Raw genomic sequence first — 111,601 nt, forward strand, 5'->3', positions numbered from 1 at the left:
ATGCTAATTTTTTTCACAAGAAGCCTTGTTTTTTAACATAGTTCATTGCGAGGGGCGAAGCCCTGAAGCAATCTCCGTTAGAGAATCTAGAGGTTAGAATCTAGGGGCTAGGGAGAAATATCACGGCTTCGCCGTCTGTTACTAACGCACGAAGTGCGTGATTCTTTTCACTAGCCGCTAGTCTCTATTCTCTAGTCTCTCGAATACTCACCGCTCACTGCTCACAGCCCACTGCTATTTCCTCCACCCTTCCATGATTTTCATGCAGCCGGAGAGGAGTTCGGCGGAGCGGTCCTTCGACTCAGTTTCCACGTAGCAGCGGAATTCGGGAGCGTTGCCGCTCGGGCGCAGGTGCACGATATCGCCGGAATCGAATTCCATGCGATAGCCGTCCGTCTCGTCGATGGAGACAACTTCACCGTGGAACGGCTGCGGCGCGGGGGCATCCTTGGGCTTGAACTTGGAAGGCACTGCGGTAAGCGCTCCGAACAACTTTGCGCCGAGTTTCTGCTCGCGGATTTCGGCAAGTTTCGCTTTCGAGGTTTCGGTCGGGAATTCCTTGAGGCGGTCGCTGAGCGTAAAGCGCTTCGGGAGTTTCTTGAGCAGGTCAACGACGCACATCTTCTGTTCGCGGACCATCACCATCACAGCGAGCATCGGGAGAAGCGCATCGCGGGTCGGGAGTGCCGGCAGCGTGCGGGTGCCGTCTTCGAATTTGCGCGTGAGGTCGGTCTGCAGCAGGAATCCGCCGTTCGCTTCGTAACCGGCGACAGAAACACTCGGGTCGTTCGCGTCGACCAGGCTTTCCATGCCAGCAATCACGTAGGGGCTGCCGATGCGGGTGCGACAAATCTTCTCGAAGCTGCCGGACTTTTCGAGCGACGTGTTGCAACTCACCGGAGTTGCAATGCGCTTGACGCCAAGCGCCTGGGCAGCCAAGATGCCCAGCACGTCGCCACGCAGCCACATGCCAACATCGTCTGCCAAAAGCGGGCGGTCGCTGTCGCCGTCCGTGCTGAAAATCGCATCCACGAAATCCTTGTGCGCGAAGTCGCGGGCAAGGTCTTCGTCTTCCTTGCGAATCGCCTCGGTATCCACCGGGATAAACGTCTCGCTGCGCGCGAAGGGCTTCACCGTAGCACCCAGGCTTTCGAGCACCTTCACCACGATGTCGCGGCCCACGGCAGAATGCTGGTACACGCCGATGGTGAGGCCCGAGAGCGCCTTCGTGCCGAAAAATTCCGGATAACGCTTGCAATAATTTTCTTCGGCTTCCGCTTCGACTGCCGGGAGCGCGGGCGCATTCTTCAACATGCCCTGCGCATCAAAAATGCCTTCGTCAAAATCCACCGCCTGCGAAACGATTCCCTGTTCGTCCTTCTTGGAAATCTCGCCCTTCGGGTGGTTGAACTTGATGCCGTTACGGTCTGCCGGGATATGGCTCCCCGTGACCATGATGGTCGGGAGCGCCTTGTCAATGCCATACAGCGCAATCGCTGGGCTCGGGATGCGACCGCAGTACACGACCTTCCATGCACTGTCCTCGCCAGCCTTCACAAGCGCCTTCAAGATGCGTTCGGTACTGGGGCGCAGGTCGCCCGCAATCGCGATCGTGTGCTCGCACTTGTAGCTTGCTTCGCAGTACTTGATAAAGCAACGCGCATACACATAGCAAACGCGGTCCGTCATCGCAGTCACCAAGCCACGGGCACCGCTCGTGCCAAACGCCACGCCGGATTGTTTCATCACCTCTTGCATCGAAACGCTCATATAAACCTCGAGATATAGTAGCTAGTTAGTGGCGTAAGTTCGGAAAACTGTGAGACTTTAAAACGCCGCTAGAGACAGCCTATTGTTTACGGGCTAAAAGATAAAAAACGGCTTGTGGGGCCGGAAAGGATGGCAATGGGTTATGCGTTTTAATGGCTTATTATGGCCGAGGCGACGACGCCTGCATCGGCATAGAGCACGAGCACCTGGCCCGGGGCCGAGGCGAATTGCGGTTCGTCGAAGCGGACGCGGATAAGGCCCTTCTGCGTGTCGAGAGCCTCGATATGGGCGGGAGCGCCCTTGTGGCCGAGGCGGATATGCGCAGTCAGTTCGCCCTGGAGCAGCGGAGAATTTTCCGACACCATCAGGTTCAGGTCTACACCGGAAACTTCGGTACAGTTCAGCGCGCTGCGGGGCCCGAGAATCACCTGGTTCTTTTTCACGTCAATCGCCACCACAAAGAGAGGCTCGGGCTGGCCGCCAATGTTCAAGCCCTTGCGCTGGCCGATAGTGTAGTGGATGATACCCTTGTGCTGGCCGAGCACCTTGCCCTGCATATCCACGAAGTCGCCGGGAACATTATCGGATTCGTCGAAGAGTACGGAATAGTCCCCGCATTCGAGGAAGTCCATGCTCTCCTTCTTGGTGGCGAAATCAATCCAGCCGATCTGCTTGGCGAGTTCCTTGACTTGCACCTTCGTCATGCCGCCCAACGGGAAGATGACTGTCGAAAGCTGTTCTGCGGTAAGGCGCGAGAGGAAGTACGTCTGGTCCTTGCCGTGGTCGAGCGCTGCGTACAAAAAGGGAACGTCGGGGTTCTTGAATTCGAGGCGGGCGTAGTGGCCGGTGGCGAAGTAGTCGAAATCAATTCCCATGCGACGGGCCGCCGTCTGGAGTGCACCGAACTTGATATACTGATTGCAGCGCACGCACGGATTGGGGGTGCGCCCGGCACGGTATTCCGCACGGAAGTAATCGAGCACCTGGCGCTTGTATTCCTCGGAAATGCGTACCACGTGATGCGGAATTCCGAGCCGGTCGGCAACCGTCTTCGCTTCGGCAATGCTCGCATCTTCGCCGGGGCCAAAACAGCCCTCGCGGCCTTCCACGTGCGGCATGTCGATGGAACCGTCCCACGTGGCCATCGTCATGCCGATGACCTCGTAACCCTGCTGTTTCAGTAGGAAAGCGGCGAGGGCGGAGTCCACTCCGCCGGAAAGTCCGACTGCTACCTTCTTTGTCATGCTCGTGCCTGCTTTCTTTCGCGGGTTGGAAATTTTCGCCTAGAGGTTTGCGTAATGGAACATCGCGTCGATGCACTTCTTGGCCTTCACGCGGATGTCCTCGTCGAGTTCCACGCGGTTCGCCTGTTCAGGGTGACGCAGCGTCTCGAGGATGTTTTCGAGAGAATTGGACTTCATGTACTTGCACATGCTGCAGCTACCGATGAATTCCATGTCGGGATGCTCGTAGTGCATGCGGGCGTTGAGGCCGCATTCCGTAAGGAGAAGCACCTTGCTCTTGGGCGGGAGACCATCGATGTACTTGACCATCTGACCGGTACTGCCCACAAAATCGCTGTAGAATGCCGCAGACGGGTTGCATTCGGGGTGGCTCACCACCTTGAGGCCCGGATTTTGGCTGCGGAAGAACTGGATAAGTTCGGCATCGTAGGTTTCGTGTACGTAGCAGCTGCCCGTGTAAAGCACGATGTCCTTCTTCACGCCACGGCTTTCCATTTCACTGATGATGTTCTGGCCCATGAGCTTGTCGGGGACAAAGCAAATCTTGTCGTTCGGGTAGGCTTCCACGATTTTCATCACGTTGCCGCTAGTGACGCACACGTCGCAAGCCGCCTTCACGTCGGCGGTGGTGTTGATGTAGCAGATGAAGGCATGGTCCGGATACTTTTCGCGGAGCGCCATCACGTCTTTGCCGGTAATGGAATCGGCAAGGCTACAACCGGTAAGCTTGCCCGGGATGAGCACGTCCTTTTCGGGGCTCAAGATTTTGGCCGTTTCGCCCATGAAACGCACCGCAGAGAACAAAATCGTCTTTTGCGGAACCTTCGTCGCATCTTCGCTGAGCTTGTAGCTGTCGCCCGTGTAGTCGGCGACGCCGAGTACGATTTCGGGAGCGCAATAGCTGTGTGCGAGGATGACAGTATCCTGGTCCTTCTTGCGCTCGTTGATTTCGTTGATCAGCGGGAGCATCTGGTCGACCTTTTCCCTAGTATAGTGGCAAAGGACAGCGCCTGGCTGGATCTTGTTCAGTCTGTTGAAGAGTTCGTCTGCGGTCATAATCCAAATATAAAAATTAGGGCCCCGAGCGTAAAGCCCGGAGCCCTTGGAGATATATTCCACTATTCGGCGAACAAGGCCGTAGAGAGGTAGCGGTCGCCGGTATCCGGGAGGAGCGCGACGATGGTCTTGCCCTTGTTTTCCGGACGCTTGGCGAGTTCCTTGGCGGCCCAGAGAGCGGCACCGGAGGAGATACCCACGAGAACGCCTTCCTTCTTGCCAATTTCGCGACCGGCTTCGAAAGCGGCCTCGTTCTCGACAGCGATAATTTCGTCATAGACCTTGGTGTTCAAGGTGTCAGGAACAAAGCCTGCGCCAATACCCTGAATCTTGTGGGAGCCAGCAGTACCCTTGGAAAGCACCGGAGAGCTTGCCGGTTCAACAGCCACGACCTTCACGTTCGGGTTCTTTTCCTTGAGGTATTCACCCACGCCAGAAACAGTACCACCCGTACCGACACCGGCCACGAAGATGTCCACCTTGCCGTCAGTGTCTTCCCAGATTTCGGGACCCGTGGTGGCCTTGTGAGCAGCCGGGTTGGCCGGGTTCACGAACTGGCCCGGGATGAAGCTGTTCGGGATTTCCTTAGCGAGCTCGTCGGCCTTGGCGATGGCACCCTTCATGCCCTTCGCGCCTTCGGTCAGCACGAGTTCGGCACCGTAGGCCTTCATCAGCTGGCGACGTTCCACGCTCATGGTCTCGGGCATCACGATGATGATGCGGTAACCGCGGGCGGCAGCGACAGAGGCAAGGCCAATGCCGGTGTTACCGGAAGTCGGCTCGATAATCACGGCGCCCTTCTTGAGCTTGCCGCTCTTTTCGGCATCGTCGAGCATCGCCTTCGCGATACGGTCCTTCACGGAACCGGCGGGGTTGAAGTATTCGAGCTTCGCGACGATCTTGGCGCCGAGACCTTCCTCGATGTGAGTGAGCTCGAGAAGCGGGGTGTGACCGATGAGCTGGTCGGCAGAGGTATAAATTTTAGACATGGCAGAAGTCCTTTTTTGCGCCTTCGGCGCTGTGGTTATTAAACAGAGGTTAATGGTTAGAATCGTTCTAAGCGGGATTTCCGCCTGACGAAGAATAAATTAGAAATTATTCCTATCATTTCAATAGGAAACAATAGGCAGAGTGGCAATTTCTTGCTTACATTTTGCTTACTAATAGTTTTTAACTATAGCCAATTCGCAAAAAAAACTATTTCTAGGCCATTTTGGGAAATTATTCCATACCTTGACTATATTTAGTACATGGAAAATCAATTCATCTATACCGCACGTATCGAAGTCCGCTATGCCGAAACGGACGCCATGGGAATCGTCCACCACGCCACCTACCCTATCTGGTTTGAGCAGGCGCGCACCGAATTTTTCCGCGTTGCAGGCGCCCCCTACGCCGAAATGGAAAAAGAAGGGTTCGCAAGCCCCGTCCTGGAACTTGGCGTAGAGTACAAGCGTCCCTGCCACTACGGCGACTTTGTCGATGTGGAAACCACGCTGGAAATCCTCGACAAGCTCCGTTGCCGCTTCAACTACAAGGTGTTTGTCAACGGGGAACTCTGCACCTCGGGCCACACCGTCCACATTTTCACGAAAAACGGAAGGCCCACGCGCGAACGCCCGGCCACGTTCAGCGCCATCGAGGCAAAAATTTTCGGCAAGCCAGAAAATAGCTAGATTTTTTCCTGTATGGACCAGCCCCTAGCAGAACGACTCCGCCCCCAGACTCTCGACGAGCTCCTCGGCCAGAACAAGATTCTGGGCGAACAGAGCATGTTACGCAAGAGCCTGGAAAAAGACTCCGTCCCCAGCATGATTTTCTGGGGCCCGCCCGGCTGTGGCAAGACGAGCCTTGCCCACATTATCCAGCAAAAGACGCGCAAACGTTTTGTCGCGCTTTCTGCGGTATCGAGCGGAGTCAAAGACGTGAAGGAAGTTCTCAGTGAAGCGCGCAAAATGAAAAACGCCTTCATGGACACTATCCTGTTCATCGACGAAATCCACCGGTTCAACAAGGGCCAGCAAGATGCGCTCCTCGGTGCCGTAGAAGACGGCACAGTGACGCTCATTGGCGCTACTACCGAAAATCCAGGATTCGAAGTGAACGGGGCACTCCTCAGCCGCTGCCAGCTTATTTTATTCGCACCCTTGAGCAAGGATGACTTGCGCACCCTTGTCTACAGCGCATTGCGCGACCACCCGCGGGGCCTGCAACTCAAGGATGTCGAAATCGAAGATTCTGTTGTAGACAAACTGATTGCACAATCCGAAGGCGACGCGCGATTCCTGCTGAACCAAATCGAATGGATTGGCAATAGCCTTGGCGACCGCAAAAAAATCGACGAGAAACTGCTTGAAGAGTTCCAGTACAAAAAGCCTTTGCGCTACGACAAAAGCGGCGAGGAACACTACAACCTGATTTCGGCACTGCACAAGTCCGTGCGAGGCTCGGACCCAGATGCTGCGCTCTACTGGCTGCACCGCATGATCCAGGGCGGCGAAGACCCGCGATTCATTTTGCGCCGTCTCATGCGCATGAGCATGGAAGATATTGGCCTTGCCGACCCGAACGCCTTGCTGCTTGCAACCAGCGCCCGCGAAGCCTACGACTTCATGGGAATTCCCGAAGGGCTCATCGCGCTCGACGAACTGGCCATCTACCTTTCGCTTGCGCCCAAGAGCAACAGCGTGGAGCTCGCCGGCATGGCCGCCGACAGCATCGTCAAGCAAACCGGGACACTGCCCGTGCCGCGCGCCTTCCGCAATTCCGTGACCCGTGTAGGCAAGCAACTCGGCTACGGCAACGACTACCAGTACGACCACGACAGCCCAGGTGCTTATTCCGCACAGGAACACTTGCCCAAACAACTGATTGGCACAGAAATTTACCACCCCAAGCCTTACGGCAAAGAAAAGCAACTCGGCGAGCGCCTTGCACAGCTAAAGCAAATAAAGAAAGAGCGGAACAACGCCGAAAAATAAACCACACAATAAAACAACGGGCCAAGGTGAACTGGCCCGTTGTTGGAATTGTTTTAGGTGCAGATATTAGTTCTTGTCCTTGATGCAGCGGACAGGGAAACCAAGATCAACACTATTAGCATTGTCTGAATAGCTTTCATTGTTATAAATGACGTAATGCGCATCATTTCGGCTTATCTGTTGTTCTGTTCTTGGGGAGGAAGTCCAGAACAAAGCAGCCTTCATGCCGTCGGATTTAACCTCTGTTTGAGAAACATCCATCATATACGACGACTGCATCAACGAAAAACCATATTCATCCGTCCCAGCAGGACTCCAACCATAATTCACTTTTAATTTCAGAATCCTCTGGCCATCATCAACAGCATTATTTAACGCCGCAAATTCAGCCATTGTCGGCAAACGCCAACCATCAGGGCAGTAACTCATAGCAGCTGGCCATGTGTAGAAACGACCAATACTGTCACAGTCGATACAAGCAGACTCGTCCGCGCCCGTTCCCGCATAGTTCAAATTCTGAGCCATCCAGGTCTCGGAGTAGATAACATTTCCGGAATCACCCTTTACAGTAATCTCAGTGAACTTGTAGGGCTGACCGTCACGCGTGTCGCAGAACTGATTGCGGATATCATACAATGAATTTGGATGACCTTCGCACCATTTATCGTTCTGTCCTTCCTTAACGCAGCAGGCGATACTAGATTCAATCTGGCCATCGACGCACCTCTGGGTCTTAGTCTCGTACGTCTGGCCACCGCACTTCGCAACGACCTGATGTTTCTCTTCACTCTTATCGCAGAACTGGAGATCCGGATCGTACGGGCTTCCAGCACACTTTTCATAAAGGACACCCTTCTCGCTGCAGAAGTAAATCATACCGTCATACGAGCCATCTTCTTTGAGGACGTTTTCAGCCAGGCCCTCGGCAATACTGCTGCAACGGCTGTAGATTGAACGATTGGAGCAGAACTGCGTCGTGTAATCGTATGGTGAGGTAACGCACAACGAAACAAGGAGGTCCGACGAATCGCAGAAATACCCCTGCACGTTGTAAGTGCCATCAGGATTGAGATACGGTTCAAGCCCTCCAAGCGCTTTGTGACAGAGCGGGTAGACCTTCTTGTCGTTCGAGCAGAACTGGGTCGCCGGGTCATAAGTGGCGACACCGCACGAGGCCTTGAACAGCGTCACGGATTCTTCGCCACACTTCACGACGATTTGACCATTTTCGCCTTCCGTAAGCGTGCAGTCATCGCCGTCTTCACCATCTTCACCGTTCTTGATGGTGCCAACGGTTTTTCCACCGCAAAGAATATCGAATCCGGTCTTGTCCTTGTTGGCCTTGGCGGAGCAACTCGTGCCGTTTTCACCATCGGCACCCTTTTCGCCCTTTTCGCCCTCTTTACCATCCTCGCCATTCTTGACAGTACCGACGGTCTTGCCATCGCAAACGATATCAAAGCCGGTCTTGTCCTTGGTCTGTTTGGCAGTGCAGCTTGCGCCATCATCGCCGGCAGCGCCATTGGCGCCCTTGTCGCCCTTGTCGCCCCTTTCACCGTCTTTACCGTTCATACGGGTCCAACCGTCACCGGTACAGACATACACTTTCGCAGAATCCTTCACGTACATGACCGAGCCTTCGGTCTCTTCTTCGCACTTCGGGAGTTCCTTGAATTTCTTGACGGTATCAAGAGATACCATTTCGCTCACATTGGTCACTTCGGTGACTTCATCACCGCACGCAACCAATAATGCGAAGCTGGCAGCAATACCTGATGCTACAATTACATTCTTTTTCATGTTTTATAATTCAACCTATGAAATTATTCGGCATTTCTCTTGATGCAGCGGACAAACATATATTGAGTCTTCGCCGTAATGCCTGTGTAATGCACACGGCCACGGACGCTGGCGCCATCAACATAGAAACGGTTCGCAGAAACAGATTCTAGTTCACCCTCCTGAGGAGCGCGTTCTGTTTTAGACCAATAATAAGCACTACTGGTGCTTGTAAAACTAGTCCCGTCATAAATGCCGCCCGAAGTTGGAGAAGAGAAGCCGCTTGTATTCGAACCACCTACACGATAATCTGTGGCGTATGAGCCAAAAGCATTCATCAAAGCACGATAGTCAGCATTTTCTGGCAAATCCCAGCCTTCCGGGCAGTAACTGTTCGCTGCGAGCCATGTATAGTAACATCCATACGTTAAGCACTTATCATCGTTAGAGATAGTCACATGTTCGCCTTCCTGCGTTTTTGTGTATTTCAAATTTTCCGTCATCCAGGTCTCGGAATAAACAACTTCACCATTTCCATTTGCCTTAGTAATCGTCTTGAACTCGTAGGGGTGACCATCGCGCGTATCGCAGAACTGCTTGCGGACATCGTATAAAGAATTTGGATGGCCGTCGCACCATTTGTTGTTCTGTCCTTTGGGAATGCAGCAGGCGATAGCTTCTTCAACTTGGCCATCGACGCACATATGGGTTTCAAGGACATACGTCTGTTCACCACACTTTGTAACGACCTGGGGTTTTTCTGGATCAGTTGTTCTGTCGCAGAACTGAAGATCCGGGTCATACGGACTTCCACTACATTTTTCATAAAGGACTCCCTTCTCGCTGCAGAAGTAATCCGAACTGTTATACTGACCTTCATCGTCGATGAGGTCTTCAGACAAGCCTTCGGCAACACTGCTGCAACGACTGTAGATTGAAGCACGGGAGCAGAACTGCGTCGTGTAATCGTATGGTACGGTAACGCACAACGAAACAAGAAGGTCCGACGCATCGCAGAAATACCCCTGCACGTTGTAAGTGCCATCAGGATTGAGATACGGTTCAAGCCCGGCAAGCGTATTATGACAGAGCGGGTAGACCTTCATGTCGTTCGCACAGAACTGGGTCGCCGGATCATAAGAACCGACACCGCACGAAGCCTTGAACAACGTCGCAGATTCTTCACCGCACTTCACGACGACTTGGCCATTTTCAATTTCCGTAAGCGAGCAATCGTCACCATCCTTGCCATTTTCACCGTTCTTGATGGTACCTACGGTCTTGCCGTCGCATACGAGGTCGAAACCGGTCTTGTCCTTGGTCTGCTTGGCGGTGCAGCTCGTACCGTTTTCGCCATCTTCGCCCTTGTCGCCCTGGGCACCCTTTTTACCATCCTCGCCATTTTCACCATTCTTAATGGTGCCCACGGTCTTGTCACCGCAAACGATGTCAAAGCCGGTCTTGTCCTTGGTCTGTTTGGCAGTGCAGCTCGTACCCTTATCACCGGCAGCACCCTTGTCGCCTTTTTCGCCCTTTTCACCAACGGCGCCATCAAAACTTTCCCAGCCATCGCCAGTGCAGACAAACACCTTGGCGGAATCCTTTACGTACATGAGGGAGCCTTCGATATCTTCCTCGCACTTCGGGAGTTCCTTGAATTTCTTGACCTGGTCAAGCGAAGCCTTTTCGGTCACGTTAGTCACTTCGGTGACTTCGTCGCCACAAGCAACCAAAAGGGCCAAGCTAGCGGCAATGCCTGATGCTACAATTACATTCTTTTTCATAGGAATTATTCCTTTTTTCATATTATAAATTTTTGGGTGTACATGCTATTTGTGTTTGATACAAATAACAGATTCAAGATTTACCTTATTATTAGTACCTATATTATTGAACCTACTATCCCTTATGGATACACGCCATGCTTCATCAGTATAAGTCGTATCTCCATCAGCCGTCCATAACAACGAACTTCTCCCGCGACTAGCCCAACCATCTCTTACTCCCTTGTAGCCTGCTTTTTGGTCAAGGAAGCTATAGCTAATCCCATATTTATTAACAGCATCAAACAAAACAGTATATTGCTGCTTTGTAGGCAAGTCCCAACCATCCGGGCAATAGCTTAAAGCAGCATTCCAAGTATAAAGACGGCCATCGGCATCACAGTTAGAAGAAATGCCGCCATAACAATCAGACTCACCTTCTTCCGTATTTGCATAGTTCAAGTTCTCAGCCATCCAGGTTTCGGAGTAAACAACGTTCCCGGAATCATTTTTTGCGATGACATCAACATACTTGTAAGGACGGCCATCGCGCGTGTCGCAGAACTGCTTGCGGATATCGTAGCGTGAACTTGCATGACCGTTACACCAGTTGCTGTTCTGTCCTTCGGGGATGCAGCAGGCGATAGCTTCTTTAATCTGGCCATCGACGCACATATGAGTCTCAAGTTCGTACGATTGACCGGAGCACAATGCAACGACCCTCGGTTTAGTTCCACTCGAATCGCAGTACTGAAGTTCCGTATCGTACGTGTCATCCCCGCAAAGGGCAACGAGCGAGTCATTCGCATCACAGAAATAACTAGTTCTGGTATAGACCCCATCCTCACTAAGTTGACCAAGGCCTTCGGGTTCCTTGTGACAACGTGGTTCGGCCCCAAAGTCGTCACCAGCACAGAACTGAGTCGTGAAGTCATAGGTTTTTGCATTGCACAAAGGCACAAGGAGGTCCGTCACATCGCAGAAATAGGATTCCACGTCATAGGTACCATCGGCATTAAGGCTTTGTTCAAAGCCTTCCAATGCTTTGTGGCAGAGCGGGTAGACATTCATGTCGTTCGCGCAGAACTGGGTCGCCGGATCATAAGAACCGGTACCGCAAGAGGCCTTGAACAGCGTCACGGATTCTTCGCCACACTTCACGACGACTTGGCCATTTTCGTCTTCCGTAAGCGTGCAGGCATCACCATCTTCACCATCTTCACCGTTCTTGATGGTGCCAACGGTTTTGCCACCGCAAAGAATATCGAATCCGGTCTTGTCCTTGTTGGCCTTGGCGGAGCAACTCGTGCCGTTTTCACCATCGGCACCCTTTTCGCCCTTTTCGCCCTCTTTACCATCCTCGCCATTCTTGACAGTACCGACGGTCTTGCCATCGCAAACGATATCAAAGCCGGTCTTGTCCTTGGTCTGTTTGGCAGTGCAGCTTGCGCCATCATCGCCGGCAGCGCCATTGGCGCCCTTGTCGCCCTTGTCGCCCCTTTCACCGTCTTTACCGTTCATACGGGTCCAACCGTCACCGGTACAGACATACACTTTCGCAGAATCCTTCACGTACATGACCGAGCCTTCGGTCTCTTCTTCGCACTTCGGGAGTTCCTTGAATTTCTTGACGGTATCAAGAGATACCATTTCGCTTACATTGGTCACTTCGGTGACTTCATCACCGCACGCAACCAATAATGCGAAGCTAGCGGCAATACCTGATGCTACAATTACATTCTTCTTCATGGGAATTATCTTCTTCTCATATTATAAAGTTTTGGGGTATAGATGCTATTTGTGTTTGATACAAATAACAGATTTAAAATGGTCCTTTAGATTAGTACTCGTATTACGGTATTCATCACCCGAGAAGTATATACGATATGCTTTATCTGCTTCTTCCTTACTTTCTTCAGACGTCCACATCATTGAAGCTCTTCCTCTACCAGTCCAACCAGCTGATGCTATGTATCCTGCTTTTTGGGCAAGGAAGCTATAGCTAATTCCATATTTCTCACCAGCCTTAAACAAAGCAGCATATTGCTGAGTTGTAGGCAAGTCCCAACCATCCGGGCAATAGCTTAAAGCAGCATTCCAAGTATAAAGACGGCCATCGGCATCACAGTTAGAAGAAATGCCGCCATAACAATCAGACTCACCTTCTTCCGTATTTGCATAGTTCAAGTTCTCAGCCATCCAGGTTTCGGAGTAAACAACGTTCCCGGAATCATTTTTTGCGATGACATCAACATACTTGTAAGGACGGCCATCGCGCGTGTCGCAGAACTGCTTGCGGATATCGTAGCGTGAACTTGCATGACCGTTACACCAGTTGCTGTTCTGTCCTTCGGGGATGCAGCAGGCGATAGCTTCTTTAATCTGGCCATCGACGCACATATGAGTCTCAAGTTCGTACGATTGACCGGAGCACAATGCAACGACCCTCGGTTTAGTTCCACTCGAATCGCAGTACTGAAGTTCCGTATCGTACGTGTCATCCCCGCAAAGGGCAACGAGCGAGTCATTCGCATCACAGAAATAACTAGTTCTGGTATAGACCCCATCCTCACTAAGTTGACCAAGGCCTTCGGGTTCCTTGTGACAACGTGGTTCGGCCCCAAAGTCGTCACCAGCACAGAACTGAGTCGTGAAGTCATAGGTTTTTGCATTGCACAAAGGCACAAGGAGGTCCGTCACATCGCAGAAATAGGATTCCACGTCATAGGTACCATCGGCATTAAGGCTTTGTTCGAAACCTTCCAATGCTTTGTGGCAGAGCGGGTAGACATTCAGGTCGAACGCACAGAACTGGGTCGCCGGGTCGTAAGAACCAGTACCGCAAGAGGCCTTGAACTGCGTTACAAACTTTTCACCACAGGTTACAACGACCTGGCCATTTTCGCCTTCCGTAAGCGTGCAGCCTTCACCGGCTTCACCTTTTTCTCCGTTCTTGATGGTTCCTACGGACTTGCCATCGCAAGTAATCTCAAATCCGGTCTTGTCCTTGTTGGCCTTGGCAGTGCAACCTGTACCGTTTTCGCCATCTTCGCCCTTGTCGCCCTGGGCACCCTTTTTGCCATCCTCGCCATCTTCACCATTCTTGACAGTTCCTACAGTCTTGCCAGCGCAAACGATATCAAAACCGGTCTTGTCCTTGGTCTGCTTGGCAGTGCAGCTCGTGCCGCTATCGCCATCGGCACCCTTGGCACCCTTGTCGCCCTTGGCACCTTTGTCGCCATCCTTACCATTGACCTGAATCCAGCCGTCGCTGGAGCAACCGTACACCTTTGCGGAATCTTTCACGTATATGAGAGTGCCTTCAATATCTTCTTCGCACTTCGGGAGTTCCTTGAATTTCTTGACAGTGTCGACAGAAGCGTTCTCACTCACATTGGTCACCTTGGTGACTTCGTCGCTGCAAGCAACCATAAGTGCTAGGCCCGCAACAAAACCAGATGTAACAAGTATGCTTTTTCTCATAGAGAGTTCCTTTTTTTATTCATAAAAAAAATGTATCAATTTTGTATCCAAATGTATGTTTTTTTTAAACATCTGTAAAACGATTACCTTTATGTTACAATTAATTTACATTGCATGTAGGGTTAATCAGGCTTTCGTTCGCCAAAATTTAAAAAAAAACCAATTTCTTGTTGATTTCGGCAGTAACAGTTAAAACTGCTCCAGCAGTCTGATGCGTTCGGGAGTGTCCGGGTGTGTACAGAACACCAGGTTCACCTTCGCGACAAGGCCCGTAAGCCCGCCATCGTCTTCTTCGTCGGGATGGACTATATAGAGTTGCGCCACGTCTTCGCGCCTTACCTGGCCAAGGCCCGGCGCAGAAGATATCTTCCGCAAGGCAGAGGCAAGTGCCACGGGATTGCCACAGAGTTCCGCCCCACCGGCGTCGGCCACATATTCACGGCGGCGAGAAATGGCAAGCCTCGTGAGCGTGCCAAAGAAGAACGCGACAGATGAACATATGAGCAAAAGCAGCGCGGCAGCGACAACAATCAAGATGCCGCCACCCCCCTTGTTGCGACGACCGCGACCCACAGCCACCACACGCCCTATATTCGCAAGTATCTTCACAGAAATGGTCATGAGCGTCGAGAATATCCCGACAAACACAATGCACACCACCAGCAAGCGCGTATCGCGGTTCTTTATGTGGGTGAGCTCGTGAGCGACTACGGCAGCGAGTTCATCGTCGTCCAGAGCATCGATAATCCCCGTCGTGAGCGTAACCGTATAAGACTTGTCATCGATTCCGCTCGCAAAGGCGTTCATGCCCGGATCGTCGATGATGTTGATTTTGGGCATGTAGATATTGCCCGCTATGCAAAGGTTCTCGACAATATTATAGACACGCAAGTTCTCCTTGCGTTCCAAGGGGCGGGCACCCGTGGCTTTGCGGATAATCGCCGTATTCGCAAAATACGCGATAATAAACCACACGGCAGTCACGCCAAGCGCATAAGGCAGCGCATCCACAAAAAACGCCCAAATCAGCGGCCAATGCAACACATCGGTCGAGAGATTGTCGACACACAGGTGGGAATACGGATTCTCCGAATAACAAAATACACCACAGAGATCAAGCCCCGCAATGACCATCAACACCATCGCAAGTAAAATGACCGGGAACAGGAACAACAAAATGACCGTGTTCCGGTTGTTTCGCCAAATCTGGGTCTGGATACCGACGTATTTCATTACAGGTCGCTCGCGCCGCTCGCTTCGAGGCACGGGCTCGATTGCTTACGCAATCTTCGAGGTATGAGGTAGATAGTGGTTAGTAAACAGTGGTTAGTGGTTAGGAGCAATCTCCGAGCTTGTCCTTTAACTGCTTACTAATCGCCTTAATCCTCACCGCTCGTGCCTCGTGCCCCGAGCCTCGCGCCTCGTAGCTCTAAAACTTCACCTCGGGGGCTTTGTTCAGGGTCTCGCGGCCTTCGCTGGCCTCGTACATGGGAGCGCGGCTGAAATGGAACATCCCGGCGATAATGTTGGAGGGGAACACTTCGCAGGCGTTGTTGAATTCGCGCGTCGCGGAATTGAAGAAGCGGCGGGCAGCGGAAAGCTTGTTCTCAATGTCGGCAAGTTCTGTCTGCAACTGCAAGAAGCCTTGGTTCGCCTTGAGTTCCGGGTAAGCCTCCAGCGAGACCTTGAGCCCGGCAAGCGCACCGGTCAGCGCCTTGTCGGCAGCGACCTTTTCGTCGACCGTTCTTGCCCCCATCGCGGCGGCACGGGCAGCAGTCACCCTTTCAAGAGTTTCCTTTTCGTGGGTCGCGTAACCCTGGACCGTATTCACCAGCTGCGGCACCAGGTCGTAACGCTGTTTGAGCTGCACTTCGATGTTCGAAAACGCGTTCTCGCGGTTGTTGCGGAGCTTCACGAGACCATTGTACATAGAAATGGCCAATACAATCAGAATGACTACAACGACAGCGACAACAATTCCTACTGTCATAAGGACTCCTCTGCTAAAGTTTACTTGACGTACATTATAGAAAATAGAAGTTACAAAACAAAGAACGAGACAGAAATATTAGTCTGCCAAAGCGGCTCGTCCGAATGAATCGTGTAATAGACCATCTCTCCGGCCCGCAACTGAACACGGTTAAGCAGGGTCAGAGTCGCTCCGGCATACTGTGAGAAGATAAAGGGGCCGGCCTCTAACATTGCGTCGTAATCTCCCGGTTCTTCAACATTTCCTAAGTAGACCTCATCCCACACAAACGGCAGATAGAGTCCCGTTGAAAAATTTAGGGACCATTTACTTGTAATAAATATACTCGAATATGTAAACAGGCTAAGGTTTATGTTTTTCTGGTAATGCCCCTCCTCAAAATCGCCTTCCGATTTTCTATCTAACCAGTTATCATCCATGGATACGTAATGACCGGAATAAATGGCTTTTGACCTTAAAAAATGTAGGTCCCCGCACCTAAAAAAGGTTCAGGGAGGTTGGTTTCGAACGAACCCTTTGTCACGTTGGCCAAGCGACCACTGCATCCACACAAAAAAATGGATACAACCAAAAAGAATACAACTCGCCAACCGAGAACTATTTCAATCTTCGGATATTTCACTATACTAATATATAATTAATATAGTGATATACAAATAAATTTCTTATTTCTTCTTTTTCTTGCGGGCGGCCTTGACACTTTGAACGGCAGCCTTCAGGGCCTCCTTCTTGGCCTGTTCCTCTTCGGGCGTGGGCTTGGTGTCTTCGAGCAGGCGGTCGGCCCATTCGTCCCAGAACTTGCAGCGCTCGCCCTCGAGCTTCATCTTGGCGAACTTCACCGGTTCGGTTTCGACAGCGAGGTTCACCATAGATTCCTTGTAAGCCTGCGGAAGGCCTGCCACATGCGACATACGCTGTTTGAGCTCGGCGACGGTCGCATCCAGAATGTCCACCTCGAAACGGCGTTCCACGTAACGGCGGGTAATGAACCCGAGCCCCATGAAGTAGTCGCCCTGGTTGCCTTCGGCCAAGTAGTTCTTGCCGCGCAGTTCCTTGAGCGCGAGCACGGCCTCTTCGTAAGGCGGGAGCCTGGGGGCGGCCCCCTTCTTTGCAAATTTCTTGTGCAAGAACCAGCCGAGGAACACAAGCAATACCACGCCCACGACAATCAGCACGATATAGAACCATTGCGGCAGCCGCGGGTCGTCCATGGGGTCTTCCGCTTCCAAAATGTCCGTCTCTTCGCCGGTAGTACGCGGCGAGACCTTCACGGCCACGGGGTCGGTACGGGTCTTTACGGTATCGGAACCGACAATGGCAGAAACCTCCTGCGGGGCAATCATGAAGTCACCACTCACGAAGGTGTTGAGCGTCGCGAGCCAGACGAACTTTGCCATACCCTTGGGCATGCCATCAGTCAACTTCTCGTTCTTCATCTCCTTGACTTCGAAACTACCCAAGTTGCCGACAAAGCTCGGCAGGTCCACGGTGGCGCTCTCAGGAGCCACCACCTGAATTTCGTAGTTGAACATGTCGCCCACGAACACCTGGGCATTATCGACATTCGCCTTCACGGAAACATCGAAGGCAAAGGCGGAAGTTGCAAAAAAGACTGTTAATGCAGCAATAAAGGCAAGGCGATTCGATACTCGAGACATATAAACCTCAGTACACAAGAATATACAAAAATTGGGATTTGGCGACCAAGCGACACTAGAGTCCTTTACTATATTCGAAAAACTATGGTTTCACGAAGAGTCTGCAGGTCGGCGTTGATATCGGTGCTATTTTGCGCTGCGTTTTCGTTTGCGGACGGTTCCACCGCCAAACAGGATTCTCTTTCCGCCGACAGTTCCACGGTCAGTCCCGACACCGCCTCGCTAAAGATTACAAGCGAGAACGTCTTATCCATCATGTCGATTATATTGCCACACAACTCGCTCCGGAATTCCGAAACGCTCCACAACTGGCCCTTCTTTGCGTTCGACTCTCCTTCGTGGGCGTACAATTTCAATATACGGCGGGATTTCGGTAAACTCCTCGGCCTAAAAGGGAATGCATCGGGCGATGCGAGCTTTGCAGGAATCGGAATCAAGACAGGAATTGCCATGGAACTTATCCACCTGCTTGAACTCGGCGTGGAGGCTAACACAAAAACATCGCTGAACTACGGCAAGACGGCGACATTCATGGGCGTTTATGATCCCGAAAAAAGGAACTACCGGCAGGATGCCATGTTTACGGAATATGGTTACGGGCTGCGCTACCATTCCGCATTGACCTTCCCCCTACTTGCACTGCTGCCCAAATCCGACTGGACAAAAATTATTTTGAAGGGGACCGCCGAACTCACCTATTCGGGCTATACCGGTGCCGAGGATAAAGAAGTGTGGAAAGCCGGAAACGAGAACTGCGTGAACGGTTTCAAATACAGATACGGCGGGACGTTGATTTACATGATGCCCTTCAGGCGCGTGCCCATGGCCATGGTATCGGTCAACGCAAGCGGGTTCAAGCACGAATACGACTTCGACAAAACATACGAAGACTACAATCCGGGATTCGTGACTGTGAGCGTTACGCCCATGGCAACCGTTAAAATAAGCGAAAAGTGGAACGGGATGCTGATGACCGTCATTTCGCGCGACCGCGTGTTCGAAAACCGGCGCTACCCGACTACCGAAGAACTGCTGCAGAAACAAGTCGGGAGCGAATGGGACTTGCGCGTGGTGATGTTCGTTCTCAGCCGCAAATTCTAAATCCCGAGGGATTTCTATATTTTAACCGAACCGATCCGGCAATAGCCGGTGCTTGGGGGTGCTGCTGGCGAGTGCCGCGGCTGAGAAAAGACCCCTTGAACCTGTGCCAGTAATGTGGCCGTAGGAAAAGCGAGGATTTGATGGATTCTCTCCTTAAACCTTTTATGAACTCCCGCAAGGTGTATGTTCCGGGAAAAATGTACCCGGACATCCGCGTGGGAATGCGCGAAATTTTGACTGAAGACCCCGAAACGCCTGTCGTGACGGTGTACGATACAAGTGGCCCTTACAGCGATGTCGATGCCAAGCTCGACGTGACGAAAGGGATTGAACGCTTCCGCGAACCCTGGATTATGGAACGCGGTGACGCCGAACAGCTCGACGACATGACGTCTGCTTATGGCCGCGCACGCCGTGCAAACCACGAACTCGACCACCTGCGCTTTAATGCGGAACACCACCCACTTCGCGCGAAGGCGGGCCACCACCTGACGCAGCTTGACTATGCCCGCAAGGGAATCGTCACCAAGGAAATGGAATACGTAGCAATACGTGAAAACCAGCGGCTCGACGAGTTACAGGCCCAGGGCAAGATCAAGATTGAAGGCTCCCCCATTACGCCGGAATTCGTGCGCGACGAAATCGCCGCGGGCCGTGCGATTCTGCCGGGAAACATCAACCACCCGGAATGCGAACCGATGATTATCGGAAACCGCTTCCTCACGAAAATCAACAGCAACATCGGCAATTCGGCCATTACCTCTTCGATTGAAGAAGAAGTCGAAAAGATGGCTTGGTCCGTGCGCTGGGGTGCCGACACCGTGATGGACCTTTCCACCGGAAAGCATATCCACGAGACGCGTGAATGGATTATCCGCAACAGTCCCGTACCTATAGGAACAGTGCCTATTTACCAGGCGCTCGAGAAGGTGAACGGCAAGGCCGAAGAACTCACGTGGGAACTGTACCGCGACACGCTCATTGAGCAGGCGGAACAGGGCGTGGACTACTTCACGATTCACGCAGGCCTGTTGCTGGAACACATCCCGCTCACTGCCAAGCGTACCACGGGCATCGTAAGCCGCGGCGGTTCCATCCTTGCCCTCTGGCAGATGCGACACCACCAGCAGAACTTCCTGTACACGCACTTCCGCGAAATCTGCGAGATTCTCGCCGCCTACGATGTGGCAGTCTCGCTCGGCGACGGGCTTCGCCCGGGGTCGTTGGCCGACGCCAACGATGCGGCCCAGTTCGGAGAACTGGACACGCTCGGCGAGCTCACGAAGATTGCCTGGGAATACGGCGTGCAGGTGATTATCGAAGGCCCGGGCCACGTGCCCATGCACAAGATTCAGGACAACATGGCGCGCCAGCTCGAAAAATGCCACGGCGCCCCGTTCTACACGCTTGGCCCTCTCACCACCGACATCGCTCCCGGCTACGACCACATTACGTCGGCCATCGGCGCGGCACAAATCGGCTGGTACGGCACGGCCATGCTCTGCTACGTGACACCCAAAGAACACCTGGGGCTCCCCAACCGCGACGACGTGCGCGAAGGCGTGGTCACCTACAAGCTCGCCGCCCACGCGGCCGACCTTGCAAAGGGCCATTTCGCGGCGCAGTTCCGCGACGACGCCCTTTCGCGCGCCCGCTTCGACTTCCGCTGGAACGACCAGTTCGCGCTATCCCTCGACCCCGAAAAGGCCATGGAATTCCACGACAAGACGCTCCCCGGCAGCCAGGCCAAGTCGAGCCATTTCTGCAGCATGTGCGGTCCCAATTTCTGTAGTATGCGTATTTCACGCGCCATCAGGAATTTCATCGCCACTGGCGAGGTGGGTGACGTCTAATTAAGACCATTCAAAAAAATTCGGCAACAGGTACTCACCTGTTGCCGTTTTTAATGTCAATCTACGAAAGTATTAGTAGTTGATGGCTATGTAACCGCTTCCTGCACCGAAGCGGCGATCAAAGCTATCAAAGCCGTCCCAAAGGGCATCCCAGGCAAAGCCGATTTCAAGCTGGACCGCAGAATTGCGGAAGAAGATGATGCCCAGTTCAGCACCACAGGCAAGGCCTATCGCAAATCCTTCGTTGTCGTTGTAGTAATGTTCGTCCGACTGGATGCCGAGACCGACTCCCGCACCGATGAACGGGGTGACAACGCCCGTGCTCGGGAAGAAACGGCCACCCAACAGGAAGGCTTCGTGCCACTGCCATTTGTCGCCGAACGAGATGTTCATATTATTCACGATAGTAATGGCGGCCTGCGGGATAACCTCGAAAATACGCGCATAATGGAAGACAAACGCCTGCTCCCAGGAACGATCGGTATCGCGGACCTTATGGCAGTCTTCACTCACGCAATTATCGTCAACAAAATCATAGTTGTGCCACATGGCCATACCCAAACCGTAGCTCACGTAGTTGCGGGTGGGGCGCTTGCGGGCGAAGTTTTCACTCGGATCTTCACCGGAATCGCGGGAACGTTCGACCGGCACCACATACACCACCTGCGGTTCGCTCATGGAACTCGGCTCAGGAGCATACGCCTGCGAAGAAGCGGATTCATCTTCGACATTGGCGAGTGCCTGCTTTGTCGCATTTTCAATAGCCACATCCAAGTCATCGACAGAAGAAGCCTTTTCCTTGCCCGTACCGACAACTGTACCATTTTTCACCTGCTCGCTGACCACCACAATGGAAGAACCCATCGTCATCAAGGACGTGCGGAGCTGGATTTCGGCACCGGATTCCACAGGGGTGTTACCCGTCTGGCCGACAGCGGCACGAACAATCGATTGTACCATGTCGGGGGCGTCGGGCGCAAAATCCGCACCCGAAGGAGAAAGAACTTGGACATTCGCGGCAAGCGAAAGACTCGCCAAGGAAAAAATAGCGGCAATAAAATTTTTCTTCTTCATGCCATAAAGATATAAAAAAGGGGATAGAGGTTAGGATCTAGGGGCTAGGGGAAATGCCTCTTTTACATATTACTACTTTTTAGAGGCTCGAGGAGGCAGCAACGAGCTGTGAGCGATGAGCAATGTACCCCTAACCACTGTCTACTTCCTACTGTCTACTTCCTACTAACCTATGAACAAAGCCGCCATTATCGTTGCCGTATCCATGCTCCTGAGCCGCGTACTCGGGATTTTCCGCGAAATGTTGCTCGCCCATGCAGCGGGCGTGTCGCTCGAAAAGAACGCTCTCGACCTTGCGTTCATGATTCCCGACATCTTGAACCATGTTGTCAGTACCGGATTCCTCTCGATTATCTTCATCCCGATTTTCACGGGCTACAAGGTGGCTGGCGACGAGAAGGGCGGATGGAAGTTCTTCAGCAACGTACTGAACACCTTCGGCATCGCGCTTTTGATTCTGGTGGTGCCCGCGTTCATCTGGATGAAGGAACTTTTGCAGCTGTTGACGGTTGATGGAGCCACGCCGGAACTTATCGAGCGCGCCGCATATTACGGCCGCATCATCTTGCCCGGCCAGGTATTCATCTTTGTGGGGAGCATCCTTGTGGCCGTGCAGCACACCCGCAAACAGTTCCTGATTCCCTCGCTCACTGGCCTTATCTACAACGTGGCAATTGTCGGCGGTGGCGCGGCCGGGCTCGCGCTCGGTAAGTACACCGGCACGGACTTCGGCCTCGAAGGCTTCGCCTGGGGCGTGCCGGTGGGCGCCTTCATCGGGTTCTTCGCCCTCCAGATTTTCGGCGCCCGGCGTGGCGGCGTGCACTACGAATTCATTGTCCAGCCCAAGCATCCCGATATCGCGCGCTACTTCAAGATGATGCTCCCGATGTCGTTGGGTGTGGGTTCCATGTTCGGGCTGGAATTCATCATCCGTAGTTTTGGCGCGAACTTCGGCACTGGCGGTATTTCGAGCCTCAACTACGCCTACCGCGTGATGTACACGCTTGTCGCAGTCTTCGGGTTCTCAGTCAGCGTCACGAGCTACCCCGATATGGCCCGCCTTGTCAAAGAAGGCGACTTCCCGCAGCTCAACCGCAAAATCTGGAAGAGCCTCTCGCGCATGTTCTGCATCTTGATTCCGGCTGTCGTCGCCGTATGGGCGCTCAGTTTCCCTGCCGTGCGCATCCTCTTTGAACGCGGTGCCTTCCAGCGCGAAACCACCGAAGCCATTTCCGAAATCCTCCGCTGGTACTTGCCTGTAAGCCTCGGGCTCTGCCTGCAAGCCGTACTCGTGCGCAGTTTCTACGCTTGCGAGCGCATGTGGGTGCCCACGCTCCTCAACACCGGCATTTTCGCCGCGACCATCCCCGCATACATTTTGCTCGGCGCTCCCGAAGTGGGGCTCGGTATCAAGAGCGTACCCATTATCGGTGCAACAGGCGCCATCCTCCAAGTGCTCTCGATGATATTCATGTGGGCAAGGAAGAACGGCACCGATGGCATGAAGGAAGCTCTCCTGAACATGTTCCGCGCACTTGTCGCCTTCGGCATCATGATTGCAGCCGCCATCGGGCTCGACCATGTATCGGGAGAATTCGTGCGCAATACAAGCCTTGTCGTTCTCATCATCTACGCCTGTGCCGCGGGCATTGCGCTGTTCACGCTCACGCTGATTATCCAGCGTTATTTAGGCAGCAAGGACGCAAAAGATATATTGAACGAACTGCTCGGAAAAGTGCTGCGCAAACTGCACCTCGCAAAATAAGCACTAAAGCACTACTTCACTATAAAATGCACGACCCACATGTCGGCATCTGTGCCGACGCGTACGGGTGGGCCCCAGCAATCGACACCGGCGCTCACGAGCCAGGGCACTCCGTCGAGTACACCTTCTCCGTAAACAAGGCGCCACATAAGATGGATAACGAAGTTCCCTGGGAAGAACTGGCCGTTATGCGTATGGCCAGAGAATGCAAAGTCGGGCAAGCGCCCCGAATAACCGTCCTCGATTCCCTTGGGCTGATGGTCGAGCAGAATCCACGGGCGGCTAGAATCTGTAGGCGAAAGTTCTGCAAGCGGGCGGCGTTCCATGTCGCGGCGGCGGGCCACCTGGAAGTCGGTGCGGCCGGTAAAACATACGGGGCCGATACATTCCGTCGCGTCATCAAGGAAAACGAATCCGACCTTGCGCATCCAGGCGCCAGGATCCGAACCGGGGTGTTCCTGCATTCCTTCGTGGTTCCCGTTTATGGCAACGGCGGCCACCTTCGCCCCCGCCGTGAGCTTCTTGAATAAGCTGTCGTAACCCCACTCGTCGAGCGTTCCTGTAGGCACGTCGGCCAGGTCGCCGCCAAACAGCAAATAATCGGGCTTTATGGAATCCACGTCGGCAATCATGCGTTCGAGTTTCGCGCGGTCGAATAACGGGTCCACATGGACATCGCTGAAGAACACCGCCGTAAAATTCGCGGGAGCAGCCGAATCCCCGGCGACCGTCGCGGGCAACTCCACCGTTGTCTCGTGCAACACGTAACGTGCATTATGCGGCACACCGTACGCAATCAACGAGAGCGTCACCGCGACCGTCGCCGCGAGCAGCACACGACTTGCCACCAACACCGTATTTGCGCGCATCGGGCGACGGATGACGCTCCGCCGGACTAGGCGGAAAATACCCCAAGGAATATAGAACAGGAGCGCTTGGCACAGCCACACCGAAAAGAACGAAACTACGATGCTCCCCGCCAGCGTCCCGCGAAGCGACATCCCCGCAAAAATCGCGACAAGCACACCAAGCGCCACAAGCTTGCCCTTGCGTCCAGGCGCAACGGCACTCACATTGATATAAATCAGGACAAGGCCCGACAACAACAGAAAAAGGAAAATCGGCATAACCGAAATTTAGAACAATTGTCAACACGCCATAAACAACAACCCCCGCTTACGCGGAGGTTGAAACTCGCTAACGGCTTTTCGAGGTTAGTTCTCGCAACCGGCACTCGGATTCGTCCAGCCGTTTTCCGGGGGAGCCTCGCCCGCCTTCCAGCAATGGAGCGTATCGAGCACGTCGCCTTCCTTGAATGTGGACCAGTCCGTCACCTTCTTGTAGTTGTTTTCCAGAGTAGTGTTGAATCGGGTCATGTAATGGTCAATCAAGTACTGCGGGCATTCCACTTCCTCGATGTAGTAGGTCGGATTGTCCGCAGCCATGTACCAGTCGGCAAACCAGTGGCAACCGCGCAAAAGATTCGGGAGGCCACCGTCAGCGAAAGCCGCGTCGCACATGTCCTTCACGCACGTCTGGTAACATTCCAAGGAGCCCTCGGTGCCGCAGTTCGTGTTTTTCTGGCATTCCGTAAGGAACCCGCCAAAGCCCGCGCCCCAGTTAAAGCCGGCACCCTTGTTCACCTGGGTAGAGAGAGCGTCAAAGGCGCCCACGCCACCGCCCGGGACCATCAAGTCAAACTGGCCCGCAGGCAACTTGGCGTCACCACCCGCCACATCGTTACCGATATTGGAGGCCATCACCACCAGGTGTTTTCCCTTGAGCGCCTTATGGGTCGCCTTGGGCGGGTTATTCTCGAACTCATCCTTAAAGTGACCGTCGTACTGCAAGTGATAGCACTTGCCGCACTTGCTATCGGCAGTTCCCGCAACGTATGCATAAGAAAGGGTGTCGTTCACGGCAATAGGCGCCATGTCGGTGCAGGTGAACACGCCCTTTTCCTTTTCGTCGCCGCAAGCGCTTCTGGTCCCGTTGTAACCGAACCAGGACTTCGTCACATCCCCCAGGGTAAAGGTGGGGACTTCAACATCGTGAATGTTGCAGTTACGCGCAGTGGCAAAGTCGGCAAGGTACGCCTCGTTGGAAGACGTGTCCGCACGGGTTATATCGTTAGCGCTTTCCCTAAGCCAGGAGCAGTGCGGCTTGCAGGCGTCCCAGTAGCGGGTATTCCAGCCGCGTTTTGCCGTAGCGCTGATGTCCTTGGTGTATTCGGCCGGAGGCGGGCCATAAGATTCAAGAGTCGGGAATCCGCTCGCGTCGAGTTCCGGTTCCGTATTCACGGAACTGCTGGAGCTTCCAGGAACCACATTGGTACTGGAACCCGGAACGACAGAGCCGCTGGAGCCAAGAGCTGCGCTGCTGGATGTCGGGTTGTTCGGATTTTGATTGATGCCACCGGCACTAGAGGCCGGATTATCCGGATTCTGGTTGTTGCTGCCAAAGCTAGAACTCGAATTGTTCGGGTTATTCAGATTGCCCGCATCGCTGGAGCCAATCATTCCGGACGAAGAATTCGGGTTATCAATGACGCCTGCACCCGGGTCATTGCCCATCGGATCAGTGGCTTTGTTCGAAGTTGCATCGTCGCCGCAAGCGCAAATCATGGCGACCGCACCGGCCGCAACTATCGACTTGAACAATTTACGTTTCATAAAACCTCGTTACGGAGCGCAGCCAGCACCCTTGCCGTTGGGGTCTTTCGGATTTTCGCCGTCCTTCCAGCAATAGACCGTATCGAGCACGTCGCCCTTCTTGTAATCAGACCAGTCGTCATGCCAACGCCAACGGTTTTCCAAAGTCGTATTGAAGGTCGTCAAGTAGTGGTCGACCAAGTACTGCGGGCATTCCACCTCTTCCCAGTTGTATGTCGGGTTGTCGGCGGTCATGTACCACTCGGCATACCAGCGGCAGCCGCGCAACAGGTTCGGCCAGTCCTTGAACACTTCGTCGCACTTCTTGAGCACACATTCCTGGTAGGCTTCCACAGTATTGTCCCAACCGAGGCTCTGCTGGCATTCGGTCATGAATCCGCCACCGTTTGCACCGAGACCACTTGCGGGCACGCCAATCTGCGTAGAGAGCGCGTTGAATGCGCCCACACCACCGCCCGGCACGAGCATGTCGTACTGGCCCGCTTCCACATCGTAACCGATGTTGGAGGCCATCACGACCATGTGCTTGCCCTTGAGCGCCAAATGCGTTTCCTTCACGTCGTTCGCATGGTTGCCACCATTGAACTGCAAGTGGAAGCACTTGCCGCAACCACCGCCAAACTGCGCACCCGGAGCAGCGACATAACCATAAGAAAGATTATCTGTCACCTGAATCGGAGCCATGTCGGTACAAGTGTAAGTGCCACCAGCGTTATTGTTAACACAAGCACTATTCGTGCCCTCGTACCCCATCCAGTATTCCTGAACAGAATGGCCAAGCGTAAATGCAGGAACTTCCACATCGTGAATATTGCAGTTACGGGCGACCGTCCCACCCGCCTCGTACGCGGCCTCGCTCGTAGTATCGACGCTGCTGAGCCAAGAACAGTGCGGCTTGCAAGCATCCCAATAGCGGCTGCTCCATCCAGTCTTTCCGTTGCTCAAAATGTCCTTTGTATAAGCCTCGGGAGGCGGGCCATAAGATTCAAGAGTCGGGAACCCGTTCGCATCACGGGGAACATCGCTAGAGGAGGATTCCGCAGGAATGCCGCTCGAACTCGAAGCAGTCGGATTCGAAGGGCCCTGCGGATTGCCCGAAGAGCTGGAATTTGTAGGATTGCCGCTAGAATTGGCCGGATTGTTGCTGGAACTAGATGCACCGACAACGCCCGAACTTCCATTCACGGGATTGGAACCGGAAGTCGGCTGCGAAGTATTGGCCGGATCAGCAGAAGAGGAGCTTTCCACGACCAGTTCACCCGAAAGCGGGTCGTACACGGCATTCGCCTCACAAACCGGGAGCAAGGTCGTCTGCACGCCAGTTTCGTAAACGGAGCCATCACCCAACGTGATTGTACCGTCGACTTCAGTATATATGCCGAAATTTTGTCCGTCCGCAGTCCTGACAATATTGTCCGTACTGCCGATGAAAAGCTTCACCTCATCCTTGATGAACACACGGGACGAGACAGGAATCACGGCACCTTGGCAAATAAAATCGCTCGTGTTGCCCTGCTGACCACCGTTCGGCGAAGATTCGGATTCATCGGTACATGCCGAGACCAGCGCTAACGTGGCCACGGCAGCCGTCATCCTGAAACAAAACATCCTCATAAAAACTCCTAAAATCCGTCCAATTCAGCTTATTCTATCTTTTGTAAAATAAACTAAATATCCCATATAAGACACAGAAAGCTCCATTTTGTGTTCACAAACTGTTCCAATGTCGCTTTCGTGTGACTTAAATCGCAAAATAACAAAATATTTTTTCGCTCTTTTGTTACGAAAAACTTACGTAATAGTCATATCAGGAGTGACGCCCGTCACATTCAAAACTTGGCCAGGCGCAGTTCGGCGAACCGCCCTACGCGGTCCACGCTCTGCAAGAAAAACCCGCTCTGAAAAAAAAGAAGGCGGACCCTTCGGCCCGCCAAACTTCTCCCTAGATCCTAGTCTCTAGATCCTAGTCTCTAGATCCTAATCTCTAGTCCCTAAACTTCACCTGCTTGGAACCAGCGACGACTTCGCCGACCTGCACCCACTTTTCGCCCTTGGCTTCGAGGTGAGCGACCACTTCGGCCTTGTCGGCCGGGTCGATGAAGACGAGCATGCCCATGCCCATGTTGAAGGTGTTGTACATCTCGTCCTTCTCCACGGAGCCGGCCTGCTGGATGAGCTTGAAGATCATCGGCGGGTCCCACGTGGTGCGGTCGATAATCACGTCAACGTTGTCCGGAAGGATACGCGGGATGTTGCCCTGGTAGCCCGAACCCGTGATGTGGGCAAGGCCCTGGATAATCTTCTTGTTGCAGAGATCGATGAGGCTCGGATAGTAGCTACGGTGCGGCATCGCGAGCGCTTCGCCAATCGTCTTGTCCATGCCGTCCACCAGCGTGTCCACCTTGTAACCGGCCACGTCGAACAGCACCTTGCGGGCAAGCGAGTAACCGTTTGTATGGAGACCTGTAGAAGGCAGACCGAGGATGATGGTACCCGGCTTGATCGACTTCCCGTCAATGATGTTTTCGCGTTCCACGACACCGACGATAGTGCCGGAAATGTCGTAGTCACCCGGACCGTAGAAGCCCGGCATTTCGGCCGTTTCGCCACCGATCAGGACAAGGTCGTTTTCGCGGCAGGCCTTGGCCATACCGGCAACAAGTTTGTCCATAACACCCGGTTCCAGGCGGCCCGTGGCCACGTAGTCGAGGAAGAACAGCGGGCGAGCACCCTGCACGAGGATGTCGTCGCAGCAGTGGTTCACGATATCCTGGCCCGGCAGTTCGTGCGTGCCCATCTCGATATCGACTTTGAGCTTCGTGCCCACGCCGTCGACAGAGCTGACCAGCACCGGGTCCTTCATGCCCAGGTGGTTCAGCGTGAAGAGGCCGCCGAAGTTGCCGACGTCACCGAGGACGCCTTGGTTGAATGTAGTACGTACGGATTTCTTGACACCGACCATCGCCTCGTCGGCCCTGGCCAGAGAAACTCCTGCGTCTGCGTAGTTCATCTTTTTTCCTTTGCCCTAGTATTGGGCACCTTGTTTTTCATCAATATTTCTCAATGCATCCAGAATGAGGCTCGTCGTATCGGACATCTGGTTGATGTTTACCGTCGTCGGCATCAGGTGCGTATCTAATTTGAAATAGGTCTCGTCGCCCCACGACAAAAGCTTCTCAAGGGCATCCGGCCCTGTCTGCTTGCCGCACTTGGCACAGCAGATGCGCCCGTCCCGGAATGCGATAAATCCGCTCTCGCCGTTGCACTCGAACATCACGGTGCCGGTCACGCGGCTCTTCTCGAGCGTCTGCGCGAAGTCGATAAACGGCAGCACCTTCGCAGAAGCAAGCAGCGACAGGCGTTCGAACTCATCAAAAGCGAGGTTCTTCGCACGGAGGCGGTCCGCGACCACCTTGTACAAGTAGACCATGATGTTCGGGTTCTTGTCGAGGAACTTCACGAACTCTTCGCGGGATACATGGAGCACAGTGCAACCGTCTTCGGCCGCTATCACCGTATTGCTCGTGGGCTCGTTGCAAATAATGGACATTTCACCAAAGCAGGCGCCTGTCTCGATGTAGGCAATCACGCTGTAGTGGCCGTCCGGCAAAATCTGCCCACACACCTGAGCACGACCGCTCTGCAACACGCAGAACGATTCGCCAACGGAATTCCCGTTGATAATCACCTCTCCGGCATCATACTCGCGAATTTGCGCATTCAAGAGCAAATAGTCTGCACACTCGCGGGGAACCTGCTGTAAAAAGGGGAGGCCCTGTTCATAAGTTGCGGCTATCCAATCGCCAATACCTGTATGTGGTTTCATATACTCAAAATTTAAAAATATTCCTGTACCATCCGTAGGGGGGATTGCCCAAATCCGCCGTTTTCGACGACACGGAATCGGGATACATGTTCCCAATCACATTCGCAAGCAACTCGACCGGATGCGCCACGGCACTTTCGTAAAAGTCGTTGCCGCCGCCGGGGCCCTTGATGCCGTCGTTCTGGTAAACGCGACCGTCGCGGAACGCCCTGATATTCTTTACCCGCGGCTCGGCGGCGAGGATTTCGTCGGGGCTCGAGAATGCTCCGGGATTGATCCAGATGTCGGCGCTGTCCGCTATGGCAAAGACTTCCTCGAGCGAAAGCCTCATCTCGCGGGTCGTATCGGATTCCCACAGGTAGCAGCCGCCCGCATCCCGTATCAGCTGCGCCGTGTAGCTATGCCCGCCCGGGGCGTACCATACGCCGCCATAGGACATGCCTACAAGTACGCGGGGACATTTTGAGCCATGAGCGGTGAGGTCGCTCCCTGCGGTCGCTTTGAGGTTTGAGGTAGATGATTCAAGACTGGAATCAGTAACCTGATGGTTCACAACAGATAAGTGATAGTCTTTATTATTTTGTTCAAAAATTGTATCGGGATTGACAGTGCATGCCAAGTCTGCCGAATGCCCACAGAACAATGCCCCGAACAACTTAATCCATTCAAATTTTGCAAGGGGGCTGTCCTCCTGCCATTCCGAGGTGAGCATCATGGGGATGCCCAGCGCCTGCAAGCGCTCGTAGTCGTCGTAACCGCCGCCCGTAGCAAACGTCATCACGAGCTCGGGCTTCTGGTCCAGCACCTTCTCGAGTACAAGTTCGTGCCCGTTGCCGACAGTCGCCACCTCGCCCGCAGCCGTCTTTGCATACAAAGCGCTGTCCACGATATATTTCCCGTCGCCGACTCCCACGATCCGCCCGGCCACGCCGAGACGCAGCATATAACCTATCTGCGCCGACGAGAGGATTACCGCACGGCGGAGCGGCACGTGCAACACCGCGGCACCCTTCCATGCTGCGCCACGGCTCACCTGCCCAAGATCGAGCCCTTGCCGGGCCAAGGCCGAATCGTCCACCAGCGCGAAGCTCTGTACCAGGGTGTCCCGCCCAATAACAGAACGGATTTCGGCTATTCCCTGGCCGCACGACCTGCCCATCCGGAGCATCGCGCTATACTGCATCTCGTCAAAAACGACCTGATTAGCGCATTCGGGCACAGTTCCACCCGCCGTTTTTCCGCGAGAATCGCCACCGTCGCCACAGGCGCACAATGCGGCAATAATGGAACAGAAGAGGGCTCCACGGCCCAACCGCACCCCTAGGACCGAGCTATTAGACCTTCGTAAATGGTTGATTTTTAACATCTTATGAAAAAATTCCCTGCACAAGTCGCAAACATAATGTATTTTATATTGCGAAATCCTTTTTTGGAGTTCTTTTTATGAAGACAAAAATAACCTCTTTTATCACATTTGCCGTCGCGAGCTTGCTGGCCTTTTCGGCAAGCGCCTTCGCCGAAGCCGAGGCCGGCTTCTACGAAAGTGACCATGTACGCGGGTTCATCTCCATAGGTGCAGACTACCGCGGCATGCGTTCCGAATTCCGTGACTACGTAAACAATACCGCATTCCGCAACGGCGTCCACATGGAAGAGGGCTACGTCCCTGCCGACGACTCCACCTCAGCCACCAAGCTCGACACGCTGGCATTCTTGGGGACCTTCAAGTATTCCAAGTTCAACGACTACTATCTGGGATTGCATGTGAACTTCGGTGCCCAGTACAAGCAGTTCCTCACCTGGTTCGACGTCAACTTCATGCCGCCCCAGGTTTCCGAGCGCCCGTCCAAGACATATTCCGCAACGGCCGGCGTCGAAGGGGAAGACGGAAGTATTGTCGAAGTCCGCTCCAAGAAATACCCTCTGTACGACATCAAATGGTATTCCTACGGTGTTGACTGGATGTTCGGCTGGAAGCTCTTCGGTGAAAATACGATTATCAACTTGATTCCGGCCGTGGGTTTCGGTCTAAACCTCATCAACTTCCACTTCGCCTCGAACTTCGACCTCGTGTACATGGAAAACCCGAACAAGTGGGACACCATGAGAGACCGTTACTACAGCACGCTTGCCACCACGTTCAACTCCGAAATGGAACTCAGGATTGAATTCAGCCGCTTCGCCATCGGTGGTTATGGCGGATACCGCTTTATCCGTTATAACGAACTCAAGGTCGAATCGCGCACGATGAACAACACCGTCCCCTACCAGAACACCGACGCCAATGGCGACACCTGGTTCGCAGGCTTGCGCATCACCTGGCTGTTCCTCAGCGACTGGCAAAAGAAGCAGCGCGACAGGCTATAATACGGCCATTTTGCACAAATTTCCGGAAGGTTCCACGGGAACCTTCTTTTTTATCCTCAAAAATCGGCAAGTTATAGACAACTTCGTTACGAAACATCCCACATGGTTACTTTATCCGCAACTTTCCCGCGGAGGTAGCTCTTGACAAGGTACCTTTCTTTCTGGAATATGCCGAACCGGAGAGGGTCGCGTTCCGTCATCTCGTCAACAATTTCTTCCATCGGCACGTAATACGACGCCCTGTCCTTGAGAGTCGAGTCCGTTTTCCAGGTAACTATCGAATTGTTCTTCACATAAGAGAAGTTCCAACCGAGCAGGAGCACAGGAACCTTGAACGGAGCCACGCGCTGCGGCAACGTGGAATACTGCCCCTGCGTAGTGAGCAGGACTATCGCATCGACCTTGTGGTAGCTCGCAAACACGACCGCGTCGTCCATCAGCGACATGTTCGGGTTGAACTGGCTTTCAAGATAGTTCTCGCTGTAGTGGATCTCCATCCCGGCTTCTGCAATCTGTTGCTCGAACCGCAATATCCCGGGCGTATGCCAGCCCCGAGTTTTCGGGTCTTTGTAAGGGTGGTAATAATGCGCCTCCATCGACACGCTCCCCCGAGCACGGAACACTTGGGCCGCCTCGGCCCTGACCCAGCTCTTCAATCCCTTGAAATCAATCCGCGACCTGTAGGGATGGTGGTATCGGTAATATTCGTTGACCCTCTTGAGTGTAAACCCGTCTATAAAGAATCCAATGCGATATTCTTCCATTGAATGTTGCCGCTCCTTTTGTAGCATCCAGAGTATGACAACTTTATAGACGAAATTGCGGCGATTTTTGTCCACCCCAACGCGAAAAAAATCGTAAAATCGAAGAAACAATCCACCAAGCAGGGGATTGGATTAGTAAAGGTTACGATTCTTGAGATCGTCCACCAGCGAACCCGGCATCCATTCCTTCTGGGATTCGTAGGCAGGGTCCTTCAACTTGGCACGCCATTCGGCCGCATGGGCCTTGTCGCCTGCGTCGTGGTAAATGCGGATAAGGTTCAGCACCGAGCACCAGTAGCGGATAGACTTGCCCGTGCGCTTCAGGTAGTCGGCAGCGCTCGCCTCGTAAAGCTGGGCAGCCTCGCCGTAGCGTTTAAGGCTATAGAGCATGTCGGCCTTGATCTGCAACATCACCGGGTGTGCAGGCGCCTTCGCCAGGCCACGTTCGGCAAGCTTGAGGCCCGTCGCGAAGTCCCCCTTGTCGTAATGCATCCAAATGAGCGGAGTGAGGAACAAGGGCCAGAACCGTGCCGAATTTTTTGAAGTGCTGTCGAGCACGGCAAGGTATTCCTTGCGGTGGTCCGACTTGAAGGGCACCCAGCTGAAACTCTTGTCGACATAGTAAGCGTATATGGCGTAGAAGGCGCGAGCTTCCTGGTCTTCGGAATTTTCGAAGATCTTCGCGGCGGAGCGCGTCTGCATGGCACCCTTGATAGAATGCCCGGATTCGCTCTGCACGTAACCCAGCTCGAACTTGCGGAGAGCGTCCCACATGCCGACGCTCCGGCAACTCTCGAGTTCCCGGCCGGCGCGCTGCAGCGCCGCCGTGTCGCCGCAGTCGTCGTACATGCTGATACGCACAACGTTTTCGAGCACGCAGCCCACACCCTCGTCGGCCCCGCGGACACGCTTGGCCGCGGCGAGAGCGTCGTCATAGCGCAACGCCATCGTCTGGCGCGTCACGTCCTCTGAAAGTGCCATGAGGGAATCCGGAAGTGCAAGGGAAACAGGCCCGGCAAATGCCGAAAGCGAAAACAAAATTACAATGAGCAGGGCCCTAAAAAACATATTGCGCAAATATAGCATTTGCACCAATCCACAATGTATGCGCAACCCTTATTCACAATCCTTCCACGGCATGGTTGCCCCTGTGAAAAATTACAAAAAACTTGCAAATCAGCGCAAAAAGGGCAATTGTGTAGTCCAACATGGAATAAAAAATGCGTGACAGGCGTACACCCGCAAAACAGGCACCTTGGCACGTTCTATTCCCTTATACGACAACGACTTAAGGCCCGCCAAGCACCCCCTTTTTGGCGATGTTTGGTACAAACTAACGAAACAAAAAAAAGAGACCCCCGTCACATGTCATTTTCTTACGCACTTGTCTTGCATTTTTCAAATTTCTATAACTCTCCCTAGAGGCCGAGATTCTTTCCACAATCTATCCACCAAGCCTTTCGGGACTTGTCGACAATTGTGGAAAAAAATTAGGCCGGACGGAGGTTCCATGAAGCTGCTGCATAAAACATCTTCCATCCCGTTCTACATGATACACTCCGGATTCGTCGCGTTCAAGAGGCGCATCCGCGAGGAACTGGGAACTACGACCAGCGAAATCAACCTGGACGACGTCCTCAACGACGACGATCTTTACTCCTACTACAGAAACGGCGACTCGCCTGATTACGTCGTCGCCGCTATCGCTGGGTGCATGGCCGACTAACCGGCCTACTTCTTCGACTTCTTTTCGGGGGCCGCCGGCTCCGGACAGCCGTTCAGCGTCTCGAACTTGCCCTTCTGGACAGTCACAATCTTGCTATTGACATTCACGCCGCGGCGGAACTTGATTTCGCCGTACACGCCCTGGAACGACCCCGTGTTGTTGATGGCGTTCGTCATGCTGTTCGGGGATTTCGCAAGCGTGCTGAATACGATGTTCGCGGCATCGTAGCTGAGGCCGCTCACCTTGTCTTCGCCCGGTTCGGAGCCCCACCTATCCTGGAACGCCTTCGCGAACTTCGCATAAGTTTCGCTCTTGCCCATATCGAGGCCGGGCACGCTGAAGTACGAGCTGTCTACCAGGCGCTTGCCCTGCACCAGAAGTTCGCGGCCATACCAGCCGGAGGTGCCGAGGAGCGTACCGGAAAGCTTGTTGAATGCAATCTGGCCAGCCATGAGGCCTGCATCGGAGGGGTTCGTGGCCGCAACAAAAATACCGGGGATGCGGAACGTGGAATCCTGCATGTAGAAACGGCGGTCCTTCGCATTCACGGCATCGAGGTTCTCGGCGCCGCGGGCGATGTTCCTGCGGCGGTTTTCCTGCTTGAAACGCACGTCGCGGATAAGGTCGAATTCCGTCTTGTAGTCGGGGCGGCCTTCTTCGTAGTTGCGGAAGGCGACAACCGTACCACCACGGCGTTCGACAGCCATGGTGAAGCTCTGCGACATGGAGCTGCCGTAGTCGCCCAGCGGGCTAAGCACGGCAAATTCGCGGATATTCAGGCACTTGATGGCAAAGTCGGCAATCTTGTTCGCGAGATTTTCCATCGTGATGTTCACCTGGAAGATGTTCGGGCCCATGCGCGCGATACCGTCGTCGGTCGCGGTCGGGGTAATCATCGGGATATGCTGGAAGTTGCTGCCCATCCAGGCGCCGACCGTTGCTGCCGGACCGCTCATGATGGGGCCCACGACGGCGATGATGCTGTCCTGGTTGATAGCCTGCTGCGTACGCAAAAGCGCGATGGAGGCATCGGCACGGGTATCGGCGGTGCGGATATTCACCTTGCCCTTGAGGCCGGCCTGTTCGAAAGCGAGAATCACGCCCTGCACGGCGGCAGCGCCGAACTCGGCGAAATCACCGGAAAGCGGGGCAAGCACGAGAACCGTCGGCATGCCGGCACCGTAATCTTCAAGCGATTGGAGCCCCTTTTCGGCGGTATTGAGCAATTTTTCCGAGGCCCCGGAGTTCTGGACCTTCTTGTACCAATAGCGAGCGGCCTTGTAACGGCCAGCATTCTGGCACTCGCGGCCAATCTGCAACTGCATCCAGCCGACCAGGTCCTTGTCCACCGGGTACTTTTCCAGGAGCGCCTGGAGCTGGTCCGCCGTCATGAGGGAGGCGGCAATCGTCTGCACGGCGACTTCCTTGGTACGGGCGCGGGCGGCAGGGTTCTTGGAATAGGCGAGGATGCGCAACATGTCCTCGACACCTTCGTACACAGCACCGCGTTCAATCAAGACGATGGCATGTGCCAGTTCCATACGTTCGCGGTACGGCGTCGATATGTAGTATTCGAGGAAGCGGCTGGAGACCTTGTCGGCCTCGTCGCGCTTGTGTTCGCGCAGGTAACATTCCGTGAGCATCACGGCGGCCTTCTCGCCGTTGCTGTTGCGGAAGCTGGACTTGTACACCTTGACCAGCGGGCCGATGGCGTCTGCGCAACGGCCGTCCTGAATCAGGGACATAGCCTGCGACAGGTCGCCCTGGGCGAAAATCATCGAAGAGAAGAAAGAAACAAAAAGGAAGGGAAGAAGACGTTTCATAGTAACCCTTTCTCGACGCTAGGCTTCCGCATTGGCCGCCTGGACGACGTCGTGATCTTTTTTGATTTGCTTTTGCAGAGATTCAGGCAACTTGGCCCAGTCGATGATGTCGACGCGGAACGGGAGCTCGCTTTCGACAAATGCCTTCTCGACGGCCGTCATGTCCTCGAAGGAAATCGGCTTTTCCGAAATGACGACAAGTTCAAGGTCCATATCGGGCGGGCAATCCGTGCCGTTGACCCTCGGACCGTACGCCCAGACTTCGACACCTTCAAAATGGAGATTCAAAATCCGCTGTACAGTTTCCAGCTGTTCTGTATCTAAGCAAAGAGCCATAGTCCGTCAAATATAGATAATTAAACGAGCCGCTCCTTCACGAGCCTGTACAAATCGGCGAAAACAGCCTCCGGGCTGCGGTCGGCATCGATAGCCGCAACGCAATCCGGGTAGTCGCGGGCCGCGGCCAGGTAACCCTGGCGCACCCTCTCGAAAAAGTCGGCCTTTTCCTGCTCCAGTCGGTCGGGTGCCTCGCCCCGCTTCGCGGTGCGCGCGCGTCCCCGCATCACGTCGATATCGAGCACCACCGTGAGTTCCGGGAAGCAACCGTCGCAGGTGAGTTCTGTCAGGCGTTGAACCATATCGGCACCGAGCCCGCGGGCATAGCCCTGGTAAGCAAAAGTGCTCCACGCGAAACGGTCGGCAATCACCACCTTGCCCGCATCAAGCGCCGGCTGGATAATTTCGGCAATCACCTGGGCACGTGCCGCATTGTACAGCAAAAGTTCTGTCTTGTCGGCCATGACGCCCTTGAACGAGGGGTCCAGCAGAATCTCGCGGATGCGCTCCGAAATCTTCGCACCGCCCGGCTCGCGGAGCTTCACCACAGAATAACCCTCGCTTTCGAGAGCCGAAATAAGCATGTCAATCTGGGTCGACTTTCCCGAGCCGTCGATCCCTTCGAGGCTAAAAAAACGCTTTGCCGTATTCATGGGTACAAATATGCAAAATTTCCAGGAAACCGCCTAATAGAACAGTTTCACAAGCACCGTCCCGACGATAGTCGAAACGATGACGCTCACCAAACCCGGCCGCATGAAACTGTGGTTCAGGAGGTATTTGCCAATGACGGTGGTGCCCGAGCGGTCGAAGTTCACGGTCGCGATATCGGAGGGGTAGTTCGGGATGAAGAAGTACCCGTACACACTCGGCAGCACACCCAAAAGCACCGGGCCCTCGATACCGAGGCTGTAAGCGAGCGGCAACATCGCCACCACCACAGCGCCCTGCGAGTTGATGAGCACGCTCACCGCAAAGAACGCAAACGCGATGGCCCACGGGTAATGCTGCACAATATCCTTGAGGCCGCCCTGCATCACGTCCATGTAGTTCGCGAAGTACGTGTCGGCAAGCCAGGCGATTCCGTAAATCGCGACGACAGCCACCATGCCGCTCTGCCACACCGCACCCGCCACAGCCTTCTTGGGGCTCGCCTTGCAGAAGATAATCATGAACGCGGCAGCCGAAATCATCACAATCTGGATGATAATGTTCATGGCGAGCGGCTTCACCTGCGCCACGCCGTCAATGACTTTACCTGTAGGGAACTTGGGACGGATGTCGTGCCCGATAATCTGGAAGACGGAGAACAGCACAATCACCGCGATGGCCGCAAGGAAGATGTACACCGCGCGCTTCGCCTCCTTGGGCACTTCCTTGTCGAGCACGGAAGCGGAACTGCCGTACATGTATTCCTTCATCTGCGGGTCCTTGAGTCGCGCCTGGAAGGCGGGATCCTTGTCGAGGTCGAGCCCGCGCCTGTAAGAGACAAGCGCCGCCGCCATGAGCCCACAAAGGCAAGCAGGAATCGTAATCGCGATGACCTGCAAATTGTTCACCTCGAAACCATTCGCATTCGAAATGATCACGAACGACGCGACCGCGGCGGCGATGGGCGAGCAAGTGATGCCTACCTGCGATGCGACAGAAGCCACGCCACACGGGCGTTCCGGACGGATGCCCTTCTTAAGGGAAATATCGCAAATAATCGGCATCAAGGTGTAGACCACGTGGCCCGTACCCACAAGCACCGTAAGGAAGAACGTGCAGAGCGGAGCAAGAATCGTGATGTGGTTCGGGTGCTTGCGCAACAGCCGCTCCGCAATCTGGATAAGCCAATCCATGCCGCCGGAGGCCTGCATAATGCCCGCACAAGTCACCGCAGCAATGATGATGTAGATGACATCGGTAGGGGGCTTGCCCGGCTGCATGCCGAACCCGAGCACGAGAATCGCAAGCCCGATACCCGAAATCGCGCCCAGCGCAAGACTCCCGTAACGTGAACCCACGTATAACGCGAGCAGAACAATCAGCAGCTGGATAATCATCAAAGTCATAAGGACCTCCCTATGAATTCTAAACTATCAAAGATTTTCCTCATTCTTCCCAGTTGAAAACGGGAAACCCGTCATTAAGATTGGAATCATAAACGAATTCTTCACCCAGGAGTTCGGCAAAATCTTCTGATTTCATTTCTTTTGAGGTTTTAGGTGTCGCTACACCGCCGCCGTTGTTGAGGCCGAAGGGTTCCTGTTCGCCTCGCTTTAAATAATAATAGTCAGCCATGGTGGTGTTGAAGTTGTAACCAATCATCAAACCCACCAAGGAATCCCCGTCAACCTTGCCCGTGGAATAAGCAGAACTAGTAACGCCTTCTTCGTTATCACCCGCAATGCCACCGACATAAACAGAGCCAAAAATGTCACCCGTATTGTATGCAGATTCGGTAGTTGATTTTTTTGCATAAGCAATCAAACCAGCAGTATAATCCGTTCCAACAACATTTCCATCATTAGCAAGATTATTGTTTACGGTTCCTCCATCTATTCCAATAATACCCGCTGTATATTTTTCACCCTCCACTGCGCCCCAATTTTTTACGTTTTTCATTTTTCCATAATCAGAATTCGTTGCATATAAATATCCAAAAAATCCCACAATTCCTGCCGTTCGATCTTTTCCGATAATTTTTCCAAAATTTTCCGCATTCGTTATTATTGAATTTATTTCTAAATTACCTGCTATTCCGCCAATCCTAGAGTTTCCCGAAATTTCTGCACTATTTTTTACATCAGAAATCTCGATATAGCAAGCACTACCTATAATTCCACCCACATAGTTTACCGCTGTTACAACTCCTTGATTTTCTACATTTTCAATTTTGCCTGAATTTCTATAGCATCCTTGGTAGTTACCGATAGCACCACCCACGGCATCTTCCACACCTACAATGCTAGCTTTATTCACGGCATTCCTTAAAACAGCGGCATCAGAAATATTTCCAATAAACCCTCCCGTAAATTTTCCTCCCTTTACCCACGAATTCTCAATCGTCACATTCTGTACTGTTCCGCTAGAGTTGCCAAACAACCCATTATGCGAGCTTGTCGTATTGATAAACATTCCGCTTATAGTGTATCCGTCACCATCAAAATTTCCCGTAAATGGGACGCTTGAATTTCCAATCGGAGTCCACTTGTGGAGCTTGGCGGAATCCCCGACCAAAGCGCCTTTCTTATCAATGACATTGCCCTTGTTCAACTTGATATCGGCACCGAGCTTATAATACTTGCCCTGATATTCCTTTTCATTTGCATTCACGATAAATGAAAGATGCGCCAACTGCTCTGCCGTCTTTATAATGTAAGGGCTCAACTTGGTTCCCGCGCCACAAGCGAAATCCTTTGCCGTGGTTCCATCCCAAGGCTCACCCGACTCGCCCTCGCACTCCTCTTCAGATTCCTCATCCGAATGGCTTGACTGCTTTTTCTTGTCATTCTTACTTTTGGAGTTGTCCTCTTCGGAATCGCTTGTAGCCGAAGATTCGTCGTCCTGAGATGGGGGTGAAACCGTACACGAGCAGACGGCGAATACCACTGCAAACCCTAATATCCCAAATAACGGATAGCGCATAAAAACCTCAAGAAGTCTCTGTCAAATATATATCATACTAAATTAAACAACAAAATAGGAACAATAAAAAATATGCAATTTTTTATTCCATCCCTTTCGCTACGCCGAAAATATCTCTTCCAATGTAATGTTTCTCTGGACCCATCGGGCAGAATAGGCATTTTGCTTTATAGGAGATGTCGTTACCAAAACGTTTGCGATGTTCTGCTTCTTCTTGAGTTTCGACTGCAAGAGAAGCATCTTATTTTCCATGCTTTCGGCATCCTTTTTGTCTAGCGAATAGGGAAGGGCTGTATACTTCATTTCGAACAAGTTGACAACCCTGTCTCCGCGCTCAATGACCATGTCAATTTGCGCCTCAGAAGAATACACGCTGTAAGTCTTTGTCGCAATCCCGCTAATTCCCAAAATATTCTTGATTTTTTCGGCATTGGCAATGCAGAACCTTTCGAAACCGAGCCCACACCAGGTCTTGTGCGTACTCGTATTTTGCAAGTGCATCCATGTTTCACTATCGTAGTTGTCGCCTTTTTCAAGGAAGGTGAAATAGAACAGGCTAAAGAAATCAGCAAGTTGGTAAAGGTACGGAACACGCCCCAGTGCCTTGTATTTCCGGATAAACCCGCACTGTTCCAATTCCGTCAATTTACGTGTAACGCCACCACCATCCGATACAGAAAGGGCTGCGATGATTTCGTCGCGAGTGAACCCGATTTTCTTTTCGGCAAGGACCTTGATAATCGAAACATATTCTTCGCTATGCAAGAACAGAGAAGAATACAGACTCCGAAATTCCCCTTCGAGGAGGGCCGATTCGCTAAAGAATAATTTGTCTATGTTTTGCGCTAAGCTAAGGCCCGGCATAAGAAGGTTCAAGTAATAGGGAATGCCTCCGAGAACCATATAACATTCTGTCACCATCTGGTAATCCCAGTAGATGTTTTTTGATTCCAGGAATTCCTTGACCTCGCCCACGTTGAACGGATTGAGTTTTAACTTATATGTAAGTCTATTGTGCAAGCCACCATGGTTTTCAACAATCTTCTTCACCATCCACGAAGCCGCAGAACCGCAAACGACTAGCTTTATCGCTGGATCCGTAGAGGCGTAACTGTTCCAAAAATGCTCCAGCGCCGGTATGAATTTCGAACCTTTCGTGTCCATCCAAGGGACTTCATCCAAAAAGACAACTTTTTTTGCAGCGTTGTTCTGTTGCAGGAATGTTCGCAATTGTTCAAACGCGTCAAACCATGTCTGTGGAGCGGGAATGTCGACATTACCGGATGCAGTCGCCAACGCCGTCCTGAAATTGACCAGTTGGTCAGACAATTCCACATTGTTCAAACCCGTCATGTAAAAGACAAGATTGTCTTTGAAAGTTTCGCGCACCAAATACGTCTTGCCAACACGGCGGCGGCCATAGACCATGATAAATTCGGGTTGCTCGGAAGCCATCAAGCGTAAAAGTTCCCTTTGTTCCTCTTTTCTACCGATTATGGGCATATTGACCTCGTTTTTGGCGCTTTTTACTAAAAATAATCAAATTCCGCCAAAATTCCAACAGAAAAGTGGCGCTTTTTGAAGATTTTAGTCAAATTCCGCCAAAATTACGCCGCAAAAGTGGCGCTTTTTGCATTTTTTTGTTGAATTCCGCCAAAAAATCCCCGACCACCAGGTCGGGGATTCTGTGTTAAGATTTGTTACAAAGTAGCGCTTATTCCACGTCCTTGCCGTGGCACTTCTTGTACTTGAGGCCGGAACCGCACCAGCACGGGTCGTTGCGGCCGAGCTTGGGGCCGGCCTGCTGAGCACGGCGGGCTGCTGCGACAACGTTGGGGTTCGTGTACGTGCGGCGAACAGCTGCCGGGCGAGTCCCCGGGAGTGCGGACTGCGGCATCGGCTGCGGTGCGCGCTGCTCCTCAGAAAGGGCGTTCGTCTTGGACGTTGCGGCCTGGCCCGCGAGGCCTGCGGCCTTGGCGCCTTCGGCGCTCAGCTGTTCAGATGCTTCTTGGGACGGCAATGCTTCAGCGGATGTCCCTTCGGCAGGCTCAGGGACCTTATCGGTTGGTGAGCCGGTTGATGAGCCTGTCGAATTAGTCGAACCATCGGCAGCCTTGCGTTCGGCGTCGATCTGTTCCTGGCTCTTGAGCTGGAGCTGGTCCGGCGAGACGGTCATGCCGTTCGGGAGCGTGATGCGGATGTTCAAGATGCGCAGCGCGGTGAGCGTCGCAATCTTCTCGAGGCAACCTTCGAACAGCTTGTAGCCTTCGCTCTTGTAGACCATCAGCGGATCCTTCTGAGCGTAGCCGTGGAAGCGGATGGCGTCCTTCAGCTGGTCCATTGCATACAAGTGTTCTTTCCACACCTGGTCGATGGTCATGAGCAAGAAGCGGCGTTCGATGTTGCGGAAGTCCGTATCCGGGATAATCTTCGTGAGCTTGTCGTAACGCACCTTGCAGAGGTTGATCACGTCTTCGAGCACCTGTTCCGGAGTCTTCTTCGTCGCGTCTTCGAAGCTCAGGTTGTATTCCATGCCGAGCGTACGCTGCAAGTCGGTATGCAGGCCTTCGAGGTTCCAGCTCTCGGGGTAGGTCTTGGCCGGAACATAGGCGGACACCTTGATATCGCAGGCGTCTTCGATGCGGTTCATGATTTCTTCGCGGATGTCTTCGCCGTTCAGGATGCGGCGACGGAGGCCGTAAATCACCTTGCGCTGCTCGTTCATCACGTTATCGTAGTCGAGCAAGTGCTTACGGATATCGAAGCTCTGGCCTTCCACGCGGCGCTGTGCACCACGGATACTGCGTGAAACGATCGGGTGCGTAATCACTTCGTCTTCGCCCACGCCAAAGCGGCTCATCAAGTTCTTCACGTTGCTGCCGCCGAAGATGCGCATCAGGTTATCGTCGAGGCTGAGGAAGTACTGGCTAGAACCCGGGTCGCCCTGACGGCCGGAACGGCCGCGCAGCTGGTTGTCGATACGGCGGGATTCGTGGCGTTCCGTGCCGAGCACGTGCAAGCCGCCCAGCGCCGTGACTCCGGGGCCAAGAGCGATGTCAGTACCACGACCGGCCATGTTGGTCGCAATCGTCACCTTGCCTTCGTGACCCGCGTACTGGATGATTTCAGCTTCGCGGCTGTGGTTCTTCGCGTTCAAGACTTCGTGCGGGATGCCTTCCTTTTCCAAGAGGCCGTGCAGGTGCTCGGACTTTTCGATAGAAGCCGTACCCACGAGGAGCGGCTGGCCCTTGGCGTGGCGGTCCTTGATGTCGGCCACGATGGCGCGCCACTTCGCGTCTTCGCTCTTGTACACCATGTCCTGCATGTCCTTGCGGATGCAGGGCTTGTTGGTCGGGATGACCCAGGTGTTCATGTTGTAAATCTTGATGAATTCCGTCGCTTCGGTTTCAGCCGTACCGGTCATGCCCGAAAGCTTCTTGTACATGCGGAAGTAGTTCTGGAACGTGATGGTCGCAAGCGTCTGGTTCTCGCGGCGGATAGGCACGTTCTCCTTGGCTTCGATGGCCTGGTGCATGCCGTTAGAATAACGACGGCCTTCCATGAGACGGCCCGTGTTCTCGTCGACGATGACGATTTCGCTGTCGCGCACGATGTAGTCCACGTCCTTCTCGTACAGGTACCAAGCACGCAGGGCGTTGTCAAAGAAGTGGACCCAGTCGGCATGTTCGCCGTACAGGTTCGTAATGCCCATCATCTCCTGGATGTGGTTCACGCCCTTCTCGGTCAACTGGATGTTCTTGTCCTTCTCGTCCACGGAGAAGTCCTTGTTCTTCACGAGCTTCTTCGATATCTCGTTCGCCTTCGCATACTTCTCGGTCGCGTCTTCGGCCGGGCCGCTGATGATAAGCGGAGTACGCGCTTCGTCGATAAGGATGGAGTCCACTTCGTCGACAATGCAGAAGTTGAGTTCGCGCTGCACCAGCTGGCTCGGTTCCACGGCCATGTTGTCGCGCAAGTAGTCGAAGCCGAACTCGTTGTTGGTACCGTAGGTCACGTCGCTGTTGTAGCTTTCGCGGCGCTGTTCGGAATCAAGACCGTTCACGATGAGGCCCACCGTGAGTCCGAGGAACTTATACACGAGGCCCATCTGCTTCGCGTCACGGCCGGCGAGGTAGTCGTTCACCGTCACCACATGTACACCGTGGCCTCCGAGGCCGTTCAAGTAAACCGGGAGAGCAGCGGCAAGCGTCTTACCTTCACCGGTGGCCATTTCGGCGATGGCGCCTTCGTGGAGCACGAGGCCACCGATCATCTGCACGTCGAACGGCATCATGCGGAACGGCTTCACCGAATCCGGATAGAGCTCGCGGACCTTCGCATAGACGGCGGCCGGCATGTAGACTTCCCATTCATTCTTGCCAGCGGCAAGTTCAGCCTTGGCGGCATCGGTGTACTGCTGCAAGTCACCAAGCTTGCTGAAGTCAAAATTGTTTTCGGGCTTGAAAATGTTGAAAATACCCAGACGGCGGTCGCAAGCTTCTTGGCAAACTGCGAAGGCTTCGACCTTGATGTCTTCGAGCGTGGCCCCGTTCTTGAGCTTTTCGCGGAACTCGGCGCTCTTCGCGGCGAGGGCGGCGTCATCCAAAGATTCCAGGGCCTTGCGGGCTTCATGGATCTTGGCGATGACCGGGCGAAGTTTCTTCACCTTGCGTTCATGTGGGGTACCAAATGCCTTGTGGAGGATGGTATCGATAAGACTCATAGTAATCCTTTATAATAGCCGAGGGAAAACCCGCGGACTTGGCGTAGCAAAATTACGGGCTAAATTTAGCAAAAACTATGCCACGTCAAGGTCTGTCTTACATTGAAACATACCAAAAAATCCCGCGGATTTCCGCGGGACTAAGAGGGAGATAATGTCAAATTCTGCGACTACATTGTCGATTTCACGAACTTGACAACTTTCTGCTTGACGGAGTCGTAGTACTTGTCCCAAATATTGGAAACTTCCTTCGTCTTCTTCAAGTTGTCCATTTCGTAGGCACTTTCGACTTCCGGTGCGCAGCGGAAGATATTATCCTTGCCGATATTGGCGCAGGCTTCAAAATAGTTGGAATTTCCGGTACGGGCAACCCACTCGTCCATGATGTAGGTGAGCCAGCCGAGAGCATTCTTCTTTTTCGGTGCGTTATTCGGGTGAATCATGCCCGTGTTGAAGGAGAGAATCTTGAACCCTTCATCCACAATAGCCTTGCAATCCTTCTTATCCGGCTTGCACGGATTCTTGATACCCGATTCCAAAGTCATAATGGGATCGTTTGCCCACATGCCACCATCGCAGAAAATCTTGCCATCGAGATTCAGCGTATCGAAATAGGTCGGAGCGGAGCAGCTGGAGAGGATGGCGTAGGCGCGGTCCATCCAGTTGTCTTCACGGTTCCACACCTTCTCGACGCTTGCACCGTTCATGTAGGTGGTGGGGATGAAAATGGGCTTGCCGAATTCATCCATCTTGCCCGGGAAATACTTATACAGCAGTTTTTTCAGGTTGGCACTGTCGTAACGGTAGTAGTTCGATGCGAGTTCAGGAACCAACGTCCCCTTTCTTTTCGTGAAAATGGCCGCCAAGTTGTCATTATACATATTGTACAATTCATCGGCCGACAATTCAGCACATAGACCAGAAGCGATGATGGAACCTGTAGACGTACCGGCAAAAGCTGCACAAACATCGCCAAGCTTTTCTACGCCAAGATCCTTTTCGAGTCTACGCATGAATTGGAGAGGGCCGATGCCGAGCGCACCGCCACCCGAGACAGAGATAACTAGTTTCATTTTTTATCCTTCCTTTGTATGGATTTCTCACTACAAGATAAACTAATTTCTTCTGAAAGATATATTTTTTTTGTAAAAAAATCTTACAATTTCAAGTCAATTTAAACCCGTTTTTCTTCGTTTTCTGTGGAGCTCCTTCCATGTTATTTGTTGATAAATTGTTTATATACATCTTCTATGCATAAAAATTCAATTTTCAAATTTCACATCATATCCACAAGTGCACTTTGATGTAATGGAGTATTCCCCTTCAAAGGTAGCAACCTGATTTCGCTTTTTCCTATTGAAATTAAAGGCTTTTTTTGGCGTTTTTTCCAAAAAGTTTCACGTGAAACACTGGAATCACGTCTTGAACCCGTATGTCAGATGTTGATACGTTATCCTGTTTTATCCCAAATCTATCCACTAACGAACATGGTCCAGAGGACCTGGACCATGATACAGTTAATATAGTGTTTACAAATATATCCACATAGGCGGGATACTCTACGACCAATCGGAGCGGGTCAAGTCCGGCCGAACAAGCTCTTAAAACTTGATGACGCGGGGTGCTTCCGTGAAACAATAGAACGTCGCGGTCGCATCCTTGAAGTACAGGACCTCGGTATTGTCATCATCGGGGGAGTACATCGACTTGAGCTCGGGGTAATTTTCGAGCATGTGGACCTTCGGCTCGCGGCGGTCGTCGCGGACGAGAGTGCCGGCCAGGCGCAACCACTTGGAGCCGGTCTTGTCCATGGCGCAGATTTCGACCTTGCCGTTTTTCTGGATCTGCTTGGAGCAGTCCTTGGACTTGCCGGTCTGGATGTAGAGCTTGCCCTCGAAAATTTCGATGGTGCCGAACGGGCGCACGCGCGGCTGGTCACCGTCGACCGTCGCGAGAAAATAAGCGCCGCAATCCTTGATGAAGTTCTTGATTTCTTCCATGTGATTTCTCCTATTAGTAATGATTAATGTATAGGCTCGGGGCTCGAGAATAGAGACTAGAGATAAGAGGCTAGAGACTAGTGAAAAGGATCACGCACTTCGTGCGTCAATATAAGACGGCGAAGCCGTGATATTTTTCCCTAACCCCTAGATCCTAGCCTCTAAACCCTTATACCTCCTAACTGACGGAGATTGCTTCGCCTTCGGCTCGCAATGACAAGCAAGGCGAATGCCACGCCAAAACGCTTGCGTTTCGGCATGGCTGAGCCGACGAGTCATGCGCCTGCGAATGACACACCCACTTCCTACCGTCTACTTCCTACTGTCTACTTCCTACTACTCCTCTATAAATCCTCTCCATCTCTGTGCCGAAGCAGCAGAAGATGACTTTCTTGATTTTCTGTGCGGGAAAGTTCCGGACTGTCCTCACGGCAATCTCGGTAGCCTCCTCCCAGGGGTAGCCGTACACGCCGGTCGAGATGGCAGGGAAGGCGACCGTCTCGCAATCGTTCTCTTCGGCAAGGGCGAGGCAACTTTTGTAGCAAGATTCCAAAAGCGCAGGTTCGCCATGCTGCCCGTCCCGATAGACTGGTCCCGGAGTATGAATCACGAACTTCGCCGGAAGCTTGAACCCCGGAGTAATTTTGGCCTTACCTGTCTCGCAACCGTTCAGGGGGATGCACGCCCTCAACAAATCAGGACCCGCCGCCCGGTGAATCGCACCGTCGACACCGCCGCCACCCAGCAGAGAACAATTCGCCGCATTCACGATGGCATCCACCGCAAGCTTCGTGATGTCTCCCTGGACAACTTCAATTTCTATCATGACACCTCCATTAGACCCAAATTCCCAACCCGGTAGTAAATATATCAATAAAGTTTCACGTGAAACATGATAGTGTTCGACAATCCACCTACGGTTTGAATTGTTCAAGACGCAATGCCAGAGGCATCCCCTCGATAGGTTCACGCGAGGCCCTCTTCTCGAATTCCAAGATTACCTGGCAGACTGGGGAACCATCCCTTTCCAGACTGTAGCCGAAACAGTTATCTTCCAGTCCGTATTCATGACACTTCAAAACATCCCCGACAAAACATTCCTGCATGAACTTCACCCGGATTCTCCGTACGGCATCTTCGAAACCGGAACTCTCCATATGGCAGGCCACTGCCAAATCCAGGTACGTCCTGTTGTTCATGTGGTGGTTAAAGTCGATATCGTTCATGCCCACACGATGCTCGAGTGTGTTCATCAATTTTTCAGATGCCTGCCATTCGAACTTCCGATGTTCTCCGACGGCAAGTTCCTCGATGATGTCAACCTTACCGTCAAGGATCCGGGTATCGGCAGGGCGCTTTCTGTTCTTGTCCAAGACAATCCAGCAACAATTCCCCCTGGCAAAAACCCGGCCACCGTAACTCATGGTGAAGTCGCAATAAATCTTTATCCTGGACTTTTCCGAAATCCAAAGTTCAACATCAAAGCGTTCGGACCATGGGGGGAGTTCTCCATCTATCCGCATATCAATTTCGGAAATGACCCAGTACAAACCCTGAGCCCGAATATCGAAAGCAGCAAGAAATCGACTACCCAGGTAACGGGCGAAACTGTCCTCGTAATATGCCAAAGCGGCCATCGGCAACATCCGGTAATCTAGGTCCATATCGCGACCGGCCACCATATAGCTATGTGAAAACTTCTGCATAAAAATATCCTGCCCATAATTTAACATTTTTTTTGAGGACATAACAAACAAATTATCTATATTGAGGGTATGAAATATCGTATTTTCATACCTATTATATTACTTGCTTTTGAATTGCCATTTGCGCAACTCGTGCCCCAGAAATCAGAAAACTCTTCCGTAAAAATTGACCGTGCCCTGATATTCAAGGTGGATTACACAGACGAGGCCATAGCAGCGGATTCCATTTCAAAAAAATCCAACCCGCCCTTGAACGAAACGAAGAAAAAGGAAGACCCCCTGGTTCATTCAATGATCGAAACCGGAGCCTGCATCACGGTAGCTACGCTCTTAGGAATATTCAACAACAACATCCCCGTTGGGTGCATACCGCTACCCAGTCCTTAGCTCTAGTCGGCACCTTGCTCACTGAAAAAAGTGAATTAATGTTGAAAGTTTATGAGAATCGAACACGTAGCCATCTGGGTCAATGACATTGACAAGGTCTGCGAGTTCTACCGGAAGTATTTCGGCGGGACCATTCATCAAGTTTATCACAATCCGGCAAAACAATTCACGAGCCGGTTCGTCACCTTCGAAGGTGGAGCACGCTTGGAAATCATGCACCGCCCCGACATAACTCCAACGTTTCACGTGGAACATTCGGAACATCTCGGTTTTGCCCATCTTTGCTTTTCCGTCGGATCCAAAGAAGATGTGGACCGACTCACCCGGCAAATGTCCAAAGAAGGAATCCAGGTCGTGGGGCAACCCCGGACTACCGGCGATGGATATTACGAAAGTGTCGTCCTGGACCCCGAAGGCAATCGGGTAGAGATTACAATTTAATTTTAAAGTAGGGAGTGTTTCACGTGAAACCTTTTTTCATTATCGCGCTTGTTGCGATGAACGTTCACGCGGTCGATTGTATCCGGATGACATTTGACTACCTTGCCTCGGAATATATGACGGAGAATCTGAACATGTATATACTTCCCGGCAAACTGAAACCGGACAGTCTCCACCAGCAGCAGAAATCCCTAGTCAGCACCATCAAGTACCACTGGACCCAAAACCGATTGGACAGCATGACCATCTCCCACACCTGCCAGGATGATGTACATAAGGGGACCATGAAGGTCAACTGGAAAATTGATTCCACCAAGGTCGGCAAGCTCATGAAATACGACTGGATTTTCCCGGACAAGAGTGACAACTTCACGGTTTTCCGCGGGAAGGATTCCGTCGCCATCGTCATTGACAAAGAACAGACCCACTCCTTCTACATCAAGAACGACACCATCCACGAAGTCAACGATTGGCTCCCCAGACATTGGATTATCACTCGGGACCCTGCCAACGAGAGCAAGTGTTACAGGAAGAACAGAGTGAAAAATCTGTTGGATGATAAAAGCTATCCCGAGAGGGGCAATAATCTCCACTTCACTTACGAATACAAAAAAAGGGGTAATTTCATTGTCCAAGAAATAATGAATCACGACGAGATGGTATTCGTTAAAATACCTGGTCCTTGCGAAGGAGGCAAGGAGCACACCACCATATTTTTCAAACAATAAATATTGTTGGGCCCCTTCGGAGCCAACATGAAACTTTATTATATTTCCGACCATGAAAAAACTCATCCTTACTTTTGCACTAGCATTATTCTCCCAGTCCTTTGCCGACTGCATCCATACAGTTTTTGAATATGAACAGGCGACAATCGCTGGTTACGACAAGAGCTTTGACGGCCTACTATTTGACAGTATGTATGTAGACAAAGGCACTGCCAACACCAGGGGGAACTCCATCTATATCCTGAAATACTATTGGACCGGCGATAAAGTCGACAGCGCCTACGAAGCAAATCTCCGCAACGGGGAATGGCAATACAAGACTACCGTAAATCCTGACTCGGTAGTTTTCAATGTTGACCATGTAGAAAATAATTGGTCAATTATAGGATCGGCAAACGGAGTGAGCGACACAATAAGTATCTACTTTGACGGGGACTCCTTGGCCATTACCAGCACTGACGAAGACGGTAAATACACTAATATATATGTCATGAGAAACGACACTCTCTTCAGGCGTTCTGAAAACGAAATTATCGTCAACGACGAGAAAGATACCAACACCTGCTATGTGAAGGATGGTCGCGACGACTACGTGACCACCTGGTACCGCTACGATACCGAAGTTAAAAATGACAGGGTCATTGTGAGCAAGACTTATATCGAAGATGGACTAGACAACAAGGTGATGACTTACTTCATGTTCCGTCGCAAAGGTGGAACCACTGCAATCCACCGCAATATCCGCCCGGCAATCATTCTCGAAAAATCGAAACAATTCGACCTCCTCGGCCGCCCGGCCAAAAGCGAACATATTATAAAAGTGAATCACTAAAGCTTAACAAGAGTCTCCTCTGAAGGAGACTTTTTTTCATATACATTATTATATTTCCTGATATGAGAAGAATACTAATTATACTAGGATTAATGGCATTGAATTCATTTGCTTTCGATTGCCTGCGGACTACATTTGACCTTTACGTCGCAAGTCAATACGACATGTACGAGAAGGATTACGAAGGATACATCCTCGATAGCCTTTATACTGACCAAGGCGAAGGGCAATCCTTATCCATTAAATATTACAGGACCGGCAACTATCTGGATAGTGCCGTAGAATATAAAACCACTCCAGATACTACTACGCAGCGCGTGATTGTCTACAACGAAACCGTAAAAGTCGATAAAGAAGAAAACTCCAAGACTGTCCATTTATATAAAGACGGGGAAGAATATCAAAAGATGGAATTCTATTTCAAAGACGATTCTCTATATTACAGAACATTAAATATTCAAGGCAAAATAGAAAACCTGTATGAAGAATATTCGTTCTACATCGTCAACGACACCATCTTCGAAAACGACGGAAGTCCTATAACTGTCCATGATCCCGAAAATGAAAACAGATGTTCCGTCAACCACCAAATGCAAGCGGCAACCCCCTGGACAACCTTGATGACCTACGAATACGAAACAAGGGGAGATACTCTTATCCAAACAAAGCGTAATCCTGCGAATAATCAAAGCGTCGACGGTACTAAAGAATTCTATGTTCCGGTTGTCCTGCAGCAAACCACACCCATTGTCCCTAGAAAAATTTACCCCGTTGCGGACTGGAAAAAATCCAAGCCATTCGACATCCTCGGCCGCCCCACCAAGAGCAAACATATTATAAAAGTGAACCGATAAAGTTTCACGTGAAACACAGTTGGGCCTATTTTTCAATGTCGGCGGTGTTGATAGATGAATCACAAGATTCAACATTTTCTCAACATTTACTAAAATATTATCCACAAATATTTTTAAAATTTTCGGTCTGCCGGATTTCCGGCGGCCTTTTTGTTAGTAAGATATTCTAAATTAGGAAACGTTACGTCAGATATCCACAAGACGTTTCACGTGGAACATACTTAATGAGACCATCGGAAGATACCAGGCAACAGGAAATATTCTGTCAATTTTTGTCAGAGAAAGGTGTGCAGCTGTCCAAGGAGACGACTGAGCGACTCTACCTGTATGCCGATTTGGTAGTAGAGACCAAGCAGTTCGGCAACCTGATTTCGCCAAAGGATTCCGAAAAAATCCTCAGCCGCCACATCGCCGACTCGCTGCTTCCCTATATATATATAGACGAAAGACGAAAGACGAAAGACGAAAGAGGCGAGTGCAATGAAACCGTCCACGAGTTCATTGCCAAGCCGAACAGTCTTGGCGCAAGGCGCAAAGACGAAGGAACTAAGGAATCTCTTTCGTCTATCGTCTACCAGCGAAGCGATCTTTCGTCTAAAACCTGGGCTGATATGGGTGCGGGTGCGGGTTGTCCGGTTTTCCCGCTCGCCATCGTGATGCCTGAAATCCAGTTTTATGCGGTCGAGCCCCGCAACATGCGCGTGCAGTTCATGAACTACGCCAAGGAAAAGCTCCAACTCCAGAACCTGACTGTCGTGGGCAAGCGCTTCGAGACTTCCGGCCTTTCGGACTTGGACTTTATCAGCTGCCGCGCCCTCTCGACTTTCGAAAACGACTGGGAACGTGCCCAACCCGGACTCAAGAAGGGCGGGATGTTCCTCACTCTAAAAAGTTTCAACAATATCGTTCACTTGGAAAACGACCCGGCGGTACACATATATAAATATGCTCTGCCCCAGGAAGAACAAGTTTACGCCTTAGTCACTCGAGGTAACGAATGAGTAAAGTAATAGCAATCTGTAACCAGAAGGGCGGCGTGGGCAAGACCACGACGGCCGTGAACCTGGCCGCAAGTTTTGCCGCTCTCGAAAAGAAGACACTCCTTATCGACATGGACCCGCAGGGCAACGCTTCCCAGGGTCTCGGTTTCAACGAGGCGCAGGACGAAGATATCCACGAAGTCCTCAACTTGGCCGGTAACCCCGACAACCTCAGCTACGAAACCATCAAGCCGGCAATTCTCGACACGCCTCTAGATTTCCTGAAGCTCATCCCGTCTGGCCCGGACTTGGCCGTGATGGAAATCGAGCTCGTGAACGCCATGAGCCGCGAACGCCGTCTCGAAAGAGTTATCAACATCCTCAAGCAGGCATTCGAGTTCATCATCATCGACGCACCCCCGAGCCTGAACCTTCTCACGCTCAACGTGCTGACCGCCGCCACGAGCGTGCTCATCCCGGTGCAGTGCGAATACTACGCCCTGCAGGGTATGACCGAACTTTTCAAGACAATCCGCGAAGTGCAGAAAAACCTGAACAGCGATCTCAAAATCGAAGGTACGCTGCTCACCATGTACGACGCCCGCCTGAGTCTCTGCAAGCAGGTCGCCGAAGAAGTCCGCGAGAACCTTTCCGATACGGTGTTCCAGTCGGTCATCCCGCGCAACGTCAAGTTGAGCGAAGCTCCGTCTCACGGGAAGCCGGTCATCTTGTACGACGTGCAGAGCAGCGGCTCGCAGGCCTACATGAAACTCGCCGAAGAAATCCTGAACAAGGAAAAATAAAATATACCATCGGTATTACATACGCAGGAACCAGAAATTATATATTAATCAAGGATTTCAAAAATGGGAAAAAAGTCTCTTGCTCTCGGCCGCGGCCTCTCCGACATTCTCAAGGACCACTCCTTGAATAGTGGCATCGTGATTGGCGAATCCGAAAACCAGCCGGCCCAGGACAACGATAACAGCAGAATCGTAGAAATCGACGTCAACCTCATCGACCCGAACCCGTTCCAGCCGCGCAAGGTTTTTAGCGACGACGAACTGGTGGAACTTGCCGAAACTATCGAGCAGCACGGGTTGATCCAGCCGATTATCGTGCGCAAGGTGGGCGACCGTTACCAGATTATCAGCGGTGAACGCCGTACCCGTGCAACAAAGCTCGCCGGCCTCCCGGTCATCAAGGCGCAAGTTTACGAAAATCTCGACGACAAGACGATGGCCGAATGGGCCCTCATCGAGAACATCCAGCGCGTGGACCTGAACCCGGTCGAAGTTTCAAGGTCTTATCAACAGTTGATCGATAATCATGGCTATACCCACGAAGATTTGGCCAAGATTGTTGGCAAGTCCCGCTCCGCCATTACCAACTCGCTCCGCCTGCTCAAGCTCCCCGAACAAGTGCTCACTTGGATAGTAGAAGGCAAGTTAAACAGCGGTGCCGCCCGTGCCCTCTGCAGCGACAAGGTCGAAGATCCCGAAAGCCTCGCCAAGAGGATTATCGACGAAGGCCTGAACGTCCGCCAGATCGAAGCTGTCATCCGTGGGGAAGATATCAACCAGCCGAGAGAAGAACGGTTCGACAAGCTCACCGACCTTGGCAAGGACCCTGAGCCTGCCGAAGGGGCCGACGCTTCAACAACCTCGGCGAGCCCGGCTGTAAAGAAGCCGAAGCAGGAACTCAGCGCCGACCTCAAGAATTTCGAATCCAAGCTCGAAGGCTATTTCGGCACCAAGGTTGAACTCAACCCGAGTGCTTCTGACCAGTCCAAGGGCACCATCGTCATCAGTTACTATTCCATGGACGACTTGACACGCATCCAGGAACTTTTGGAGAACCGGTAAAAAGTGAAATTCCTTAAGCTAAAGTTCAAGTCGTACACCATCCAGGTCATCCCGGACGATTCGCGGCAAATCAAGCAATACCACGTCTCAGCGACGATGCTTATGGTTATCCGCGTCGTGCTCGCCGTGTTCATTGTACTTTCTATCGTGTTCATAGCGCATATCGGCAAGATGACTGCAAAGATTGCCCGTTACGAAACCTTGAAAAAGACAGATGCCCAGCTCGTCAAGGTGAACGCCAACTACGAAGAAGTGCTTACCCACCTGGATTCCCTCTGGTTATTCGAAGAAAGAATACAGAACATTCTCGGCACGTTCCTCGAGAACGATTCCAACAAGGTCAACAGCCTTATTGACAAGAGCAAATTCGTGCATACGCCTCCCGAAAAGATTGAAGTCGACTTTGAAGGCCTCCACGGCTGGAAAAGCTACGAAGAAAGGCAGAGAATCGAAAGGCTCCCGAACATATTGCCGGTCGTGGGCATGATCAGCAAAACGTTCAACGAAGAAACCGGACATAACGGCACAGACTTTGCGGCAAAGGTCGGAAACCCCGTTTTTGCCACTGGAACGGGTACAGTTGAGTTCGCCGCCGAAAAAGATGAGCTCGGGAATACTATAATTGTTAATCACGGGAACGGTTATGTAACGAGCTATTCCCACTTGAAGGATATGAGGACACGAAAAGGGCGCCAAGTCAAGAAGGGTGATATCATCGGTACCATCGGCACCACTGGCAACGCATCTGGACCGCATCTTCATTACACGATCACGAAGGACGGAGTTCCCCAAAATCCCGAATCCTTCTTCAACTACTAGGAGAAACTATGCCAAATAAAGAACAGGAAATCACACAGATCGGCAACAGCATCACCATCAAGGGCGACATCCTCGGCAAGAGCGACGTCCGCGTGGCTGGTAACGTCCAGGGTAGCGTGAATATCGAGGGCGACCTCGTCGTGGAACGCACGGGCCGTATTGAAGGCGAAATCAAGGTCACCTCTTCCGTCATTGCTGGCACTGTTAGAGGCAACATCGATTGCACGGGCAAGCTTGTCCTCGAGAACTCTTCCAAGTTCGTGGGCAACATCAAGACGAAGCAGCTCATCATCCAGGAAGGCGCTATCTTCCAGGGTAACTGCAACATGGGCTCTTCCGAAGTTCCGCCCGTCAAGGAAGTTCCGGCTGCTGCCAACGGAAAGGAAAAAGGTCAACAGCCTTTCTAATATCACCTATCTATTTATATAAATAGAAATGATATTGGAAATGTTGATTGTGGATAGAAAAATCGAGTTTTCTCAATATTCACTTGAATATCATAGAGATATGAAACTAAAGTGTGATGGCGGTTACATTGAAAACTCGAATTCTATTCACGAACTTCAACATGAATAGATGTTGAAAGCTGATCTTTGACAGCTATCAACAGAAAAGGCACAAAAGGACGTTGAAAACAGAAGGTAAATAGCGCAGAATATTTACAAAAGGGATACATAAGAAAAATAATATAAGGCCCACTGCGCTGTATTATCTATATTCTTTACGCGTATGATTTCGAAAGTGATCAGAATCGGTCAGGTATCCGATATCCATATCGGAGAAGACGAAGGATTTGTGCAGGGCATCGATGTCCGCGCAAATTTTGAGTCCGCCCTGAAGTCGAAGTCCATGAAGGACATCGACTTGCTGGTGCTGTCCGGCGATCTGGCTAACGAGGACGGAGAAGAAGGCGCCTACAAATATGTGGCCGACCTGCTCAAGGATTACCGCGTTCCCGTATGCGTGATTCCAGGGAACCACGATCGCCTCGATGTCATGCAGAAGTATTTCGATCTAGAGGGCAAGGTCAGGGACGGAAAGTGCTACTACCGTTACGACATTTGCGGCCGCACTCTGCTCTTTTTGGATAGCGGGTGTGGTACAGTTTCCAAGGACCAGCTGGACTGGTTGAAGGTCGAAGCGGCAAAGGTAAACGATGAAATCCTCTTGTTCATGCACCATCCGCCGTGCCTCTGCAACCACAGGTTCATGGACCTGAAGTACTCGCTCAAGAACATAGACGAAGTCCAAGAAACTTTGTCTTCAATAAAGAACATCAAGCATATTTTCACGGGTCATTACCATTTCAACTTCCACCTGCAGTTGCCTTCGCAGCAAGAAGTGCATGTCGCGCCCTCGACACAGATGCAAATTGACCCGCAGGCACCCATTTTTAACTTGATGAGTTCCGCGCCGGGCTGGCAGGTTATCGAATGGGGAGAAAATTTTGTAGAAACTGGAGTTTATTTCAATTAACCCCTTGAAATATTTATCCATTTAACTAAATTTGGGGAAAATTTGGCGGCTTAGCTCAGTTGGTAGAGCGTCGGAATCATAATCCGCAGGTCTGTGGTTCGAGCCCACAAGCCGCTATTACTTAAGAAGAAGAGGTGCGTATGTCAAAACGAATTCTCATGATATCGGTCTTGATACTCACCTCTTTTTTTGTATCCTGTTCTAAGGATAAAGCCGAAAAACAGGCACAGCAGCAGGCTGTCGTAACCGTTCCCAAGGTCGAAGCGATAGTCAAGGTTGAACCTTTCAATGTGCCGGAATCGCCTGTCATTAGCGAAGAAAAAGCTAAGTTGTACGTAAAGGCAAGTGCCGCTCTCCTTGAGTTGGGCGTAAGCTGGACAGACCGTATCGAAAAGGCTCAGGACAACGAGAAGGTCCAGATTCTCAATGCTTACAACGTTGCTCGTGATCAGCTCTGTGCTCGCGTCGGGCTCGCTGGCATTGCCGAATACAACTGGATTACCGAAGTCGCCTTGAAGGCCGACGACAACAAGCTGACGTTTGAATCGGCCGGAATGAAAATCCAGTAATCCTGGGTACGTTTTTAAGGAAGGGCTCCGCGCTTTAAGGCACGGGGCCTATGTTTTATCTTCTTTGGCGCCGTAGGTTTCTTTTGACATTTTTTGTCGGCCGGACGAAACTATATTTTAACCGTGAAAGACGAGGTTATTGAATGAAGTTCCTGCATCTGGCTGATTTGCATATAGGCAAGCGCGTGTGCGAGCATAATATGCTCGACGAGCAGGTGCATATTTTGGGCGAGGTGTTGGATATTGCCCGCAAAGAAAGCCCGGATGCCGTGCTTATTGCGGGTGATGTTTACGACAAGTCGGTGCCGAGCGCCGAGGCTGTGGCCGTGCTCGACGATTTTTTGGTGAAGCTTGCTGCGACGGGCACCAAGGTGTTCGTGCTGAGCGGGAACCACGATTCCGCGGAACGCATCGCGTTTGGCGGGCGCCTGATGCAAGGTATGGGCGTGTACATGTCACCCGTGTACAACGGCGAATTTGCGCCGGTGACACTCAAAGATGAAATGGGCGAGGTGGATTTGTGGATGCTCCCGTTCGTGCGCCCCGCCGATGTTCGCGCTCATCTCGAAAGCGACGAGGAATGCGCCGCAGTAACGGACTATACTTCTGCTATGCGCATGGCGATTGCGCAAATGAAATTTACGGAAGGCCGCAGGAATGTGCTCGTGGCGCACCAGTTTGTGACGGGTGCGGAACGCAGCGAATCTGAGGAAAATGTGGGCGGCCTCGACAACGTGGACGCTTCGGTGTTCGAAAAGTTTGACTACGTGGCGCTCGGGCATATACACAAGTCACAGAACGTGGCGAAAGATGGTGATGGCACTGTGCGCGTCCGTTACAGCGGCACGCCGCTCAAGTACTCGCTTTCAGAAGCGACACATGCAAAATCCGTGACTGTTGTGGAACTGGGCGGAAATGCGGGCAACGCTACCGGTGACTTGTTTGCGGGAATGCGCGCGGCCTTGCAGGTGCGCGAGGTTCCGCTGAAACCGTTGCATGATGTGCGCGAAATTCGCGGGACGTTTGCAGAAGTTGTCTCGCCGGAATGCCGTACAGCGCAAGTGGCGGCAGGCAATAAGCTTGACGATTTTGTGTACGTAAAGCTCACCGACGAAAATGACGTGCCCGACGCAGCCCAGAAACTGCGCGGGATTTACCCGAACTTGATGATGCTCGATTACGACAACGAGCGCACGCGCAACCAGCAGATTGCGGTGGGCGTGGAAGCCGTCGAGAAAAAATCGCCGATGCAATTGTTCGGGGAATTTTTCAGCGAGATGACGCGCCGCGAAATGAATTCCGAAGAGTGTGAGTTTGTACAAAGTATTGTTGACGGAATCTGGGAGGGTGAAAGATGAGACCGACCAGGCTGATTATTTCTGCATTCGGGCCGTACGCGGAGCGCACCATCATTGATTTGGATAAGCTCGGCAAGAGCGGACTCTACCTGATTTCGGGCGATACGGGCGCCGGCAAGACGACGATTTTCGATGCGATTACGTATGCGCTGTTCGGGCGCGCGAGTGGCGACAACCGCGACGATGCGAAGTTGTTCCGCTGCACGAATGCGACTCCCGAGACAAAGACCGAAGTGGATTTGACGTTTGAATACGTGGGCAAGGAATACCGCGTGGTGCGCAATCCTGAATACATGCGCCCCAAGGCGCGCGGCGAAGGACTCACGAAGGAAGCGGCCTCGGTCACGTTCTACTATCCCGAAGCGAGCGGCAAGCAGGGCCCCACAAGCCGCCCGGTAAGCAAGGAAAAAGACGTTGCGGCGGCAGTGCAGGCAGTTATCGGCATCGACCGCGATCAGTTTACGCAAATCGCGATGATTGCGCAGGGCGATTTCATGAAGCTCCTGCTTTCGACAACGGATGAGCGCAAAAAGATTTTCCGCAAGATTTTCAAGACGGACAAATTTGGCGCATTGCAAGAAGAACTCAAGAGGCGCGCCTCGGAAATAGAAAGGCAATGTGGCGATAGCGAAAGTGCGGCATGCACGATGGTGGCGCAGTTGCAGTGCGGTGAGGAATCGGCGCAAGCGCAGAATCTGGAACAGGCGAAGAACTTGGCCGCAGCAAGGCAGGTCGCCGACTGGCAGGGCGTTTGCAGCACTGCGGAATCTGTAATTGCAGAAGATGAAGAATCGCAAGTAAAAATGAAGGCGGAACTTTCCGGATTTGAAGGCCGCCTTGCCGCGATGGACAAGGAATTGGGACAGGCGCAGAATATCGAAAAGACTCGCGGCGCTCTCAAGAAGGCTACGGAAGATTTTGAAAAAATTTTGCCGACCTTGGCTCCATTGAAAGAGGCGAAAGTTGCGGCCGAAGCCAAGCAGCCGGAACGCGACAGTTTGCAAGAACGCATCACGACGCTCAGGAATTCTTTACCGGAATACGACCAACTGGAATTGCGCCGGGCCGATATTGCGAAGAAGGAAAAAGATGCCAAGAACATTGCTGCGGATTTGGAAAAAAATCGCAAGGCCGTAGAAGCGCTCAAGACGACGATTGCGACGCTCGAAGAGGAATTGGCGTCGCTCAGCGATGCGGGTTCCAAGAAGCAGGAACTGATTGCGCAGCTGGATAAGCTTAAGACAAGGCAAGATGATTTGCTGAAGGTAGGCAAGAGCGTCAAGGAATTGACCGCAATACGCGATGCGTTTGAAAAGGCGAAACAGGCCTACATTACAGCCGACGCGGATTACCAAAAGAAGAATGCGGAATACGAGGCGATGAATCGGGCCTTCTTGAACGAACAGGCGGGAATCATTGCCGAGACCTTGGTAGAAAACGAACCTTGCCCGGTTTGTGGTTCTACGGATCATCCGCACAAGGCTTGTAAATCGGTGGAGGCGCCGAGTCAGGCCGAATTGGAGCAGTTCAAGGAATTGGCTTCCAAGGCGGAATCGGTACGCAGCACCAAGAGTGCAGAGGCTGCGCAAGCGAAGGGTGCCTACGACGAAAAGCAGGCTAGCGTCGATACGCTGGTGCATGAACTTTTTGGCGAGTGCAGTTTGGAAAATGCCCGCGAGCGCGGCAATACGGAATATGCAGAAAACCGCGACAAGATGGCATCGCTGACTTTAGCTGTATCCAAGGAAGAAGAACGCGAAAAACGCAAGATATTCCTTGAGAAGAACATTCCGGAAAAGCGCCGCGAATTGGATGGTTTGCAGGCCACTGCGACAGAGTTCGAAAAACAGATTTCTGGCCTCAAGGCCGATGTGGAATCGGGCAAGATTGCAGTGGAAGAACTTACGAAGAAGCTCTCGTTTGCAAGCAAGGCCGATACTGAAAAGCAGATTGCTGAAACGCAACGGCAGCTCGATAGCTCCAAGCGCGAACTTGAAGACGCGACAAACGCATTTACCGAATGCGAAAAGCAGGTAAACGAGTTGAATGCAAGCAAGGGCACGCTGGCATCGCAGCTGGAGGGCGCTCCGGAATACGACTTGGCTGCATTGCAGGCAAAGCGCGACGAGGCCGCCGCTGTCCGCGATGTGCTTGTACAGCGGCTGAACAGCGTTACGGCACGGCAATCGCAGAACAGCAATGCGCTTTCGCAAATCCGCAAGACGGTGGATTCCCTGGGAGAACTCCTCCGCAAGCGCGGCTGGATGCGCAACCTTTCGGATACGGCGAACGGCATGCTTTCGGGCACGAGCAAGGTGATGCTCGAGACTTACGTGCAGGCTTCGTACTTTGACCGCATCGTGAGCCGTGCGAATACGCGCTTCCGTATTCTTTCGAACGGGCAGTACGAACTGGTGCGCCGTATGGACGCTTCCAATAACAGGAGCCAGAGCGGGCTCGACTTGAACGTACTCGACCATGCGAGCGGTAGGCAGCGTGAGGTAAAGACGCTCAGCGGTGGCGAAAGTTTCTTGGCGTCGTTGTCGCTGGCGCTCGGGCTTGCCGACGAGGTGCAGAGTTCGGCGGGCGGCATCCAGCTCGACACGATGTTCGTGGACGAGGGTTTCGGCTCGCTCGACGACGAGAGTTTACGGCTTGCTATCAACACGTTGCAGACACTTGCGGGCGACAACCGCTTGGTGGGCATCATCAGCCACGTGAACGAACTCGAGCGCAAGATTGAAAAAATCGTCCGTGTGAAAAAGGACGACAACAAAATCAGTCGCGTGACGATTGAGGTATAAAAAATGGCCCCTTCAAGGGGCCGTTCTTATAAGATACCGTTTTTACGGAATGTCGTTGGGCATGATGCCAAATTCGCGGATACTGGGCAGCATGATTATTTCTGCATCTCCAGATTCCAAAGCTTCTTGCGTCACTTCTTCATTGAATTCTTCGTGCCCTTTGTCGTTTGCATCTTCGAAGGTGGCATCCTTGTTACTGAGGAATGTCGTTTCGATCAGGTCGACGGTACTTGAACCCTTTTTGACAGTCCATCCAACGAACATGTGGTTCGGGATGGTAATTATGGCGACTTCGAAACCAATGGCTTCGAGGACCGATGCGAACAAGAAGGAAAATTCGTTACACACAGCCTGCTTTGATCTCAGGATTTCTATAGGGTAGTTGATTTTCTGCCCGTTGCTCCCGATACCGTCGTTTTCGACGTACTTGATATTGCGCTTCTGCAGAACTTCAAATACCGCTTTGGCTACACGTGCGGCACTTTCTGTGTCTGTAGAGTCGTCGCTGTATTTCTGGTAAGCTTTGAGGCTTTCACTGGGGAGCTTTTTGCTGACTTCGGCCAAGATGGTGGAGATGGAATCCATGTTCGGCGTAATCCAGACACCGACCCACCAGTTCCTGTTTACGACGCCGGCGAGCTCTGCGCCATTGACCTGTACAGGGTGGATTGTCGTGGGTTTGGATGTCGAGTAGAAGAGAATCTCTCGGTCGTTTTCAAGGGCATAGGCGCGGATTTGGTATTGTTCCTGCTTCGGTGCCGAGAGGTCGAGCAGATAGTCCATATCGAATTTCAGCGATGACCCGATGATTATGGATGTATCGGGATTTACGAATTCCGTTGTCGTGCTCGTATCCGTGACACCTTCTATCCATACTTTGAGGGCAATCTTTTTCCAGCGGCAAGGAACTTTGCTCTTGCTCTCGCAAGTGTTGCGGACGGTTATGGAAACAGGCATCGGAGCCTTTTGTTTGTTTTTGTCCTTGAAGTCCTTGTACATGAGCGGATACTGGTTTGCAAAAGCTCCGTAGATGTCGTCTTTGCTCGACCATACAGAAGCGTCCAGCGTCCGGATGACATTCTGCGTGTAGATGTCGTTGTAGATGCTGTCGTAAAGTTGCTTGTAGAGCGTGTCGTAGTCGGCCTCTTTGAGGCTATCGAGTAACGCTTCGCGAATGGAGTCCATCCACTTCTCGGAGTAAGTGTTATCGAAGAGAATCTTGTAAACGGTATCCACGTAGGGTTCCGCATAGAGGCTGTCCCAGAGAGTTCCCGTGACATCTTCGCGGATTGCTGTGGCAAGAGAATCGACATCGACCTCTTCGGCGTCTTTGCCTGCGATACCGTCTTTACCATCTTCGCCGGAACAAGCGGTAAAGGCAATCGTGAATGCCGTGAACGCTGTAATTGCAAAAAATGAAAGTCTAGAATGAGTGTTCATAGGTTTCCCTTCTTGTTTTCGCTTCTGGGTATGTTCAGCGTGTTTTGCGTTTGTTGACAAGTCTTGTGTAGGTTTCCACCTGCCGCTGGATGATGCCGTCCCATGTGAAGCAATCGGCGATGCGCTTGCGGGCGCCTGCGAGCAGGTTCTCGAGGAGCGAGCGGTCGCTGGCGATGCGCTTGAAGGCGTTTGCCAAGGCTTCGGGGTCTTTTTCGGGGACAAGGATTCCCGACTCGCCGTCTACGACGACATCCGGGATACCGCCCACGTTACTCGCGACAATCGGGAGGCCAAGTTCCATCGCTTCGATGAGCACGACGCCCAGACCTTCGGTGTCGCCCTTGTGGTCGACGATGGCGGGTAGCACGAATACGTTTGCAGTGCGGTATTCGTTGGCGAGGTCTTCGGGCGAGAGCTTGCCGGTGAAGATGACGTGCGGGTACTTTGCGGCTTGCTGTTTGAGTTTCTCGGTGAGGTCGCCCACGCCGACGATGCGGATTTCGAACTTGTCGGCAGGCAGGAATTTCGCGGAGTCGATGAGGTAGCAGATGCCCTTGCGTTCAATGTGCCGCCCAACGAACAGGATCTTGAACTTCCCATTCACCGCATGCGGAACAAGCCCCAAGCCATCTCTCTCGTCTCTCGTCTCTCGTCTCTCGTCTAAATCGGTCTCTCGTCTCTCGTCTAATGTAGTTCCGTACGGGCTCCATTCTACGTCTACGTTCCGGATGGCCTTGATCTTGCCGGCGGTGAAGCTCGAGTTCGCGAATACAGCCTGCGCTTGCCCGATGGCGAACTTGAGGAGCGGTTTGACCCATTTCTTTTTGCGGATGAGCAAAAGTTCGGCCCCGTGGAAATTCAGCACCAGCGGGATGCGGAGGAGCTTTGCTGCGCCGAGCGCGATGTAGGCATGCGGGAACGGCCAGTGTGCGTGGATGATGTCGGGCTTCCACTGGCGGCATATCTTGAGGCACTTGAAGAAGCCGTTGATAATATAGGGGATAGCGAGGAGCTGTAGCCAGGGCTTGCTCGCCATTTTGGAGGGGGCGCCTTCTTCGTGCGTGAGGATTTCCCAGTTGGCGGGCGCGTAACGGAAACGATTCACGCGCGTGCCGTCGATTTCGTGGCTCTTGAGCCCTTTGTAAGAAGGGGCGAGTACCTGGATCTCGACGCCCGCTTTTTTGAGGTGCGCGATAGACGTCCGGAGCCAGGGGACCTCGGCGTCTTCGTGGAATCGGGGATAGACGGAGCCGATGACAAGAACTTTCATGCCAGTGCCGTTGATGCCTTTTGTTGCATGTCCTGGATGCAGGCGGGATAGACGATAGGAGTCACGAGGGTAGAGAGGATGCTTGATACGTGCGGGAAGTCGTTGATGTTCGCAGTCTGCTCGATACGGCCCTTGACGCGCGTCCAGCCTTCTATCTTCGAGTCAAGAAGCAGCATGCCCAATCCGGCCTCGTTCTCGATGAACCCGATGATGTCGCAGCCTCTGTTGTTTTTGGCCAACGCTTCCAGGAAGATTTCCCAGAATTTGCTGTTGTCCTCGTCGTTGCCGAGCTTCTGGGCAATCTGTTCAAAGTTAAACTCAAGGTACACGAACGAGGTCTTGTCCTCGTCGCTGCGTATAATTTCCTCTTGGCAGCGCCGTTCAAATAATTCCTTCGTGTATATGGAAATATTGAACCGGTGTTTTCCAATCAAATTGAAGAGCTGTTCCTTCATCATCGATTGGAATTTAGTCTATTTTTTGGTCATGCAGAGATTGATCAAGTTAAAAAAAGTGCTTAAGAACAGCGTTTTGGCATCGGCAGTGGAGGGATTCAAGTCCCTGAAGGTGTCTACGGGTAAGTACCGTCCGCTTTCGCCCGCCGAAATAGAGGTTCTCGAGAAAAACGGCAACAGCTGCGACGACTGGTCGAAGATCATGGTGGAGCCGGCTTTTGTTCCGGAACGCATCTACCGCTCCGTGTTCATGGGCGATGTTTATTTGCCCGCCTTTTTCGGCACGCTCCTTTTGCCCGGCGACGTCTCGTTCCAGACCGGCATATACGACAGCCTCGTGCATAACTGCATTATCGAGAATGCGCTCGTGTATAGGGTCGCCATGCTCAGCAACGCGATTGTACGGCGCGGCGCCGTGGTCCAGAACGTTGGGTCGTTCGTGGGCACCGGCAAGATCAATTACATGATGGGTACTGGCATCACCGTGGGTAACGAGATGGGCGGCCGCATGGTGTATGTCATTCCGGAGATTACCACAGACTTGGTGGATGTGCAACTTTTCCACAAGGCCGATGCTGCGACGGAGGCTGCATTCAAGGAACAGCTCATGGCACACCGGGACGAATGCGACATGCCTTATTCTATTGTAGGCAAGGGCGCAGTCGTGAGCAATACGAACATCGTGCGCAACAGCTGGATAGGCGAACATGCCCGTGTCGAGGGTGCTGCAAAAATCAGGAACTCCATCATCATGAGTTCGCTGGAACATTCCACGCACGTTTACGATTCCGTGATCCTTGAAAATTCCAACTTGCAGATGGGCGTGAGTGTGCATACAGGAGCCGAGGTACAGAGGTCGGTGCTCATGGAACGCTGCAAGGTGGGGAGCAAGGCCATTGTGAAGTCTTCTATCGTGGCGCCGTGCTGCCATATCGAAGAGGCCGAGGTGAACTGCTCCTATGTGGGGCCCATGACGCAGATGCACCACCATTCGCTTTTGATTGCGGCGCTGTGGCCGGAAGGCTGCGGAAACCTAGGCTACGGTGCGAACGTCGGTAGTAACCACACTGGCCGCATGCCCGACCAAGAAATTATGCCTGGGCAGGGAATGTTCTTTGGGCTTGGCGTGAACATCAAGTTCCCCGCCAACTACCGCGAGTCGCCGTTTACGTTGGTCGCAAGCGGCGTGACGACATTGCCGCAGCGGCTCAAGTTCCCCTTCTCGCTCATCCGTTCCGGTGACCCGCAGTTGATGGGCGTGCCCGCGCGCTTGAACGAAATTATCCCCGGCTGGAACTACGCGAAGAACGCGTACGCCATGGATAGGAACGCCTACAAGTATGCCCAACGGGGCAAGGGCGCTGTCGCGCCGTCGTTCTACAACATGTTCAGCGCCGAGACCGCCCGCTGCGTTTTCGATGCATACAACCGTTTGCAGGGGGTCGCCGTGCGTGACCTCTACACCCGCCGGGAAATCGACGGACTCGGTGAAAACTTCATGCGCGAGAGCGTGCGCCAGGATGCACTGCGCGCCTATGCGGAATACCTGGAACGCTATGCGCTCGACATGCTGATATCCCTCGTCGAAAACGATAGCTCGCTTGCTACACAGGCACCGCGTGAACTCCGCCGCCTGGTTGCAGGCGACGTGAACAAAGACATTGTGCGCATCGTGCCGCTGCCCGAAACATTCGAAGAAGTAGTCAAGCGCTTCCGCATGCTCGAAAAGGAATGGTTCGACCGCGTCGGTCACGGGCTCGACCGCGACAGCGCACGTGGCCGCGAGATATTCGACGACTACGATTCCGCACACCCGGTCGATGCCGCCTTCGTGGAATGGGAAAAGACTCGCTTCGAAGAATCCATCCGCCGCCTGAACGCCGTGGCCAAACTCGCGAAGCCGGAAGGGTAGCTCTCCGGTGGAACAGGTATTGCTCTACATATTGCTCGGTCTCGAAGTCGTGCTGCGCGTAGTGCTTGAGGTGCGCGAACGCAGGCTGACTCAAGTGCGTGGCGGCGTGTTCGCAGTGCTCCGCCTTGTGCCGCTTTTAAACGACATCGTGCCCCTGCCCGAATCACGCAAGGCGCCTGCCGCCTCGGCCTTTGTCGAGAAGCACGAAGAAGGCCACAAGAGCCTGCACCACGGCATCCTGCGCAGCGTCACCAAGATTATCTTCTTGATTGTCGCCGTGTGGTTTTTGGCCGCGATGCTCTCGCGGTTCGGCCTCACCATTTACGAATCCGTGCTGTGGCTGCACTTGGCCGCCATACCCCTCCGGATGATATTCCATCTGTACTGCTGGAACCAGGAATACGAAGCCGACGCTTATGCGATGAAGCAGCTCGGCAAAGCCAAGGCTAAAGAAGCCATGCGCGACCTTGTCGCAAGCGAAATCCCGTACACGAAGCTCTTTGCCGTCGTGTACCGCGAGCACCCGACCGCAACGCTGCGCCAACGCCGCCTGTTTGCGAAGTAAAAATTGACATTTTATGACATCTGTTTGAATGTATTTTTATACAGTATCAAATGGAGGTCATTATGAATCAGGAACAGAAAACCATTCGCGTCATGGGCACGGGATTCGTCAAAACCGCCCCCGACACCACGAGACTCACGTTCGAGGTGGATTCCCTGCATGACTCTTACGAAAAGGCGTACGCCGATGCCGCAGTCGGGAACAAAAACCTGCGAGAAGCGCTCAAAATGTTGGATATTCCAAAAGATTCGCTCAAAACCACTAACTTTTCTATAACTAAAGAAACAGAGTGGAGACGTAAAGAAGAAAGGCGCGTTTTTGTCGGCTTCAAATTGCGCCAAGAACTCGCTATTGAATTGCCGCTGGACAGCGTGATCACTTCTAAAGTCATGTCCGCACTCGGCAAAGCGTGGCCTGAGCTAGAAGTGGACATCTCCTTCATCAAAAAAGATACCCACGATGTCAAGCTGCAAATTTTGGAATCCGCCGTCAAGGATGCCCGCGAAAAAGCCGAAGTCATCGCAGCGACATTGGGGCATAAGCTCGGCGGTATCATCAGCGCAGATTACTCTAAGCGGAGTATCGACATCAATTACCACGAAGAACGGCTGGCGTTACGTGACGGCGGGTTTTGCGACAAAGATGCCTCTATTGATTACACTCCCGACGATATCGAGGCCGGCGATACGATCGAAACCGTGTGGTATTTGGAGTAAATCTAACACGCGATTTCAACGGATCAACAAGTTATAAACCAAAATTTCGCGATTCTACGTTAAATTCGCTAATTATAACATTTTGCCGCGATTATAATATTTTGAAATGTTATGATTGAGGAGAAATGTTAAAAAGAAGGGGGTATCAATACGAAATTGTTTTCAAAACTTCAAAAAGTCATAATTTGACATTTCTTGATTATATATTTATGGATGATGAAAGACTTATATATCACAAAACAGAAAAATATGACCGCACTGGCAGAATATCAGCGAAAGTTGTGGAAAAATCCACAGCTCTCTTATCTATTCCTTGAAGTGACGGATTGTTGCAATTTAAAATGCAAGCATTGCGGAAGCGGTTGTCTGTCAACAAACCGGAACTATTTGCCTTTTGAAACCGCTCAAAAAGTCCTGGACGAAGTCGCTAAGGAATTCGACGCATCGCAGATATTTATTTGCATTACAGGCGGCGAACCACTTTTGAACAAAGAACTATTCAAAATCATCGCCTATTCCAAGCATTTAAATTTTTCTTGTGGTATAACAACAAATGGAACATTATTGTCGGAAACCGTTGGAGAACAGTTCAAAAATGCCGGACTTGACACAATTTCTATCAGCTTGGACGGTCTGGAAAAAACACACAACGACTTTCGATGTTCCCCAAATGCATTCCAACAAGCGCTGACAGGCATTCGAAATGCGAAAAAAGCAGGATTATATCCTGAAGTTGTAACAGTAGTCCACAAAAACAATTTAAAAGAACTCGACATCCTATACGAATTCCTTTGCGATGAGAAAATCGAATCATGGAAAATTGCGAACATCGACCCCATCGGCAGAGCAAAAGACAACTCTTCGATGCTTCTCAACGCTCACGAATACAAAATGCTGCTTGATTTCGTTAAACGAATACGGTTCAAACCAAGAAACAGCATGGAAATAAATTTAGGTTGTTCACACTATCTTGGAATGCAATACGAGTATATGGTTCGCGACTTTTATTTTCAATGCGGAGCGGGGACGAAAATCGCAAGCGTCATGGCAAATGGCGATATCGGAGCATGCCTAGACATTGAAAGGAATGATTTAACAATACAGGGAAACATTTATAAAGAATCTTTCGTAGATGTTTGGAAAAAAAAGTTTGAAATTTTCCGTCAAGATAAAGCGGAGTTAAATTCGCAATGCAAACAATGTAGCGAACGGGAATTTTGCATGGGAGATTCAACTCATACCTGGGACTTCCAAAACAACGAACCCAATTACTGCGTTTTCAAAATGCTGGAGGATTATTATGGTCAAGATAAATAGAAAGCCAAAAGAATATCGTGGACGTTGTGGAAACTGCCAAGCACCCCTGTTGAAGGGGGCCCGATATTGCGATCAATGTGGCACCAAAAAGGGCAATGGAGAATTTAAACCTTTTGAGAATACAATACGAATCCTTTACGGTCCACCCATTAAAATCATCCAGCATTGTGAAGCATGCAATCATAAATGGTTAAAAGCAGGGATTGGCGTAAAAAAATCTTCATATTGTCCCAAATGCAATTCACCCTCTATAGAAATGCTAGAATTTTCGCGTTGGCATTATGGAGAAACCCTAGGGCACTATCTAGAAGACAACGAGCCACTGCAATTATTCACCAAAGACGAAGTGAATAAAATTCTGAGTTTGCGCGAAGAATACAAGAATTTTCAAAACCGTAACGAAGATTACAATGCAATACACAGGTTCATGAATCAAAATGGTTTCGAGGAACACGCGAAAGAATTGAAAGATACAATTTTGTCAAATCGTGAAGCGGAAAGAATAAATTTATCAAAAAAGATTTTAATGGTTGTCGGAAACGAAAACGCCTTAATAGCAGATTGCGTTTGCCCCAAATGCGAAGGCATAATAGCTAGTCAAATAAAAATTGAGAAAAAAACGAAATTTCCCAAAGCGAATACACTGAAAGACAGCGAAATTTATTCACTTTCAGAGGATTATGTCAATCAAGATGCCAGTAAAGACGATTTAATGTGCTTACAATGCGGTCATGTTTTCAAAAATCCCACAAAGAAAAAATAAAGATCAGAGGGGATCACAAAAAGTGCCTAAATCTGCAACATCTTGCAGATTTCTATTGACAAGTCGAGCGATATTATATATTTTAATGTGAAAACAGCAATATATTGCCGATTTCAATAACAAAGATCGCAGAATTCTATTGGGGCTACAGTATGGAAAATCTCGGAAAACAGATTTCGGAAAGACGAAAAAAGCTAGGATTATCCCAAGAGGATCTGGCCGAGATTTCCGGTGTTTCGCCCAGAACAATCAACTCCGTCGAACTCGGGAAAGCGAACCCGTCCATCAACGTTTTGAGCAAGATGATTAAGCCTTTAGGTTTTGTGGTTACCTTAAGCGAAAGGGTTACGCATGAATAACGACAAAGTCCGCAGCGCATGCGTTTATTATAACGACATTCTTGCTGGGTATCTTTTGCAAAACAGCAGGGGCTACGCATTTTTTTACGACTCTGATTATGTGGCTTCCCGAAATCCGTCCATCGCATTGGATATGCCGAAAAAGAAGCGTTTGTTCCGCTTGCCTTATTTGTTTCCGTATTTTCAAGGGTTACTCCCAGAGGGCGCGAACAAGACTTTTTATTGTGAGCGTCTCGGCATTAAGCGCACAGACAAATTTGCAATGCTCTTGAATCTCGCCAATCACGAAACAATCGGCGCTGTCACCGTACGCGAAAGGAGCCACTGATGGGTCTCTGCCATTGCTGCTTAAAAGAAACGGAACAAGATTTCTGTCGAGCCTGTTCGAAGGCTTTGTTTGACGTTTCTAGATTTAGCGCGACTTTGGATTTTGACGTTCCGCAACTCGCATTCGCAAAGGATGGAACAGTCAAGAGAATTTCTATTTCCGGGGCACAGACAAAGTTTTCAGTCCGAATAGAAAACAAGAAATTGGTCAACACAGATCGCGGTGGAACACACATTCTAAAACCGACCTTGTTGCCGTACTACGAGAACTATCAAGACGCTCCTGCCAACGAACATGTGACTATGCTCATGGCACGTTTAATTTTCAAGATTCCTACGGCGTTATCTGCTCTTCTTTACTTCAAAAATGGCGACTCCGTCTACATCACCAAACGCTTTGACGTCATTGAAACTGGCGTGCATGCAGGAGAGCGTTTGAGTCAAAGTGACTTTGCGCAAATTGCAGGACTTGTTCCCGAAATAAACGGCAGCGACTACAAATACAAAGGTATTTCATACGAAGGAATTGCCGCACTGATTCGCGAGAACGTGAGTGCCGCCGACATCGCCGTCGAAGTATTTTTCAGAACAGTTCTTTTCAATTATATCGCGTGTAACGGCGATGCACATGCAAAGAATTTTTCTCTCCGCAATTCCGTCGAAAATCCCGATGTCTATGATTTGACTCCCGCATACGATTTGCTGAATACTTCGCTTCACATTCCCTATGAGCAATCGCGTACAGCACTCGACTTATTCAAGGATGAAGACGATTTCAAGACTCCTTTTTACGAGGCAAACGGTTTTTACGGCACTCCTGATTTTATGGAATTTGCCAAGAGAATTGGAGTCGTCGAGAAAAGAGCGGATCGTTTTATAAAGCAGGCTATCGATGCCGTGCCCGCAATGGAAAAAATGCTGGACAAGTCATTCTTGAGCGAACAAGGCAAAGAGAAGTACAAAGAATCTATCCGAGATAGAGCCAAAGCACTTGGGCTATAGAGGATTTTTAAGCGTATGCCCCTCCCTCTTGACTTTTTTAACTTAATAAGTTAAATTAAGTTAAAAGGGGCGTTATGAGCATCGGCGGGATAACATACAAGACCATCAACGGCAAGCGCTACGCGTATTACCAGTGGTGCGAAAACGGCAAGCAGCGGAGCCGGCGCGTCAAGGATGACGAGCTGGAATTGCTTGCGGCGCAGATTGAATCGGCCAAAAGCCAGGTGGCGCTTTCGCGATCCTTGTCGCTGTCCGATGTTCGGGCGACTTATTCGGCGCAGCCTCTTGCGGCTTTCAAGACCGACGTGAAGACGGGCGCTCTGCTTGAGAACTTCGCTGCTCCTGTGAAGGGATTCAAGAAGCGGGAATGTTTTTCGACTTTGCATGACTATGTTTATGGCGAAAATAACGACCGGGTGCTTGTGCTGTACGGCCTGCGTCGTACGGGTAAGACGACGCTCGTGCGACAGCTGATTGGCGAGATGGACGCGGCGTTCCGCGCCAGGACGGCGTTTGTCCAGGTGAATGCGCGGCATACGCTTGCTGATGTCAATCACGACCTCAAGTTGCTGGAATCGCAGGGGTTCAAGTGCGTGTTCGTGGACGAGGTGACGCAACTTGGCGATTTTATCGAGGGGGCGGCGCTTTTTTCGGACGTGTTCGCGGTAGGCGGCATGAAGGTGATTCTGTCGGGCACGGATTCTTTGGGGTTCGTTTTTTCCGAAGACGAGCAACTTTACGACCGCTGCATTCTGTTGCACACCACCTTTATCCCGTACCGCGAATTCGAACGTGTGCTGGGTATCGCGGGGATTGACGAGTTCATTCGCTACGGCGGCACCATGAGCATGGGCGGTGCTCACTACAACAAGGACAAGTTTACCTTCGCCACGAAGAAGGGGGCCGACGACTATGTGGATTCTGCCATCGCCCGCAATATCCAGCATTCCCTCAAGTGCTACCAATACGGTGGCCATTTCCGGTCGCTCCAGCAACTTTACGAGCGTGGCGAGCTGACGAACGCCATTAACCGGATTGTCGAAGACATAAACCATCGTTTTACTCTTGAGGTCTTGACGCGCGATTTTGCATCGAACGATTTGAAAATCTCGGCATCGAATTTGCGTCGTGACAGGGTGAACCCGACGGATGTTTTAGACAAGGTGAATGCGGCGGCAATTGCGCAGAAGATGAAGCGCCTGCTCGAAATCAGGGATCGTGACGAATGTTCGGTAAAGATCGAGGACGCGCACCGCGTGGAGATTCGCGAATACCTGCAGATGCTCGACATGGTTTGCGCTGTCGACGTGGTGAACATGGCTTCGCTCAACAATTCCGGCAGCCGTACAGTCTTGGCGCAGCCCGGCCTACGTTATGCGCAATCCGAAGCGCTGATTCGTAGCCTGTTGATGGACGAGGCGTTCAAGAAGATTTCCATCGGCGAGCGTAACCGTGTTGTGGCGCGCATTTTGGACGAAATCCGTGGCCGCATGATGGAAGAAATCGTGCTGCTTGAAACCAAGATGGCCCGGCCAGATAAACAGGTTTTCACGCTCCAGTTCCCCGTGGGCGAATTCGACATGGTGGTGTTCGATTCCGAAAACGCTTGTTGCGAAATCTACGAAATTAAGCACAGCGACAAGGTGATTCCTGCGCAGTGCCGTCACCTGCTCGACAAAAAGAAGTGCCGCGACACGGAATTCCGCTACGGCACGATTACGGGCAAGTATGTCATCTATCGTGGAGAGTCTTGCCGCATGGGTGAGGTGGAGTACCTGAACGTGGAAGAATTCCTGAAGGGGCTAAAATAATCGGGTTTTCGGGGAATTTTGCGAAAACTCCCTCTTATATTCCTTTGGGCAGAAATAGCAATAGTTTTTTCCTATATTCTTCAGTATGAAACGGATTATTTTTATAGTAGTCGCCTTCGCGGCCATATTGGCGTCGGCAGCCGAAGACATCAAGATTGTCAAGGTCAACGACAGCAACTTCGAGAATGAGGTTCTGAAATCCAAGAAGCCGGTCATCCTGGATATCACTTCCACGAGCTGCCCGCCGTGCCTCATCATGATTCCCACGCTCATCGGTATCGCGAAGAACTATCCCGACATCAAGATTGCGACGGTCGGCATCGACGAGCCGGGTATTGACAATATCAAGGCGTCGCTCCCCATCCAAGCTTTCCCGACATTTTTCCTCTTTAAAGACGGGAAGGTCGTAAACCAGCTTGTCGGTGTCGTGAAAGAAGAGGAACTGTTTGCCGCAATGCAATACACGCCTTCGAAAAAGACTGCGGCCAAGTCTGCCAAGAAATCGAAAAATTCTCCGAGGAATCTCGTCTGCAAGACGAATGGCCAGTTCAACGGCCTCAAGAATCTCGTGACGATTTCGTTCGTGTTCGGTGCCACCGAAATCGAGAACGTCGACATTGTGACGGACGTGTTCGTGCCGCCCGAGAAGGAAAGCCAGCGCGAGCAGATGATTGAACATGTGCGTGCAAGCGGCAAGGGGGAGGTGACCCCGACGATGACCGGGTTCCGGATGCACATCGACAACAACTGCCGATTCATGAAGGCGATGGACATGAAGCGCACTTCCACTTACGGCGAAATGCGTGCCGGGTTGGAACTGCAGGGATTTAACTGCAATTAGGCATTACCCCTTCTCATACCTTACGTAGGCAAAGTGCTTGCTGTCGGGGGCCCAGGAGTTCACATTGATGGTTCCTTGGCCGCCGAAGAGCTTTAGGATGGTGCGGGGTTCGCTCCAACCGTTTTTGTCGTTGCCGGTCATGAGGCGGATTTCCACGTTCTTGTTGGGTACGTGTTCGCCGGGGCGCACGTCGCGCTCGTGGTAGGCGAGCATCACGACTTTTTTGCGGTCGGGGGAGATGTGCGGGAACCAGGTGTTCCAATGTGCATCGAATGTCATCTGCGTCTGTTCGGAACCGTCGGCCTTCATGCGCCAGGCTTGCATGCGGCCTGTGCGTACCGAGTTGAACCAGATGTACTCTCCGTCGCTGTCGTATTCGGGGCCGTCGTTCAGCCCGAATGCAGTCGTGAGTTGCGTCTCGTTGCCGCCAGCGGCAGGAATTGTGTAAATGTCGTATTCGCCGCCCCGTTCGGCGCAGTAGGCGAGCGTCTTGCCGTCGGGAGTGATGCCGTGCAGGTAGCTCGGGGCTAGCGGTGTCACGAGTTCCGGCATGCGGCCGTCGAAGAAAATCTTGTAGATGCGTGAAAGGCCGTCTTCTTTGGTGTGGTGACTCACGTAGAGTCCGGTGCCATCGGGGGAAAGTACGTGGTCGTTATTGCAGTTGTCCACGAAGTGGCTCGGCACTTCGGTAATTGTGCCTGTGGCAATTTCGAATTTGTAGATGCGTCCTTCGCTGTTGTACGTGAGGAACTTGCCGTCGGTGCTCCAGTTGGGCGCCTCGATAACCTTATCGAATTCCTTGAGCAGTTTTGATTCGCCGGTCTCGATGTCATAAATTTCAAGGAAGGACTTGTCGCCGCTGCGGTCCCACACTTCGCCTGGGTTGAGCTCGAATGGGAAACTTACGCTCCATTGTGCGCGGAGCGAGTCCATCTGCGTCATTATCTGCATGGTCTTGGTGTGCGGCATTTCGGGGCATTCTTTGAGGCCCATCTCAAGGGCGGCTTTGCAGCCAAGCACTTCGTATTCGTAGCAGTTCTCGATGCGGGGTGGCTTCACGGATTCCAGTAGCGTTCCGGTGACATCGAACAACTGGATTTCCACCATGTCGTTGAGGTTCTGCACGCGGATAAAGCCTTCGGTTCCGTAAATTACGCCTTCGTTATGGAGCGGGGCCACCATCGAGGTTTTGAGGTGTGCGACTTGGCCGTTGGCATAGACTAAATCAATCCAGTCCGTGGCATCGACGCCCGTATGGAACTTGACGCACTTCGTCTTTGTCTGCACAATATGATTTGCGACGCAGTTCCCACCGGTGGCATCGCGGCCGACCTTGCAAATTTCCGGATCTGTCAAGAAGATGTCCGCGAACGTGAGGCTGTAAATTCCCAAATCCAAAAGTGCGCCACCTGCAAGCGCGGGATTTTTCAATCTTTCGATATGCGAAAGCGGCATCGAGAAATCCGCTTCGACGCTTTCGACCTTGCCGATTTTCCCGGCAAAAATCCAGTCCTTCACCATCTGCACTGCGGGCAAAAAGCGGGTCCACATCGCTTCGCTCATGAACACGCCTTTTTCTTCGGCGAGTGCAATGACTTCCGAGGCGAGCAAGGCATTTGCGGTAAAGGCTTTCTCTACGAGCAGGTTCTTGTTGTATTCTAGACAAAGTAAAATGTTGTTGTAATGCTCGGAGTGCGGGGTCGCAATGTAAATCAAATCCACATCTGGGTCTTGCGCGAGTTCTTCGTAGCTGCCGTAGGCGCGCTCGAATCCGTATTCGCTGGCGAACTTTTGTGCTTTGTCAAGTGAGCGGGACGCGACTGCATAACATTCCACACCCATTCCGCGCTTTTCGAGCGCCTTGACGGCCTTGGCCATTTTCGTGGCGATATGGCCACAGCCGAGAATAGCAAATTTCATAATGGAATTACCCATTGCAAACCCTCACATGGAAAATCATTTCGCAATGATATCAATATAGACATTGATTAAATGGAAATGTGGGGAATTTCCCCATATAAATGGACACATGTGTAAACAATGCAAAAAAACGGGTCGCATAGCGACCCGCCTTGGATTAGGTTTGGATGTTTTATGAAAAAAGTTGCTAGAACTGTACGGTCATGCCGATGGACATGGGCAAACAGATTTCGTCTTTACTGAGTCCGCCATCGTCCATGTCGAGGTGTGTGTAGTAGCCGCCGTCACCTGCATAGAATTCAAAGCCTGTTTCCATGAAGACGCCCAAGTTCTTTGTGAACATGTGCTGCAAACCGAAACCGAACACCAAACGCCAGTAATAGAACCGTTCCTCTTTTACGCCGTGCAGGTCTTCATGGTAAATGTGGTCATTCGTCCTGCCGGTGAGGAATTCGGATGCGTGGAATACGTACGGGCCGGTCAATCCGTTGAATCGGTAGGCAACACCAAGACCACCCATGAAGTCGTAGTCGGAATCGTAGCCGAGCCAGTGAAGGTTCGCGGACACGTGTTCGTTCATGAATGTTTGTTCTACACCGACCAACCCGTGGTATGTTCTACCGGCGGATGCAAAAATTCCGGTTTGTGCGAAACTTGCGCAAGTCAAAAAGGTGAGAATTAAAATAATCTTTTTCATTTTCGGTTTCCTTTGTTCCTATTTTATCACAGACGATTTTTCTGTGAGGGGCAAATTAGGAAATCCCTTTTTGTGAGACAATGGGATTTAGAAAAATGACGAATTTATTGCAATTCCGTCACTCTTTTTAAACAAAAAAAATTATTTTTAAACAGCATAGGGGATTGAACCTTCTTACAGGAGGTAGATGCATGACCGATTTGCCAAACGAAAAACAAGTTCTCTCCGCAGGAGAACAACCTGCCGCCAAGGCCGCAGAATGTGCCGCCGACAAAGCTGCTGCTGAACGTCGTGCTCGCATCAAGAAAATGCGCGGGTGGCTATCGCCACGTGATTCGGAATCGGATGATTTTGGGCCCGAAGATGCCTCCATTTATTACGGCGAAGGGCATTCGGGGTGGAATAGGTAAGGAATAATAATCAGTTTTTCTTGCACCGGACGGAAAGAGCGGAATATTTGTTGCCGTCATTGAGGATATACATCCCGTTCACATTCATCAGGCCGTTGTTGTTGATGTATTTGGCGTAAATGCTTTCGTTCCGATATTCAGCGTATTCTGTGGAGCTCCAATAATAGGCGTGCGCGCCTATGTAATAGTACGTTCCATCATATTCTTTCCGATAACCGCTAGGTAAACAGGAAAAACCGAATCGGTTCGTATATGCTGCAGGTCGATGAAAATATTTTTGACCAATCCATTCACTAATGGTATCTGGTGTCCATCCATAACTAGTTCTCATGCTTGCACCGATGCCTTCGTCCCCGTTGTGCGAGTCGGCATAGTCGAGCATTTCTGTCCATTCCTTTTCGGTGGGGATATGCCAGCCCTTGGGACAAAGGCCTTGGTGCGTGGGCTTGATTTGCTCGTCAAAGGTCGCGTTGTATTCGTTATACATGGAGTCGATATCCATGGCGACCGTCCAGGGATAGAGCCTGCCGTAGATTGCGCAAGAGTCCGGTTCGTCGTTGTAGCAGAAACTGGAATCCGCGGCGTAATTCAGGTTTTCCGCCATCCACCACTTTCCATCGATCTTCGTGATTTTGTAGACCTGGCTGTCCCGGACATCGACGATAGAATCGTATTCGATATCTGCAGGATCGAAAAGCTCTTCGGCCTGGTCCCCTGTGGGAGACTCCACTTCAATGCTTTCGTTGCTGCAGCCCCAGATTATCCAAAGAACAGCGGATAAGAACAGTAATCTCGTCATGGTTTCCCCTCGTAGAAAATGGAATCTCCTTGCGAGTTGACGATAATAAGGGGGCTGTTTTTGTCTGTTATCTTGTATGTCGGCCTTTGCGATTCGAGTTTCCCGTTTTTGATGGCGTAAAAGTCACCGGAGATTTTTAGGTAATGGGCGGCAAAGGAAATATCCTTGTGCAGGTCGAAATCGCAGTGCTCGAATTCCAGGGAGTCCAGATCTTTCTTGTCCCCGTCGACGAGAATCAGCGTGCATGCCGAACTGAACGTCTCCAGCTTCGAAGAATTCACGCAGTAGAATTTTTTGTCAATCGTGTCCTTGGCAAGGCAGCTTTCGGTCCATGTAGGAAGTCCGGCAAATGTGCTGTCTTTTCTGGGTATCAAGTCCTTCAGGGCCGCCGCCTTTTTCCCGATTTTGTTCTGTTTTAGGCTTATGGTGTAATAGTCTGTTGATATTGTACTTGTAAAATCGTCGTCCCAGCCCATGAAGTGATGGCATTCGATGGTGCCGCGTTCCCAGTGTTCCACCTTGGCGACCGCCGTCGTGTCGTCAATCAATCCTTGATAGGTCCAGGTGTAGCCGGAATCGGTGACATGCCAGGTATCGATGCTGCAACCGAGCAACATCGAGAAGCCCAGCGAGAAAAAAATGCTAGCGATGAGTGAAATTTCTTTTTTCATAATGACTGCCACTCATATACAAAGCAAAGGGTGGAATCGCTGTCGTAAACGGAGAATCGGGAAAAAACATATTCCTCGCATGCGTTTTCAATCCACGTCAGACGATCACCGGTTTCGCTTTTCCAGTGTTCCCATTGCTCGTCGTTGCAGATATACTCTTTTTCGTCGTGTCGGACAAAGTGTGCCCTGGTGCAGGCATCCGGACGGGCGGTTGTCTTCTTTTGGGCGGGTATTTCCTTCCAAGTCCAGGTTGGCTTTTCGGGATCCTCTTCGTACAGCGGCTCCGAATAATTGCACCAGAAATATGCTTCGTAAAATTTCACAATCTCGTTTGCATTTTCTTCGCTGCAGGAAAGCTCATAATAGTCGTCGCCGTTAATTGATTTCCAACGGTTGTTCTCGCAATAGAAGTAAATTGCGGAAGGAAGCCATAGCTTGTCGCCATTCTCGCAGGAATCACCTGTTGTATTGCCTAGGTAAGAGATGCCTTCCCATTTAGAGTTTCGGCATTGGTAATACGTTGCGTTAAATTTGACTTTTTCATTTTCGCGTTCTTCGGTGCATTCCCCTATTTTCTCGGAGAACTGCATTTCGAAATCGGCTTGTTCGAGATCGTATTCGGAAATGGTGTCTGTCCACCTGTATGTATTCCAGTTTCCGGTACATAAGAGGATGTTTCCGTGGTAGGAACGCGTCTTTTTGGACAGTTCCTGCCTGCATTCCCCGTATATAAATTCAACGGCGGTTTTTGTGTCGGCTGGAATCCAGGCAAGCATTTCGGGAGAGCACGTATATACTGTATCGTTATGCAGGATGAGCTCGCCGTTGCCGTAATGGCAGGGTTTGAACTTTAGGTCCAGGGAATCCAGGAATCTCCAGAAATAAACGGAATCGTTGCGTGCCGTTCGGAAGTCGCAGACCAGGGATTTCCCGTTCAGGGCGCTTTCGTCGTTGTTGATCCGGGTTAAAGCCCCGAGGCTGTCGCATGCCGGTAGTCCGTAGACATTATCCCATATAGTGGAGAAATAGGCAAAGCTTGCGCTGTCGCTCTCTTTTACCTTGGAGCTGTAGTGTTGCAACAGGACGTCTGCAATCCAGAGGGTGTCGTAAAAGTCGCCGCCGAACTTGTTTTTCGCAAGAGCGGAAGACATCGCCTCGAAGTTATGCATGAAAACGGAGTCGGGGCCGTCGTATTTAGCTAACAGGTAGGGCATCAGGCGCAGGGCGTCGAACTTGATGCTGTCGGATGCGAAATCGACCGCCTCTTGCCACTCCAGGCCAAACAGCTTGTAAATCTCCCTTGCGGCCTTTTTCTTGGCGTTTCCCAGGTAGAACCCGTCGTTCTGTACAAGGTCCTTGACGCGGTTGCTTTCGAGGGCGCCGAGCAGGTTTAGGGTTGGCGAAGGGGTCTCCGCGAAATCGACGTATTCCTCGAAGGTCATTTCGTTCTTGGAATCGCCGCGCGTGCAGGTAAAGGTCAGCTTGGCGTAGGTGATGGGGTAATAGTTCGAATCCGAGGAAAATACATAGCCCAGGGAATCGTCCTTGCGGATTTTCGCCTTGAAGGTTTCTAGTTCTTCCAGGTCCTCGTCGACGGCGGTGATTTCGATTTTTTGGGGGACAAGTGTCGGATTTAGCGAAAATTTTCCGGACAGGGCCGCGATGTTGCCCGTGGTGTCGTGGGGCGAAAAGATTCTGCTGCCGTCGTGCTTTTTGACATTGGAACGGTCATAGGAATGATCGTCGCAACCCGCAAAAAAGGATACGGATAAAAATGCAATAGCGGGCAGGACCTTTTGGAATAACGCGTTCATTGTTTTTTCCGAATCAAGAATAATCAAGCAAAAAATAGATTATTCCCCTTGTACAGAGGTGCTTTTTGCTGATTTTTACGATAAAACGGCATTTTCGGAGAATTGAAGACTTGAATGCCGGAAATAATATCAAAAAAATAGCTGGTTATTTTGTTATACATATTGTATGTTATGTCGCCATAATTGGTAAATGTCATATACATAACGGTTGGAAAAATACATGAGTATGTTCAAAAGAATTATTCTTGCATGCGCGCTTGCGACGGTTTCGTCTTTTGCCACTTGGGACTTGTTCCCGGTCCTTGAAAACCACAAGGGCCAGGCGGGGTTGGGAGCGACCTATCATACCTACGAATACAATGACGTAGATTATCGTTACCTCGATTTGTATGCCGGTGCCCGATATACCGTAATCCAGGATTTGGAACTTGCTCTCAGTATCCCGTATTGGCTGCTTACGTACGTAGACGGTGAAAGATATTTTGGTAATGAATTTGGAAATTTGAATTTTTTGACTCGTTACCAATTTATTCCCGTTATGAATGCTTTTGTCGATGTATCTATTCCTGTTAGGGATATAGATGATGGCGCATGGGGTTTCAACTTAGGGTTGCAATTTTCAAGGCGAGTCAACCAGTTGATCAATTTTGGCTCTCAACTCGGAACTTCCTATGCGATTTGGCGTGATTATGATGGCGTTCCTATAGATGTATATGGTTCCGCATGTCTCCGTTTTGCGGTTACACCGCAATTCACTCCGTACTATGGGACGTCTTTCAACTTCTCCCTGGGTGAATTCACCGATGGCGGTTACGAGTATTCCCATGGCGGTGGGGATCTTTACCTTGCGCCTTATGTTGGCGCGATTTACGACTTCAACGACTTCGTGTCCGTTGATGCTTGGGGAAAAATCAGCAGATATGTCAATGAGGATAATGCAACCTTGTTTATAACTACTGGCTTGTCTGTTTTGTTTAACTTCTAAGCACCGATTTTATACATTTGGCGCGCAATGCTCCACAAAAAATCCCTTATCGTATTTGACCTGGACGGGACTCTGTTCAATACGCTCGGTGACCTGTCCGTGGCGGTGAATTATGCGCTACGCCATTTCGGGCTCCCGGAACACGAAGAACAGCGTGTGCGCACTTTTATCGGGAACGGAACGCTGAAGCTTATCGAGAGGAGCATGGGGGAGGCGGCTAGGCCCGAGAACATGGCCCGCACGGGAATCACGGTGGAGGCAGTCCACAAGGTCTATTCCGAATACTATTGGGAACATTGTACGGAGCGCACGCTTCCGAATCCGGGAATCGTTGAATTCCTGCGTAGTACCCCGGCCCACATAGCCATGCTCACGAACAAGCCGGAACGGCCCGCCCTGAAAATCCTGGAGCATTTCGGTATCCGCGATTGCATCGAGTTCATGCTCTGCGGGGACACGACGCCCGAACGCAAGCCCAGCCCCGCAGGGCTCCTGAAGATTGTCGAGATGGCGGGCGAAACTTGCGAAAATACCGTCATGGTGGGGGATGACCAGCCCGATATCCTTGCGGCCCGTGCTGCCGGGGTCGATTGCGTTACGCTTTATTGCGGTTTCGGGAAGCCGGAGAACCTTTTCCCGCTGAACCCTGAAAACATTGTCTATAGCTATGCCGGAATGTGCGACTTGCTTATGCGAATGTCGACCGCACGATAAACTATATTAAGCATAGAAGGTAATTTATGATTTGTCCTAAGTGCGGTGATGAATACGAAGACGATATGCCCTGTTGCCTGTGGTGCGACGCGCCAAACCCTAATTATGGTCAGGAGGGGGAAAGTCAGGAGCGAAAAGCTGTCTCGGTCCTGGAACACCAAGAGAAAATAGATGGTTTTGCATTTCTTGAAAACCCTGATGGACTGGACTTGAGGGGCGAAGCTGAAGGCTGTGTCGAGTTTAAAATCACAAGTTCGGAGCGCGTTAAAGCATTTTTGTGGATGCTCTTTTGCCTTGTATACATTGTGGTTTGCTTGGTGGGGTTGTTTACTGTCGACGATGATTCTTTGCGGTTTTTTTTTCTGTTGGCATTATGTCCCTCTTGTCTTGTGGGCTACATTATATCAAAAACGGTTTTTGCCGTGGAATGGTATAAGGATAAATATGTCCTGAAAACCCTTCATGGCAAAAAGGAGTTCCCGTTTGACGAATCCGCGCGTCCCAGTTTCGAATATTCTGATCAACAGGGCTTTGTAGTGAGCTTGAAAAAGGGTTGGCAGACTTTTTCATTCCGTGAAAAAGGGTTCCCGGAAGTTACAAGGATGTTGTGCAGAATTTATGATGAACTGAACCCCAAAGACATTGTGCAGGGCGATGACTGCTCCATGTGTGCGGTATTCAAGCCGTTGCAACGTCCTGCGGGAATGGCCGGGTATTTTGTTTCCTTTTTCGTTCTTGTCTTTTACGGAATTCTTCAAGTGGGTTTGCTCGATGAGGCTTCTTCTGATGTGGGTTATGGGGTTTTCTCATTCTTGTTTGCATTTTTATCTTTATTCATCGCCTTTTACCGTGCAATGGACGTTCTCGAGATAAAGTGGTACAAGGACAAGTTCGTGCTTTGCACCCGTTTCGGGGAAAAGGAGTTCTCGCTTGACAAGTCCGAACTGTATAAAACAAAATGCAATGAAAACGGGACCCGGATGTTCGTCTTTAAAAAGGGAATAATGCCCTCTATCGTGGACGAGCGGTCGTTCCCGAAAGCTGTGAAAATGATGAAGGACCTCTACTGCGAGGAATAATCCGTTATGCCTCTGGCTTGATAGAGCCATTTAAAAATTTGTCAAGTTCAGACGCTTTAGGAAGAGGGACTGGTTTTCTTGAGTTCTTAAAAGGCTACTTAATCCTCCAATATTCTACCACGTCACGACCTTATTCACGACTTCGCGCTGTTCGCTTGCTGTTTGACGCAGGTATATACGGGTGGTTTCAATATGCTCATGCCCCATAAGGTCGGCAAGTAAAGCTATGTCATTCCGCTTTCCTAAAAGCCACTTTGAATGACCTTTTCTGGCCGTTCTTGGTTTTTTGAAACAATGATTATGTCTGTGTCTGTATTAAAAACTTGATTTTTGTAATGGTTTGTATTATATTTATATTATAAAGGAGGCTCTTATGGCCACGACTGTTTTGCAGGTCCGGATGGACGAAGATTTGAAGAATGAAGCTTCTGAATTGTTCGAGAAGCTCGGGCTAGATATTCCTACTGCGATTCGTATTTTCTTCAAACGCGCCGTGACTGAAAAGGGTATTCCGTTTGAACTCCGTGAACCCACTGCTGTCTACGATGCTGGCAGCAGGGCTTCCTCAATTGATCGCCGTGCCGCTGCCCTTGAAAATCTCCAGAAATATCGTGGGCGCATTCCCGCCGGTATGGATTACAAGAAGGAACTTGCGGAAGCGAGAATAGAGAAATACGGCAAATGAGAATTCTCCTAGACACAAATGTCCTGCTGGATTATCTTCAGCAGCGTAAAGGCTTTGATGTTGCCGAGCAGATATTGCAGGAATGCATTCAATATAAAATTGATGGATTTGTTGCGGCTCATTCGGTATCGAATATTTTCTTCATTTTACGAAAAATATATACCGAAGATGAACGGCGTGATATTTTAGCAAATCTGACGTCTTTTTTATCTGTGGCAGAAATCAATCACGAAATGATAGAATCTGCTTTGGCGCGGAAGGAATTTTGTGACTTTGAAGATTGTCTTCAAGATGAATGTGCATCTATTGTTGGTGCCGACTTTATCGTGTCCCAGAATATTAAGGACTATGTAAATAGCAGGGTCCCGGCAATTTCACCGAAGGAATTTTTACAAATTTATTCTGGGTAGTTTTTCTTAGAAATAATTTTACAGCTTGTTTATTTTTTCTAATCAAGGAGATTCTATCGCTTGCTGTTTGCTTATGGGGAAGCTTACACGTGGGCATGGCAAAGTGGGGGGGGGTGAGAGGGAAAAGTAACCTTGAAGTATTTTCTGGCCGCTTTCCTGGCCATTTTTCTAGCCGCCTTTCAGTGACCTTTTTTTTCGTTTCTAGATTTTTTGTAACGGCTTGTGTTATAATTGTTATTTTACTGGTAAATAGGAGTAATCTGATGAAAAAGATAACGTACAAAGCGAATGTTGTATATGCAATAAAACCTATTGTTTTATTTATTTGTTCGCTTTTGGATATATACCTTTTGTTTGACATATTCGTTTTGGGGCATTTAAATGGCACAGACAATTTTCTGGATATGACTCCTTGGGCCATCTTTTTAACGTTTTTTGTTGCTTTGGGGATCTATCTTTTTTGGGGAGAGCCGTATAAGATTAATAAAAATGAAGAGGCATTTACATTCTTTCTTTTGGGAAAAACAGTAGAATTCTCTTTTGATAAGAGTGATTTTCTGAAATGCGGGCATGATCGATTAGGTAAAAAGATTTTGTACTTCAAAAAGAAATATCGCTCCTATAGGGTCTATGAATCAATCTTTCCCGAAGTAGTGAAAACCATGGAGTGTATTTATCTTGATGAGTCCGAAGGCTCCGCTAAGGAATCTTGAATCTAGGATTTTATGGAAAGAAAATAATGTTCAAACTAGATGAGTATAAAAAGCAAAATATTGTTATAGGGATTTTGTGCTTTCTTTTTGGATGTCTTTTAGTTTTTTTAGGTAGTAATGATTTTATTGTTGATGGATATTATATGCCTAAAGATGTGACGGTAATTTGCCTTATACCTGGAAGAGGTATTGGAAGAGGTATGAATTACCTTGTTATCCCTGCATATCTGAATGCTGGTGTTTTTATCCGTTTTTTCTTTACTTTGCTTTTGGCTTGCATCAGTGTGGTCGCTTCCGTTTTCTTTGGCAGGAAATATCATCGGAAAGGGTATGGTAAAGAGCAAATCATCGCTTATATATCTGCTTATATCGTGATTTTTATCGCATGTTCGGTATATTTGATTATGCTTTGCCCGACCCTGTTTGTAGATTGAAACGACAAGGGATCAAAGTTTAAAGGAGATCCCCGCCCGGAGGCGGGGATGACAAGTGTGTGTCGGGGATGACAAATTAGGGGAGGATTGCTTCGGGGCGATTCGCCCCTCGCAATGACGCGTGTTTAGGATGACTCCAAAAAATAAAGTTCACTTCGGCGGTTCGACAGGCTCACCGACCTTCGTGAACTTTATCTTCTCTCGTCTGTAGCTCGCGCAGCGAGCGTCCTCTCGTCTAGTACCTATAGTGATCCGCCTTGTACGGGCCTTCGACGGGCACGCCGATGTAGTCGGCCTGGGCCTTGGTGAGGGTCGTCAGGTGAACGCCGAGCTTTTCGAGGTGCAGGCGTGCGACCTTCTCGTCGAGGATTTTCGGGAGCGTGTACACGGTGCCGCTTTCGTACTTGATGCCGGCGACGGTCTGCTTGCCCTGGGCGTTGAGCCAGAGGTCGATCTGCGCGATGGTCTGGTTCGTGAAGCTTGCGCTCATCACGAAGCTCGGGTGGCCGGTGGCGCAGCCGAGGTTGAGCAGGCGGCCTTCGGCGAGGATGAGGATGCTGTGGCCGTCGGGGAAAATCCATTCGTCGTACTGCGGCTTGATTTCGTTACGCTTGATGCCCGGAATCTTCTTCAGGCCGGCCATGTCGATTTCGTTGTCGAAGTGGCCGATGTTGCCGACGATGGCGCGGTGCTTCATCTTGCTCATCTGCGCGGCAGAGATGATGCCGGTGTTGCCGGTGGTGGTCACGAAGATGTCGGCGTAGCCAACGACTTCGTCGAGGGTCTTGACTTCGTAGCCTTCCATGGCGGCCTGGAGTGCGCAAATCGGGTCGATTTCGGTGATGATCACGCGGGCGCCCTGACCGCGCAGGGACTGGGCGCAGCCCTTACCCACGTCGCCGTAGCCGCACACGACTGCAATCTTACCAGCCATCATCACGTCGGTGGCGCGGTTGATGCCGTCGATGAGGGAGTGGCGGCAGCCGTAGAGGTTGTCGAATTTGGACTTGGTCACGGAATCGTTCACGTTGATTGCCGGGAACTTGAGACGGCCGGCCTGGGCCATCTGGTACAGGCGATGCACGCCGGTAGTGGTTTCTTCGGAAACGCCGCGGAGAGCTTCGCGGGCGCGGGTCCACTGCTTCGGGTCCTTCTCGAAAATCTTTTTGCAGGTGGCGAGGAACACGCCCCATTCTTCGGAGTCGGTAGCCGGGTTGAATTCGGGCACCTTGCCGGCATCTTCGAATTCGGCGCCGCAGGTCACGAGCATGGTAGCATCGCCACCGTCATCCACGATGAGGTCGGCGGTCTTGCCGTCGGGCCACACGAGGGCGCGGGCGGTGTTTTCCCAGTATTCTTCGAGCGTTTCGCCCTTCCAGGCGAACACGGGCACGCCCTGCGGGTTTTCCACAGTGCCCTTCTTGCCGACCACGACGGCGGCGGCAGCGTTGTCCTGCGTACTGAAGATGTTGCAGCTGACCCAGCGCACGTCGGCACCGAGGTCTACGAGTGTCTCGATGAGGATGGCGGTCTGCACGGTCATGTGGAGGCTGCCCATGATGCGGGCACCGGCGAGCGGCTTCTTGCCTGCGTATTCCTTGCGGAGGGCCATCAGGCCCGGCATTTCTGTTTCGGCGAGGTCGAGTTCCTTGCGGCCTTCGATCGCGAGGTTGATATCCTTGATTTTGTATTCCATAATGATTCCTTTTGGCGTGAGTTTTGCAACCATTTTATAGTGGTATTAACTGCGCCGGCTTTATTTATGCATAAATATAGTTATACGCATAAAAAAGGTCAAGCCGCACGTTCCCGTACGGCCCGAAACGGAACATTTTACGCTATCGACTTATCTGGACTTTCTCGGTAAAGAGCGTTCCCCTGCTGCGGACGACCACCAGGTAGCTGCCCGGAGCAAGCGTTCGCCGCGGCATTTCGTTACCCGCAAGGGAGAATATGCGGACATCCGCCGTGCCGTCGACGTTACCGACGACGATGTTCCGCCCCTGCACGCTGATTTGCGGCACCGCGAAAGCTGTCCTGCGGGCGTGAGCGCGGATAGATGTTGTGGAATCCGTGCCGGTGCTGTCATCGGCAACCGTGCTGTCGCCGACAACCGTACTGTCGCCGACAACCGTACTGTCGCCTTCACTGGAATGTCCTGCGGCATAGAGCGGAGCGAGAGCCTCTGCCCACAGGTGGTGCATCGCCTGTCCGCCGCCTTCCGAATTCGGGTGCACGCCGTCGCTCCCGAGGAGTTCGGGATGTTTCAGGAAGTAGCTGTAGAAGTCGGGCCCCTTCGGGAGGTCGTTTGCCTCGACAAGGCTGTCAAGCGCCGTGAGGAACTTGGGGTTTATCTGCCACTTGTTTTCGGTTTTTTCCGGGTTCGTGGCGATGATGCGCGCAATCACCGGCGTAATGCCGTGCGCCTTCGCCGCATCGATAATCGTCTGCATGTTCTTCACGTACGTCGCGAGGTTCCAGTCGCCGCCTCCCCAGGCATCGTTCGTGCCCATTTCGATTGCCCAGAACTTGACGTTGCCCACGTATTCAAGGTACTTTTCCAAGTGCTCCACGACCTCGGTGCTGTTGATGCAGCCGATGCCCCCGCGGAGCATCGCGGGCGTATATTCGGGGAACCGCGCATGTATCAGCTGAGCCGTCGTGGAGTCGGTCTCCTGCTGCTTGATTCCCATCTGGCTGATGCTCGTGCCCATGAAGAACCACGTGTCGGTCCCGCCGCTGGTCATGTCGAATGCCTCGATCTCGAGAATCTTCCCCACGTCGCCTTCGCTCACGAACTTGAACCAGGACTTGCCTTCGAAATTGATTTGTACGCCGCGCGCCATCACGGGGTTGTTCTTGACGGTCGCCGCTTCTTCCCAGTCACCGTCGCTTCCGTCGGTCGAATTGGCGGATGTCAAGATCTTGAAGTTCGAAAGGGCCACGCCGCTATGCCCGCATCCGTTGGTAAAGTCGGTGGCCCATGCGCAATCGCCGTAGGATTCCCAGTTGATCAGGAGCTTTTTCGGCCCGGCGCCCACGTTCAGCGCGATTTCCTTGGCGCTGCTGCTCTTCCAGTTTGTGAGGTATCCGTCGGTGAGGTACTCCGTCGTGGTTGCGCCTGTGTGTGCGGGCAACCCGCCCGATACCAGCTTGTTGGGGATAATCGCGAACGCGGAACTTGCAAGCGTCGTCACGCCGAACAGTGCCGATACCGTGCACCCTGCAAACACCTTCCTTTTAAAGGATCCCATAAACTCTCCATTCAAAAAAGGGCGATGCCGGAATCCGGTTACCCTCTCATCCAATATATAATGTTCGGTTCGGGATTTTGAAAAAAAAAATAGCGTCTGTGGACAGCGCGTGGACAAAACGATTCTTTCAGGATAAGGGAATCGTCGATGTACTATGTAAATGGAGCCTATAAAAAAGACATCCCGGAAAAGTTCCGGGATGTCCATTTTTTTTATCGAGGAAAAATTATTACCACTTGGCCTTGAGCGCCTGCGGGCATTCCACTTCCTTGGATTCGAAGTTCGGGTTGCCTGCGGCTTCCATCCATGTGGCGAGGAACATGCAGCCTTCCTTGGCCTGTTCGTCGTTCTTGAAGACTTCGTTGCATTTCCTGGAGAGGCATTCCTTGCGCTTTTTCAGGAGGTCGCCGTCGTAGCCGACTTCGTTTTCACAATCGGAGAGAAGTCCGCCGTACTCGTTACCCTGATTTCCCCAACCCATCTGGCTGCAACCGTTCTTGAACATGCCGAGGCCACCGCCCGGGATCATGATGTCGAACTGGTTACCTTCGACGTCACCTCCGATATTCGATGCCATCACGACGAGGGTCTTGCCGGCGAGTGCCTGGTGGTTAGCCTTGCTTTCGTATTTGCCGCTACCGGTAAAGGTGAGGGCGAAGCACTTGCCGCACTTACCGCCGGAGTTCGCATGCGTGGCCGCAAAGGCGTAGGCGACCTTGTCGCTCGCGATGATAGGAATCTGGCTCGTGCAGGTGGTGTTCTGGCCGCCGGCGCAAATATTCTGGCCACCTTGAACAAAGTTCTTGCCCTTGGCGTCGCAGGTCTTGGTCGGGTTGCCGCCGGAGTTCTCGTTCCAGGCGCAACTGGGCATGCAGCAGTCCCAGTAACGGGTTGCAAAGCCCTGCTGGCCGCCCTTGCCCGCGTTTTCGTACTTGGAGGCTTCGGGGTCATTGCCGCTGCCCTTAGAGCTGGAAGACTCTTCTTTGCTGCTGGAGCTCGACTTCGCGCTGCTAGAAGAGGACTTCGCGCTGCTGGAGCTCGACTTTGCAGAAGACGACGAGACGGCTGCGGTGTCTGCGCTCGAAGCGATTGTGGCGCTGCTGGCCGGTGCAGAAGAAGATTCGATGAGGTTCTCTCCATTGAAGGAGCTAGACGAGAGCTCGAACTGCGGAGGATCGGGCTGCTTGACGACGGTCTTGTCGTCGATATTGATCTCGGTGCCGTCAAGGCCGATAATTGTCCTGTTGGGGGTAACGATGAGGAGTTCGTCGAGTTTGACGTTAGTGAGAATGACATTGCTCTCGAAATCGGTGATGTTGCCTGTCGTGGCATCGTACACGCCTACAGGCTTGCTCCAAGTGTCAGTAACGACCTGGATGCCGTTTTCGTTGGGCTGTTGGATCAGGTAACTTCTCTGGTCTGTAAAAATCCACCAGTTGTTAGATGTGACGGTAAATTCCGGTACGCTATTCTGGGGGGTTGCTGACGAAGTGTTGCCGTCGTCGGTGCAGTTCCATGCTAGCATCAATATGGCGGAAATTGCCATGGACTTGATGAACATTCGCTTCATAGTTTTTTCCTCGTTAAAAAATTACGGTGAGACCTCCCTTAAAGCCTCAACAAAATTTCACCCAAGTCAAAGATAGATTTGTATTTACGAAAAAAGTGTAAATTTTTGTAAGGTGTGAATAGGGTCAATAAAAAACGAAATTAGCGTAAACAAAAAGCAACGTTCAGGGGGCTGAACGTTGCAAAAAGTGGTTCAAAACGCTGTTTTTTTCTTGCAAAGAAACTAATACTTGTTTTTGAGCACATCCGGGCATTCCACTTCCACGTAATTGTGTTCAGGATTGCCTGCCGCATTCATCCAATTGGCGAGGAAAAGGCACCCTTGTTTGGCCTCGCTGTCGTTGCTGAATACGCTGTTGCATTTGTCCGTAAGGCAGCTTTTGTATTTTGCCGCGTTGTAGTTGTGTTCTTTTTCGCAGTCGCTGAGGAGGCCGCCGTATTGTGCGCCTTGGTTACCCCAGCCCATGGAGGAACAACCGTTGAAGGCTCCTACGCCGCCGCCGGGGATCATGATGTCGAACTGGCCCTGTTCCACGTCGTGGCCGACGTTTGTCACCATGATGATGAGCTTCTTGCCCTTGATGGCGTTGGTGTTCGAGTTCGTGGAGCTATAGTGGCCCGCCCCGGTGAAGGTGAGCTGGAAGCACTTGCCACACTGTCCGCCGTTAGATGCGGGCACTGCTGCAAATGCGAACGCCATGTCGTTGCATCCGCTTACCGTGAACGGAATCTGGCTGATGCAAGTCATTGCGGAACCGCCGCCGTCACAGACGCTGCCGTTGCCGTAGTTCGTGTCTTGGCTGCGGCCCTTGTTGGTGCATTGCCTGGAGAGCTTTCCGCCTGCGTTCTCGTTCCATGAGCAGCTGGGCTTGCAGCAGTCCCAGTAGCGCGTGGCCCAGCCGCTGCCGCCGCCGCCCTTTGTCTTGATGGCGGGGCATCCTGTGGGTGTGCTGTTGCCGCCACCGCTGGAGCTGCTGGATTCGGGCTTCTTGGAGCTGCTAGACTGCGTGTTCGAAGAGGCCGGAGTCTTGCTGGACGAAGAAGCGGGCCTTGGCGGGCACGCGATGTTGTTTTCTTTGCTGATGTAGTCGAGTTCTGCGGCGTTCACGTCTTTCACGAGCGTTTTGCCGTTCATGTCTACGATATCACCGCCGAGGTGGTTGGTGATGGAGCCGACGATATTGCAGTTCACGTCGGAGACGTCGCCGTTGTTGTAGATGAGGTAATCTTGGTCGGCGTGGAGTACCCAGGCCATGTCGTGGACCATCTTGTATTTGCCCGCCGGCGCCGGAGTGGAAGTGTCCGGGGCAATGACAGGTTCGGGGATGTACGGGGTCACGATGTCGAGTTCGCCCAGCTTGAGCATCTGGACGATGGGTTCGTCGGTCTGGTTGTCGATGATGGCGGACCCGGAAGTGTTCAGCATTCCTACGGGGGTCCCTTTGGCGTCGGTGACGATTTTTGATTCTTTATAAATAAGCAGGTCGCCGAGACTGCTGTTGGGGTAAACATAGGCGTCGCCATAAAGGACGTAGGTGGAGGTGGAATCGTAGAAGCAGGCGAGTTCCACGATAGGGCAAGAGAGGGTTGGCGGTGCGGTGGCGGCCTCATCGCTTGTGCAGCCGGGGGCGAGCAGGACGAAAAGTGCCGCGCCCAGCAGAAGGAAAACTTTCAATTTGTTCCGGTTCATGTATACATACCTCTTTCGTCCATCCCCAAAAGAAATATCCAAAAAAAATTTGGTTTTGCAGCATGTAAAGATAGTGATTTTATGGAGAATTAGTCAATGTGGGTGTGATGTGGGCAACATTGCGCATTGGCTAAGGGACTGGAGGGTATAGACTTGGAGGAAAAAAGAATGTAAAGTTTTGTAAAATCTGACATGTAAATAAGATTTTACAATTGCGTGGACGCCTGTGAAGGGCGCGATTGCAGCGTGTGTTGATAGATTGTATATAAAATGGAAATTTGATGAGACGAGAAATGTTTAACCTTTGAAATTTGAACAAAATCGCCATTTCGGGAGTGCGTGCAAAAATGCGTCTAGGTGCATTGCGATTAGGCGCTTTATAATGTGGATAAGTCCATTTTTGGGCGTTTTCGCAAAAAATCAAAGAAAAAACGCTTGAAAAAAAATCCTCATTTACTAAATTTGTGGTCCAATTTCGAAGAGTACCGCTTCCTATGCTCTCCGGATTACGGGAATCCCCGGTGATTCCTTGAACTTGAAGCGATAAACCTTCTGCTGAAGAAGAGGAAAAAATGGCAAAAGAACATTTTGACAGAAGCAAGCCGCACTGCAACATCGGCACCATCGGCCACGTTGACCACGGCAAGACCACCCTCACCGCTGCAATCTGCACGACCCTCGCCGCCAAGGGTCTCGCCAGCGCCAAGCGTTTCGACGAAATCGACAACGCTCCGGAAGAAAAGGCCCGTGGTATCACGATCAACACCTCGCACGTGGAATACACCACTGCCAACCGCCACTACGCGCACGTCGACTGCCCGGGGCACGCTGACTATGTGAAGAACATGGTGACCGGTGCTGCCCAGATGGATGGCGCCATCCTCGTCGTTGCCGCTACTGACGGCCCGATGCCGCAGACCCGTGAACACATCCTCCTCGCCCACCAGGTGGGCGTGCCGAAGATCGTCGTGTTCATGAACAAGTGCGACATGGTCGACGACCCGGAACTCCTCGACCTCGTCGAGATGGAAGTCCGCGAACTCCTGTCCAAGTACGATTTTGACGGCGACAACACCCCGGTGATCCGCGGTTCCGCCCTCAAGGCCCTCGAAGGCGACGCCGCCTACCAGGACAAGGTCATGGAACTCATGGACGCCTGCGACACCTACATCCCGCTGCCGCAGCGCGAGACCGACAAGCCGTTCCTGATGCCGATCGAAGACGTCTTCACGATCACGGGTCGTGGCACCGTCGCTACCGGCCGTATCGAACGCGGTACCGTCCACCTGAACGACAAGGTCGAACGCGTCGGCCTCGGCGAGACCACCGAATACGTCATCACGGGCGTGGAAATGTTCCGCAAGCTCCTCGACGACGCCCAGGCCGGTGACAACGTCGGTCTCCTCCTCCGCGGCGCCGAAAAGAAGGACATCGTCCGTGGCATGGTTCTCGCCGCCCCGAAGTCCGTCACTCCGCACACCGAATTCAAGGCCGAGATCTACGTCCTCACGAAGGACGAAGGTGGCCGCCACACGCCGTTCATGAACGGCTACCGTCCGCAGTTCTACTTCCGCACCACCGACGTGACTGGCACGATCCAGCTCCCGGAAGGTGTCGAAATGGTGACGCCGGGCGACACTGTCACGATCCACACGACCCTCATCGCCCCGATCGCCATGGAAAAGCAGCTCCGCTTCGCCATCCGCGAAGGCGGCCGTACTGTGGGTGCTGGCTCCGTAACCGAAATCATCAAGTAAGGAATAATCATGGCTGGTGAACGCATCCGTATTCGCTTGAAGAGCTTCGACCATCGTATGATCGACCGCTCCGCTCAAGATATCGTGAATACAGCTAAGAACACTGGGGCTCGCATTGCCGGCCCCATCCCCCTCCCGACGAAGGTCCAGAAGTATACGGTGCTCCGCTCTCCGCATATCGACAAGACTTCTCGTGAACAGTTCGAATCCCGTACGCACAAGCGTCTGATCGACATCCTTGATGCTACGCCGCAGACTGTTGATTCCCTCATGAAACTTGACTTGCCGGCAGGCGTTGAAGTCGAAATTAAGGTCTAATAACAATGAACGGTATTCTCGCAAAGAAATTGGGAATGACCCAAGTGTTCACGGAACAGGGCGAATGCGTCCCTGTGACGGTTCTCGAAGCCGGTCCGTGCGTGGTCGTTTGCCATAAGACAGAAGAGAAGGACGGTTACACTGCCGTCCAGATCGGCTTTGGTCTCAAGAAGGAACAGCGCGCCAACAAGGCTGAAATCGGCCATTTCAAGAAGGCTGAAATCGCTGTTCGTGAACACCTCGCCGAGTTTGACGTGGCTGACCTCGAATCCTGGCCGGTTGGCAAGGAATTCGGTGCTGCTGACTTCGCCGATGCAAAGATGGTGAACGTCTCCGGCATCTCCAAGGGTCACGGATTCTCCGGCGCCATCAAGCGTCACGGTTTCCACAGCGGTCCCCGCTCTCACGGTACGCACAACATGCGCGAACCGGGCGGCACCTCCGCTCACTCCTATCCGGGCCGCGTGTTCCCGGGCAAGCGTATGCCTGGTCAATACGGCAACAAGAAAGTGACCGTGAAGCACCTCCAGGTCGTCAAGGTTGACGGCGACCGCAACCTGATCTTCGTCCGTGGCGCTGTCCCGGGCCCGAAGAACAGCATTATCGTGGTGAGGAAAGACTAATGGCTAGTGCAAAGCTTTTCGCCGCAACAGGCGATTTCAAGAATGATATCCAGCTCCCGGCTATGTTTGACGAAGAAGTCAACAAGGTTTGCATGTACTTGCATATCAAGGCTATCTTGAACAACAACCGCCAGGGCACCGCTAAGACCAAGACCAAGTCCGAAGTTAGCGGCGGTGGCCAGAAGCCGTGGAAGCAGAAGGGCACGGGCCGCGCCCGTTCCGGCCAGAACACCTCTGCCGTTTGGGTACGTGGTGCCAAGGCTCATGGCCCGAAGTCTCACGACTACTTCGAAAAGGTGAACAAGAAGGTCAAGAAGATCGCTTTCCACTCCGCACTCGCTGCGAAGGCTCAGGAAGGCAAGGTCTTCGTGTTCGAGTCCCTCAGCTTCGACGCCCCGAAGACCAAGGACCTGCTCGCCGTCCTTACCAAGTCCGGTATCGAACAGCGCAACGTCCTCTTCATCGTGAGCGTGAAGGACCAGAACCTGTACCTTTCCTCCAACAACATTCCTTGGGTTCGCTGCGCCCGCGTTGAAGATGTCAATACGTACGACGTTGTTCGTGCCAACATCATTGTCATCTCTCAGGCCGCTCTCGCCGAACTGGAAGGAGGCCGCTAATGAGTGAAATTCACGAAATCCTGCTGACTCCGCACGTTACCGAAGAAACCATGAGAAACATGGTGAATCCGCGCAACGATGTGCACAAGTATGTTTTCAAGGTTGCCAAGTCTGCCACCAAGACCGAAATCAAGGACGCCATCGAAAAGCGCTTCAGCGTTAAGGTCGATTCCGTCAATACCTTGATCAACCGTGGCAAGATCAAGCGCGTCCGCATGGTCGCCGGCAAGAAGTCCAACTGGAAGAAGGCCTACATCACGCTTAAGGCCGGGCAAAAGATTGCCGAGTTCGAAGGAGTCTAACTATGGGTCTGAAATCTTATCGCCCGCTTACCCCGACGCTGCGCTACAAGCAGATCGGTGACCGCAAGGAAATCACTGCGGAAAAGCCGTACAAGCCGCTTACCGAAGGTATCAAGCGTAGCTCCGGCCGCAACAACGCCGGTGAAATCACTTCCCGCCGTCGCGGCGGTGGCCACAAGAAGCTGTACCGCTTGATCGACTTCAAGCGTCAGTTCGCTGGCATCCCCTGCGTCGTCGAGACAATCGAATACGATCCGAACCGCACCGCCCGCATCGCCCTGGTCAAGTACCAGAACGGCAAGCGCTGCTACATCATCGCCCCGGCCGGTGTCAAGGTCGGCGACGTGCTGAAGTCCGGCGAAGGTGCCGAGTTCCGCGTGGGTAACGCCATTCCGCTGCGCGACATCCCGCTGAACTCCGTTATCCACAACATCGAGATGAAGCCGGGCAAGGGCGCCCAGATCGCTCGTTCCGCTGGTGCCGGTGCCGAACTGGTCGCCAAGGACGGCAAGCTCTGCCAGGTCAAGCTCCCGAGCGGCGAAGTTCGCTATATCCCGGAAACCTGCCTCGCCACTGTCGGCCAGGTCTCCAACATCGATCACATGAACGAATCTTCGGGTTCTGCTGGCCGCTCTCGCTGGCTCGGCATTCGCCCGTCCGTCCGCGGTGTCGTTATGAACCCGGTCGACCACCCGCTCGGTGGTGGTGAAGGTCGTACTTCCGGTGGTCGTCATCCGTGCTCTCCGTGGGGTAAGAACTCGAAGGGTGCAAAAACTCGTAACAATAAGCGTACCGATAAATTCATCGTACGTCGTCGTCAGAAGAGGGCCTAGTTCATGTCGAGATCCCTTAAGAAAGGTGCGTTCGTGGATTCCCACGTTCTCAACAAAGCCCAGGCGATGGCCGGTTCCGACAAGAAACAGGCTATCAAGACCTGGTCCCGTCGTTCCACAATCGTCCCCGATATGGTCGGACTTACGTTCTCCGTGTACAACGGCAAGCAGTTCCTCCCTGTCTATGTGACCGAAAATATGGTCGGCCACAAGCTCGGCGAATTCGCTTTGACCCGTACGTTCCGTGGCCACCGTAAGACTGAAACTGCTGCTGGAGGCAAGAAGTAATGCAAGCTGTAGCAAAAGTGAAAAACGTCCGTTATGGCGTCCGCAAGCTCCGTCGCGTTGTCGACCTCGTCCGTGGCAAGTCCGTTGACGAAGCGTTCGCGATGCTCTCCATCCTCCGTACGCAGACCAAGGGTGCCCCGCTGGTTGAAAATGCTCTCAAGTCCGCTGTTGCGAACCTGAAGCAGAAGTCCGCCGCTCCGGTTGCTGCCGAAGAAATCGTGATCAAGGCCATCACCGCTGACGGTGGCACCATCATGAAGCGTATCCACCCGCGTTCCCAGGGCCGTGCTTTCCGTATCGAAAAGCCGCTCTCCCACATCACCGTCGTCGTCGCAGACAAGGAGAAATAACAATGGGTCACAAAACTCATCCTAATGGTCTTCGTCTTGGCGTTATCCGCGGTTGGGAATCCAAGTGGTATGCCGAAGACAAGTTTGCCGATCTTCTCTATGAAGATATCGTGCTCCGTCGCTACTTGATGAAGCGTTTCGAACATGCCTCCCTTTCCAAGGTCGGCATCGAACGCACCGTCAAGAAGGTCAATGTCAACCTCTTTACCGCCCGCCCGGGTATCGTCATCGGTAAGAAGGGCGAAGAACTCGAACGCCTCAAGGGCGAACTCCAGTTCCTCACCGGTAAGGAAATCTACATCAGCGTCCACGAAATCAAGCGCCCCGAAACGGATGCCAAGCTCGTCGCTGAAAACATCGCCCGCCAGCTCGAAAAGCGTATTTCCTTCCGCCGCGCCATGAAGCGCGCCATCCAGAGCGCCATGCGCATGGGTGTCGAAGGTATCAAGGTGCAGTGCGGTGGCCGCCTCGGCGGTGCCGAAATTGCCCGTGTCGAAAAGTACGCCGAAGGCCGCGTGCCTCTGCACACCCTCCGCGCCGACATCGACTACGCCACTGCTATCGCCAAGACCGTTTACGGTGCCATCGGCATCAAGGTCTGGATCATGCACGGCGAAAAGATCGGCAAGGACGTCATGAACGACAACAAGAGAGAGAAGTAATATGCTGAGTCCTAAAAGAACATTACATCGTAAGCAGATGAAAGGCCGCATGAAGGGTGTCGCCTCTCGCGGCAACTCCATCGCCTTTGGCGAATTCGGCATTCAGGCTCTCGAAAAGTGCTGGCTCACGGCACGTCAGATCGAAGCGGCCCGTATTGCCATGACCCGTAAGATCAAGCGCGGTGGCCGCGTTTGGATCCGCGTGTTCCCCGACAAGCCGGTTACCCGTCACCCCGCCGAAGCCCGTATGGGTAAGGGTAAGGGCGCCGTCGAATTCTGGGCAGCCGTGATTCTGCCGGGTCGCATCATTTTCGAAATGGGCGGTGTCGAACGCAACCTCGCCATGGAAGCTCTCCATGTCGCGGCCCAGAAGCTCCCCCTCAAGTGTAAAATCATCGAAGAATCGGAGATCTAATGAAAGCACGTGAATTGAAAGAACTGGGCGTTGACCAGCTCAAGGAAAAACTGGCTCAGTTGAATCTCGATTTGTTCAATTACCGCATGACTGCGAAGCTCGGTAATTTGGAAAAACCCTCTTTGATCCAGACGACCCGCAAGGACATCGCCCGTATCAAGACCATCCTCAGCGAAAAGGCCAAGGCATAAGCCGGCAGGAGCAGGAAATGGATAGAAACCTTCGTAAAGTCAAGCAGGGTGTTGTCAGTTCCGACAAGATGGACAAGACTATCACGGTTGTGGTCGAAAACCGCAAGCGTCATCCCATGTACAACAAGATCATGACCACCACCAAGAAGCTCAAGGCCCACGACGAAAACAACGAAGCGGGTGAAGGCGACCTGGTGGAAATCATGGAAACTCGTCCCCTCTCTGCGACGAAGCGCTGGCGCCTCGTCCGCATTGTGGAAAAGAAGAAGTAAACTCCTGGAGTAAGGCGAATTATGATTCAAGAAGAAACCAGACTCGTCGTGGCTGACAACAGTGGAGCCAAGGAAGTCGCCTGCATCCGTGTTTTGGGTGGCACGAACCGTCGCTATGCTAGCATCGGTGATGTCATCAAGGTAGCCGTTAAGGACGCTATCCCCCAGAGCAAGGTGAAGAAGGGTTCCGTGGCCGACGCTGTCGTCGTGCGCACTCGTAAAGAAATCTCCCGTCCGGACGGAACGTTCATTCGTTTCTCGGACAATGCGGTTGTCCTCATCACTAAGGACGGTGAACCGCGTGGAACCCGTATTTTTGGACCGGTGGCTCGTGAGCTCCGCGACAAGAAATACATGAAAATCATCTCCCTCGCACCTGAGGTTCTCTAATGGCTAACATCAAGAAGAACGATAACGTCAAGGTGATTTCCGGTGCCAACAAGGGCAAGACCGGCACCGTGATCAGTGTGAAGGCCGGCAAGGTGGTCGTTTCGGGCGTGAACGTCCGCAAGCGTCACGAGAAGCCGAGCCAGACAAACCAGGCCGGTGGAATCATCGAGAAGGAACTCCCGATCGACATTTCCAACGTGATGCTCCTCGAAGGCAGCACCCCGGTCCGTACCCGCAAGCTCCGTGAAGCCGGCAAGAAGGCCGTCCGCGTGAGCGTCAAAACCGGAAAGGCTCTGTGAGGTATAACATGAACCAGATGAAGCAATTCTATCTCGAAAAGGTCGTTCCGGCTTTGCAGGCTAAGTTCGCCTACAAGAACGTGATGATGATCCCGCGTCTCGAAAAGATCGTCCTCAACATGGGCGTGGGCGCTGCTTCCCAGAACCGCAAGATTCTCGACGAAGCTGTCGACACCCTCACCGCCATCACCGGCCAGAAGGCCGTCGTGACCAACGCCAAGAAGGCTATCGCCCAGTTCCACCTGCGCGAAGGCATCGGTATCGGCGCCAAGGTTACGCTCCACGGTGACAACATGTGGGATTTCCTCTACCGTTTCATCAACATCGACCTCCCGCGTGTCCGCGACTTCCGTGGCCTCGCTCGTCGTGGTTTCGACGGTATGGGCAACTTCACCCTTGGCATCAAGGAACAGACGATCTTCGTCGAAATCGACATCGACAAGATTTCCCGTACATTCGGTATGGACATCTCCTTCGTGACTTCCGCTAAGACGGACGACGAAGGCCGTGCCCTTCTCGAAGAACTTGGACTCCCCTTCAGGAAGTAAGGTAGCACCATGGCTAGCAGAAGAATGATTGAAAAATGCAAGCGTACTCCGAAGTATACCGTTCGTGGGTACAACCGTTGCAAGCGTTGCGGTAGGCCGCACGCCTTTATGCGCCGCTTTGGCCTCTGCCGTATTTGCTTCCGCGAAATGGCACTCGCCGGCGAAATTCCCGGTATCACAAAGTCGTCTTGGTAAGGAGAGTATAACTCATGGCAATGACTGATCCTATCGCCGATATGCTCACCCGTATCCGCAATGCCTCTACGGCAAAGCTCCCCGTGGTGGACATTCCTGCCAGCAACTTGAAGCGTGAAATCGCTCGCGTGCTGCAGGAAAAAGGTTTCATTAAAAAGTTCGTCGTCGTCGATGACGGTAAGCAGGGTCTCCTGAAGATCCTCCTCCGTTACACCAACGGCGCCGCCGCAATCCAGGGCCTCCAGCGCGTTTCTACGCCGGGTCTTCGTCACTACGTTGACGTGGCCAAGCTCCCGCGCGTCCGCAATGGCCTCGGCTATGCGATTATCTCTACATCTCAAGGTGTGATGACCGACCGCGAAGCTCGCGAACAGAAGGTTGGCGGCGAAGTCATCGCTAAGGTCTGGTGAGGTAAAGATGTCTCGTATTGGAAAAGCTATAATCACTATCCCCGCTGGCGTCAAAGTTAACGTCAATGGTCAGAACATCAAGGTGGAAGGCCCCCTCGGCAAGCTCGAGACGGACGTCCACGAGCTCATCTCCATCAATCTCGATGGCGACAAGCTCTCCTTCACCCGCCCGAACGATGAAAAGTTCTCCCGTGCCATCCACGGTACGACCCGCGCCCTCGTTGCCAACATGGTCGAAGGTGTCACCAAGGGTTTCGAGAAGACTCTCGAAATCGTCGGTGTGGGCTACCGCGTCGAACAGAAGGGCAAGGACCTGAACCTCGTGCTCGGTTTCTCCCATCCGGTGATCTTCAAGGCTCCGGAAGGCGTTGAACTCAAGGCTGTCGATCCGCTGAAGATTTCCATCAAGGGTATCGACAAGCAGAAGGTCGGCCAGGCTGCTGCTGAAATTCGCAAGTACCGTCGTCCTGAACCGTATAAGGGCAAGGGCATCAAGTACGCTGGCGAAATTGTCCGCCGCAAGCAAGGTAAGAAGACAGGTAAATAAGGGTAAACTATGACTGCAATTGCTAAGAAAAGAATCCAGTCCAGAATCGCACGCCACGCTCGTGTGCGCAAGTCTGTTGTCGGAACTGCAGAGTGCCCTCGTTTGGCCGTTCGCCGTTCCTTGTCTCACATGGTCGCCCAGATTATTGATGACGAAAACAGCAAGTCCCTCGTTCAGCTCTCCACGACTGCCAAGGAATTCCAGGCAAAGTTCGGCGAGATGACGAAGTCGGAGCAGGCCAAGCAGCTCGGTCTCCAGATTGCTGAAGTCGCCAAGTCCAAGGGCATTGAATCCGTGGTCTTCGACCGCGGCGGTTACATCTATCACGGTCGCGTTCAGGCTCTCGCTGAGGGAGCTCGTGAAGGCGGACTCAAATTCTAGTGAGGTACACTTTGGAACGCGAAGCTCAAGTTTCTGAATTTGAAGACAAGGTTGTACACATCAACCGTTGCGCGAAGACCGTCAAGGGCGGTCGCCGCATGTCCTTCTCCGCTCTCGTTGTCGTTGGCAACAAGAACGGCAAGGTCGGCGTGGGTCTCGGCAAGGCCAAGGAAGTTTCCGAAGCCATCCGCAAGGGCACCGAAGCCGCACAGCGCAACTTGGTCGAAGTCCATCTGCTGGACGGCACCATCCCGCACGACATCGAAGTGAAGGCCGGTTCTACCCGCATCCTCCTGATGCCGGCTGCTCCGGGTACTGGCGTTATCGCCGGTGCTGCTGCCCGTGCCGTTCTCGAACTCGCCGGTGTGCGCAACATCCTCACCAAGATTCACGGATCCTCCAACCCGAGCACGGTCGTCCGCGCTTGCCTGGAAGGTCTGATGTCCCAGAAGAACAAACAGGACTGCGCTGATCTGCGCGGTTTTAACGCCTAAGGGGTAATACAATGAAAAAAGTTCGTATTACTTTGATCAAGGGTACTGTCCGCCGTCTTCCGATGCACCGCGCCAACGTGGCTGCTCTCGGACTCCGCAAGATCGGTCAGTCTGTCGAACATGTTTTGACCCCCAGCATCCAGGGCATGATCAATGCCGTGGCTGACATGGTGAAGGTCGAGGAGATCTAATACATGGAACTCAATACTCTCAATCCTGGCAAGGCCGCCAAGGGCAAGAGCCGCAGGCGCATCGGTCGTGGTCCGGGTTCTGGCTTTGGTACCACTGCTGGCCGTGGCCAGAAGGGTGCCGGCGCTCGTAAGAGTGCCAAGGCCGGTCGTGTCGCCTTCGAAGGCGGCCAGATGCCTATCCACCGTCGCATCCCGAAGCGCGGCTTCAAGCACATCGGTATCGAATTCCAGATCGTGAACCTGAAGAAGCTCGCTTCTTGCTCCGTCACGGAGTTCGACGCACAGGTTCTGTTCGATCAGGGCTTTATCCGTAACCCCGAACTGCCGGTCAAGGTCCTCGCTTTTGGTGCCATTGACAAGGCTATCAACGTAAAGGTCAACGCTATCAGCGAGAAGGCAAAAGCTGCCATCGAAGCTGCCGGCGGCAAAGTCGAGATCGTCTAATGGAAGCTCTCAAGAAAGCCATCGATGCGTTCGTCAATGCCTTCAAGATTGAGGACCTGCGTAAGAAGTTGCTTTTTACGCTCGCCGTCCTCATCATCTACCGCATTGGCGCGCACATCACCATCCCTGGGGTAAACTCCGCCATTCTGGGTGAATATTTCCGTAACTCCAACAACTTGTTCGGACTATATGACTCCTTCACTGGTGGTGCGTTCGCTAAGGCGACCATCTTTGCCCTGGGTATCATGCCGTACATCAGCGCGAGCATTATCATCCAGCTGATGGGCTCGGTCATTCCCGGTATCCAGATGTTGCAGAAGGAAGGCCAGGAAGGTCGCGCCAAGCTGAACCAGTACACCCGCTACTTCACTGTGGCACTGTCTGCCTTGCAGGGCTGGGGCATTTCCGTATGGCTTTCCAACCTCAAGGTGACCGTCGCCTCCGGGGCGAGCCTTTCCGTCCTCGCGGACGATTTTGCCTCGGGTACCGGTAACATTGGCTTCCGTCTGCTCGCTACTCTCACGTTCACCGCGGGTACCATCTTCGTGATGTACCTCGGCGAACAGATTACCTCCCACGGTGTGGGTAACGGTATTTCTCTTATCATCTTCGCCGGTATCGTCGGCGGCCTTCCGCGGGCCGTCCTTGCCGAAACGGAAATGCTGAAGGAAGGTATTCAGCCGCTCGCCATCGAGATCTTCATCTTGGCCATGGTGGTGCTGATTATCGGCTTCATCGTCTTCGTGGAGACAGCGAACCGTCGCATTCCGCTCCAAAGTCCTCGCAGGACGCTTGGTAACAAGGTCATGGGTGGTCAGTCCAGCTATTTGCCCTTCAAGGTGAACACCGCTGGCGTGATTCCCGTTATCTTCGCAAGCTGCATCATGTTCATTCCAGCAATGATTGCATCTTGGTTCCCGAACGTTTCCGTTATGCAGGCTTTTGCTACTGCGTTCATCCCTGGTCACCTGGCCTACAGCGTGGCTGACGCTCTCCTCATCATATTCTTCACCTACTTCTACACGGCAATCCAGTACAACCCTAACGACATTGCCGAAAACCTGAAGAAGTCCGGTGGGTTTATTCCGGGAGTCCGTCCGGGTAAGCAGACGGCAGAATACATTGACCATGTCCTGACCCGTATTTCTCTGCCGGGATCCCTTTTCCTCGCTTTAATCAGCGTCGGACCCTGGTATCTGAAAGACGCTCTCAATATGAGTTTCTATATTGGGGGCACCTCGGTGCTAATCGTGGTCGGTGTGGCTCTGGATACACTTCGTCAACTCGAAGCCCAGTTGCATACCAAGAATTATGAAGGTTTCCTGAAACGTGGCCGCATTCGCGGCAGGATGGCATCTTAGTGGCTAAAGAAGAAGGCATACAAGTAGAAGGCGTTGTGTTGGAAGCACTCCCCAACGCGTTCTTCCGTGTCCAACTCGGAAATGGTCACGAGATCCTCGCTCATGTATCAGGAAAGATGCGTCGGCATTTCATCAGGATTTTGCCCGACGACAAAGTGTTGGTTGAGATTTCCCCGTACGACTTAAATCGCGGGCGAATCACTTACCGTTACAAGTAATAGGTATCAAAAGAAGGTCAAACCTATGAAAATCAAAGCCTCCATCAAACCCAGATGTGAAAACTGCAAGATCATCCGCCGCAAGGGTGTATTGCGCATCATCTGTTCGAAGAACCCCCGTCACAAGCAGAAGCAGGGATAAGGAGATCGTATGGCACGTATCGCTGGTGTCGATTTACCGAAAAACAAGACCGTGGAATACGGTCTGACGGCAATCTATGGTGTCGGTCTGTTCACGGCTCGCAAGGTCTGCGCCCAGTTGGGTATTGACCAGAACAAGAAGTGCGACGACCTGACTGAAGAAGAACAAGGTAAGATTCGTCATCTCCTCGAAGACGAATACTCCGTGGAAGGTCAGCTCCGCGCGGAGATTACCCTGAATATCAAGCGTCTGCAGGATATTGGCTGCTATCGCGGCATCCGCCACCGCAAGGGCCTCCCGGTCCGCGGTCAGCGCTCCCGCACCAATGCCCGCACTCGTAAGGGCCCGAAGAAAACTGTGGCTAACAAGAAGAAGTAAGGAGATTCCTCGTGGCTGAAGAAGAAATCAAAGAAACTGCTGCCGCCGCTGCCGAAGCTCCGGTCGCTGCCGCTACTGAAGAAGTTAAGGTCAAGAAGGGCAAGAAGCGTGTCGACATCCAGGGCATTGCCTGCGTCAACGCTACCTTCAACAACACAATCGTTTCCATTACCGACGCTCGCGGTAACGTGGTCGCTTGGGGCTCTCCGGGTAACTCCGGTTTCAAGGGCTCTCGCAAGAGCACACCGTTCGCTGCCCAGCTCGCTGCCGAAACTGCTGCCCGCAAGGCGCTCGACCTCGGCATGCACAAGGTGGATGTCCGCGTCAAGGGTGCCGGTGGTGGTCGTGAATCGGCTGTCCGCGCTCTCAAGAATGCGGGCCTCGAAGTTCTGTCTATTCGTGACGTGACGGGCGTTCCGCACAATGGTTGCCGTCCTAAAAAGAAGAGAAGAATCTAATATCCAAAGAGGTATCGCCAATGATGTGGAAATCACTTCAGATGCCGCGCAGCTTCCAGAAAGTGGAAACCGGCGAAGATGGCCGCTACGCCAAGTTTGTCGTAGAAGCCTTGGAACGTGGCTGGGGTATCACCCTCGGCAACGCTCTCCGCCGTACGCTCCTCTCCTCTCTGCAGGGTGCGGCTATTGTCTCCGTGAAAATCGAAGGCGTTCAAAAGGAATTTTCGACGATTCCGGGTGTGAAGGAAGATGTCACCGACATTATCCTGAATCTCAAGAGCATCCGCGTCAAGCTCCTTTCTGATCACGACGAAACCCTTCGCCTGGATATGTCCGGCGACGGTGAAGTCACCGCCAAGGACTTCGCGGAAAACTCCAACGTCAAGATCCTGACGCCGGACGTCCATATTGCAACGCTGAACGGCAACGCATCGCTCTCGCTCGAGGTGAAGATCTCCTCTGGCCGTGGCTATGTCACCGCCGACGAGCTCAAGGCCGCTGACGCCCCGATCGGCGTTATCGCCATGGACGCCAACTTCAACCCGGTGCAGAAGGTCGCGATGCACATCAGCGATACCCGTGTTGGACAGCGTACCGATTTTAACCGCTTGGAACTCGAGATCACGACTGACGGTTCCATCGATCCCGAAGACGCTCTCGCATACGCTGCGAAGCTCCTCGTGGACCACCTGGAAATCTTCATCAACTTCGAAGGCGAACTGGAATCTCCGGAAGAGCTCGAGAAGGACGAAGAATGTCAGCGTATCGCTACGCTCCTGCGCATGCGCGTCGACGAGCTCGAACTCTCTGTTCGCTCCAGCAACTGCCTGCGCATGGCGAACATCCATACCATCGGTGAACTTGTGCGTAACAAGGAAAACGATATGCTCAAATACAAGAACTTCGGTAGGAAGTCCTTGGTCGAACTTAACGAGGTGTTGACGTCGATGGGCCTCAGCTTTGGCATGGACGTCGATGAATACTTGAAGGATTAACAATGAGACACGGTGTAAAAAACAAGAAACTTGGCGTTAATGCCGAACACAAGCGTGCCATCCTCCGCGCCCTTGCCACCTCCATCATCGAGAAGGGCATGGAAGCGGACCAGAACAAGCGCTACGTGCGTACCACCCTCCACAAGGCCAAGTTGGCCCGCGGTGTCGTGGATCGCCTGATTACCTATGCAAAGAAGGGCGACCTTTCTGCCCGTCGTGAAGCTGCCCGCTTCATCACGAGCCCGAAGGTTCTCCAGGATTTGTTCAACACGATCGGCCCGCGCTATGCCAACCGTAATGGTGGGTATACCCGCGTGCTCAAGCTCGGTCCGAACCGCGCTGGTGACGCCGCCGAAATGGCCTTGATCGGTCTCGTCGAAGACGAAATCGTCGCCAAGTCCAAGAAGGCTGCCGAACAGCCCAAGTCCGATGCCGTGAGCATGGTCGAAGGCGAAAGCAAGTCTGCTGAATAACCTTTTGCAGGTTTTGAAAGGGCCCGGCTGCAAAAGCCGGGTCTTTTTTTCGTGCACGCCGTCACATGTCGCCCGTAATAGGTAAAACTTTGATTTTATTGGAATTACGACGATACGAATTTTTGTATAATTATAAGACCATTTCGCTTTTACGGAATACTCTATGCCGCATTTTTTGGCCATTGTCTTGTTCTTCTGTGGAATTTCGTTAGCCCAGTCTTCGCTGTTCGGTGGTGGTGCGAGTTTGCTTTCTGGCGAGCAGTCCATCCCTTCGCGTAGCGCCACCGTACTTCAGCCCGCCTATTCCGAAGTCCAGGTGGATTCTTCGTATGTGTTGGGCCCTGGCGACTTCCTCGATATCATGCTCGAGAACAAGTACCTCACGGTCCAGATTTATCCGGACGGCTCCGTGGCTATCGAGGAGTGCGGCGCGGTGGTCGTGGGCGGGAAGACTGTGGCCGAGGCCCGCCAGCTTATCCTCGACCTTGTGGGCAAGCGCTACAAGCGCGAGTATTGTTTTGTCCAGCTATCCTCTCTCAAGCGCTTCCGCGTCACTATCATGGGCGCAGTCAACCAGATTGGCCAGCATACGGTAGAGGCGCAGACGAGGCTCAGTTACTTTATCCGCCAGGTGGGTGGCACTCTGACCAATGCGAATACCGAAGACATCCTGGTGCTGCGCGGCAAGGACACGATTCACGTGGATTACCACAAGCTCTCGGTCGAGGGCGATTTCAGTGCCGACGTGATGCTGGAACAGGGCGACAGGATTTACGTGCCGTTCAACGATGTGGGCGAGGTCGTCACGCTCATCTTCCCGCACATCCGCACGACAGTGCCGTACAAGCAGGGACGCTCTCTGCAGGATTATTACAATCTCTCTGGAGTGGAGCGTACGCAGAATTACGGGTACAAGGCCATCTGCATCAAGGACCCAGGCAAGGATCCGCGCTGGGCGCCGCTAGCCGACATGGCCAATGTCTACCCCGAGAAGAATGCCGAAGTGGAATTCCATTTGAACCAGAGGTTCGTGTATGTGGGTGGTGCCATCTCGCGTATGGGGCAGTTCGACTATAACCCTTCCTGGCATGCGCTTGACTATATCGCCGCCGCGGGCATGAATACGATGACAGGTTCTTGGGACCAGGTCCGCGTGTGGCGCGGCAACCAGCCCAAGGCCATTACCGTGAAGGTCGCCGAAGACCCGATTCTCCCGGGTGACTATATCGAGATCCCGAAGAGCCGCTATGAATCGTTCAAGGATTTTACCTTGTTCCTCGCATCGCTTCTCTCGGTTGTCTCGGCAGCCTTCGTCATTTACACCAGCCTTAATAATGATAACTAGACCTATGGAAAAGCAGGAACCTGTTGGATTGACTGAAGTCCTCTTGAGAATTTTAAGCAACGACCTGAAGCATTTCAAGTTGTGCCTCTTCTTTGTTCTCTTGCCGACGATTGTCGTGTTCGTGCTTGTCATGTGGGTCATCCAGCCCACGTACAGGGTCACGGCAGTCATCACTCCTCCTCCGACTAGTTCGCCCAATGTGCTGAGCGGTTTTTCGAGCATGCTCGGTATGGGTTCCGGTGTAGGCTCGCTTCTCGGACTTATAGACAACAACGACGATATCGGCGCTGTCTGGACAATCTTCAATTCTTGGCAACTCCATAACCAGGTGATAGAGAAGTACCACCTCAAGGAGCATTACAAGTTCAAGGGCAAGTTCCATGCCGACTTGCTCAAGGAGTTCCGCAAGAACTTCGGCTTCGAAAGGAACAAGGAAGACTTGTTCGCGGTTTCTGTAGAAGACGAGGACTATCACCTCGCGGCCGAAATGTTGCGGTTCATCCTTGCCAAGGCGGATTCCGCGTTCAACGCCTTCAAGACGTCGCAGGCGCGCCAGTCCAGGATTTACTTCCAGTCCAGGCTCGATTCTTGCGAAAGGATCATGGATTCCCTGCTTGTCGCGTTCGCGCAGTTCCAGGTGGACAACAACTTCTACGATCCGGAAGTCCAGCTCGAGGCGACGATCAAGTACATGGGCGAGCTCCAGGCGAAGCGTGAAGAAGTCGCCATGGAAATGTCTTACGAGAAGATGAACCGCGGCGACGACAGCAAGCGCTATGACGAATTGAGCAAGCGCTACCGCGGCGTGACCAATGCCCTCAACAGCACGCTCGAAGGCAAGCGCGGCGACGTGGGCGTGCTTTCGCTCAAGAAATCTCCCGCCCTTGCTGTGGAATACTTGCGTCGCGAGTCCGAGCTCAAGGTGCAAGAGACTTTGTACAAGCTCTTGCGCCAGCAGAGCGAGCAGATGCGCCTGGAAGAAGCCAAGATGCTCACGAACCTGCATATCCTCGAACCGCCTTGGGAAAACGACAAGAAGGTTTTCCCGCTCCGTGGAGTCTCCCTTATCTTCACGGTCATGGTGTCATCGATTCTTGTGACCCTCCTCTGCAATTTCATCGAGTTCATGAAGGCCGAATCCGCTCGTGGGTCAAGGGTTGCTAGCGATTGGGCCTCCATCACGGGATTCTTCAGAAGAAAATCCAAGAAGGCTTAGGCCATGCTTTCGTTCCCCTTGGAATATCCGGTAAGCTTCGCGCTTTTCCTGGTTGTCATCGCCTGCATTGTGCAGGCATGGTTTTTCAAGAAGGACTTCTTCAATCCCCCCACGGTTTACTGTTTTTCGCAATGCATTACGCTCGGCATCGCCTATTTCCAGTACAACAAGACGATGACCGATTTCCAGTTCAAGACATGGTTGTTTTGGATTGGGGCCATGATAGCGTTTTGTGTGGGAGCGTATCTCTCGAGGCTTACGGCCAAGTCGTTGGGCGAGCCGGTGCGCGTTGTCGAGGCGACGGTGCCCGAAAACTACAACTGGAAACTGCACGTTGCGCTTTCGTTCATTCCGTTCGTTCTTTTCCTTGTCGGCATATTCGGCATTATCCAGAAGGCGGGAAACCTGCTCTTGCTTACGGACAACTTGTCCCACTGGATGAGGAAGGAGACGGACTACGGCTACTATTCCGTGCTCTTCAGTAGCGGGCCGCTTTGTGTACTGCTGTTCGGAGCCGCTTCGTTCAGCAAGTTCAATCCGCTGAAAAGCATTCGTTGGCTTGCGCGGTTCATGGTGCTTTTGACCATTGCGCTCAATTTGCTCGCTTACCCGAACCGCGGGACGCTCTTCTTTAGCGCGGGTATCCTTGTCATATTGTTCAACTATTTGCGCAAGCGTATTTCGGCGTTGTGGATTCTCGTTTTTCTTGTGCTCGCTGCAGCGGGCTTTATTGCCATCAGTTCGCTACGCGACCAGTACCAGGGCAATTCGGTACAGGGGATGGCGTTCAAGGCCATGATCGATCTGCCGTACAAGTACGTATCGAACAACTATTGGAACTTTGACTATGCCATCAACCCTCCGCCGGACCGGGAATACCACCCGCATACCTACGGCATCGACTTTTTCTTCGGCATGTTCGAGTTTTTCCAGGTGCCCGGCAGCTTCCGTTACAGCTTGGGTTGGGACGGGCTGTTCAACGAACGCATCGAGAAAGTTCACGGCCTGAATACCGCGAGTTACCTGTGGGAGGTGTACAAGGACTTGTACGCTCCGGGCGTATTCATCTTCCCGTTCTTTGTGGGGCTTGCTCTTACACTCATGCACCTGCGCCTGTGCCGTAGGGGCTTTACGCCGCGCGTGCTGTTGCTCTATACCATGCTCATCTATATCATCGGCTGGTGGTTCTTCACGCCGGGGTACAAGCAGGGCATTTACTGGGCTTGGGCTATTTTCGTCTTCTGCATTACGACGGCGAGCATGGGCAAGGTCCGTCGTGTGCCCTCTGCGCCGGATTTGAAGGCATTAGAGGCTGAACCGCCTGTTCTTCAGGAAATAGACTGCGAGGACAAGGGTCAGCAGCAGGTCTCCGCTTAGCGTGAACAGCGGGATGCTCGCGTCGTTGAGCGCATGTGCCGCATAGATGCAGGCGGCGATGTTTGCCACACCACAGATACTGATAAACGAACCGTAAAGCCAGGTGCGCTTTTCTTTAAGCATCGTGGAAATCATGCCCATGCGCATGGCCTGCAGTATAAGCGAAGCCGAGAGGATGCGCAGGCAGTAGCTCGATGCGTTGAGCAGGTTGTCGGTCCAGGGGGCGGCAAAGAAGATGATGCGCAGCGCCCATTCGGGGAAAAGCCAGAAGGGGGAAGAA

The 111,601-nt window shown here is 52.2% G+C and carries 116 protein-coding genes, 1 tRNA gene, 2 pseudogenes and 1 riboswitch (1 of these 120 cut by a window edge); of the genes and pseudogenes, 72 read left to right on the forward strand and 47 right to left on the reverse strand.

Annotated elements, in window-relative coordinates; translation table 11 throughout:
* Positions 1–234: 234 nt before the first annotated feature.
* The 4 genes from Q0Y46_RS04990 to cysK form a co-directional block, all read right to left on the reverse strand.
* Complete coding sequence (locus Q0Y46_RS04990; protein WP_297945569.1) at positions 235–1,770, reverse strand: phosphomannomutase; 1,536 nt, start codon at positions 1,768–1,770, stop codon at positions 235–237.
* Positions 1,771–1,919: 149 nt separating this feature from the next.
* A complete protein-coding gene (gene mnmA / locus Q0Y46_RS04995) occupies positions 1,920–3,014 on the reverse strand; it encodes a tRNA 2-thiouridine(34) synthase MnmA (protein WP_297945571.1) in 1,095 nt (364 codons plus the stop codon).
* Between the two features lie 39 nt (positions 3,015–3,053).
* Entirely contained in the window at positions 3,054–4,070 is a 1,017-nt protein-coding gene (nadA, locus tag Q0Y46_RS05000) for a quinolinate synthase NadA (RefSeq protein ID WP_290956410.1), read from the reverse strand.
* Positions 4,071–4,132: 62 nt separating this feature from the next.
* Complete coding sequence (gene cysK, locus Q0Y46_RS05005; protein WP_290956408.1) at positions 4,133–5,059, reverse strand: cysteine synthase A; 927 nt, start codon at positions 5,057–5,059, stop codon at positions 4,133–4,135.
* Between the two features lie 261 nt (positions 5,060–5,320).
* Here cysK and Q0Y46_RS05010 point away from each other — a divergent pair, with 261 nt between their 5' ends.
* Both Q0Y46_RS05010 and Q0Y46_RS05015 read left to right on the forward strand, forming a co-directional pair.
* A complete protein-coding gene (locus Q0Y46_RS05010) occupies positions 5,321–5,746 on the forward strand; it encodes a thioesterase family protein (protein ID WP_295683921.1) in 426 nt (141 codons plus the stop codon).
* Positions 5,747–5,758: 12 nt separating this feature from the next.
* Positions 5,759–7,051 carry a replication-associated recombination protein A gene (locus tag Q0Y46_RS05015; protein ID WP_295683923.1) on the forward strand — a complete coding sequence of 431 codons (1,293 nt, stop codon included), beginning with the start codon at positions 5,759–5,761 and terminating at the stop codon, positions 7,049–7,051.
* Positions 7,052–7,117: 66 nt separating this feature from the next.
* On the opposite strand, the gene Q0Y46_RS05020 is transcribed toward Q0Y46_RS05015, so the two are convergent.
* The 8 genes from Q0Y46_RS05020 to Q0Y46_RS05055 form a co-directional block, all read right to left on the reverse strand.
* Entirely contained in the window at positions 7,118–8,851 is a 1,734-nt protein-coding gene (locus Q0Y46_RS05020; protein ID WP_297945574.1) for an FISUMP domain-containing protein, read from the reverse strand.
* A 23-nt stretch (positions 8,852–8,874) separates the two neighbouring features.
* Positions 8,875–10,614 carry an FISUMP domain-containing protein gene (locus tag Q0Y46_RS05025; RefSeq protein ID WP_295683929.1) on the reverse strand — a complete coding sequence of 580 codons (1,740 nt, stop codon included), beginning with the start codon at positions 10,612–10,614 and terminating at the stop codon, positions 8,875–8,877.
* 45 nt (positions 10,615–10,659) lie between these two features.
* Positions 10,660–12,342, reverse strand: coding sequence for an FISUMP domain-containing protein (locus Q0Y46_RS05030; protein ID WP_297945576.1), 1,683 nt, complete (start codon positions 12,340–12,342; stop codon positions 10,660–10,662).
* Positions 12,343–12,387: 45 nt separating this feature from the next.
* Complete coding sequence (locus tag Q0Y46_RS05035) at positions 12,388–14,076, reverse strand: FISUMP domain-containing protein (protein ID WP_297945578.1); 1,689 nt, start codon at positions 14,074–14,076, stop codon at positions 12,388–12,390.
* A 189-nt stretch (positions 14,077–14,265) separates the two neighbouring features.
* The gene (locus Q0Y46_RS05040) at positions 14,266–15,309 is read right to left on the reverse strand and encodes a M48 family metallopeptidase (protein ID WP_297945580.1); all 1,044 of its coding nucleotides are present in this window, start codon (positions 15,307–15,309) and stop codon (positions 14,266–14,268) included.
* 196 nt (positions 15,310–15,505) lie between these two features.
* Positions 15,506–16,066 (reverse strand): LemA family protein, encoded by a 561-nt coding sequence (locus tag Q0Y46_RS05045; RefSeq protein ID WP_297945582.1) that lies wholly within the window; start codon positions 16,064–16,066, stop codon positions 15,506–15,508.
* Between the two features lie 50 nt (positions 16,067–16,116).
* The gene (locus Q0Y46_RS05050; protein WP_297945584.1) at positions 16,117–16,485 is read right to left on the reverse strand and encodes a hypothetical protein; all 369 of its coding nucleotides are present in this window, start codon (positions 16,483–16,485) and stop codon (positions 16,117–16,119) included.
* A gap of 246 nt (positions 16,486–16,731) precedes the next feature.
* Positions 16,732–17,724: a hypothetical protein gene (locus tag Q0Y46_RS05055; RefSeq protein WP_297945586.1), complete on the reverse strand. Its 993-nt coding sequence runs from the start codon at positions 17,722–17,724 to the stop codon at positions 16,732–16,734.
* Positions 17,725–17,808: 84 nt separating this feature from the next.
* Between Q0Y46_RS05055 and Q0Y46_RS05060 the strand changes: the two genes are divergently transcribed.
* Together Q0Y46_RS05060 and thiC are read left to right on the forward strand one after the other, a co-directional pair.
* Positions 17,809–18,825 (forward strand): hypothetical protein, encoded by a 1,017-nt coding sequence (locus Q0Y46_RS05060; protein ID WP_297945588.1) that lies wholly within the window; start codon positions 17,809–17,811, stop codon positions 18,823–18,825.
* A gap of 44 nt (positions 18,826–18,869) precedes the next feature.
* Positions 18,870–18,969: riboswitch (TPP riboswitch) on the forward strand.
* Positions 18,970–18,989: 20 nt separating this feature from the next.
* Positions 18,990–20,678, forward strand: a complete 1,689-nt coding sequence (thiC, locus tag Q0Y46_RS05065; RefSeq protein WP_297945589.1) for a phosphomethylpyrimidine synthase ThiC — start codon at positions 18,990–18,992, stop codon at positions 20,676–20,678.
* Positions 20,679–20,750: 72 nt separating this feature from the next.
* Here the strand turns inward: thiC and Q0Y46_RS05070 are convergent, their stop codons facing one another.
* Complete coding sequence (locus Q0Y46_RS05070) at positions 20,751–21,752, reverse strand: hypothetical protein (RefSeq protein WP_295684286.1); 1,002 nt, start codon at positions 21,750–21,752, stop codon at positions 20,751–20,753.
* Between the two features lie 172 nt (positions 21,753–21,924).
* Here Q0Y46_RS05070 and murJ point away from each other — a divergent pair, with 172 nt between their 5' ends.
* Positions 21,925–23,517, forward strand: a complete 1,593-nt coding sequence (gene murJ / locus Q0Y46_RS05075; protein WP_297945592.1) for a murein biosynthesis integral membrane protein MurJ — start codon at positions 21,925–21,927, stop codon at positions 23,515–23,517.
* Between the two features lie 11 nt (positions 23,518–23,528).
* Here murJ and Q0Y46_RS05080 read toward each other — a convergent pair whose 3' ends face one another.
* The 6 genes from Q0Y46_RS05080 to Q0Y46_RS05105 form a co-directional block, all read right to left on the reverse strand.
* On the reverse strand, positions 23,529–24,644 hold the full coding sequence (locus Q0Y46_RS05080; RefSeq protein ID WP_297945594.1) for a metallophosphoesterase: 1,116 nt from the start codon (positions 24,642–24,644) through the stop codon (positions 23,529–23,531).
* A gap of 87 nt (positions 24,645–24,731) precedes the next feature.
* Entirely contained in the window at positions 24,732–26,189 is a 1,458-nt protein-coding gene (locus Q0Y46_RS05085) for a glycosyl hydrolase family 5 (RefSeq protein ID WP_297945596.1), read from the reverse strand.
* A 9-nt stretch (positions 26,190–26,198) separates the two neighbouring features.
* Complete coding sequence (locus Q0Y46_RS05090; RefSeq protein ID WP_297945598.1) at positions 26,199–27,803, reverse strand: glycosyl hydrolase family 5; 1,605 nt, start codon at positions 27,801–27,803, stop codon at positions 26,199–26,201.
* Positions 27,804–28,173: 370 nt separating this feature from the next.
* Positions 28,174–29,199 carry a phosphoribosylformylglycinamidine cyclo-ligase gene (purM, locus tag Q0Y46_RS05095; protein ID WP_295684301.1) on the reverse strand — a complete coding sequence of 342 codons (1,026 nt, stop codon included), beginning with the start codon at positions 29,197–29,199 and terminating at the stop codon, positions 28,174–28,176.
* 15 nt (positions 29,200–29,214) lie between these two features.
* The gene (locus Q0Y46_RS05100) at positions 29,215–30,015 is read right to left on the reverse strand and encodes a cyclic nucleotide-binding domain-containing protein (protein ID WP_295684304.1); all 801 of its coding nucleotides are present in this window, start codon (positions 30,013–30,015) and stop codon (positions 29,215–29,217) included.
* A 4-nt stretch (positions 30,016–30,019) separates the two neighbouring features.
* Entirely contained in the window at positions 30,020–31,381 is a 1,362-nt protein-coding gene (locus Q0Y46_RS05105; RefSeq protein ID WP_297945600.1) for an ABC transporter substrate-binding protein, read from the reverse strand.
* Between the two features lie 77 nt (positions 31,382–31,458).
* Here Q0Y46_RS05105 and Q0Y46_RS05110 point away from each other — a divergent pair, with 77 nt between their 5' ends.
* A complete protein-coding gene (locus Q0Y46_RS05110; protein WP_295684309.1) occupies positions 31,459–32,382 on the forward strand; it encodes a hypothetical protein in 924 nt (307 codons plus the stop codon).
* Positions 32,383–32,468: 86 nt separating this feature from the next.
* Here the strand turns inward: Q0Y46_RS05110 and Q0Y46_RS05115 are convergent, their stop codons facing one another.
* The gene (locus Q0Y46_RS05115) at positions 32,469–33,146 is read right to left on the reverse strand and encodes an NYN domain-containing protein (RefSeq protein ID WP_295684312.1); all 678 of its coding nucleotides are present in this window, start codon (positions 33,144–33,146) and stop codon (positions 32,469–32,471) included.
* A gap of 132 nt (positions 33,147–33,278) precedes the next feature.
* On the reverse strand, positions 33,279–34,214 hold the full coding sequence (locus tag Q0Y46_RS05120; RefSeq protein WP_297945602.1) for a hypothetical protein: 936 nt from the start codon (positions 34,212–34,214) through the stop codon (positions 33,279–33,281).
* Positions 34,215–34,656: 442 nt separating this feature from the next.
* Here Q0Y46_RS05120 and Q0Y46_RS05125 point away from each other — a divergent pair, with 442 nt between their 5' ends.
* Positions 34,657–34,872: a hypothetical protein gene (locus tag Q0Y46_RS05125; protein ID WP_295684317.1), complete on the forward strand. Its 216-nt coding sequence runs from the start codon at positions 34,657–34,659 to the stop codon at positions 34,870–34,872.
* A 5-nt stretch (positions 34,873–34,877) separates the two neighbouring features.
* On the opposite strand, the gene Q0Y46_RS05130 is transcribed toward Q0Y46_RS05125, so the two are convergent.
* From Q0Y46_RS05130 to Q0Y46_RS05180, 11 genes are all read right to left on the reverse strand, one after another.
* Positions 34,878–36,695 (reverse strand): penicillin-binding protein activator, encoded by a 1,818-nt coding sequence (locus tag Q0Y46_RS05130; RefSeq protein ID WP_297945604.1) that lies wholly within the window; start codon positions 36,693–36,695, stop codon positions 34,878–34,880.
* Between the two features lie 18 nt (positions 36,696–36,713).
* Positions 36,714–37,031 (reverse strand): nucleotidyltransferase domain-containing protein, encoded by a 318-nt coding sequence (locus Q0Y46_RS05135; protein ID WP_295684321.1) that lies wholly within the window; start codon positions 37,029–37,031, stop codon positions 36,714–36,716.
* 20 nt (positions 37,032–37,051) lie between these two features.
* Entirely contained in the window at positions 37,052–37,684 is a 633-nt protein-coding gene (tmk, locus tag Q0Y46_RS05140) for a dTMP kinase (protein WP_297945607.1), read from the reverse strand.
* Positions 37,685–37,717: 33 nt separating this feature from the next.
* A complete protein-coding gene (locus tag Q0Y46_RS05145; RefSeq protein ID WP_290956387.1) occupies positions 37,718–39,088 on the reverse strand; it encodes an anaerobic C4-dicarboxylate transporter in 1,371 nt (456 codons plus the stop codon).
* A gap of 40 nt (positions 39,089–39,128) precedes the next feature.
* Entirely contained in the window at positions 39,129–40,664 is a 1,536-nt protein-coding gene (locus Q0Y46_RS05150) for a hypothetical protein (protein ID WP_297945609.1), read from the reverse strand.
* Positions 40,665–40,763: 99 nt separating this feature from the next.
* On the reverse strand, positions 40,764–42,167 hold the full coding sequence (locus Q0Y46_RS05155; RefSeq protein ID WP_295684329.1) for an ATP-binding protein: 1,404 nt from the start codon (positions 42,165–42,167) through the stop codon (positions 40,764–40,766).
* Positions 42,168–42,378: 211 nt separating this feature from the next.
* Positions 42,379–45,387: a preprotein translocase subunit SecA gene (gene secA / locus Q0Y46_RS05160; RefSeq protein WP_295684332.1), complete on the reverse strand. Its 3,009-nt coding sequence runs from the start codon at positions 45,385–45,387 to the stop codon at positions 42,379–42,381.
* Positions 45,388–45,557: 170 nt separating this feature from the next.
* On the reverse strand, positions 45,558–46,460 hold the full coding sequence (locus Q0Y46_RS05165; protein ID WP_297945612.1) for a patatin-like phospholipase family protein: 903 nt from the start codon (positions 46,458–46,460) through the stop codon (positions 45,558–45,560).
* A 528-nt stretch (positions 46,461–46,988) separates the two neighbouring features.
* Positions 46,989–47,387: a pyridoxamine 5'-phosphate oxidase family protein gene (locus Q0Y46_RS05170; protein ID WP_297945614.1), complete on the reverse strand. Its 399-nt coding sequence runs from the start codon at positions 47,385–47,387 to the stop codon at positions 46,989–46,991.
* 319 nt (positions 47,388–47,706) lie between these two features.
* Complete coding sequence (locus tag Q0Y46_RS05175; protein ID WP_290956377.1) at positions 47,707–48,213, reverse strand: O-acetyl-ADP-ribose deacetylase; 507 nt, start codon at positions 48,211–48,213, stop codon at positions 47,707–47,709.
* Positions 48,214–48,301: 88 nt separating this feature from the next.
* Complete coding sequence (locus Q0Y46_RS05180; RefSeq protein WP_297945616.1) at positions 48,302–49,093, reverse strand: acyl-ACP thioesterase domain-containing protein; 792 nt, start codon at positions 49,091–49,093, stop codon at positions 48,302–48,304.
* A gap of 69 nt (positions 49,094–49,162) precedes the next feature.
* Here Q0Y46_RS05180 and Q0Y46_RS05185 point away from each other — a divergent pair, with 69 nt between their 5' ends.
* The 15 genes from Q0Y46_RS05185 to Q0Y46_RS05255 all read left to right on the forward strand — a co-directional run bounded on the left by Q0Y46_RS05185 (position 49,163) and on the right by Q0Y46_RS05255 (position 62,206).
* Positions 49,163–49,480, forward strand: coding sequence for a hypothetical protein (locus Q0Y46_RS05185; RefSeq protein ID WP_295682446.1), 318 nt, complete (start codon positions 49,163–49,165; stop codon positions 49,478–49,480).
* 51 nt (positions 49,481–49,531) lie between these two features.
* Positions 49,532–49,921, forward strand: coding sequence for a VOC family protein (locus tag Q0Y46_RS05190; RefSeq protein ID WP_297945618.1), 390 nt, complete (start codon positions 49,532–49,534; stop codon positions 49,919–49,921).
* Positions 49,922–49,944: 23 nt separating this feature from the next.
* Positions 49,945–50,649 carry a hypothetical protein gene (locus Q0Y46_RS05195; protein WP_295682452.1) on the forward strand — a complete coding sequence of 235 codons (705 nt, stop codon included), beginning with the start codon at positions 49,945–49,947 and terminating at the stop codon, positions 50,647–50,649.
* A 52-nt stretch (positions 50,650–50,701) separates the two neighbouring features.
* The gene (locus Q0Y46_RS05200; RefSeq protein ID WP_297945620.1) at positions 50,702–51,481 is read left to right on the forward strand and encodes a hypothetical protein; all 780 of its coding nucleotides are present in this window, start codon (positions 50,702–50,704) and stop codon (positions 51,479–51,481) included.
* A gap of 92 nt (positions 51,482–51,573) precedes the next feature.
* The gene (locus tag Q0Y46_RS05205) at positions 51,574–52,335 is read left to right on the forward strand and encodes a hypothetical protein (RefSeq protein WP_297945622.1); all 762 of its coding nucleotides are present in this window, start codon (positions 51,574–51,576) and stop codon (positions 52,333–52,335) included.
* Positions 52,336–52,607: 272 nt separating this feature from the next.
* The gene (locus Q0Y46_RS05210; protein WP_297945624.1) at positions 52,608–53,336 is read left to right on the forward strand and encodes an RsmG family class I SAM-dependent methyltransferase; all 729 of its coding nucleotides are present in this window, start codon (positions 52,608–52,610) and stop codon (positions 53,334–53,336) included.
* Entirely contained in the window at positions 53,333–54,118 is a 786-nt protein-coding gene (locus Q0Y46_RS05215) for a ParA family protein (protein WP_290956368.1), read from the forward strand. The genes Q0Y46_RS05210 and Q0Y46_RS05215 overlap by 4 nt, the downstream gene beginning before the upstream one ends.
* Before the next feature lie 63 nt (positions 54,119–54,181).
* The gene (locus Q0Y46_RS05220) at positions 54,182–55,180 is read left to right on the forward strand and encodes a ParB/RepB/Spo0J family partition protein (RefSeq protein ID WP_297945627.1); all 999 of its coding nucleotides are present in this window, start codon (positions 54,182–54,184) and stop codon (positions 55,178–55,180) included.
* 3 nt (positions 55,181–55,183) lie between these two features.
* Complete coding sequence (locus Q0Y46_RS05225) at positions 55,184–55,999, forward strand: M23 family metallopeptidase (RefSeq protein ID WP_297945629.1); 816 nt, start codon at positions 55,184–55,186, stop codon at positions 55,997–55,999.
* A gap of 8 nt (positions 56,000–56,007) precedes the next feature.
* A complete protein-coding gene (locus Q0Y46_RS05230; RefSeq protein ID WP_297945630.1) occupies positions 56,008–56,406 on the forward strand; it encodes a polymer-forming cytoskeletal protein in 399 nt (132 codons plus the stop codon).
* A 322-nt stretch (positions 56,407–56,728) separates the two neighbouring features.
* Positions 56,729–57,475: a metallophosphoesterase gene (locus tag Q0Y46_RS05235; RefSeq protein WP_295682474.1), complete on the forward strand. Its 747-nt coding sequence runs from the start codon at positions 56,729–56,731 to the stop codon at positions 57,473–57,475.
* A 44-nt stretch (positions 57,476–57,519) separates the two neighbouring features.
* A tRNA-Met gene (locus Q0Y46_RS05240) sits at positions 57,520–57,592 on the forward strand.
* A gap of 23 nt (positions 57,593–57,615) precedes the next feature.
* A complete protein-coding gene (locus Q0Y46_RS05245; protein WP_295682476.1) occupies positions 57,616–58,044 on the forward strand; it encodes a hypothetical protein in 429 nt (142 codons plus the stop codon).
* Between the two features lie 143 nt (positions 58,045–58,187).
* On the forward strand, positions 58,188–59,402 hold the full coding sequence (locus tag Q0Y46_RS05250; protein ID WP_297945632.1) for an exonuclease SbcCD subunit D: 1,215 nt from the start codon (positions 58,188–58,190) through the stop codon (positions 59,400–59,402).
* Positions 59,399–62,206, forward strand: coding sequence for an SMC family ATPase (locus tag Q0Y46_RS05255; RefSeq protein WP_297945633.1), 2,808 nt, complete (start codon positions 59,399–59,401; stop codon positions 62,204–62,206). Before Q0Y46_RS05250 ends, Q0Y46_RS05255 begins: the two co-directional genes overlap by 4 nt.
* A gap of 42 nt (positions 62,207–62,248) precedes the next feature.
* Here Q0Y46_RS05255 and Q0Y46_RS05260 read toward each other — a convergent pair whose 3' ends face one another.
* Genes Q0Y46_RS05260 through Q0Y46_RS05270 form a run of 3 tightly spaced genes read right to left on the reverse strand, consistent with a single transcriptional unit; the run spans position 62,249 to position 65,374 of the window.
* Complete coding sequence (locus Q0Y46_RS05260; protein ID WP_297945635.1) at positions 62,249–63,646, reverse strand: hypothetical protein; 1,398 nt, start codon at positions 63,644–63,646, stop codon at positions 62,249–62,251.
* A 34-nt stretch (positions 63,647–63,680) separates the two neighbouring features.
* On the reverse strand, positions 63,681–64,916 hold the full coding sequence (locus Q0Y46_RS05265; RefSeq protein ID WP_297945637.1) for a glycosyltransferase: 1,236 nt from the start codon (positions 64,914–64,916) through the stop codon (positions 63,681–63,683).
* Entirely contained in the window at positions 64,913–65,374 is a 462-nt protein-coding gene (locus tag Q0Y46_RS05270) for a hypothetical protein (protein WP_295682491.1), read from the reverse strand. The genes Q0Y46_RS05265 and Q0Y46_RS05270 overlap by 4 nt, the downstream gene beginning before the upstream one ends.
* A 28-nt stretch (positions 65,375–65,402) precedes the next feature.
* Here Q0Y46_RS05270 and Q0Y46_RS05275 point away from each other — a divergent pair, with 28 nt between their 5' ends.
* The 10 genes from Q0Y46_RS05275 to Q0Y46_RS05320 all read left to right on the forward strand — a co-directional run bounded on the left by Q0Y46_RS05275 (position 65,403) and on the right by Q0Y46_RS05320 (position 74,984).
* The gene (locus Q0Y46_RS05275) at positions 65,403–67,283 is read left to right on the forward strand and encodes a DUF4954 family protein (protein WP_297945639.1); all 1,881 of its coding nucleotides are present in this window, start codon (positions 65,403–65,405) and stop codon (positions 67,281–67,283) included.
* A gap of 7 nt (positions 67,284–67,290) precedes the next feature.
* Complete coding sequence (locus Q0Y46_RS05280; protein WP_297945641.1) at positions 67,291–67,848, forward strand: M48 family metalloprotease; 558 nt, start codon at positions 67,291–67,293, stop codon at positions 67,846–67,848.
* A 62-nt stretch (positions 67,849–67,910) separates the two neighbouring features.
* Positions 67,911–68,564 carry an SIMPL domain-containing protein gene (locus tag Q0Y46_RS05285; RefSeq protein ID WP_297945642.1) on the forward strand — a complete coding sequence of 218 codons (654 nt, stop codon included), beginning with the start codon at positions 67,911–67,913 and terminating at the stop codon, positions 68,562–68,564.
* A gap of 213 nt (positions 68,565–68,777) precedes the next feature.
* Complete coding sequence (locus Q0Y46_RS05290) at positions 68,778–69,881, forward strand: radical SAM protein (RefSeq protein ID WP_297945644.1); 1,104 nt, start codon at positions 68,778–68,780, stop codon at positions 69,879–69,881.
* Complete coding sequence (locus tag Q0Y46_RS05295) at positions 69,865–70,644, forward strand: zinc ribbon domain-containing protein (protein WP_297945645.1); 780 nt, start codon at positions 69,865–69,867, stop codon at positions 70,642–70,644. Before Q0Y46_RS05290 ends, Q0Y46_RS05295 begins: the two co-directional genes overlap by 17 nt.
* A 152-nt stretch (positions 70,645–70,796) precedes the next feature.
* Positions 70,797–71,003, forward strand: a complete 207-nt coding sequence (locus Q0Y46_RS05300) for a helix-turn-helix transcriptional regulator (RefSeq protein WP_290956351.1) — start codon at positions 70,797–70,799, stop codon at positions 71,001–71,003.
* Positions 70,996–71,331, forward strand: a complete 336-nt coding sequence (locus Q0Y46_RS05305) for a HipA N-terminal domain-containing protein (protein ID WP_297945647.1) — start codon at positions 70,996–70,998, stop codon at positions 71,329–71,331. Before Q0Y46_RS05300 ends, Q0Y46_RS05305 begins: the two co-directional genes overlap by 8 nt.
* Positions 71,331–72,332: a type II toxin-antitoxin system HipA family toxin gene (locus Q0Y46_RS05310; protein ID WP_297945649.1), complete on the forward strand. Its 1,002-nt coding sequence runs from the start codon at positions 71,331–71,333 to the stop codon at positions 72,330–72,332. Before Q0Y46_RS05305 ends, Q0Y46_RS05310 begins: the two co-directional genes overlap by 1 nt.
* Before the next feature lie 74 nt (positions 72,333–72,406).
* A complete protein-coding gene (locus Q0Y46_RS05315; protein ID WP_297945651.1) occupies positions 72,407–74,143 on the forward strand; it encodes an AAA family ATPase in 1,737 nt (578 codons plus the stop codon).
* 85 nt (positions 74,144–74,228) lie between these two features.
* Positions 74,229–74,984 (forward strand): thioredoxin family protein, encoded by a 756-nt coding sequence (locus tag Q0Y46_RS05320; RefSeq protein ID WP_295682513.1) that lies wholly within the window; start codon positions 74,229–74,231, stop codon positions 74,982–74,984.
* A gap of 3 nt (positions 74,985–74,987) precedes the next feature.
* Here Q0Y46_RS05320 and Q0Y46_RS14880 read toward each other — a convergent pair whose 3' ends face one another.
* The 3 genes and pseudogenes from Q0Y46_RS14880 to Q0Y46_RS05330 all read right to left on the reverse strand — a co-directional run bounded on the left by Q0Y46_RS14880 (position 74,988) and on the right by Q0Y46_RS05330 (position 77,601).
* Positions 74,988–75,857, reverse strand: coding sequence for a transporter (locus tag Q0Y46_RS14880; protein WP_366522483.1), 870 nt, complete (start codon positions 75,855–75,857; stop codon positions 74,988–74,990).
* A gap of 696 nt (positions 75,858–76,553) precedes the next feature.
* Positions 76,554–76,919: pseudogene (locus Q0Y46_RS14885) on the reverse strand (Gfo/Idh/MocA family oxidoreductase); the annotation flags it as partial.
* 172 nt (positions 76,920–77,091) lie between these two features.
* Positions 77,092–77,601 (reverse strand): hypothetical protein, encoded by a 510-nt coding sequence (locus Q0Y46_RS05330; protein WP_295682519.1) that lies wholly within the window; start codon positions 77,599–77,601, stop codon positions 77,092–77,094.
* 191 nt (positions 77,602–77,792) lie between these two features.
* Here Q0Y46_RS05330 and Q0Y46_RS05335 point away from each other — a divergent pair, with 191 nt between their 5' ends.
* The gene (locus Q0Y46_RS05335; RefSeq protein WP_297945655.1) at positions 77,793–78,011 is read left to right on the forward strand and encodes a hypothetical protein; all 219 of its coding nucleotides are present in this window, start codon (positions 77,793–77,795) and stop codon (positions 78,009–78,011) included.
* Positions 78,012–78,021: 10 nt separating this feature from the next.
* On the opposite strand, the gene Q0Y46_RS05340 is transcribed toward Q0Y46_RS05335, so the two are convergent.
* From Q0Y46_RS05340 to Q0Y46_RS05350, 3 genes are read right to left on the reverse strand one after another with little or no spacing between them, the layout of a single operon-like run.
* Positions 78,022–78,810, reverse strand: coding sequence for an FISUMP domain-containing protein (locus tag Q0Y46_RS05340; RefSeq protein WP_297945657.1), 789 nt, complete (start codon positions 78,808–78,810; stop codon positions 78,022–78,024).
* Positions 78,807–79,481 (reverse strand): hypothetical protein, encoded by a 675-nt coding sequence (locus tag Q0Y46_RS05345; RefSeq protein WP_297945659.1) that lies wholly within the window; start codon positions 79,479–79,481, stop codon positions 78,807–78,809. Before Q0Y46_RS05345 ends, Q0Y46_RS05340 begins: the two co-directional genes overlap by 4 nt.
* Complete coding sequence (locus Q0Y46_RS05350) at positions 79,478–81,295, reverse strand: hypothetical protein (RefSeq protein ID WP_297945661.1); 1,818 nt, start codon at positions 81,293–81,295, stop codon at positions 79,478–79,480. The genes Q0Y46_RS05345 and Q0Y46_RS05350 overlap by 4 nt, the downstream gene beginning before the upstream one ends.
* Before the next feature lie 226 nt (positions 81,296–81,521).
* On the opposite strand from Q0Y46_RS05350, the gene Q0Y46_RS05355 reads away from it, so the two are divergent.
* Genes Q0Y46_RS05355 through Q0Y46_RS05365 form a run of 3 tightly spaced genes read left to right on the forward strand, consistent with a single transcriptional unit; the run spans position 81,522 to position 84,073 of the window.
* Positions 81,522–82,280 (forward strand): hypothetical protein, encoded by a 759-nt coding sequence (locus Q0Y46_RS05355; RefSeq protein ID WP_297945663.1) that lies wholly within the window; start codon positions 81,522–81,524, stop codon positions 82,278–82,280.
* Positions 82,281–82,307: 27 nt separating this feature from the next.
* Complete coding sequence (locus tag Q0Y46_RS05360; RefSeq protein WP_297945664.1) at positions 82,308–82,994, forward strand: HAD-IA family hydrolase; 687 nt, start codon at positions 82,308–82,310, stop codon at positions 82,992–82,994.
* 26 nt (positions 82,995–83,020) lie between these two features.
* Positions 83,021–84,073 carry a hypothetical protein gene (locus Q0Y46_RS05365; protein WP_297945666.1) on the forward strand — a complete coding sequence of 351 codons (1,053 nt, stop codon included), beginning with the start codon at positions 83,021–83,023 and terminating at the stop codon, positions 84,071–84,073.
* 114 nt (positions 84,074–84,187) lie between these two features.
* Here the strand turns inward: Q0Y46_RS05365 and Q0Y46_RS05370 are convergent.
* Positions 84,188–84,343, reverse strand: a pseudogene (locus tag Q0Y46_RS05370) (integrase); the annotation flags it as partial.
* A gap of 103 nt (positions 84,344–84,446) precedes the next feature.
* Here Q0Y46_RS05370 and Q0Y46_RS05375 point away from each other — a divergent pair.
* The 4 genes from Q0Y46_RS05375 to Q0Y46_RS05390 all read left to right on the forward strand — a co-directional run bounded on the left by Q0Y46_RS05375 (position 84,447) and on the right by Q0Y46_RS05390 (position 86,315).
* Positions 84,447–84,758: a type II toxin-antitoxin system RelB/DinJ family antitoxin gene (locus Q0Y46_RS05375; protein ID WP_297945668.1), complete on the forward strand. Its 312-nt coding sequence runs from the start codon at positions 84,447–84,449 to the stop codon at positions 84,756–84,758.
* Positions 84,755–85,168, forward strand: coding sequence for a PIN domain-containing protein (locus Q0Y46_RS05380; RefSeq protein ID WP_297945670.1), 414 nt, complete (start codon positions 84,755–84,757; stop codon positions 85,166–85,168). The genes Q0Y46_RS05375 and Q0Y46_RS05380 overlap by 4 nt, the downstream gene beginning before the upstream one ends.
* Before the next feature lie 95 nt (positions 85,169–85,263).
* Positions 85,264–85,881 carry a hypothetical protein gene (locus Q0Y46_RS05385; protein ID WP_297945672.1) on the forward strand — a complete coding sequence of 206 codons (618 nt, stop codon included), beginning with the start codon at positions 85,264–85,266 and terminating at the stop codon, positions 85,879–85,881.
* Positions 85,882–85,907: 26 nt separating this feature from the next.
* On the forward strand, positions 85,908–86,315 hold the full coding sequence (locus Q0Y46_RS05390) for a hypothetical protein (RefSeq protein WP_297945674.1): 408 nt from the start codon (positions 85,908–85,910) through the stop codon (positions 86,313–86,315).
* A 235-nt stretch (positions 86,316–86,550) separates the two neighbouring features.
* Here the strand turns inward: Q0Y46_RS05390 and ahcY are convergent, their stop codons facing one another.
* The 4 genes from ahcY to Q0Y46_RS05410 form a co-directional block, all read right to left on the reverse strand.
* Entirely contained in the window at positions 86,551–88,011 is a 1,461-nt protein-coding gene (gene ahcY, locus Q0Y46_RS05395; RefSeq protein ID WP_297945675.1) for an adenosylhomocysteinase, read from the reverse strand.
* A 142-nt stretch (positions 88,012–88,153) separates the two neighbouring features.
* Positions 88,154–89,569, reverse strand: a complete 1,416-nt coding sequence (locus tag Q0Y46_RS05400) for an SGNH/GDSL hydrolase family protein (protein ID WP_297945677.1) — start codon at positions 89,567–89,569, stop codon at positions 88,154–88,156.
* A 229-nt stretch (positions 89,570–89,798) separates the two neighbouring features.
* Complete coding sequence (locus Q0Y46_RS05405; protein ID WP_297945679.1) at positions 89,799–91,139, reverse strand: glycosyl hydrolase family 5; 1,341 nt, start codon at positions 91,137–91,139, stop codon at positions 89,799–89,801.
* A 222-nt stretch (positions 91,140–91,361) separates the two neighbouring features.
* Positions 91,362–92,828 carry a glycosyl hydrolase family 5 gene (locus Q0Y46_RS05410; protein ID WP_297945681.1) on the reverse strand — a complete coding sequence of 489 codons (1,467 nt, stop codon included), beginning with the start codon at positions 92,826–92,828 and terminating at the stop codon, positions 91,362–91,364.
* A 572-nt stretch (positions 92,829–93,400) separates the two neighbouring features.
* On the opposite strand from Q0Y46_RS05410, the gene tuf reads away from it, so the two are divergent.
* The 32 genes from tuf (at position 93,401) to Q0Y46_RS05570 (ending at position 111,321) form a co-directional block, all read left to right on the forward strand.
* Positions 93,401–94,585, forward strand: coding sequence for an elongation factor Tu (gene tuf / locus Q0Y46_RS05415; protein WP_295682557.1), 1,185 nt, complete (start codon positions 93,401–93,403; stop codon positions 94,583–94,585).
* 9 nt (positions 94,586–94,594) lie between these two features.
* Positions 94,595–94,903, forward strand: a complete 309-nt coding sequence (gene rpsJ, locus Q0Y46_RS05420; protein WP_297945683.1) for a 30S ribosomal protein S10 — start codon at positions 94,595–94,597, stop codon at positions 94,901–94,903.
* Positions 94,904–94,908: 5 nt separating this feature from the next.
* The gene (gene rplC, locus Q0Y46_RS05425) at positions 94,909–95,526 is read left to right on the forward strand and encodes a 50S ribosomal protein L3 (RefSeq protein ID WP_295862012.1); all 618 of its coding nucleotides are present in this window, start codon (positions 94,909–94,911) and stop codon (positions 95,524–95,526) included.
* Positions 95,526–96,146 (forward strand): 50S ribosomal protein L4, encoded by a 621-nt coding sequence (gene rplD, locus Q0Y46_RS05430; protein WP_295682563.1) that lies wholly within the window; start codon positions 95,526–95,528, stop codon positions 96,144–96,146. The genes rplC and rplD overlap by 1 nt, the downstream gene beginning before the upstream one ends.
* Complete coding sequence (gene rplW / locus Q0Y46_RS05435) at positions 96,146–96,448, forward strand: 50S ribosomal protein L23 (RefSeq protein ID WP_295682568.1); 303 nt, start codon at positions 96,146–96,148, stop codon at positions 96,446–96,448. Before rplD ends, rplW begins: the two co-directional genes overlap by 1 nt.
* A gap of 2 nt (positions 96,449–96,450) precedes the next feature.
* Positions 96,451–97,281 (forward strand): 50S ribosomal protein L2, encoded by an 831-nt coding sequence (gene rplB, locus Q0Y46_RS05440; protein WP_295682571.1) that lies wholly within the window; start codon positions 96,451–96,453, stop codon positions 97,279–97,281.
* Positions 97,282–97,284: 3 nt separating this feature from the next.
* The gene (gene rpsS / locus Q0Y46_RS05445) at positions 97,285–97,569 is read left to right on the forward strand and encodes a 30S ribosomal protein S19 (protein ID WP_295682576.1); all 285 of its coding nucleotides are present in this window, start codon (positions 97,285–97,287) and stop codon (positions 97,567–97,569) included.
* Positions 97,569–97,919 carry a 50S ribosomal protein L22 gene (gene rplV, locus Q0Y46_RS05450; RefSeq protein WP_295682579.1) on the forward strand — a complete coding sequence of 117 codons (351 nt, stop codon included), beginning with the start codon at positions 97,569–97,571 and terminating at the stop codon, positions 97,917–97,919. The genes rpsS and rplV overlap by 1 nt, the downstream gene beginning before the upstream one ends.
* Before the next feature lie 2 nt (positions 97,920–97,921).
* A complete protein-coding gene (gene rpsC / locus Q0Y46_RS05455) occupies positions 97,922–98,581 on the forward strand; it encodes a 30S ribosomal protein S3 (RefSeq protein WP_295682581.1) in 660 nt (219 codons plus the stop codon).
* A gap of 1 nt (position 98,582) precedes the next feature.
* Positions 98,583–98,996, forward strand: coding sequence for a 50S ribosomal protein L16 (gene rplP, locus Q0Y46_RS05460; protein ID WP_295682583.1), 414 nt, complete (start codon positions 98,583–98,585; stop codon positions 98,994–98,996).
* On the forward strand, positions 98,996–99,187 hold the full coding sequence (rpmC, locus tag Q0Y46_RS05465; protein ID WP_073190385.1) for a 50S ribosomal protein L29: 192 nt from the start codon (positions 98,996–98,998) through the stop codon (positions 99,185–99,187). The genes rplP and rpmC overlap by 1 nt, the downstream gene beginning before the upstream one ends.
* A gap of 17 nt (positions 99,188–99,204) precedes the next feature.
* Complete coding sequence (rpsQ, locus tag Q0Y46_RS05470) at positions 99,205–99,459, forward strand: 30S ribosomal protein S17 (RefSeq protein ID WP_173340348.1); 255 nt, start codon at positions 99,205–99,207, stop codon at positions 99,457–99,459.
* A 21-nt stretch (positions 99,460–99,480) separates the two neighbouring features.
* Positions 99,481–99,849: a 50S ribosomal protein L14 gene (rplN, locus tag Q0Y46_RS05475; RefSeq protein ID WP_295682589.1), complete on the forward strand. Its 369-nt coding sequence runs from the start codon at positions 99,481–99,483 to the stop codon at positions 99,847–99,849.
* Positions 99,849–100,148: a 50S ribosomal protein L24 gene (gene rplX, locus Q0Y46_RS05480; protein WP_295682591.1), complete on the forward strand. Its 300-nt coding sequence runs from the start codon at positions 99,849–99,851 to the stop codon at positions 100,146–100,148. The genes rplN and rplX overlap by 1 nt, the downstream gene beginning before the upstream one ends.
* An 8-nt stretch (positions 100,149–100,156) precedes the next feature.
* The gene (rplE, locus tag Q0Y46_RS05485; RefSeq protein ID WP_295682593.1) at positions 100,157–100,696 is read left to right on the forward strand and encodes a 50S ribosomal protein L5; all 540 of its coding nucleotides are present in this window, start codon (positions 100,157–100,159) and stop codon (positions 100,694–100,696) included.
* 9 nt (positions 100,697–100,705) lie between these two features.
* Positions 100,706–100,891 (forward strand): type Z 30S ribosomal protein S14, encoded by a 186-nt coding sequence (locus tag Q0Y46_RS05490; RefSeq protein WP_014546106.1) that lies wholly within the window; start codon positions 100,706–100,708, stop codon positions 100,889–100,891.
* A gap of 14 nt (positions 100,892–100,905) precedes the next feature.
* Positions 100,906–101,301, forward strand: coding sequence for a 30S ribosomal protein S8 (gene rpsH / locus Q0Y46_RS05495; protein WP_295682597.1), 396 nt, complete (start codon positions 100,906–100,908; stop codon positions 101,299–101,301).
* Positions 101,302–101,308: 7 nt separating this feature from the next.
* Positions 101,309–101,848: a 50S ribosomal protein L6 gene (gene rplF / locus Q0Y46_RS05500; protein ID WP_295682600.1), complete on the forward strand. Its 540-nt coding sequence runs from the start codon at positions 101,309–101,311 to the stop codon at positions 101,846–101,848.
* Positions 101,849–101,857: 9 nt separating this feature from the next.
* A complete protein-coding gene (gene rplR, locus Q0Y46_RS05505) occupies positions 101,858–102,229 on the forward strand; it encodes a 50S ribosomal protein L18 (RefSeq protein WP_295682602.1) in 372 nt (123 codons plus the stop codon).
* An 11-nt stretch (positions 102,230–102,240) separates the two neighbouring features.
* Positions 102,241–102,723: a 30S ribosomal protein S5 gene (gene rpsE / locus Q0Y46_RS05510; RefSeq protein WP_290958112.1), complete on the forward strand. Its 483-nt coding sequence runs from the start codon at positions 102,241–102,243 to the stop codon at positions 102,721–102,723.
* Between the two features lie 11 nt (positions 102,724–102,734).
* The gene (gene rpmD, locus Q0Y46_RS05515; protein ID WP_072799953.1) at positions 102,735–102,914 is read left to right on the forward strand and encodes a 50S ribosomal protein L30; all 180 of its coding nucleotides are present in this window, start codon (positions 102,735–102,737) and stop codon (positions 102,912–102,914) included.
* Positions 102,915–102,917: 3 nt separating this feature from the next.
* A complete protein-coding gene (rplO, locus tag Q0Y46_RS05520; RefSeq protein WP_295682607.1) occupies positions 102,918–103,358 on the forward strand; it encodes a 50S ribosomal protein L15 in 441 nt (146 codons plus the stop codon).
* Positions 103,358–104,719: a preprotein translocase subunit SecY gene (secY, locus tag Q0Y46_RS05525; RefSeq protein ID WP_295682610.1), complete on the forward strand. Its 1,362-nt coding sequence runs from the start codon at positions 103,358–103,360 to the stop codon at positions 104,717–104,719. The genes rplO and secY overlap by 1 nt, the downstream gene beginning before the upstream one ends.
* Positions 104,719–104,937, forward strand: coding sequence for a translation initiation factor IF-1 (infA, locus tag Q0Y46_RS05530; protein WP_014546098.1), 219 nt, complete (start codon positions 104,719–104,721; stop codon positions 104,935–104,937). The genes secY and infA overlap by 1 nt, the downstream gene beginning before the upstream one ends.
* A 25-nt stretch (positions 104,938–104,962) precedes the next feature.
* On the forward strand, positions 104,963–105,079 hold the full coding sequence (rpmJ, locus tag Q0Y46_RS05535; protein ID WP_014546097.1) for a 50S ribosomal protein L36: 117 nt from the start codon (positions 104,963–104,965) through the stop codon (positions 105,077–105,079).
* 9 nt (positions 105,080–105,088) lie between these two features.
* A complete protein-coding gene (rpsM, locus tag Q0Y46_RS05540) occupies positions 105,089–105,457 on the forward strand; it encodes a 30S ribosomal protein S13 (RefSeq protein WP_297945689.1) in 369 nt (122 codons plus the stop codon).
* 11 nt (positions 105,458–105,468) lie between these two features.
* Positions 105,469–105,915 carry a 30S ribosomal protein S11 gene (gene rpsK, locus Q0Y46_RS05545; RefSeq protein ID WP_366522482.1) on the forward strand — a complete coding sequence of 149 codons (447 nt, stop codon included), beginning with the start codon at positions 105,469–105,471 and terminating at the stop codon, positions 105,913–105,915.
* A gap of 20 nt (positions 105,916–105,935) precedes the next feature.
* Positions 105,936–106,910 carry a DNA-directed RNA polymerase subunit alpha gene (locus Q0Y46_RS05550; protein WP_290958126.1) on the forward strand — a complete coding sequence of 325 codons (975 nt, stop codon included), beginning with the start codon at positions 105,936–105,938 and terminating at the stop codon, positions 106,908–106,910.
* 2 nt (positions 106,911–106,912) lie between these two features.
* Positions 106,913–107,383: a 50S ribosomal protein L17 gene (gene rplQ / locus Q0Y46_RS05555; RefSeq protein ID WP_290958127.1), complete on the forward strand. Its 471-nt coding sequence runs from the start codon at positions 106,913–106,915 to the stop codon at positions 107,381–107,383.
* A 163-nt stretch (positions 107,384–107,546) separates the two neighbouring features.
* Complete coding sequence (locus Q0Y46_RS05560; protein ID WP_295684050.1) at positions 107,547–108,728, forward strand: polysaccharide biosynthesis/export family protein; 1,182 nt, start codon at positions 107,547–107,549, stop codon at positions 108,726–108,728.
* Positions 108,729–108,732: 4 nt separating this feature from the next.
* Positions 108,733–109,944 carry a lipopolysaccharide biosynthesis protein gene (locus Q0Y46_RS05565; RefSeq protein WP_297945692.1) on the forward strand — a complete coding sequence of 404 codons (1,212 nt, stop codon included), beginning with the start codon at positions 108,733–108,735 and terminating at the stop codon, positions 109,942–109,944.
* 3 nt (positions 109,945–109,947) lie between these two features.
* The gene (locus tag Q0Y46_RS05570) at positions 109,948–111,321 is read left to right on the forward strand and encodes an O-antigen polymerase (RefSeq protein ID WP_295684045.1); all 1,374 of its coding nucleotides are present in this window, start codon (positions 109,948–109,950) and stop codon (positions 111,319–111,321) included.
* Here Q0Y46_RS05570 and Q0Y46_RS05575 read toward each other — a convergent pair.
* Positions 111,250–111,601, reverse strand: partial view of an oligosaccharide flippase family protein gene (locus Q0Y46_RS05575; protein ID WP_295684043.1) — the end only. It continues 881 nt past the right edge of the window; the window shows 352 of its 1,233 coding nt (coding positions 882–1,233); the start codon falls outside the window, past its right edge — the gene reads right to left on this strand; its stop codon occupies positions 111,250–111,252. The genes Q0Y46_RS05570 and Q0Y46_RS05575 overlap by 72 nt on opposite strands.

It is taken from the genome of uncultured Fibrobacter sp., from assembly GCF_947305105.1.
GTDB lineage: Bacteria > Fibrobacterota > Fibrobacteria > Fibrobacterales > Fibrobacteraceae > Fibrobacter.

Excerpts from the sequence above, each read along its gene's own strand:
- Q0Y46_RS04990 (WP_297945569.1), bottom strand. The coding sequence starts at position 1,770 with ATGAGCGTTTCGATGCAAGAGGTGATGAAACAATCCGGCGTGGCGTTT.
- mnmA (WP_297945571.1), bottom strand. The coding sequence starts at position 3,014 with ATGACAAAGAAGGTAGCAGTCGGACTTTCCGGCGGAGTGGACTCCGCC.
- nadA (WP_290956410.1), bottom strand. The coding sequence starts at position 4,070 with ATGACCGCAGACGAACTCTTCAACAGACTGAACAAGATCCAGCCAGGC.
- cysK (WP_290956408.1), bottom strand. The coding sequence starts at position 5,059 with ATGTCTAAAATTTATACCTCTGCCGACCAGCTCATCGGTCACACCCCG.
- Q0Y46_RS05010 (WP_295683921.1), top strand. The coding sequence starts at position 5,321 with ATGGAAAATCAATTCATCTATACCGCACGTATCGAAGTCCGCTATGCC.
- Q0Y46_RS05015 (WP_295683923.1), top strand. The coding sequence starts at position 5,759 with ATGGACCAGCCCCTAGCAGAACGACTCCGCCCCCAGACTCTCGACGAG.
- Q0Y46_RS05020 (WP_297945574.1), bottom strand. The coding sequence starts at position 8,851 with ATGAAAAAGAATGTAATTGTAGCATCAGGTATTGCTGCCAGCTTCGCA.
- Q0Y46_RS05025 (WP_295683929.1), bottom strand. The coding sequence starts at position 10,614 with ATGAAAAAGAATGTAATTGTAGCATCAGGCATTGCCGCTAGCTTGGCC.
- Q0Y46_RS05030 (WP_297945576.1), bottom strand. The coding sequence starts at position 12,342 with ATGAAGAAGAATGTAATTGTAGCATCAGGTATTGCCGCTAGCTTCGCA.
- Q0Y46_RS05035 (WP_297945578.1), bottom strand. The coding sequence starts at position 14,076 with ATGAGAAAAAGCATACTTGTTACATCTGGTTTTGTTGCGGGCCTAGCA.
- Q0Y46_RS05040 (WP_297945580.1), bottom strand. The coding sequence starts at position 15,309 with ATGAAATACGTCGGTATCCAGACCCAGATTTGGCGAAACAACCGGAAC.
- Q0Y46_RS05045 (WP_297945582.1), bottom strand. The coding sequence starts at position 16,066 with ATGACAGTAGGAATTGTTGTCGCTGTCGTTGTAGTCATTCTGATTGTA.
- Q0Y46_RS05050 (WP_297945584.1), bottom strand. The coding sequence starts at position 16,485 with ATGGATGATAACTGGTTAGATAGAAAATCGGAAGGCGATTTTGAGGAG.
- Q0Y46_RS05055 (WP_297945586.1), bottom strand. The coding sequence starts at position 17,724 with ATGTCTCGAGTATCGAATCGCCTTGCCTTTATTGCTGCATTAACAGTC.
- Q0Y46_RS05060 (WP_297945588.1), top strand. The coding sequence starts at position 17,809 with ATGGTTTCACGAAGAGTCTGCAGGTCGGCGTTGATATCGGTGCTATTT.
- thiC (WP_297945589.1), top strand. The coding sequence starts at position 18,990 with ATGAACTCCCGCAAGGTGTATGTTCCGGGAAAAATGTACCCGGACATC.
- Q0Y46_RS05070 (WP_295684286.1), bottom strand. The coding sequence starts at position 21,752 with ATGAAGAAGAAAAATTTTATTGCCGCTATTTTTTCCTTGGCGAGTCTT.
- murJ (WP_297945592.1), top strand. The coding sequence starts at position 21,925 with ATGAACAAAGCCGCCATTATCGTTGCCGTATCCATGCTCCTGAGCCGC.
- Q0Y46_RS05080 (WP_297945594.1), bottom strand. The coding sequence starts at position 24,644 with ATGCCGATTTTCCTTTTTCTGTTGTTGTCGGGCCTTGTCCTGATTTAT.
- Q0Y46_RS05085 (WP_297945596.1), bottom strand. The coding sequence starts at position 26,189 with ATGAAACGTAAATTGTTCAAGTCGATAGTTGCGGCCGGTGCGGTCGCC.
- Q0Y46_RS05090 (WP_297945598.1), bottom strand. The coding sequence starts at position 27,803 with ATGAGGATGTTTTGTTTCAGGATGACGGCTGCCGTGGCCACGTTAGCG.
- purM (WP_295684301.1), bottom strand. The coding sequence starts at position 29,199 with ATGAACTACGCAGACGCAGGAGTTTCTCTGGCCAGGGCCGACGAGGCG.
- Q0Y46_RS05100 (WP_295684304.1), bottom strand. The coding sequence starts at position 30,015 with ATGAAACCACATACAGGTATTGGCGATTGGATAGCCGCAACTTATGAA.
- Q0Y46_RS05105 (WP_297945600.1), bottom strand. The coding sequence starts at position 31,381 with ATGTTAAAAATCAACCATTTACGAAGGTCTAATAGCTCGGTCCTAGGG.
- Q0Y46_RS05110 (WP_295684309.1), top strand. The coding sequence starts at position 31,459 with ATGAAGACAAAAATAACCTCTTTTATCACATTTGCCGTCGCGAGCTTG.
- Q0Y46_RS05115 (WP_295684312.1), bottom strand. The coding sequence starts at position 33,146 with ATGGAAGAATATCGCATTGGATTCTTTATAGACGGGTTTACACTCAAG.
- Q0Y46_RS05120 (WP_297945602.1), bottom strand. The coding sequence starts at position 34,214 with ATGTTTTTTAGGGCCCTGCTCATTGTAATTTTGTTTTCGCTTTCGGCA.
- Q0Y46_RS05125 (WP_295684317.1), top strand. The coding sequence starts at position 34,657 with ATGAAGCTGCTGCATAAAACATCTTCCATCCCGTTCTACATGATACAC.
- Q0Y46_RS05130 (WP_297945604.1), bottom strand. The coding sequence starts at position 36,695 with ATGAAACGTCTTCTTCCCTTCCTTTTTGTTTCTTTCTTCTCTTCGATG.
- Q0Y46_RS05135 (WP_295684321.1), bottom strand. The coding sequence starts at position 37,031 with ATGGCTCTTTGCTTAGATACAGAACAGCTGGAAACTGTACAGCGGATT.
- tmk (WP_297945607.1), bottom strand. The coding sequence starts at position 37,684 with ATGAATACGGCAAAGCGTTTTTTTAGCCTCGAAGGGATCGACGGCTCG.
- Q0Y46_RS05145 (WP_290956387.1), bottom strand. The coding sequence starts at position 39,088 with ATGACTTTGATGATTATCCAGCTGCTGATTGTTCTGCTCGCGTTATAC.
- Q0Y46_RS05150 (WP_297945609.1), bottom strand. The coding sequence starts at position 40,664 with ATGCGCTATCCGTTATTTGGGATATTAGGGTTTGCAGTGGTATTCGCC.
- Q0Y46_RS05155 (WP_295684329.1), bottom strand. The coding sequence starts at position 42,167 with ATGCCCATAATCGGTAGAAAAGAGGAACAAAGGGAACTTTTACGCTTG.
- secA (WP_295684332.1), bottom strand. The coding sequence starts at position 45,387 with ATGAGTCTTATCGATACCATCCTCCACAAGGCATTTGGTACCCCACAT.
- Q0Y46_RS05165 (WP_297945612.1), bottom strand. The coding sequence starts at position 46,460 with ATGAAACTAGTTATCTCTGTCTCGGGTGGCGGTGCGCTCGGCATCGGC.
- Q0Y46_RS05170 (WP_297945614.1), bottom strand. The coding sequence starts at position 47,387 with ATGGAAGAAATCAAGAACTTCATCAAGGATTGCGGCGCTTATTTTCTC.
- Q0Y46_RS05175 (WP_290956377.1), bottom strand. The coding sequence starts at position 48,213 with ATGATAGAAATTGAAGTTGTCCAGGGAGACATCACGAAGCTTGCGGTG.
- Q0Y46_RS05180 (WP_297945616.1), bottom strand. The coding sequence starts at position 49,093 with ATGCAGAAGTTTTCACATAGCTATATGGTGGCCGGTCGCGATATGGAC.
- Q0Y46_RS05185 (WP_295682446.1), top strand. The coding sequence starts at position 49,163 with ATGAAATATCGTATTTTCATACCTATTATATTACTTGCTTTTGAATTG.
- Q0Y46_RS05190 (WP_297945618.1), top strand. The coding sequence starts at position 49,532 with ATGAGAATCGAACACGTAGCCATCTGGGTCAATGACATTGACAAGGTC.
- Q0Y46_RS05200 (WP_297945620.1), top strand. The coding sequence starts at position 50,702 with ATGAAAAAACTCATCCTTACTTTTGCACTAGCATTATTCTCCCAGTCC.
- Q0Y46_RS05205 (WP_297945622.1), top strand. The coding sequence starts at position 51,574 with ATGGCATTGAATTCATTTGCTTTCGATTGCCTGCGGACTACATTTGAC.
- Q0Y46_RS05215 (WP_290956368.1), top strand. The coding sequence starts at position 53,333 with ATGAGTAAAGTAATAGCAATCTGTAACCAGAAGGGCGGCGTGGGCAAG.
- Q0Y46_RS05220 (WP_297945627.1), top strand. The coding sequence starts at position 54,182 with ATGGGAAAAAAGTCTCTTGCTCTCGGCCGCGGCCTCTCCGACATTCTC.
- Q0Y46_RS05230 (WP_297945630.1), top strand. The coding sequence starts at position 56,008 with ATGCCAAATAAAGAACAGGAAATCACACAGATCGGCAACAGCATCACC.
- Q0Y46_RS05235 (WP_295682474.1), top strand. The coding sequence starts at position 56,729 with ATGATTTCGAAAGTGATCAGAATCGGTCAGGTATCCGATATCCATATC.
- Q0Y46_RS05245 (WP_295682476.1), top strand. The coding sequence starts at position 57,616 with ATGTCAAAACGAATTCTCATGATATCGGTCTTGATACTCACCTCTTTT.
- Q0Y46_RS05250 (WP_297945632.1), top strand. The coding sequence starts at position 58,188 with ATGAAGTTCCTGCATCTGGCTGATTTGCATATAGGCAAGCGCGTGTGC.
- Q0Y46_RS05255 (WP_297945633.1), top strand. The coding sequence starts at position 59,399 with ATGAGACCGACCAGGCTGATTATTTCTGCATTCGGGCCGTACGCGGAG.
- Q0Y46_RS05260 (WP_297945635.1), bottom strand. The coding sequence starts at position 63,646 with ATGAACACTCATTCTAGACTTTCATTTTTTGCAATTACAGCGTTCACG.
- Q0Y46_RS05265 (WP_297945637.1), bottom strand. The coding sequence starts at position 64,916 with ATGAAAGTTCTTGTCATCGGCTCCGTCTATCCCCGATTCCACGAAGAC.
- Q0Y46_RS05270 (WP_295682491.1), bottom strand. The coding sequence starts at position 65,374 with ATGATGAAGGAACAGCTCTTCAATTTGATTGGAAAACACCGGTTCAAT.
- Q0Y46_RS05275 (WP_297945639.1), top strand. The coding sequence starts at position 65,403 with ATGCAGAGATTGATCAAGTTAAAAAAAGTGCTTAAGAACAGCGTTTTG.
- Q0Y46_RS05285 (WP_297945642.1), top strand. The coding sequence starts at position 67,911 with ATGAATCAGGAACAGAAAACCATTCGCGTCATGGGCACGGGATTCGTC.
- Q0Y46_RS05290 (WP_297945644.1), top strand. The coding sequence starts at position 68,778 with ATGATGAAAGACTTATATATCACAAAACAGAAAAATATGACCGCACTG.
- Q0Y46_RS05295 (WP_297945645.1), top strand. The coding sequence starts at position 69,865 with ATGGTCAAGATAAATAGAAAGCCAAAAGAATATCGTGGACGTTGTGGA.
- Q0Y46_RS05300 (WP_290956351.1), top strand. The coding sequence starts at position 70,797 with ATGGAAAATCTCGGAAAACAGATTTCGGAAAGACGAAAAAAGCTAGGA.
- Q0Y46_RS05305 (WP_297945647.1), top strand. The coding sequence starts at position 70,996 with ATGAATAACGACAAAGTCCGCAGCGCATGCGTTTATTATAACGACATT.
- Q0Y46_RS05310 (WP_297945649.1), top strand. The coding sequence starts at position 71,331 with ATGGGTCTCTGCCATTGCTGCTTAAAAGAAACGGAACAAGATTTCTGT.
- Q0Y46_RS05315 (WP_297945651.1), top strand. The coding sequence starts at position 72,407 with ATGAGCATCGGCGGGATAACATACAAGACCATCAACGGCAAGCGCTAC.
- Q0Y46_RS05320 (WP_295682513.1), top strand. The coding sequence starts at position 74,229 with ATGAAACGGATTATTTTTATAGTAGTCGCCTTCGCGGCCATATTGGCG.
- Q0Y46_RS05330 (WP_295682519.1), bottom strand. The coding sequence starts at position 77,601 with ATGAAAAAGATTATTTTAATTCTCACCTTTTTGACTTGCGCAAGTTTC.
- Q0Y46_RS05335 (WP_297945655.1), top strand. The coding sequence starts at position 77,793 with ATGACCGATTTGCCAAACGAAAAACAAGTTCTCTCCGCAGGAGAACAA.
- Q0Y46_RS05340 (WP_297945657.1), bottom strand. The coding sequence starts at position 78,810 with ATGACGAGATTACTGTTCTTATCCGCTGTTCTTTGGATAATCTGGGGC.
- Q0Y46_RS05345 (WP_297945659.1), bottom strand. The coding sequence starts at position 79,481 with ATGAAAAAAGAAATTTCACTCATCGCTAGCATTTTTTTCTCGCTGGGC.
- Q0Y46_RS05350 (WP_297945661.1), bottom strand. The coding sequence starts at position 81,295 with ATGAACGCGTTATTCCAAAAGGTCCTGCCCGCTATTGCATTTTTATCC.
- Q0Y46_RS05355 (WP_297945663.1), top strand. The coding sequence starts at position 81,522 with ATGTTCAAAAGAATTATTCTTGCATGCGCGCTTGCGACGGTTTCGTCT.
- Q0Y46_RS05360 (WP_297945664.1), top strand. The coding sequence starts at position 82,308 with ATGCTCCACAAAAAATCCCTTATCGTATTTGACCTGGACGGGACTCTG.
- Q0Y46_RS05365 (WP_297945666.1), top strand. The coding sequence starts at position 83,021 with ATGATTTGTCCTAAGTGCGGTGATGAATACGAAGACGATATGCCCTGT.
- Q0Y46_RS05375 (WP_297945668.1), top strand. The coding sequence starts at position 84,447 with ATGGCCACGACTGTTTTGCAGGTCCGGATGGACGAAGATTTGAAGAAT.
- Q0Y46_RS05380 (WP_297945670.1), top strand. The coding sequence starts at position 84,755 with ATGAGAATTCTCCTAGACACAAATGTCCTGCTGGATTATCTTCAGCAG.
- Q0Y46_RS05385 (WP_297945672.1), top strand. The coding sequence starts at position 85,264 with ATGGCAAAGTGGGGGGGGGTGAGAGGGAAAAGTAACCTTGAAGTATTT.
- Q0Y46_RS05390 (WP_297945674.1), top strand. The coding sequence starts at position 85,908 with ATGTTCAAACTAGATGAGTATAAAAAGCAAAATATTGTTATAGGGATT.
- ahcY (WP_297945675.1), bottom strand. The coding sequence starts at position 88,011 with ATGGAATACAAAATCAAGGATATCAACCTCGCGATCGAAGGCCGCAAG.
- Q0Y46_RS05400 (WP_297945677.1), bottom strand. The coding sequence starts at position 89,569 with ATGGGATCCTTTAAAAGGAAGGTGTTTGCAGGGTGCACGGTATCGGCA.
- Q0Y46_RS05405 (WP_297945679.1), bottom strand. The coding sequence starts at position 91,139 with ATGAAGCGAATGTTCATCAAGTCCATGGCAATTTCCGCCATATTGATG.
- Q0Y46_RS05410 (WP_297945681.1), bottom strand. The coding sequence starts at position 92,828 with ATGAACCGGAACAAATTGAAAGTTTTCCTTCTGCTGGGCGCGGCACTT.
- tuf (WP_295682557.1), top strand. The coding sequence starts at position 93,401 with ATGGCAAAAGAACATTTTGACAGAAGCAAGCCGCACTGCAACATCGGC.
- rpsJ (WP_297945683.1), top strand. The coding sequence starts at position 94,595 with ATGGCTGGTGAACGCATCCGTATTCGCTTGAAGAGCTTCGACCATCGT.
- rplC (WP_295862012.1), top strand. The coding sequence starts at position 94,909 with ATGAACGGTATTCTCGCAAAGAAATTGGGAATGACCCAAGTGTTCACG.
- rplD (WP_295682563.1), top strand. The coding sequence starts at position 95,526 with ATGGCTAGTGCAAAGCTTTTCGCCGCAACAGGCGATTTCAAGAATGAT.
- rplW (WP_295682568.1), top strand. The coding sequence starts at position 96,146 with ATGAGTGAAATTCACGAAATCCTGCTGACTCCGCACGTTACCGAAGAA.
- rplB (WP_295682571.1), top strand. The coding sequence starts at position 96,451 with ATGGGTCTGAAATCTTATCGCCCGCTTACCCCGACGCTGCGCTACAAG.
- rpsS (WP_295682576.1), top strand. The coding sequence starts at position 97,285 with ATGTCGAGATCCCTTAAGAAAGGTGCGTTCGTGGATTCCCACGTTCTC.
- rplV (WP_295682579.1), top strand. The coding sequence starts at position 97,569 with ATGCAAGCTGTAGCAAAAGTGAAAAACGTCCGTTATGGCGTCCGCAAG.
- rpsC (WP_295682581.1), top strand. The coding sequence starts at position 97,922 with ATGGGTCACAAAACTCATCCTAATGGTCTTCGTCTTGGCGTTATCCGC.
- rplP (WP_295682583.1), top strand. The coding sequence starts at position 98,583 with ATGCTGAGTCCTAAAAGAACATTACATCGTAAGCAGATGAAAGGCCGC.
- rpmC (WP_073190385.1), top strand. The coding sequence starts at position 98,996 with ATGAAAGCACGTGAATTGAAAGAACTGGGCGTTGACCAGCTCAAGGAA.
- rpsQ (WP_173340348.1), top strand. The coding sequence starts at position 99,205 with ATGGATAGAAACCTTCGTAAAGTCAAGCAGGGTGTTGTCAGTTCCGAC.
- rplN (WP_295682589.1), top strand. The coding sequence starts at position 99,481 with ATGATTCAAGAAGAAACCAGACTCGTCGTGGCTGACAACAGTGGAGCC.
- rplX (WP_295682591.1), top strand. The coding sequence starts at position 99,849 with ATGGCTAACATCAAGAAGAACGATAACGTCAAGGTGATTTCCGGTGCC.
- rplE (WP_295682593.1), top strand. The coding sequence starts at position 100,157 with ATGAACCAGATGAAGCAATTCTATCTCGAAAAGGTCGTTCCGGCTTTG.
- Q0Y46_RS05490 (WP_014546106.1), top strand. The coding sequence starts at position 100,706 with ATGGCTAGCAGAAGAATGATTGAAAAATGCAAGCGTACTCCGAAGTAT.
- rpsH (WP_295682597.1), top strand. The coding sequence starts at position 100,906 with ATGGCAATGACTGATCCTATCGCCGATATGCTCACCCGTATCCGCAAT.
- rplF (WP_295682600.1), top strand. The coding sequence starts at position 101,309 with ATGTCTCGTATTGGAAAAGCTATAATCACTATCCCCGCTGGCGTCAAA.
- rplR (WP_295682602.1), top strand. The coding sequence starts at position 101,858 with ATGACTGCAATTGCTAAGAAAAGAATCCAGTCCAGAATCGCACGCCAC.
- rpmD (WP_072799953.1), top strand. The coding sequence starts at position 102,735 with ATGAAAAAAGTTCGTATTACTTTGATCAAGGGTACTGTCCGCCGTCTT.
- rplO (WP_295682607.1), top strand. The coding sequence starts at position 102,918 with ATGGAACTCAATACTCTCAATCCTGGCAAGGCCGCCAAGGGCAAGAGC.
- secY (WP_295682610.1), top strand. The coding sequence starts at position 103,358 with ATGGAAGCTCTCAAGAAAGCCATCGATGCGTTCGTCAATGCCTTCAAG.
- rpmJ (WP_014546097.1), top strand. The coding sequence starts at position 104,963 with ATGAAAATCAAAGCCTCCATCAAACCCAGATGTGAAAACTGCAAGATC.
- rpsM (WP_297945689.1), top strand. The coding sequence starts at position 105,089 with ATGGCACGTATCGCTGGTGTCGATTTACCGAAAAACAAGACCGTGGAA.
- Q0Y46_RS05550 (WP_290958126.1), top strand. The coding sequence starts at position 105,936 with ATGATGTGGAAATCACTTCAGATGCCGCGCAGCTTCCAGAAAGTGGAA.
- rplQ (WP_290958127.1), top strand. The coding sequence starts at position 106,913 with ATGAGACACGGTGTAAAAAACAAGAAACTTGGCGTTAATGCCGAACAC.
- Q0Y46_RS05560 (WP_295684050.1), top strand. The coding sequence starts at position 107,547 with ATGCCGCATTTTTTGGCCATTGTCTTGTTCTTCTGTGGAATTTCGTTA.
- Q0Y46_RS05565 (WP_297945692.1), top strand. The coding sequence starts at position 108,733 with ATGGAAAAGCAGGAACCTGTTGGATTGACTGAAGTCCTCTTGAGAATT.
- Q0Y46_RS05570 (WP_295684045.1), top strand. The coding sequence starts at position 109,948 with ATGCTTTCGTTCCCCTTGGAATATCCGGTAAGCTTCGCGCTTTTCCTG.